The following is a 111926-nucleotide window of genomic DNA, read 5'->3' as shown; positions in this document are numbered from 1 at the left end:
AGGCCTGCGCGGGCTGGCGGACGTTCGCGTTCACCCAGGTGACGATCTCGGTCGTCGTCGCACCCGGGGTGAAGAGCTCCGCCACGCCCAGCTCCTTCAGCGGGGCGATGTCGTCCTCCGGGATGATCCCGCCGCCGAACACCTTGATGTCCTCCGCCTCCCGCTCCTTCAGCAGCTCGATCACCTTCGCGAACAGCGTGTTGTGCGCCCCGGAGAGGATCGACAGGCCGATGGCGTCGGCGTCCTCCTGGATCGCCGTGTCGACGATCTGCTCGGGTGTCTGGTGGAGCCCCGTATAGATGACTTCCATACCGGCGTCCCGCAGCGCCCGCGCGATCACCTTGGCCCCGCGGTCATGGCCGTCGAGTCCCGGCTTGGCCACCACCACACGGATCGGACCGGTCACACCCATCACTGCCTCCACATGGTCTCCCGCGCCTGAAGGGACGGGGATGTGAACGAACGTTATCCACAGCATCCCGCAAGCCGCCGTTTCGCGGCAGGCGGGGAGGGGGAAATCACACGTGGGACATGTTCGCCAGGCGCCGTCCCCCGTAGAACGCGGCAATCCGGCCGCCGCGGGGAGAGCCGCTACGAGGTCGCCGTACCACCGTGCCGCCAGCCGCACGGCACGGTGGTACGGCCCGTCGCCGCCTCCAGGTGCGCCAGCGCAGGAGGTCGGCGTGTGAAGGTCCTCCCTTTCCTCTCCCTACCGCCCCGCCTCCCCCGGCTGCCGGGCCCCCGGCTCTCCACCGCACTGCTCGGCGCCACCGTGCTGGAGCTCGTGGTCCTCACCGGCCACCTGGCCGCCTATCCCTTCGGCCTCACCCAGGAGCGCCTCCCCCAGGAGCGCCGCGCCCCGGGCTCACCGCCGGGCCCTCCCACCCTGCCCGGCTCCCCCGCCGCCGAACGGCCCGTCGTCCTGCTGCACGGGTTCATCGACAACCGCTCCGTCTTCGTCCTGCTGCGCCGCGCGCTCGCCCGGCACGGCCGCCGCCACCTGGCGTCCCTCAACTACTCGCCGCTCACCCGCGACCTGCGCACCGCCGCCGAGCTGCTCGGCCGGCACGTGGAGGAGATCTGCGCCCGCACCGGGCAGCGCGAGGTCGACATCGTCGGCCACAGCCTCGGCGGCCTGATCGCCCGCTACTACGTACAACGGCTGGGCGGCGACCACCGGGTGCGCACCCTCGTCACGCTCGGCACCCCGCACGGCGGCACCGCCGTCGCCCCCGGAGCCGGTGTTCACCCCATCGTGCGGCAGATACGCGGCGGCTCCGCGCTGATCGAGGAGCTGCACCTCCCCGCCCCCGGCTGCCGGACCCGGTTCGTCAGCTTCTGGAGCGAGCTGGACCAGGTGATGGTCCCGGTCGGGACGGCCCGCGTCCACCACCCCGACCTCGACGCCGTGAACGTACGCGTCACCGGAATCGGGCATCTCGCGCTGCCGGTGCACCCGGCGGTCGCCGCCGCGGTCGGTGAGGCTCTGGAGTCACAGGGGGCCCGGGAGGGCACAGCGCCCTCAACCGGAACGCCTTCTGTCGCTTAAAATAGAACAAATATCGAACGTAGAGCCAAGCCTCTGCCTGCCGTCCACCGAAAGACGTCCGATTGCCCGTTTCCTGAGGACGCAAAACCTGCCGAAGATTGTCGTCCTCACATACTGCCGGGTACAGTCGCGGCCACTGCTTCCCCCTGGGACCCCCTCACCGGGATCCAGAACAGTCCTGCTGCCGAGGCGAGAGAGAAGTTGGTGAACGACCAGCACCCCCACGCCGGGCCCGTCGGGTACGACACCCGATCGACCGGCAGCTTCGACACCGACCCGCTCTTCGGTTCCCTTCCCGGCGGTTCCGACACCACGGACCACGTGGCCCCCGGTTACGACGGTCCCTACGGCGACCAGAGCGGCCAGTACGACTCCTCCGCCTGGGACACGGGCGCGCAGCAGACCGTCAGTTACGACGCGTACGCCGCCCAGACGCAGGCCACCGCCCACCAGCAGTGGGACACCGGCGCGACCCCCACCTGGCAGCAGCCCTCCGACCAGGACCCGGCCGGCCAGTGGCAGGCCACCGACACGGGCGCGTTCCCCACCACCGGGTTCACCACGGCCGCGTACGGCACAACCTCCTACGGGACGGGCGCCTACGAGACGGACGGCTACGACACCGGCGCGTACGCCACCGGCACGTACGGCACAGGCACCGCGTACGTGACCGACGGCTCGTACGGGACGGACGCCTACGAGGCCGGCACCCACGACGCGGGGACGTACGACACGGGCACGTACGACACCACTGCCCATACCACCGGGGTGTACGACACCGCCGCGTACGACACGGGGGCGTACGACACCGGCGCCTATGACGCGACCGCCTGGAACTCCGGCGCCACGCCCGAGGACGCCGCGTACGACCCCGAACAGACATCGCATCAGCTGTACGAACAGCAGGACCCCGAGGAAGCCGGCACCGCCGAGTTCGCGGTCATCGACTCCGGCTTCGAAACCGAAGTCGACACCGCTCACAAAGCCGGTCACGAAACCGGGCTCGACCCGGACGCCGCCCCCACGCCGGACGACGGCGACTCCCCCGGGCCCGCCCCGCTCTCCGTGGACCGCACCGTGGTCCGCACCCCCGCCCCCCGCAGCCGGGCGCGCCGCCGCAGCCCCGCCAAGCGGTCCGCTCTCCTGACCGTCGCCGTCCCCTCCGCCTGCGTGATGAGCGTCGCGGGCATCGCGGCCGCCTCCGTCAGCGGGATCAGCGACGAGGACAAGCAGGAGAAGACCACCTCGCTGGCCGTCGCCGATCCGAGCACGGTCAAGCCGGTCGCCGCGAACAACAAGCTCGACAGCCAGCTGGAGCAGCTCTCCGAGGGCAGCGACGACTTCCGCCAGCGCGCGAGCCGCACCCAGGAGCGCATCGACCTGAAGCAGCGGCAGGTGGAGGAGAAGAAGAAGCGCGAGGAGGAGGCCGCACGCCGTGAGGCGCTGCGCCCCAAGTTCGTCCTGCCGGTCAAGCAGCACGGGCTGAGCGCCTACTACGGCCAGGCGGGCGTCAACTGGATGTCCGTGCACACGGGTATCGACTTCCCCGTCGGGTACGGCTCCCCGGTGATGGCCGCGACCGACGGCACCGTGCGCACCCAGTACAACAGCGCCTACGGCAACATGGCGATCGTGACCATGGCCGACGGTACGGAGACCTGGTACTGCCACCTCAGCAGCACCAAGATCCGCTCCGGCCCGGTCAAGGCCGGTGACGTCATCGCGTACGCGGGCAGCTCCGGCAACTCCACCGGCCCGCACCTGCACTTCGAGGTCCGGCCCGGCGGCGGCGCGTCGATCGACCCGCTGGTGTGGCTGCGGAGCCACGGCGTCAACCCGACCTGAGGCAGGACGGCGGCGCCACAGCACGTACGAAGAGACAGCACGCGTACACCACGAGAAGGGGGCGGGACGGCTTCAGCAGCCTCCCGCCCCCTTCTCGTACTCGTACTACAGCTTCTCGACCGGCGCGTACCGCAGCAGCAGCTTCTTCGGGCGCTCGTCGCCGAAGTCCACCGTGGCCTTGGCCTGGTCGCCGAACCCTTCGACGGCCGTCACCGTGCCGAGCCCGAACTGGTCGTGCGTGACCCGGTCCCCGACGACCAGCGTGACCGTGGGCTTCTCCGTGGAACGCCGGGTCGCGAAGCCCGAGGGACCGGAGCGGGCGCGCGAGGAGGAGAGCGAGGACGTGATGCCCGAGGTGGGTCCCGCCGGGGCGGCCATCGGGCCCTTGCGCTTCCACTCCAGGTGCGCTTCCGGGATCTCCTCCAGGAACCGCGAGGGCGGGTTGTACGAGGGCTGGCCCCAGGCGCTGCGCATGGCGGCCCGGGTCAGGTAGAGCCGCTCGCGGGCGCGGGTGATGCCGACGTACGCCAGGCGCCGCTCCTCCTCCAGCTCCTTGGTCTGACCGAGGGCCCGCATGTGCGGGAAGACGCCGTCTTCCATACCGGTGAGGAAGACGACCGGGAACTCCAGGCCCTTCGCCGTGTGCAGGGTCATCAGCGTGATGACGCCGGAGCCGTCCTCGTCCTCGTCGGGGATCTGGTCCGAGTCGGCGACCAGCGCGACCCTCTCCAGGAACTCCGCGAGTGTGCCGGTGCCCTCCTCGTCCCCGCGCTCCTGCTCGAACTCCAGGGCCACGGCGGCGAGTTCCTGGAGGTTCTCGATACGGGTCTCGTCCTGCGGGTCGGTGGAGGCCTGGAGCTCGGCGAGATAGCCCGTACGCTCCAGCACCGCTTCCAGCACGACGGCGGGTCCGGCGCCGGACTCGACGATCGTACGGAGCTCCTCCATCAGCGTGTTGAAGCGCCTGACGGCGTTGGAGGAGCGGGCCGCCATGCCGTACGCCTCGTCCACGCGGCGCAGCGCCTGCGGGAAGGAGATCTTCTCGCGCATCGACAGGGCGTCGATCATGGCCTCGGCGCGGTCGCCGATGCCGCGCTTGGGCACGTTGAGGATGCGGCGCAGCGGGACGGTGTCCTCGGGGTTGGCGAGGACGCGGAGGTAGGCCAGGACGTCCCGGACCTCCTTGCGCTCGTAGAAGCGCACGCCGCCGACGACCTTGTAGGGCAGGCCGACGCGGATGAAGATCTCTTCGAAGACACGGGACTGGGCGTTGGTCCGGTAGAAGACGGCGACGTCGCCCGCCTTGGCGTCGCCCGCGTCGGTGAGCCGGTCGATCTCGTCGGCGACGAACTGTGCCTCGTCGTGCTCGGTGTCGGCCACATATCCGGTGATGCGGGCACCGCTGCCGGCGTTGGTCCACAGGTTCTTGGGGCGGCGGCTCTCGTTGCGCTCGATGACCGCGTTGGCGGCGGAGAGGATCGTCTGCGTGGAGCGGTAGTTCTGCTCCAGGAGGATCGTCTTCGCGTTGGGGTAGTCCTCCTCGAACTGGAGGATGTTGCGGATGGTCGCGCCCCGGAAGGCGTAGATCGACTGGTCCGCGTCACCGACGACGCACAGCTCGGCGGGGGCGTCGGCGGCCTCCCCGGCCGGGCCGACCAGCTCCCGTACCAGCGTGTACTGGGCGTGGTTGGTGTCCTGGTACTCGTCGACCAGGACGTGGCGGAAGCGGCGGCGGTAGTGCTCGGCCACGTCGGGGAAGGCCTGGAGGAGGTGGACCGTCGTCATGATGATGTCGTCGAAGTCCAGGGCGTTGGCCTCGCGCAGACGGGCCTGGTAGAGCGCGTACGCCTGGGCCAGGGTCTTCTCGAAACCGTCGGCCGCCTGCCCGGCGAAAGTCTCCTCGTCGATGAGCTCGTTCTTGAGGTTGGAGACCTTGGCGGTGAAGGATTTGGGCGGGTAGCGCTTGGGGTCCAGGTCGAGATCGCGGCAGACCAGGGCCATCAGGCGCTTGGAGTCGGCGGCGTCGTAGATCGAGAACGACGAGGTGAAGCCGAGCTTCTTCGACTCCCGGCGCAGGATGCGGACGCAGGCGCTGTGGAAGGTCATGACCCACATGGCGTTGGCGCGCGGGCCGACGAGCTGCTCGACGCGCTCCTTCATCTCACCCGCGGCCTTGTTGGTGAAGGTGATCGCGAGGATCTGGCCCGGGTGCACGCCGCGCTCGGCCAGCAGGTGGGCGATGCGGTGGGTGAGCACCCGGGTCTTGCCCGAGCCGGCCCCGGCGACGATGAGCAGCGGGGAACCGGCGTGCACGACGGCGGCGCGCTGCTCGGTGTTCAGCCCGTCGAGCAGCGCCGCGGCGTCGATGACGGGGCGCGGGTGGCCGTCCCGGTAATACCCGTCCCGGGGCGGCGGAGGCGCGTCGTAGACGCCCTCGAAGAGCCCCTCCGGCACCGCTTCGGGTGCGTGGTCCTCGGGGGGCGGCGGCGGGCCGTCCTCCGTGGACTGGAGGCCGGTCAGGAAACTGTCGTCAAAGAGGCTGCTCATCGCCTACCGAGTCTAGGTGGCCGCACCGACAACGTTCGGCCGAAGGCCGCAAGCGACCGTTCCCGCCCGTACGCACGGAGAGCGGACGTCGACGTTCCGTGAAGGAAGGCCCGGTCGGAGGGGGTGCGGGGCCCCAGATCCGAGAAGGTCACGAAAACGTATCGGGCATATCGCTCATCCTCCTTCCCAGCGGTGCCACCGTTGGCTAGCGTGCTCGGTCAGGTGATCCGTAATCTCCCTGAGACGAACCGCGTCTCACGGTCACCTCTGCCGAATCCGTGCTGCCCTCCCAGCAGTTCGGAACCGGGGACCCACACGCACAACCGGGGTGAATCGGTCCGTACCCACACATCCGGACCGTAGGACAGCCTTCCGTTCCGTCCGAACCCGACAGCTAACCCGGTAGGCGGTCCACGGAAGGAGATGCCGGTCTTGGCATCGCATCGCAAGCCGCGCACGAAGGTGCGCACCACCACCCCCGCCGTCGGGTTCACGACGGCCGCGCTGGCCTCTGTGACGCTGCTCTCCACGCAGAGCGCCACCGCCGCCCCCTCCGAGCCGAAGCCGGCCATCGAGGACGTCCAGAAGAAGGTCGACGAGCTCTACCGGCAGGCGGGCAGCGCGACCCAGCAGTACAACCGGGCGAAGGCCGCCTCCACCGCCCAGCGCACCAAGGTCGACACACTGCTCTCCGACGTGGCGAAGCGGACCGAGAAGATCAACGAGGCCCGCCGGGAGCTGGGCTCCTTCGCGGCCGCCCAGTACCGCACCGGCGGCATCACGCCCACCGCGACCTTCTTCCTGGCGGACGACCCGCAGGCGTACTTCGACCAGAGCCGGCTGATGAGCCGGTCCACGGAGCGGCAGCAGAAGGCCGTCGACGACTTCCGCACGCAGCAGGCCGCGGCGTCGAAGCAGCGCGCGGAGGCCGTGAAGAGCCTGGAGTCGCTCACCGAGACGCAGACCACACTGCGCTCCAGCAAGCAGAAGGTGCAGAACAAGCTCACCGAGGCCCGGTCCCTGCTCGCGAAGCTGACCGCCGAGGAGAAGGCGCGGCTGGCGGAGCTGGAGCGCAAGAAGGAGGCCGAGGCCAAGGAGAAGGCGGAGAAGCTGGCCCGCCGCCAGGCCGCCGAGGCCAAGGAGCGCGAGGCGGCGGAGGAGAAGGCGCGCGAGGAGGCCGCGAAGGAGTCCGGCGGGGACAGCGGCTCCGGTTCCGGCAGCGGTACGGGTACGGGGACGAGCCCGGGATCCGGTACGGACACGGGTACGGGGACCGGGACGGACGGCAGCTACGCCGCCAAGGCCGAGAAGGTGCTGGCCTTCGCCCGCGCCCAGATCGGGAAGCCGTACGTGTGGGGGGCCTCGGGCCCGGCCTCGTACGACTGCTCGGGGCTGACCCAGGCGGCCTGGCGGGAGGCGGGGGTGACGCTGCCCCGGACCACCTGGGACCAGGTGAAGGTGGGCACGCGGGTCGCCACGTCCGACCTTCAGCCCGGGGACCTGGTGTTCTTCTACGACGACATCAGCCACGTCGGCATCTACAAGGGCGACGGGATGATGATCCACGCCCCGAAGCCGGGGGCGAACGTCCGCGAGGAGTCGATCTACTACATGCCGATCTACGGCAGCGTGCGTCCGGCGTAGTGCCGGTGGAGGGGGTGGCCCCCTGATCGGCGGCCACCCCCGAGCGGGCCTCAGGTCCAGAGCGTGGCGATGAAGATGTTGGCGGCCGTCAGGCCCCCGACCGCCGCGAACGCGCCCTTCTCGACCTTCTCCTCGTCCCGCTTGACGTAGACGAGCGCGAGGATGACGACGAGGAGCGCCAGCTTCACGCCGATCTTGATGTTGTTCACGGTCTGGTCGTCGGCCTGGTTGAGCCCGACCAGGGCGACGCCGGTGACCAGCATGGTCAGCGCGCCGTGCAGCATGGCGGGAACGAAGCGGGCGGTGCCCGCGCCCATGGCCTTCATCTGGGTCAGGAAGCCGCCCAGCAGGGAGGCGATGCCGATGATGTGCAGGGCGACGAAGACATTGATGAGTACGTCCATGGCTCCGGAGCCTAGCCATGGCCAAAACTTTGCCCAGCAGTGAGGCAAGCCTTTCCCGACGCCTTCGCCGGAACTGTGCGCCCCCTGCCCGAACCTGCCGGAATGAATAATTCCGCCTTCACGCCTCCGGTCATTCGGCGGCGCTGAAACGTCACATACGGGCAATAGCTGTCATGGCGAACCTTTTCCGTGCGCCCGGATTAGCGTCCTTGGCGGACCTGCCGGTATCCCCCGGCGGGCAGCCGACAGGAAGGATGCCGCCTTCGTGGCCGCGCACCGGAAATCCGCTCACCGGAAACCCAAGCAGCGCCCGTTCACCGGCCCTGCTGCCCGCACCGCCGCCACCCTGGCACTCGCCGGGGCCGCCACCGCCACCTCGGCCACCGGGGCCGGCGCCGCACCCGCCGAGCCCGCCCCCACCGCCGCCCAGGTCCGGGCGAAGGTCGACCGGCTCTACCACGACGCAGAGGTCGCCACCGAGAAGTACAACGGGGCGAAGGAGAAGGAAGCGGCCGCCACCAAGGCCGTCGACACCCTGGCCGACGAGGCCGCCCGCCGTACCGACCGCCTCAACACCGCCCGCCACGCGCTCGGTTCGATGGCCACCGCCCAGTACCGCACCGGCGCCCTCGACCCCGCCGTACAGCTGGCGCTCTCCTCGGACCCCGACAGCTACCTGGAGCGCGCCGCCCACCTGGACCGGGCGGGCGACCGGCAGGCGAGCCTGCTCAGCGGCATCCGGCGCCAGCTCTCCGGCATCGCCCGGGTCAAGGCCCGCGCCGACCAGGAGACCGAGGCGCTCGCCGCCCGCCGCGCCGAGCTGAACCAGCACCGCACCGCGATCCCTACCAAGCTGGCCGATGCCCGCAAGCTCCTGGCCACCCTCACCGCCGCCGAGCGCGCCGCGTACGAACGCTCGGCAGACGCGGCCCACGGCGGCGGCCCGGCGACCTCCGCCGACCGGGCCGCCGAAGGCGCCCACGCCGACCGCTCGGCCCCCCGCTCCTCGGCCGCCGCCCCCAACTCCCGGGCGGCCCGGGCCGTCTCCTTCGCGCACGGGGCGATCGGCAAGCCGTACGTCTGGGGCGCGACCGGCCCCAACGCCTTCGACTGCTCGGGGCTGACCCAGGCGGCCTGGAAGGCGGCGGGCGTCAGCCTGCCCCGCACCACCTACACCCAGATCAACGCCGGCCAGCGGGTCTCCCGCTCCGAACTCGCCCCCGGTGACCTGGTCTTCTTCTACTCCGGCATCAGCCACGTCGGCCTCTACATCGGCGGCGGCCAGATGATCCACGCCCCGCGCCCCGGAGCCCCGGTCCGGATCGCCCCCGTCGATCACATGCCTTTCGCCGGAGCGACCCGGGTGGCATAGTCCGCGGCGCCGATCCCTCTCCCCGCCGAAGGAACCCCCCGTATGTCGATGGCGAACGCGGTCCAGGAGTACGCCCGCGCACTCACGCTGCGCTCTTCCACCCACTACCGGGTGGGCCCGTTCACCGTCCGGCACAACCCGGGCTGGGAGCTGAAGTACGCCAACTACGCCATCCCCGACCGCGATGCGGCACCCACGGCGGACGACGTGGCGTCCCTCGTCGACGCGTTCCGGGAGCGGGAGCGGCTGCCGCGCCTGGAGTTCCTGCCCGACTGGGCCCCGGCCGTCGAACCGGTCCTGCTGGCCGCCGGGTTCGCCGTGGAGAACCGGGCCCCGCTGCTCGTCTGCGGCCGCGATGACCTCCGTACGCCGAAGCCGGTCGACGGCCTCCGCATCACGGCGCCCGCCACCGAGGCGGAATTCGTCGACGCCGCCCGGGTCCAGCACCACGGCTTCGGCGGCGAGGGCGAACCCGAGCCGGGAACGGCCACCTGGCTGCGCTCGGCCGCGACCGGTGACGGGGTCGCCGCCCTGGCGGTCCTGGACGACGCACCGGCCGGGGCGGGCGGCTGCTCCGTCCCGGTCGACGGCCTCAGCGAACTGGTCGGCCTCGCCGTCGCCGCCCCCTTCCGCCGCCGGGGCGTCGGCGCCGCGCTCTCCGCCTGGCTGACGGAACGGGCCCTGGACCAGGGGTGCCGGGCTGTCTGGCTGGAGCCGGGCGACGCCGACGTGGAACGGGTCTACGCGGGCATCGGCTACCGCCGGATCGGCGAGAAGGTCAACATCTCGCTGTCGCGTTGAAGCCGGAGCGCGGCTCAGCGAAACCCGGCCCGCCCTGCCCGATCGGTTCAGACCAGCCGTCGCGCCGTCGCCCACCGCGTCAGCTCGTGCCGGTTGGAGAGCTGGAGCTTCCGGAGCACCGCCGAGACGTGCGACTCCACCGTCTTCACCGAGATGAACAGCTGCTTCGCGATCTCCTTGTACGCGTATCCCCGGGCGATCAGCCGCAGCACCTCGCGTTCGCGCTGGGTGAGGCGGTCCATGTCCTCGTCGACCGGCGGGGCGTCCGTGGAGGCGAAGGCGTCCAGGACGAAGCCGGCCAGGCGCGGGGAGAAGACCGCGTCGCCCTCCTGGACCCGGAAGACGGAGTCGACCAGGTCGGCCCCGGTGATCGTCTTGGTGACATATCCCCGGGCACCGCCCCGGATCACGCCGATGACGTCCTCGGCCGCGTCCGAGACGGAGAGCGCGAGGAAGCGGACCGGGTTGTCGGCCGCGCCCATCAGCGGGGCGCAGCGGCGCAGCACCTCGACGCCGCCCCCGCCCGGGAGATGGACGTCGAGGAGGACGACCTCGGGGCGCGTCGCCGTGATGACGGTGACCGCCTGGTCGACGTCGGCGGCCTCGCCGATCACTTCGACGCCGGTCTCCTCGGTGCGGCCGATCTCGGCCTGCACCCCGGTGCGGAACATCCGGTGATCGTCGACGAGCACGACCCGTACCCGTCGCTCCGGGCCCCCGGTGGCTTCGGTGTTCTCGGTCATTCGCTCGCCCTTTCCATCTCCAGCTCGACCTCGGTGCCCCCGCCGGGCACCGAACGCAGCCGGGCAGTGCCGCCGTTGCGCTGCATCCGGCCGATGATTGATTCTCGTACGCCCATGCGGTCGGCGGGAACCTCGTCCAGGTCGAAGCCCGGGCCCCGGTCCTTCACGGAGACGAAGACCGTGGCGCCCTCGACCTCGGCGAAGACCTGCACGGCACCGCCCTCGCCACCGTACTTGGCGGCGTTGACCATCGCCTCGCGCGCGGCCTGCATCTGGGCGCCCAGCTTGTCGTCGAGGGGGCAGTCGCCGACGACCACGACCTCCAGGGGGACGCCGTGCTTGTCCTCCACCTCGGCGGCGGCCCGCTTCACGGCCTCGGCGACGGTCTCCGGTTCGTCGTCCTCGTCCCTGCCGGTGCCCTCGGGGTCGTAGAGCCAGTTCCGCAGCTCGCGCTCCTGGGCGCGGGCCAGGCGTCTGACCTCGCCGCCGTCGTCCGCGTTCCGCTGGATCAGGGTGAGGGTGTGCAGGACGGAGTCGTGGACGTGGGCGGCGACCTCGGCGCGCTCCTGGGCGCGGATGCGCATCAGGCGCTCCTCGGAGAGGTCCTGGGTCATCCGGACCAGGTAGGGGCCCGCGAGCAGGGCGATGCCGGTGAGGACGGCGATGGCGGCGGTCAGGACGTTGCCCAGCTGGGCGGCCGAGCCGCGCACCACCATGAAGACGGCGAGGCCGAGGCCGACGAGGGCGACCCCGGCGAGCGCGCGGGCCAGTTGCAGCAGCCGGCGGCGGCGGCCGACCTCCATCCAGCGGGCGCGCCGCGCGTTGTCCGCCTGGCGCCAGACGAGGACGGAGCCCGCGCCGATGAGGAGCGTCGGCCAGATGTAGCGGTCGGCCTCGCTGCCCATGTCGACGTTGGCGACGAAGACGACGGCCCCGACGAGCAGGGCGACCAGCGCGAAGACCTGGCCCGGGTCCGGTTTGCGGAGCTTGCGCCGGCCGTCCGCCGCGGTCTCGAACACCGAGCGGGGGGCGTGGACGCCGCCGACACCGCCGACGCCGAGGGGGACGACGATCCAGAACACCGCGTACAGCAGGGCGCCCAGGCCGTCGCTGAGGAAGAGCCCGAGGAAGACGAACCGGACCCAGGCGACCGGCAGTCCGAGGTGTCCGGCGAGCCCGCGCGCGACGCCGCCCAGCATCCGCCCGTCGGCGCTGCGGTACAGCTTGCGCAGCGGCGGCTCCTCCAGGTCGGAGGCGAGTGAGCTGTGCGCGGCTCGGGCGGTGGCGGCTGGCATACCCCGATCGTCACACGCGGTGGGTGCGGGAGGCATCAGGGTAGTCCCCCTGATCGACCCTGAGGCCGGCCCTACCCTCTCCACCCTCGCCACCCCTGCGGGACTCCCGGCGCAAAATCAGGGACCGGCCAGGGTCGGCCTGGCTCCCACCGGGCGGTGCGGGCCGTCACCATGGGGGTATGACCGCTCCTTCGGACGCCGCCCCCGGCGTCGCGCCCCCCGACGCCCCCGGACCGCAGCTGCGGCGCAGCCCGCGGCAGAAGGTGGTGGCCGGGGTCTGCGGCGGACTCGGCCGGTACTGCGACGTGGACCCGGTGATCTTCCGGATCGTGCTCGGTGTCCTCTCGGCGACCGGCGGGATCGGCCTGATCTTCTACGGCTTCGCCTGGCTCCTGCTGCCCCTGGAGGGCGAGGAGGAGAACGAGGCGCGCCGGCTGCTGTCGGGCCGGGTCGACGGGGCGTCGCTGGTGGCGCTGCTGCTGGCGCTGATCGGCTGCGGGCTCTTCCTGTCGATGCTGGGCAACCGGGGGATGCTGGCGTTCGCCGCGCTGCTCTCGGTGGCCGTCGTCGGCTGCTCGGTGTGGACGCAGTCCCGTAGGGCGTCGGCGCCGGAGGATCCGGCGGCCCCGCCGGGCACTCCCGCCGCCCCGGCCCACCCGCACACCGGCGGCCTCGGGACGCCCCCGCCGGAGGTGAAGGCGCCGCCGACGCCGGGCGGTCCGTCGTGGTGGCGGGACCCGATCGTCAAGGACGGTACGACGGGGCCGGTCGGCTCCGGCTATCTGTGGGGCCCCCCGGACACGGACCTGGAGGCGGCGCAGGCGAAGGTGCGGGCCGGGCGCCCCAGCCCGGACGCCCCGTTCCGCCCGCCGGCTCCGGCGCCCGCAGCGCCGGGGCCGCGCTCGATCGGCGGCCTGGTCTTCCTGACCGCGCTGGTGGCGGGCGGCCTGGGCACCGGGCTGAGCTGGGAGCAGCAGCCGCTGGGCACGGCGCTGCAGATCGGCCTGGTCGCCGCGCTCGCGGTCTTCGGGCTCGGCCTGCTGGTCTCCTCGGCTCTGGGGCGGACCGGGTTCGGCACAGTGCTGATGGCGATGGTCACGGCGGTGCTGCTGGCGGGCGCGACGATGCTGCCGAAGGAGATCAGCACGGACTGGGCCCGCCAGGAGTGGCGTCCGGCCGAGGTCGCCGCCGTACAGCAGCGGTACGAGCTGGGCAGCGGGGACGCCCGGCTGGACCTGTCCGGGGTGGTGGTCCCGCCGGGCGAGACCGTGCGCACCCGGCTGGAGGTCGGGGCGGGGCGGGCGGCCGTCGTCGTCCCGAAGGACGTGACGGTGAAGGTCCGGGCCGAGGCCGGCCTCGGGGAGATCCGGCTGGAGGAGGGGCAGCGGGTCCAGGTCCGCATCAACAGCGACCAGACGTCGCGGCGTACGCTGCCGCCGCCCAAGGGCAGCAAGCCGGCCGGGACGATCGAGCTGGAAGTGGAAGTCGGAGTCGGACAGGTGGAGGTCAGCCGTGCTGCGTCATGAGTTCCGGCCCGGACGGGCGGTGGCGGGTCTGGCGATGCTGGCCCTGGCCGGGGGGTACGCGGCCGACGCGGCCGGTGCGTGGGAGGTCCCGTGGACCTTCTTCCTCCCGGTCTTCCTCGGCGGCCTGTGGCTGGCCATTACGGCGACCTGGGCCGCCTACATGCTGCGGCGCCGCCGGGACGCGAGGAAGGCGTCGACGGAGAACATCGAGGCGCCCGCGAGCACCAGGGGCAGCCACGCCATCAAGTAGGGCAGGTCGTTGCCGTACTGCTGTTGTAGGGTCACTTCCTGTGAAGACTGTGCGGGTACTGATCGCCCTGCGGATCAGCAACGAGACCGACGCATCCACGTCGCTGGAGCGGCAACTTCGGGACTGCAAGGCCTACGCCGACGAGAGGCACCACCTGGGGTGGCAAGTGGTGGGCGTAGCCAAGGATGCTCATATCTCCGCCACCAAGTCTCATCCATTCGATAGGCCCGAACTCGGGGAATGGCTGAACAACCGAGCACCTGATTTCGACCTACTGCTCTTCTGGAAGATGGACAGGTTCGTCCGCAAAGTCGTCGACATGCAAGACATGATCAAATGGGCGACAGCCCACGGCGGCAAATCTCTGGTCTCAGCCAAGGAACCAGTACTCGATATGGTCGGCCCTTTCCGGCACGTCATCATCGACCTGTTTGCGGCCATAGCCGAGACTGAAGCACAGAACATTTCCATGCGAGTTAAGTCGTTCCAGAACTACGCCAAGTCCAAGAATGTCTGGGCCAAGGGAAACCCTCCCTACGGTTATGAATCCTTCCGTGACATCGACGGAGCAATGAGACTCCGAGTACGCGAAAGCCAGAAGAAAGTAATTCGGGAGATCCATAAGCGAGTAGTTGAGGATGGAGAGCCTTACTCGACTATCTGCGATGACTTCAACGCCAGAGGAATTCTGTCCCCTGGAGCCGAAAGGATGTCGAATCGCCGGAAAAACAATGGCGACCCTCTACCTGTATGGCGGAGCCGAACTCTCACTACTATTTTGAGGTCTGAAACCATCCTCGGCTGGAAGTGCGAGGAGATAAAGGCACCCGGAAAGCAGTACGGAGCGTCCCAGCCTATTCTGACTTCCGAGGGAAAGATTCGGATGGCTGATCCGATTCTCACAAACGACGAGTGGGACAAGCTCCAGGATGAAATGAATGGACGCCCTAGGTCCGCCCGTCGCACTACAAAGAACACGACTGCATATCGTGGAGTCGTCCTGTGTGGCGGGTGCGGCAGGAACCTCTATCTCTTCAATCCGGAGAGGCAACAGGGTAAGCCTGTGTACCGCTGCAACAAGTCAGCCAACCGGGATTCCTGCGGCAAGGGGTACGCCTTCCGTGCCGAGAAGGTGAGGGAGCTTGTAGAGACAATGATCCTGGGAATTATCGGAGACTTTCCCATGTATGAGCGTCACTACGTCAAGGGCTCGAACAATACTCAGAGGCTTCACGAGATTGAGCAATACGTGACGGAGCTCCAGAGGACCATCCGTCCCGGCGGAAAGAACTCATCTGGATTCGCCAGGAAATCCACCGAGGAAGAGATCACAGCGCTGCACGAGGAACACGATTCCCTTTCAGCCGAGGGCGACAAGCCTGACCGTTACGAGTACCGGGATACCGGGGAAACCTTCCGCCACATGTGGGAGAGAAATGAAGGCAATGACGACGAAAGGACTCGCCACCTCCTAAAGGCGGGAATCAGCATGAGGCTGAACCCCCTCATTAAGGGGGTTTCAAATACCGTCGATTTTGGCGCAGAGGTTGACCTAGGAAATCGGTCTCAGCCATTCACCGTCCACTGATAGACGGTTCCTATTCTAATGGCCTGGGCTCTCTCATGTCCGGCAACTCCAGGACAGCCCTTACAAATGGCTGACCCTGTATTCACTCAGGATGAGTGGGAGTCGATGCAGGCTGCCGTACAGAAGCGCACGCACACCGAAGAGCGGCGCACCACCGAGGCCAGCAACCCTTTCAACCTCACCCCTCTGACTTGAGGTCTACCCGGTAACGCGAATATTTTTGCTACCGCATAGACACCCGACACCACGTCTCGTACGGTCATGACCACCAGCCCAACGGGGCTGTTTCAACAAGGGGGTTCAGCATGGCTCGTGAGGAACTGACTCGGCTCACCGGCAACGTCGGCGGTCCCAACTGCGATGACGACGACTGCCCGAACCTCTACAAGACCGCGTCCGGCTCCATCGTCGTCCAGGGCAACGTATCGGATGCCTTCCAGCCCCCGACAGGGGAAGGGCTTGTGGAGATCCCTGAGAGCGTGCTGAGGGAGGCTTTCCGTGCCCTTGGATGGTGAAGCCTGGCGAAGGTTCTTCGACGCCTTCGAGCGGGAAGCGTGGCGCTTCGAAGCACAGCCCACGTACACCATGCCCAAGGAACAGGAGAACGTGACTCGCTTTCTCCGGGGCGAGAGCAAGCCTGCCGAACACAATGCCCGCTGGCATGAGCGGGTCTGTGGATACGTAGGGTCTGGCAAGAATATCGGGCGTGTCAGGATCGTACGCCAGCCACTTACGGACTACCAGCGCTATCAATTCGCTTGGGGAATCCCGGGCAACATCGTTGCCGGAGAGGACATCCGCATCTTGGATGTGACGCGGGAGGATTACGGCTTGCCGATTTCTCTCCGCGACTGGTGGATTTTCGATGGGGCCAGAATCGCCCACCTGAACTTCCGCCCGGACGGAACTCAGATCAACCGTGAGGAGTACGAGGGAGATCCGGCCCCGTACCGGGAATGGCGGAGGATCGCAATGGAACACGCCGTGCCTTTCGAGGAGTACGTGAAGGGCCTTGACATTTGACCCCGGGCAGCTAGGCCAGTCAAAAGCTGACCTGGCGGAAAGACTTCGTGAGATGCGCAAGCGGGCCGGGCGTACTCAAGTCTGGCTCGCTAAGCGCTGCAATATTTCCCAAACGAAGCTCAGCAACATTGAGACGGCTCGGATCACGCCCGGAATTGTCGATGTTGAGTTGATCCTTAGGGCACTCGATGCACCACAAGAACTCGTGGCGGAAGTGACGGCCCTAGCACGTCTTGCGAATACAGAGTGGCAAGGAAAGCGGTCATCTTGGCGTAGAGGCTTGGAGAAGCGGCAAGCGGAATTGGCGGGCTTGGAGAAGTAGGCTGAGAAACTTCGGTATTTCCTACCCGCCATGGTCACCGGATTGCTAGCTACCCCTGAATACATCAGGGCCAGCCTTGACCACTCTCCTGTAGACACGTCAAAGACCGTGGCGCGCAAGCTGGAACGCCAAGCGGTTCTCTATGACACCGCTAAGCAATTCACGTTCCTGCTGACAGAACAAGCAGTCAGATGGGCAATCGTTCCCCAATCAGCCCTGGCCGTTCAGATTGACCGACTCGCATCCCTTTCCCATCTACCCAATGTACGTATCGGGGTAATCCCCCTGGGCGTTCCGGTGAGCCGTGGCCCCATGAACACCTTCACCGTGTATGACCAGCGGCTAGCAACGGTAGAGACATTCACCGGGAGAATCGTATTTCAGGATGCTCGGGACATCACTGAACACCTCGAAGTGTTTGCCCTCTACGAACGACACGCACTATTCGGCAATGAGGCGCGCAGCCTCCTAACGCAGTGGGCACAGTCCTGTCGTCCATGATCGTCTACCCGACAACATGAATATTGCTTGGCTCGGCACTCATCCCACGAGATCATTGGCTGTCGATTCTCAAGGCGTGAGGGGTACGTAATGGAAACCGGGACAGACAGGTTCGAGTATGTGACGTACACGGCGAAGCGCGAGACCTGCCCGTCATGCAACATGCCCATCCCCCTTCATCAGATCGCCCGGCGGGGAATGCTCGCCAGTAAGGACGGTCCGCCGAAGGTGACTTACTGGCACATCCAGTGCGCCAAGGCAGACGGGTCCCGCCGATGACCCGCTCAGTCTTCCGGTATGTCGAACACCGAATCTGAGACCCGGAGTCCATGCCCACGGTGGTTGCAAGTTGCCTCTATGTCGACTGTGGCTGGGCTGCCGTTCCCGGGCCGGACGTGGCCGAGGTTGATCGGCAGTGCATGACGCATACGGGTCTGAACAGTGGCCACGGCCGCTTCCTTCGAGGGTTTGAAGACATTGCCCTCGTTCATCGGGTCTCCTCGGAGAGATCCTGACCATAGTCGAAGCCAATGAACAAGCCCTGGCTCTAATGGCCGGGGCTTTCTCATGCACTCATCCTTAGCTCTCTACTCTGAGATCAGAATCAGAGAGAGGCTAATTACAGGGCATCCCTTTTCGGGGATGCCCTGTAGCGGTACTGTACCGATAGTACTTACTACAGCAGTTACTACATAGAGAGTATTAGTGGTTATATATAGATCAACCTTCTATGAAATACGTAGGTGTCCTCTGCTGAGATGTGGGACACGAACCCCCAGAAGTGAGATGCAGCTCACAGGGCCAAGGCAAGCAAGAGAGGCTTTAGCCCTCTGGCGTCCCGGCGATTATCCCTAGCCAGCCCAGGAAGGGCCCTATATGGCTCCCTGGGCGCCTCGGAGTCCTCTTGGGTATCTCATACCGGCAGTGACCCCCAAAGGCTCTCACGGACCCCTGTGGACCCCGGAACCCGTACACGATGAAAGGAAGGCCCCCCGGCGGTCCCCATGAAGAACGATTCAGGCATTACCCCGGGGGGCCGCTACGCACCCTCCGAACAACTATTTTTCATCGGCACCAGCGAACGGAGCGCAGAGTTAGAGCCCCGAGGAAGGCGCAGCCGGGGCCCACGACGGGGAGAGCGGACGTCTCGGAAACGATGGTTTACGAGACACCCGGGAAGCAGGCCCCCGAGGGCCCTGAGAGCTGTTCAAAACTCGTCTCACAACCACCTCTGAAGCCTTTATGTTCTGAGATGAGTTATGAGACACTTGAGACATGACAACGAATATGAGCACCCGGACCACTGGCCACCTCATCGGATACAAGCGAGTGAGTGGCAAGGCACAGGATGTGCAGCTTCAGACAGATGCCATGGAAGAGGCAGGCTGCACCAAAGTCTTTGAAGACAAACTGTCCGGGAAGAACACGGAGCGTCCTGGTCTCCATGCTGCTCTGGAGTACATGAGAGAGGGAGACACGCTCTGCGTCTGGAAGCTTGACAGGTTGGGCAGGTCCACCAAGGACGTACTTACCATCGCCGAGGAACTACACAGCCGTGGAATCGCTCTGCGGATTCTCACCGGGACTCTGGCCGGTAGCTACTCCCCCAAGGGGGAAGGCAAGTTCTTCTTCACCATGATGGTTGCCTTCGCTGAGCTAGAACGAGACATGATCGTCGAGAGGACCAGGGCAGGACTGGACGCCGCCAAGGCCCAAGGACGTACCGGAGGAAGACCCAGTGTCATCACTGATGACCTGTTGACTCTGGCCAAGGCCAGGAAGGCCAAGGGAGAGTCCGTGAACGCCATAGCCAAGGCTCTAGGAGTGTCCCGGGCCACCCTGTACCGGCACCTGACTGACTAGGACTCCAGTACCACCCACCAGGCCCCTGGCTCACCGTCAGGGGCCAGGCCTAGGAGGGCCTGTGGTTCCGGCGTCCGATCAAGGCATCCAAGGACCAGCGGGGCGCTCCGGCCAGCACGAGGGGCACCCAGCAAAACATGTACGGGAGGTCGTTGCCGTAGTAGTACGGGGTCGACTGCCAGCTCACCGTCAGCCAGAGGCTCAGCGAGATCAGCGCTCCGCCGAGCGCGGCGAGCCGGGCCCACAGGCCGACGAGGGTGCCGAGGCCGACGAGGAGCTCGCCGATCGCGATGGCGTAACCGAACCCTTCGGGGCTCTTGAGCGCCAGGTCGACGAGGGCGGGGATCGCGGAGGAGTCGCGGACCGTGTTCATCAACTCGCCGATCGAGCCGGAGCCGGTGGCGGAGAGGAACCCGCTGTCCGTCAGCTTGTCGAGCCCCGCGTAGACGAAGGTGACGCCGAGGAAGAGCCGCAGCGGTAGCAGGGCGTACTCACGCGCCCGCTCACGCAGTCCTCCCGGCTCGCCCAGACCGTACGAACCGCCGCCGTAACCGTTCATCACTGCCGCCCCGCTTCCCGAAGACCCGTCACCTGACCATACGTACGCCTGTACGGCGCCGCTCACCAGGGCTGCGGGGCGATAGACCGAAGAAGACGACCGTCAGTCCGTCACGTCGATGGAGCAGCGGTTGGTCTCCACCCCGGCGGCCGTGACGACCTGGACGTCGACGGTCCCCGGTTCGACCTCGACCGGCACGGGCACGGTGAGCGCGGTGTCGGTCGGGTTGGCGAAGCCTCCGGCGACCGGGATCAGCGGTACGTGGACGTGGACCGTGCCAATCCGTACGACGAGCCGGGCCAGCCGGTCGGGGCTGCCCGCGCCGGGCGGTACGAAGCCCGCGCCCCGGATCTCGATGTCGTCGCCGGTCCGGATCGGGGCGTCCAGGTCCCCGGCCTCCCGGGCGCGCACGACGGACAGCACGACCGGACGGCCGCCCTCCGCGTACTTCCCGGCGAAGTACGTCGCCGCCGAGACCGCCACCAGCAGGGCGAGCCCCCACGGCAGGTCGGGCAGCTGCTCGGGGCGGCGGGCCAGACGGACCCCGGCGAACAGTACGGCGACGGCGCTGACCAGCACGTACTGCACGTCGGTGAACGAGCCGCGCCCGGAGTCGTCGGTCAGCAGATCGGCTGCGCGCGGCCGGTCCGCGCGCAGCTTCTGGAGCCGCTGGCCCAGCACCCGTACGGTCACCACGCGGCGTACGACGACGGCGACGGCGCACACCAGCGCCAGTACGGTCAGCACCCCCGCGGACCGCACGAGGTCGAGCCCCTCGATCAGCGCGTCCCGGTCCTCGTGATCGGAGGCGCCCGCCAGCTGGAGGGCGAGGACGAGGACGGCGAAGGCGGCGAGCAGTACCCACGCGGCGGCGACGGCCCTGGAGGTGGAGAGCCGGTTGTCCTCACCGATCAGCGGGGCGAGGAGGCCGCCCCGGGCGCGGTGGAAGCGGGCGGCGACGGTCAGCAGGCAAGCGGTGACGAGCGCGGCGAGCAGAGCGGCGGTGCGGGCGGTGGTCCAGCCGGGCCCGATCGCGGTGAGGCTCGCCCCGACGAGCAGGGCGACGACGGCGCTCCAGACCACGAGCAGGGTGCCGCGCCACACATGGTGGAGCCAGACGTCCCCGGCGGCCCTGCCCCGTTCGGCGACGGTGCGGGCGGACTCGGTCAGCTCGTCGGAGACCCACTGCCGGGACGCGGAGGGCGACTGGGCGACCCCGGCGGGCAGGCCGTTCCCTGCTGCCAGTTCGTCCCGCTTGGCGAGGAACGCGGCGACCGCGCGCCGGTGCCCCTCGCGTGCTCCGTGCGGGCAGTCGCCGCACGTACAGCCTCCGCCGTGCGTGCCGCTCGCCCTTGCCTCGTCCAACGCCACGGAGATTTACACCCTTTCCCACCCCGGTACAACCAACTCACCTTCGATACCACCGAATTGTGCCGTACGGGACGGGCGTCCCACGCATCGGGTCGGACCCGGACGCCTAACGTCAGAACGTTCGACTGATCCGCTGCCACAGGGGCTGGTAGTTGATCCACGCCACCAGGTCGCTGCCGAGCTGCTCACGGGTGGTGACGGCGTCCCGGTGGTCGATCAGGACGGGCTTCCCGGCGGCGCGCGCCAGCAGCTGCACCTGACAGGCGCGCTCCATGGTCAGGAACCACCAGGCGGCCGCGTCGACCGAGTCCCCCACGGTCAGGAGCCCGTGGTTGCGCAGGATGACGGCCTTGCGCCCCCCGAGGGCCTCGGCGATCCGCCGCCCCTCCTCCTCGTCCACGACCACACCCGTGTACGCGTCGTACAACGCGTGCTCTTCATAGAAGGCACAGGCCTCCTGGGTGATCGGCTCGATCAGCTCCCCCAGCGCCGCCAGCGCCCGCCCGTGCACGGAGTGCGTGTGCGCGACGGCGACGGCTCCGGGCCGGGCCCGGTGCACGGCGGCGTGCACGGCGAAGGCGGCCTGGTTGACGTGGAAGCGCCCTTGGACGACCTGTCCGTCACCGTTGACGAGGATCAGGTCCCGCGGGGCGATACCGGCGAAGGGAGCCCCGAACGGGTTGACCCAGTAGCAGTCGGCCAGCCCCGGATCGCGCACGGTGATGTGCCCGGAGACCCCGTCCTCGTACCCGTACTCCCCGAACAGCCGCAACGCCCCGGCCAGCCGCTGCCTGCGGTATGTGCGCTCCTCGTCCGGCGACGCGTGCACGGGCGGCATCGCGAAGTGCAGCTGCTCGACGGGGATGGGTGCGGGGGCGGGCACGGCGGGCGGCTCGGACATGGCGGCTCCTCGGGTTCCCAGGGCGTACGGGACCGGAAGTTACCGCCGGGTGGGGGCGATGAGAAGGGGTGCGGCGGCCTAAGGACGGCGGCGGTTGATCGCGGTGAGGTCGATCTCCAGAGGGAACGGGACGGTCAACGTGAGCTTGTCCCGATGGATGCCCGTGGGTACGTAGACCTTCAGGGCGGGGTCGAGTTCGTAGACGTAGACGATCGGCTCCCTTCCTCGTCCGCCTCCACCCGCCAGAAGTGCCGCACTCCGGCAGCGGCGTACTTGCGGGGCTTGACCTCCCGGTCACGCTGTACCGAGTCGTCGGATACCACGTCGACGGCGAGCACGATGTCCTCGGGACGGAACCATGTCTGGCGTGGCCCCGTGTTCGCCCCGACGGGGAACACCAGCACGTCCGGCTCCGGCCGGTTCTTCTCGTCCAGCTTGATGGTCATCTCACGAAGGACGTCCAGGTCAGCCGGCGCCTGGTCCAGGAGGGCGTTCTCGAACAGACGCATGGCACGCCCGTGAAAGGCGGTCTGCGGACTCATGAAGACGAGGCTCCCGTCGATCAGCTCGGTGTGGGGCGGGAGGCCCGGAATCCGGTCGAGGTCGTCCGCCGTCCAGCCGCCCTCCGGCGGGACGGGCCACCGGTACGGCTGCTGTTCGAGCCTGGGCTCGGGTGCGGCGCTCATGATTACTCCCATACGCCGAAGTCTCGTCTCTTCACTCAGCGTACCCAGCCCCTACGACAATGCCGCCGCCCAAACGAATGAGCGACGGCATCAGCGTTGACCTAGGAGCTCACAGGGAGCGGAAAGGTCACTCCCACTCGATCGTCCCCGGCGGCTTGCTCGTCACGTCGAGGACCACGCGGTTGACGTCGGCGACCTCGTTGGTGATGCGGGTGGAGATCTTGGCCAGCGTCTCGTACGGCAGGCGCGACCAGTCCGCCGTCATGGCGTCCTCGGAGGAGACCGGGCGCAGCACGATCGGGTGGCCGTAGGTGCGGCCGTCGCCCTGGACGCCGACCGAGCGGACGTCGGCGAGGAGGACCACCGGGCACTGCCAGATGTCGCGGTCGAGGCCGGCCGCCGTCAGCTCCTCGCGGGCGATGGCGTCGGCCTCGCGGAGCAGGTCCAGGCGGTCCTTGGTGACCTCGCCGACGATGCGGATGCCGAGGCCGGGGCCGGGGAACGGCTGGCGCTGGACGATCTCCTCGGGGAGGCCCAGCTCCTGGCCGACCATGCGGACCTCGTCCTTGAACAGCTGGCGCAGCGGCTCGACGAGCTGGAACTCGATGTCGTCGGGGAGACCGCCGACGTTGTGGTGGGACTTGATGTTGGCGGTGCCGGTGCCGCCGCCGGACTCGACGACGTCCGGGTAGAGCGTGCCCTGGACGAGGAAGGCGACCTCGGGGCCCTCCTCCTGGAGGATCTCCAGCTGGGCCTGCTCGAAGACGCGGATGAACTCGCGGCCGATGATCTTCCGCTTCTGCTCCGGGTCGGAGACCCCGGCCAGGGCGTCGAGGAAGCGCTTCTCCGCGTCGACCACCTTCAGCTTCGCGCCGGTCGCGGCGACGAAGTCCTTCTCGACCTGCTCGGTCTCGCCCTTGCGCATCAGGCCGTGGTCGACGTAGACGCAGGTGAGCTGGGAGCCGATGGCCTTCTGGACGAGGGCCGCGGCGACCGCGGAGTCGACGCCGCCGGAGAGGCCGCAGATGGCTCGCTTGTCGCCGACCTGCTCGCGGATCGCGGCGATCTGCTCCTCGACCACGTTGGTGGTGGTCCAGTTCGGCTCGATGCCCGCGCCGCGGTACAGGAAGTGTTCCAGGACCTGCTGGCCGTGGGTCGAGTGCATGACCTCCGGGTGGTACTGCACCCCGTAGAGCTTCTTCTCGTCGTTCTCGAAGGCGGCGACCGGGACCACGTCCGTGGAGGCGGTGACGGTGAAGCCCTCGGGCGCGGCCGAGCAGGCGTCGCCGTGCGACATCCAGACCGGCTGCTCGGTGGGCGTGCCCTCGAAGAGCGTCGAGCCCGCCTTGGTGACGTGCAGCGGGGTGCGGCCGTACTCCCGGGCACCGTTGTCGTCGACCGTGCCGCCGAGGGCGGTCGCCATCAGCTGGAAGCCGTAGCACATGCCGAAGACGGGGACCCCGGCCTCGAAGAGCGAGCGGTCCAGGGAGGGGGCGCCCTCCGCGTAGACCGACGACGGGCCGCCGGACAGGATGATCGCGCGGGGGTTCTTCGCCAGCATCTCCGCCACCGGCATGGTGGACGGGACGATCTCGCTGTACACCCGGGCCTCACGGACACGGCGGGCGATGAGCTGGGCGTACTGCGCGCCGAAGTCCACAACGAGGACCACGTCGGCCGTGGTGTCGGGGGCGGCGGGGGGTGCTGCTGGCACGGGGCGGCCTTCCGGCGGTGGTGAAGGGGGTCGGTCCTTCCGATTCTACCGGCCGCACGTGAACCCTCCGCCGGGCCGGTGAGGCCAGGGGGCGGCGTCCTCCCGTCTCAGGATCCGGGCCCCGGCTTGGTGGGCCCGCCGGGCCGGGCCATACTGTCCCCATGCGTCAGCACACGACCTCCGTCTTTACCTATGGCATCCGGCCCGCCGGCTGCCATGGTCGTGCTGCTTGAGCTACTGACAAGCAACGTTCCAGGCGCCCCGGGCCATCAGGCCCGGGGCGTCTCGCGTGTCCGGGCCCATCGCCCCGGGTGGCCTCCACCCCACCAGGAGTCACCGCCATGAGCAGCACCACCACCAGCCCCGCCGGAAACACCGCCACCACCCCCGCCGAACGGACCGGCGCCCGCACCGACGAGGCCGCCGCCCTGATCGGCGGCGCCCGGGAGCGCATCGACACCCTCGACGACCGGATCATCGGCCTCGTCCAGGAACGGATGGCCGTCTCGGCGGTCATCCAGGAGGCCCGGATCACCTCCGGCGGCCGCCGTGTCAACCTCTCCCGCGAGACGGCCGTGCTCGGCCACTACAGGGACGCGCTGGGCAAGCCGGGCACCGCGCTGGCGATGACCCTGCTGGAGCTGTGCCGCGGCCGGGTGTGACCCGCGGGACGACGGCCGCAGGATCGTATCCGCGTTCGGTGCCCGTCTCACCCGTACGGCGCGTGACCGGGACCGGCGTGCCTTCGTTGGTCCCGGTGTCCGTGCCAACCAGGGGCGGCATCGGTGGAAAACCACGCGTGGCTCCGCCGGGACGTGTGACGTACCGCAGGTACGTCGTGGGACCACATCCCGGCGCACGTGACCGGTCCGCAGGGGACAGCGGCCCGGTCACCCCATGTGCGGCCGATCCCGGGGACGCCCGGGTCGGTCGCATCGGAACGTTCCGGGCGGAGGCCCTGTTCCCCCCTCCGCCCCCCGGCCAGGATCCCCCTCCGCCGTCGGTCAGACGTGCTGCGCGGCAGCCCGTCGCCGTGCCGCCGTGAACAGCAGCAGGCCCGCCGCCAGCGCCGCGGCCGCCGTGCCCGAGGCGATCAGGACGGTCGACCCCGTCGAGGCGAGGCCGCCCCCGCCGCCGGAGCCCTCGGCCGTGCCCGCCGGGCCTTCGCCTGACGCGGAGGATGTGGCGGCCTCCGAGGGTCCGTTGGTGCCGGACGGACTCTCCTCCGGGTCCGGGGCCGAGGTCGGCGGCGTGGACGGTTCGCCGGAGCCGCCGTCGGTGCCGCCCGTCGTGCCGCCGGATTCGGAGCCCTCGCCCTCGCCGTTCACGATCAGGTAGGCGGTGTTGTTGGCCGGCTCGGGGTCGAACGGCAGCTTGGGGTTCTGCAGCCACGTGTTGCGTACGGTGACCTCGCCGCTCGCGCCGACCACGCCCTTGTCGATCCGCAGCTCGAAGGACAGGTCGAGGCCGGACCCGTCCCGCACGGTCATGGAGGTGTTGCAGACGTAGCGCGGCGCCGGGCTTTTCTGGTCCTCGCGGTACTTGCCGTCGGCCGTCACCGCGCGGCAGCGGTCCGGCTTCGCGGTGACCGACGTGCCTTCGGGGACGGTGAAGTCGACGGTGGCGACATCCTCGCCTGAGCGGATGTGGCCGATCCACGCCGGGCCCTCGTTGCGGAAGCCGATGTCGGCCTTCACGGTGGAGCCTTCGGGCCCGGCCACCTTGCCGCCGTACGCCACGAAGTCTGCCGAGTTCTCCGTACGGAAGTCGGCCTCCTGCTGGTTGTCGTACGGGTCGAGGTCCACGCTCCTGGCCGCGGCACCCGTCTTCACCGGGACCGCCTTCAGCACGGCGCCGGCACCCCGCTCGAAGCGGGCGCCGGCGCGCTGGGCGGTGCGCTGGGCGGCGCTGTTCTCCTCGATGCGGTAGAGGAAGGTGTCGTAGAAGGCGCGCTTGGTGGCCTCCAGCGTCAGGGGGGTCGCCAGCGTGTACGTCGCGCCCGCCTCGAAGGCTCCCTCGACGGAGCAGAGCGCGGTGGTCCAGCCGAAGTCCGGCTGGTCCGGGTCGTCCACGGTGTACTCGCAGTTGGAGTAGCGCTGCGGAATGTCCAGGCCGCGTGAGTACCGCATCGTGAGCAGAACCCCGTCGGCGTCCCTGGTGCCGCGGTTGGCGAAGGTGATCGGAGCCTGCTGCTTGTCTCCCGGCGTCAGCTCCGTCCTGAACGGCAGCGGCTTCATCACGAGGTCGGGGCCGCCGACCGTGAGCCGGGTGGTGAACGGCGTGAATGCGGCGCCGTTCGCCTCGCCGGTCACCGTGATCGTGCCGGTGGCGCCGTCCTCGCTGCCGTCGGCGGCGGTGACGATGAGGTCGGCGGCTCCCTGGAGCCCGGGCCAGACACCCCAGTCCTCGCAGACGGCCTTCGCGCCGGTGACCTCGCACTCCGGACCCGACTCGCCGTCGAACGCCACGTCGGCGACGCCGGCGACACCGCTGAGGTCGAAGGTGAGCGTGAAAGCGCCGCCGAAGCCGCCGTTCTCCTCGTCCTCGGACGGGTTGTTGAGCGTGATCCCGACCGTGGCGGCCTTCGGCCGACCGCTCTCCGGATACGGGTGCAGGCCGGTCTCGGCCGGGCCGCCGAGCGTGAACACCGGCGTGTCCGCGGCCTGCGCCGGGGCGGCCGCGCCCGCGAGCGAGGCCGCGGCCAGCAGACCTGCGGCGGCGAGAGAGCCCGCGGCGCGGCGCAGCGCGGTTCTCGGGGAGAAGCGTGTCATCGGGGACCTCTGGTACGTGGCGGGCGCTGTGTGACTGCTGTGAGGCAGTACGGGTTCGACCGCGCAGCTCCGCGAACAGTTGCCCCGAGAAGGATCACGGATTGGGTACGGGTGTGTTCCCCACGCCCTCGACGCCCGCCCCGGCCTCCGCCGTCCCCTTCGGCGGCACCACCGGAATACCCAGGAACGGCAGCTTCAGCGCGCCGAACGCCTCCTTCGGCACGGCCGGCGCCAACGGCTCGACGGGGGCCAGGCGTTCGTAGGCCGCGCCCTGCTCCGGTCGCGGGTCCGCCTCGCCCTTGTTGGGCCAGAAGGACATCGCGCGCTCCGCCTGGGCGGTGATGGTCAGCGACGGGTTGACGCCCAGGTTGGCGGAGATCGCGGAGCCGTCGACGACGCTGATGCCGGGGTGGCCGTAGAGGCGGTGGTACGGGTCGATGACGCCCTCCTCCGCGCTCGCGCCGATCGGACAGCCGCCGAGGAAGTGGGCGGTGAGCGGGGTGCCCATCAGTTCGCCGACGTTGGAGCCGGCGAAGCCGTTGATCTCCTCGGCGAGGAGCGTGGCGCTGCGGGTGGCCTCCGGGATCTGGGCCGGGTTGGGCGCGCCGTGGCCCTGGCGGGCGGTGAGCAGGCCTTTGCCGATGCCGCCCGGTTTGCGGTACGTCGTCAGCGAGTTGTCCAGCGACTGCATGACGAGGCCGATGATCGTGCGCTCGGACCAGTGGTGGTTGGAGAGCGAACGGGCGGCGAGGGTGGGGTGCTTGATCATGTTGGCGAGCCAGCCGCGCACCCGGTGGGCCCCGTAGGGCACCTGGAGGATCGACATCGCGCCCATGGCGTTGGAGCCCTTGCCGTAACGCACCGGCTCGATGTGGGTGTTGTCGTCCGGGTGGATCGAGGAGGTGATCGCGACGCCCTGGGAGAAGTCGGCCTTGGCGATGCCGTGCTTCCGGCGGTAGCGGCGGTCGCTGGTCTGGGAGCCGACCAGGGCCTCGGAGTTGGTCCGGGTCAGCTCGCCGAGCTTCGCGGAGAGCCGGGGCAGCAGGCCGCGGTCCTTCATGGTGTGCAGCAGGGTCTGCGTGCCGTACGTGCCCGCCGCGACGACCACCTCGCGGGCGCGCAGCTTCGTGGGCTTGGCCTTGCGGCGCCGGTCGGTGGGAACGGTGAGGACCCGGTAGCCGCCCTCGGGGTCGTCGGTGACCGCGACGACGGAGGTCATCGGGTGGATGACCGCTCCGGCCTTCTCGGCGAGGTGGAGGTAGTTCTCGTTGAGGGTGTTCTTCGCGCCGTGGCGGCACCCCGTCATGCACTCGCCGCACTCGGTGCAGGCCTTGCGGGCGGGTCCGGCGCCCCCGAAGTACGGGTCGGGGACGGTGTCGCCGGGCTTCGCCCTGGCCGTGCCGTCGGCGTCCTTGCCGTCGCCGAAGAAGACGCCGACCGGGGCCAGGTGGAAGGTGTCGCCGACGCCCATCGCCTCGGCGGCGGCCTTGAGGTGGATGTCGGAGGGGGTCATGGTCGGGTTGAGGCGGACCCCGAGCATCCGGCGGGCCTGGTCGTAGTACGGCTTGAGCTCGTCCTGCCAGTCGGTGATCGAGGCCCACTGGCGGTCCTGGAAGAACGGGGCGGGCGGGACGTACAGCGTGTTGGCGTAGTTGAGTGAGCCGCCGCCGACCCCGGCGCCCGCGAGCACCATGACATTGCCGAGCAGATGGACGCGCTGGATGCCGAAGAGGCCCAGCGCGGGGGCCCAGAGGTAGTTCTTCAGGTCCCAGGAGGTCCTGGGGAGCGTGCCGGGGGTGAAGCGGCGGCCCGCCTCCAGGATGCCGACGCGGTACCCCTTCTCGGTCAGCCGGAGCGCCGACACCGCGCCCCCGAAGCCCGAGCCGACGACCAGGACGTCGTAGTCGTACGCGGCGTCGTCCTCGGCCGGCACATGGCTCACGGGCTGTTTCTGGGCAGGGCTGTCCTGGGACATGGCGCTCCTCCGTACGGAATCGGAACGAAAAGGGGCGGGCGACGTGCGGCGTCGGGGCGCTCAGCGCAGGCGGAACGCCTTCATCGCCTTGAGGCTGCGGGTCATGAACGCGGCGTGCTTCTCGTCGTCCATGCCGAAGGACGGGGCGAGCGGGATCAGCCGCTGCTGGGCGACGGTCTGGGCCTCGGTGTACTTGAGGATGCCCTCGGAGCCGTGCCGCCGGCCGAGGCCGGAGTCCTTCATGCCGCCCATCGGGGACTGGACGCTGCCGTACGCGGGTGCGTACCCCTCGTTGATGTTGACGGTGCCGGTGCGCAGCCGGGCGGCGACCTGGTGTCCGCGCTTGGAGTCGGTGGTCCAGACGCTGGAGTTGAGGCCGTACGGGGTGGCGTTGGCCAGCGCGATGACCTCGTCCTCGTCGCTGAAGCGGTAGATGGCGACGACCGGGCCGAAGGTCTCCTCGGTGCAGACGGCCATCGGCGCCTCGACGCCGTCCAGGATGGTCGGCTCGTAGAAGAGGGGGCCGATGTCGGGGCGCGCGACCCCGCCCGCGACGAGGGTGGCGCCCTTCTCGACGGCCTCGGCGACATGCCGGCTGACCGTCTCCAACTGGCGCTCCCCGACGAGGGAGCCCATGTCGGCGCCGTACGCGAGGGAGGTACCGAGTCGCATGGCCTTCGTCCGGGTGGCGAAGCGCTCCACGAAGTCGTCGGCGATGGACTCGTGGACGTACAGCCGCTCGATGGAGATGCAGAGCTGTCCGGCGGAGGAGAAGCAGGCGCGGACGGCGCCCGCGGCGGCCTTCTCCACATCGGCGTCCTTCAGGACGAGCATGGCGTTCTTGCCGCCGAGCTCCAGGGAGACCCCGACCAGCCGGGAGGCGGCGCCGAGCGCGACCTCGCGGCCGGTGCGGGTGGAGCCGGTGAAGGAGACGTAGTCGGCGCGGCTGACGACCTCGGGGCCGACGACGGGTCCATCGCCGAGCACGACCTGGAAGACCTCGGCGGGCAGTCCGGCCTCGATGAGCAGGTCACGGGCCCAGAGAGCGGTGAGCGCGGTCTCCGTGTCGGGCTTCATCACGACGGCGTTGCCGGAGACGAACGCGGGCAGCGCGTCGCCCACGGACAGCTCGAAGGGGTAGTTCCACGGGGCGATCTGGCCGATGACCCCGCGCGGCTGGCGCAGCTCGGTGACCTTGGTGAGGGTCGGGACGACACCGGTGTGCCGGCGGGGCTTGAGGTAGGAGACGGCCTTGCGCCCGTAGTGGCGGGCGGCGACGGCGACGGCCTGCACCTCCTCGTGGGCGTGCAGGCGGGCCTTGCCGGTCTCCAGCTGGATGAGGTCGAGGACCTCGGACTGGCGGCTGAGGACCAGGTCGTGGAAGCGCAGCAGGATCGCGGCCCGCTGCCGTACGGGGGTGGCGGCCCAGGCGGGTTGGGCGGCGCGGGCCCGGTCGAAGGCGGTGGCGACGTCCTCGGGGGTGGACTCGGGCAGGTCGGCCAGCTTCTCCCCGGTGAACGGCGTGTGGTTGACCGTCCGGCCCGAGCCGACGACGCCGCGGACCAGCTGGGCGATCACCTCGGGGGTGACCACGTCGGCGGCCGTGCGCACGCCGGCGGGGGCGACCGCGACGGGGTTCGTACCGAGAGGGGCGTCAAGGGTCTGCGAGTCCGTCATGAGGCCGAGAGTATGTCCAGTCGCACCCTTTGGGTACCCGTCGGTAACAGTTTTTCACAGGACCCGCCGACCACCCCGGGGCCACCGACACGACCGAGCCAGTGATCGCTGGCGGCATAACCGCTGATCAGTGGCTATCCGGCCGACCGGGCGGCCGCGGTCCGCCCGCCGCGCTCAGGAATCATGAATTTTCACCCCGGTGACCTCGGTGAAGATCGTGGCCCCGTCCTTCACCGCCTGCCCCTTGGCGGGCGTCCGCACCCGCACGTGCCGGTAGGGGTCCGACGGCTTCTCGCCGGGGATCAGGACCTCGTGGAAGCGGTAACGCGCCGGGGCGTCGTCGGAGGAGGCGTACGGGGTGCAGTCCGTGGTCATCTCGACGGCCGGGCGCCCCTGGTGCGTGACCTTCTCGTACGTGACGGAGGCGTCCTCGCGGCGCCGTCGGGGCCGGTCAGCGGATGCACAGCCGTGACGTACGGGAGATCTGGCCGTCGCTCAGCTCCGCGCGCCCGGCGCCCGCCAGCTGCGCAGCATGATGTCGAACTTCTCGCGGCTGGCCTCCCAGCCCTCCTGCGGGGCGGTCAGATACAGGGCGTACTCCGGGCCGCCGGAACCGCCGTAGTACATCTGGTCGATCCCGTGCCGGGGTCCCGGGTGGTCCTGGGTCTCCTGCCAGGTGAACTCCCAGAGCGAGCCGGGCCGGTCGCGGAAGGTGTTCCTCTCCAGCCTGATCCGCTGGTAGCCCGGCAGCCTGTCCGCCAGCTGCTCCTCCATGTTCTGCATGTGCAGGTACGGATGGTCGAAGTCCGGGTCCGGGTCGACGCTGATCCGGATGCGGTGGGCCCCGCCGTCCGGGGTGTAGTCGATCTGCCCTTCGTTCACCTGGCGCGTCCAGTCCTCCGGCACGACCAGGCTGAAGCCCGCCGGGTCGTCGACCCGGCGCCAGCCGTCGGGTATCTCCGGCGCGGGGTCGGTGGCGGAGGGCGCCGGGGTGGTCCGGGGCGCGGTGGGGGCGGAGGTCGTACGGCCGTCGGCCGATGCGCCCTGCCCGTACTTCATCGCGGCCAGTCCGCCCGCGCCCCCGAGGACCGCCGCCGCGACGACCACGACGAGCACCGTGCGCCACCGCCGGGAGCCCGCGCGCCGGGTGACGGAGGCGGAGGGGTGGCCCCCGACGGGGGCGGTCGGAGCCGGCGGGGAAGGGGCCCCTCCGGGGAGCCGGGCCGTGGCGCCGTCCGAGCCCGCGTACGCGAACCTGTCCCCCTCCGGCACCCGTTGGGTCGGCACATGCGCCTGCGCCGAACGCGGCTCCCGGCCCTCCATGGCGTCCAGCAGCATCTGCTCGGTCCCGGCGGCCGTGGGCCGGTCGGCCGGGTCCTTGCGGAGCAGCGCGGTGATGACGGGGCCGAGGGGACCGGCGTTGACGGGCGGCGGCGGTTCCTCGGTGACGACGGCCTGCATGGTGGAGATCGGGGACGTACGGCGGAACGGCGAGCGGCCCTCCACCGCGGTGTACAGGGTCGCGCCCAGGGACCAGAGGTCGGAGGCGGGGCCGGGGTCGCCTCCGCGTACCCGTTCGGGCGCCAGATAGTCGATGGAGCCCACCAGTTCGCCGGTTCTGGTGATGGTGGAGTCGCCCTCGATCGCGGCGATCCCGAAGTCGGTGAGGAGCACCTGCCCGTCGCGGGCCAGCAGGACGTTGCCGGGCTTGACGTCGCGGTGCAGCACCCCCGCGCTGTGGGCGGCGCGCAGCGCGCTCAGGACGTGGAGGCCGATCCTGGCCGCCTCGCGCGGGGCGATGTCGCCCTTCTCCTTGGTCTCGTCGGCGAGCGAGGGCCCGTCGACGTACTGCATGACGATCCACGGGCGCTTGTCGTACTCGATCACGTCGTGGACGGTGACGACGCCGGGGTGCGTGATGCGGGCGGCGGCGCGCGCCTCCTTCTGGGTGCGGGCGTGCAGCACGAGCCGGTCGGCCTCGGCGACGTACAGCCCGGCGGTCAGCTCCTTGACGGCGACCGTGCGGTGCAGCACCTCGTCGTGGGCGCGCCAGACCTTGCCCATGCCGCCGCGGCCCAGCACCTCGCCCAGCCGGTAACGCCCCGCCAGCACCAGTCCCGCAGCCGTGCCCTGTGATCGATCCACGTGTGTCCCGCCCCCGTTCCTCAGCTTGCCAGATTACGGAGGGCGCGCGGCGGGGCGGAACGGGGGATCGCCCACGAGACCGCACTGTGATGGTTGTCGGCACCGGACAACGGCCGTATCCGCCGGCCTCCGGTGACGTGCGGTCAGGCGTTCACCCGGTAGGAGGCGATGGCCTGCTGGTAGATCTCGGTGACCTTGTCGCGTTCGTCCTCCGGGCCGATGACCTGGACGATGTGGTAGCGGCCGTCGACGATCATGGCCAGATTGCGGACGTAGACCTCGCGGCCGCCGCTTTCCTGCCAGGTGAACTGCCCCTCGGCCATGGCCTGTCGACCCACGTCGACCCGGCGCAGACCGGACGAGGTGGACCAGCTGGAGTCCCGGAACGGCTGGAGTTCGAGCTGCTTGTCGCGCTGGTAGTCCAGCGGGTCGCCGCCCGCCGCCTTCACGGTGTCCCGGCCGGGCACGACGAGGAGCGTGAACCCGTCGCTGCCGTAACGGATCTGACGGTCCGCGTTGGCGGGGCTGCGCTGCCAGTCCTTCGGTACGCCGACCTCGAAGCCCTCCGCGTCCTTGCGGAGCACATAGCCGGAGGCGAGCGCGACGGCGGACCGGCTGGTCTGCGGCTGCTGGGATCCGGGGTCGGTGCTCGCCCCCTCGGAGGGCGCCGGCGAGCCGGAGGCGGCGGGGGGCGGTGCGGCGGAGCCCGTGGACCGCCCGGGCGCACCCTGCTGGGCCCCCTGCTCCTGCTTCGGCATGAACATGAAGGCGTACGTGATGGCCGCGGCCATCAGCAGCAGGATCAGGATCAGCAGCAGCCGCCCGAGGTGGCGCGGCGAGCGCCCCTCGCGCGGCCGGGAGGGCTCGCGCAGCACCCGGGGGCCCTTGGGCTCGCGCGGGGCGCGGGACGGGCGGGGCTCCCAGGCGTCGGCGGGGTGGGCGCGGCCCTGCTCGGGACCGGGGGGCAGCAGCGACTCGTGGCGCGGCGGCGGCTGCCGCAGGTCGTGGCGTTCGGCGGCGCGCTGCTTCTCCAGCTGCTGCCGCTGCCGCTTGCCCTGCCGGTGGCGGCCGTGCGCGGAACCTCCGCCGAACCGGCCCCGGCGCCTGCGGACCAGCTCGCCCCGGCGGCGTACGACGGGGAGCCGGGTGGCGTCGGGCGCGGGCAGCGGGACGACGTCGGCGCCCGCCTCGGGCTCGGGGGCGGACCGCACGAGCGAGCGCAGCCAGCCGCGCAGCTCCTCGAAGTCCGGCCGCTCGGTGGGGTCCTGGCGCAGCAGCGACTCGACGACGGGCCGCAGCGCGCCGCACTCCTCGGCGAAGGCGGGCGGCTCGGCGCAGACCATCTGCACGAGCTCGGCGGCACTCTCCTCGGGGTAGGGGGCGTGGCCCTGGACCGCGCGGTAGAGCAGGGCGCCGAGCGCCCACAGGTCGGTGGAGGGGCCGATGGGCGGCGCGAGCTGCCAGTTGTCGTGGACGGGACCGGCCTGTTCGGGCGCCCAGCGCTCGGTGACGGGGCCGACGACGGCGATCCGGGCCTGCCGGGCGCGCTCGGCGGCGAGCGGGGTGGTCGGGCCCCGGTAGACGGCGGCCTCACGGCTGCCCGCGACGGCCTCCTCCCAGGTGCTGGCGGGGGTCCGCTCGGCGGGGAGGCGAGTGGCGGGGGCGATGGCCGCCTGGCCGGGGCGGCGGGAGTCGGCGCGCAGCGCGTCCTGGCCGGAGCCGCCCGCCGGGACGGGTCGTCCGGAGCCGGGGCCGTCGTCCCAGGTGCCGGCGAGGTGGACGCGGCGGGGCGGGCGGGGGCCCTCCTCGTCGTCCTCGTCGTCATCGTCGTCGTAGGGGTCCTCGGGCGGGCTGCCCCAGGGGCCGGTGAGGCGGGGGCCCGGGAGACCGGCGGAGGCGGCGGTGCCGTCGGGACCGTGGGCGGCGGGGCCCGGCTCGAAGGTGTCGGGTTCCGGGCGCGGCGTGGGGAGGATGCCGGTCGCGTCCTCGTCCGTGCCGGGCGTCTGGCCGGAGAGGTTCGCCGGGGCGCTCCCGGCCGCCTGCTGACGGTCCTCGGTGGCCCGGGCGGCGGCGCGCGCACCGGCCCGGTAGGCGGCGATCGCCCCGGCGCGGGCGGCCCGCAGCTGGGCGGCCCCGGCGGCTCCGGGCTCGGCGGGGGGCCGGGGGGCGGGGGTGTAGGGCACGGCGGGCGTGGCCGGACGCGGAACGAGCTCCTGGCCACCGGGCGTGCCGTACGCCTCCGGAGTCCCGGGGACCTCGGACGCCGCCTCGTCTCCCCGGTCCGGGCGGTGGACGTCGTCCTGCGGCGGCCGCGCCCGGACATACGGCGGTACGAGCGGGAGTTCCTGGCTGTCGTGGGCCCCGGCCGGCGGCAGGGAGTAGCCGCCTCGGCCCTCCGGCACGCCGGGCCGCGCGCCCGGCAGCTCGCCCGGCTCGTCGGCGTCGACCGCCTCGACGACCGGTATCCCTAGCGTGTCGTCGGCCCCACCGACCCCGGGCGCCCCATAGGACCCGGGCGCCTCGTACGCCTGCCGCGCCCCGTGCGTCTCCGACGGCCCGCCGTACGCCTCCGACCGCCCTCCGTACGTCTCGGCCGCCGGCTCGTCGTCGGGCAGCGGCTCGGGGGCGTACCCGCAGAGCGCCTCCTCGGCGGCGCCCGCCGCGAGGCCGGTGAGCATCACGCGGCCGTCGTCGCAGACCAGGACCGTGCGGGCGGTGATGTTGCGGTGGGTCCAGCCGTGCGCGTGGAGCACCCGCAGGGCGGTGAGCACGTCGGAGCCGATCTCGGCGGCCCGGTAGGGGTTCAGGGGGCGTTCGGCGAGGAGGGCGGCGAGCGGACGGGCCGCGACGAGCTCGCTGACTATCCAGAGCGAACCGGCCTCGGCGAACACGTCGAAGACCTGGTCGAGCCGGGGGTGGTCGGGGACCTGGGCGGCGGCCTGCGCGGCCTCGATCGCCCGCCGGACCGCGGGGTCCGTACTGCGGCGCACCGCCCGCCCGGTGGTGCGCCCGCCGACCGACGACCGGCCGTCGGTGTCGAGCACCTCGGCGTCCACGATCTCCGGCAACGGCACCTGGCGGACCAGGACTTCCTGGCCGCTGTATGTGTCGAACGCCCGGGTCTCGACCAGTTCGTACCCGTCGGACGGGGGCAGCGGCAGGCGGTAGCGGTCGGCAAGCACCCGACCCGCGTAGTCGTCCACGACGCCTCCCCAGAGCGCGCTGTTCCCCCGGTCATCGAACCGTGCGCATCAGTCAGTTGTGGTCATTCGGCGGGCAATTGACCCACTGTTCCGGCTGCGTACGGTCTCCGTCGTCTTACGATACGTGGCAAGGCGGGCCGACGGGCCGGGTCGCACCAACCCGGCCCACCCAATACGTCCCGCGCTGTGCCTCGCGCGGCCGGCCGGCGGCTACTTCGTGGGCGTGAAGGTGGCGAACGCAGTCTCGCGCAGCGTGCGGCACGCGTCGCCGTCCCACTCGTCGACCTTGCAGCTGATCATGATCGAGTAGCCGCGCCGGGCGTCGACCTTGAAGCCGCGGTTGAGCACCCGGACCCGGACGCCGTTGTGGCTGCGCTCGAACGTCCAATCCGCGACGGTCGGATACCCGTTGTAATCGACCTTTTTTATGCCGATGTGCTTGTAGTTGTCGCTGAGGAGCCTGACGCCGGCGACGGCTCCGCTCCAGGCGGCGGCCGCGTCGTCCTTGGGCGAGCTGTTGAAGTCCACCTGGACCCGGGGGAAGCCGCCGCGCTCGGCGTTGTAGATGCCGCCGGAGTTGGCGCCCGCTATGGCCGTGCGCTCGAAGTTCCCGGGCATCGCCATGGTGAAGTGGAAGCGGTCGTCGGTGACCGTCTCGTACCCCGCGGGCGAGCCGCCGCCGCCCGGGGCGCCGGTCTCCGGGTCGTCTCCGGCGGGGTCGTCCGTCTTCGGGTCGTCTCCCGACGGATCGCCGGACGGGTCGTCGGGCACCTTGCCGTCCTCGGTGCCCTGCCCCTCCTTCTGACCGCCCTCGGAGTCCCCGCCCTTGCTGTCGCCCTCGCCGTCGGACCCGCCCGCCGCGGCTCCGGCGGAGGCGGCGGTGTCGCCCTTGCCGTTACCGGCGTTGGCCTTGTCGTCACCGTCGCCCAGGGTGAGCGCGAGGACGGTGCCGAGGATCGCCAGCACGACGACGCCCGCGATGACCGCGAGGGTGCGGCGCGGCACCACGTCGGTGATCGAGGCGCGGGTGGTGGCCGGTGAGGTCGGGGGGCGCTGCGGGGGTACGGCCGCGGCCCCGGAACCCGCCGGCTTCGCGGGGGAGTGCGGGCCGGCCAGGGCGGTGGTGGCGGCCGCGGGGCCGGACGGCGAGGCCGTCGTGACCTTTGCACCAGCGGTGCCGGGGGTGCCCGGGGTGCCGGGAGGCGTGGCGGGCCTGGGCGGGGCGACCGGCGAGCCGGTCGCTGCGGGAGCCTGGGAAGCGGCCGCCGGGGACGCGGAGGCCGCCGCCGCGCCCACGGCACCCGCGGCCGCACCGGATGCCGCCTGTGCGCCGCGGACGGACCGCAGCGCTCCGCGCAGCCGGTCCCGCGCGCCCTCGCCGGACTCGCCCGACGCACCGGTGGTCTGCTTCGGCGGCTTGGCGGTCTTCGCCGCCTTCGCGGCCCGGCTCGCGCCCGGTTCGGCGTCGGCCGGGACCACCGGCAGGGCCATGACCTGGGTGGAGTCGGCGGGCGGGACCTCAGGAGCGTCGGGAGCGTTGATCACCTTGTTGAGCAGCGCCCGGGCCCCGCGGTCGTCGAGCCGCTGGTCGGGGTCGCGGGCGAGGAGCCCGTAGATGGCCTCGGTCAGCGGACCCGCGTTCTTCGGCGGGTCGAGCGGCTCGGTCATCACGGCCGTCAGGGTGGCGATGGCCGACCCCTTGTCGTACGGCGGGCAGCCCTCGACGCTCGCGTACAGCAGGCCGCCGAGCGACCACAGGTCGGCGGGCGGTCCGGGCTTGTGGCCGCGGGCCCGCTCCGGCGAGATGTACGAGGGGGCGCCGACGAGCATGCCGGTGGAGGTGACCGAGGGGTCGCCCTCGACCTGGGCGATGCCGAAGTCGGTGAGCACGACGCGGCCGTCCTCGGCGATCAGCACGTTGGACGGCTTCACGTCGCGGTGCAGGATGCCCTCGCGGTGCGCCGAGCGCAGCACGTCGAGGATGGCGAGCCCGACCTCGGCGGCCCGCCGCGGTGTCAGCGTGCCGTCCTCGCGGATCGCTTCGGCGAGCGACTTGCCCTCGATCAGCTCCATCACGATCCACGGGCGGTCGTCCTCGTCGACCACGTCGTAGACGGTCACCGCGCCGTTGTTGCGAATCCGTGCGATCGCCTTCGCCTCACGCAGCGTGCGCGTGATCAGCCGGCGCTTCTCGTCCTCGTCGATGGCGGAGGGGAACCGCAGCTCCTTCACCGCCACCGTGCGGCCGAGCGTCTCGTCGGCAGCGCGCCAGACCGTACCCATGCCGCCCCGGCCGAGCACCTCCCCGAGCCGGTACCGCCCCGCGAGGAGACGACCGTTCTTGTCCCGTTGGGGCTCCCGTGCCTGCTCCGCCTCCGACATGCGTCCCCTCTGCGATCAACCCGCCCTGGCAGAGCGTTCATTGTCCCTCACCCCGGGACCGGTCCTGGTGCCGGGTCCGGGGTCCGCCGCGATAACGAGCCGGAGAGGGAATATCCCACAGCCTCCTACCAACCCGGCCTCCCCGTCCAGCACCGACCGGGCGGCCACCGCCGCGGGACCGGGCCCCTCCCCCTCAACTGGCCCGGGCCTGAAGGGCGGTGGCCGCCCGGGTGAACGCGGGCCGACCAGGGTTTAGATCGGCACGATGTCCGGCGCGCCGAGCCGGGCCGCGTCCGCCGTGAGGTCGTCGGGCTGCCGCTGCGACTCGCGCTCGGCCTCCACCCGCTTCTCGTAGTGCTCGACCTCCCGGTCGATCTGTCCCGCGTCCCAGCCCAGCACCGGCGCCATCAGCTCCGCGCAGAGGCGGGCGCTGCGGGTGCCCCGGTCGAAGGTCTCGATGGAGATCCGGGTGCGCCGGGTCAGTACGTCGTCCAGGTGCCGGGCGCCCTCGTGGGAGGCCGCGTAGACGATCTCGGCGCGGAGGTAGTCGTCGGCGGCGGGCAGCGGCTCGCCCAGGGAGGGGTCGGCCAGGATCAGTTCCAGAATCTCTTCCGTCATTGAGCCGTACCGGTTGAGCAGATGCTCCACCCGGACGACATGGAGGCCGGTCCGGGCCGCGATCCTGGCCCGCGCGTTCCACAGGGCCTTGTACCCCTCGGCGCCCAGCAGCGGGGTGTCCTCGGTGACGCAGGCGGCGACCCGCTGGTCGAGTCCGTGCACCGCCTCGTCCACCGCGTCCTTGGCCATGACCCGGTACGTCGTGTACTTGCCGCCCGCCACGACGACGAGGCCGGGGGCGGGGTGGGCGACGGTGTGCTCGCGCGACAGCTTGCTGGTGGCGTCCGACTCACCGGCCAGCAGCGGGCGCAGCCCGGCGTAGACACCTTGGACGTCGTCCCTGGTCAGCGGGGTGTTGAGAACGGAGTTGACGTGCTGGAGGAGGTAGTCGATATCGGCGCTGGAGGCGGCCGGGTGGGCCTTGTCCAGGTCCCAGTCGGTGTCGGTGGTGCCGATGATCCAGTGCCGGCCCCAGGGGATCACGAAGAGCACGGACTTCTCGGTGCGCAGGATGAGGCCGGTGGATGAGTGGATGCGGTCCTTGGGGACGACCAGGTGGATGCCCTTGGAGGCCCGGACGTGGAACTGTCCGCGCTCGTTGATGAGCCCCTGGGTGTCGTCGGTCCACACGCCGGTCGCGTTGACGACCTGCTTGGCCCGGACCTCGTACTCCCTGCCGCCCTCGACGTCCCGCACGAGCGCGCCCACCACGCGCTCACCCTCGCGGAGGAAGCCGGTCACCCGGGCGCGGTTGGCGACCTGGGCCCCGTAGGAGGCGGCGGTGCGGACCAGCTCGATGACGAAGCGGGCGTCGTCCATCTGGGCGTCGTAATACTGGAGGGCGCCGACCAGGGCGTCCTTCTTCAGTGCGGGGGCGACGCGCAGGGCGTGCTTGCGGGTGAGGTGGCGGTGGACGGGGAGGCCCCGGCCGTGTCCGGAGGAGACCGACATCGCGTCGTACAGCGCGACGCCGGAGCCCGCGTAGAACCGCTCCCAGCCCTTGTGCTGCAACGGGTAGAGGAAGGGCACCGGCTTCACCAGGTGTGGTGCGAGCCGCTCCAGGAGCAGCCCGCGCTCCTTCAGCGCCTCGCGCACCAGGGCGAAGTCCAGCATCTCCAGATAGCGCAGTCCCCCGTGGATCAGCTTGCTCGACCTGCTCGATGTGCCGGACGCCCAGTCGCGCGCCTCGACCAGGCCGGTCGAGAGTCCTCTGGTGGCGGCGTCCAGCGCCGTGCCCGCGCCGACGACGCCCGCCCCCACGACCAGCACGTCCAGTTCGCGCTCGGCCATGGCGGTGAGCGCGGTGGTGCGCTCGGCGGGTCCCAGTGTCGCTGTCCTCACTGCTGCCTCCCGGTGGATCGGGGTGGTCGGACACGGGAGTGCCACCCGGCCGAGGGGTCGGCCGCCCGTGTCCACTCCTCGATTCTCTCCGCGCTCCCCGACTTCAGCCACCGCCTGTGGACAACACCCGGACGACAGGCGTCACACAATGCGACATATAGGTCATATTTACGCCTAGTCTGACATTGCACTGTCCACAGCAGTTGCGCTTTCTGTTCTCCGGTCTTAGGGAAGGCGGCCTTCGACATGCCCGCAGACCTCGCCGTCATCGGACTCGGCCACCTCGGCCTCCCCCTCGTGCAGACCGCCGTGGCCGCCGGGATCGACACCGTCGGCTACGACACCGACCCACGCCCCTGCGCGGAGCTGCGCGCGGGCCGCACCCCCGTCGAGGGCTCCCTCACCGCGTCCGAGATCCGCCGCATGCTCTCCGGCGGCTTCCGCCCCGCCACCAGCGCCGCCGAGCTGGGCCGGGTCCGTACCGCCGTGATCTGCTCCCCCACCCCCCTCGGCCCCGACCGCACCATCGACCTCACCGCCCTCGGCGACGCCGCCCGCGCCCTGGCCGCCCGGCTGCGCCCGCACACCACCGTGGTGCTGGAGTCCGCCGTCCCGCCCGGCACCACCGAGAACTTCCTGCGCCCCCTGCTCGAAGAGGGCTCCGGGCTCACCGCCGGACGCGACTTCCACCTCGCCTGCTCCCCCAGCCGGCTCGACCCCGGCAACCGCACCCACACCTACGCCTCCACCCCCAAGGTCATCGGCGGCCTCACCTCCGCCTGCACGGAGTCGGCCGCCGCCTTCTACGGTCGGCTCACCGACAAGGTCGTACGGGCCCGGGGGCCGCGCGAGGCGGAGATGACGAAGGTGCTGGAGACCAACTTCCGGCACGTCAACATCGCGCTGGTCAACGAGATGGCGGTGGCCTGCCACGACCTGGGCGTCGACCTGTGGGACGTCATCCGGTGCGCCGAGACCAAGCCCTTCGGCTTCCAGCCCTTCCGCCCCGGGCCCGGCGTCGGGGGCCACGGCGTCCCGGTGGACCCGGGCTGCCTCCCGTACAGCAGCCGCACGCCCGGCCACCCGCTGCGGATGGTCTCGCTGGCGCAGGAGATCAACCACCGGATGCCCAGCTACGTCATCCAGCGCTGCGCCACCCTGCTGAACGAGCACGGCAAGTCCGTCCGGGGCGCCCGGGTGCTGCTGCTCGGCGTCACCTACAAGCCGGACAGCGCCGACCAGGAGGCCGCGCCCGCCCGCGAGATCGCCAGCCGACTGATGGACATGGGCGCCCAGATCGGCTACCACGACCCGCACGTCCTGGACTGGCGGGTGCGCGAACACCCCGTCCCACGCGCCGACTCGCTGTACGAGGCGGCTGCCGCGGCCGACCTGACCGTACTGCTCCAGCATCACCGCACCTACGACCTCCAGGGGCTCGCGGTGAAGGCCCAGCTCCTCCTCGACACCCGGGGAGCGACGCCGGCGGGGGCGGCACACCGGCTCTGACGGCGCGTACCGGCCACCCGGATGTGCGCGTATCGGCCACCGGATTGCTAGTGACCAATTCCGGTGCGTACTGCTACCGTGCGGCGTCACAGAGCGCACACGTGTTCGCGTCAAGAACCGCACCTGCGCATTTCGCCCCAGGGGGAGACCCACCGTGAGCCAGCCCGTGCAGCCGCCGAACCAGCCCCAGCAGCCGTACGGCGGCCAGCCCGCAGACGGCAATCCGTACGCGGGCGGACCGGGCGCCCCCGCCCCCGCCGCCCCGACGGGCAACCCGTACGGCGACCAGCCCCCGGCCCCGACGGGCAACCCCTACGGCGGCCAGCCCCCCGCGCCCACCGGCAACCCCTTCGGGAACCCGCAGGGACAGCCCGCCCCGTTCGGCGGTGCCCCCTTCGCGCCGGCGCCGCCGGCCCGCAACGGCCTCGCCCTCGGTGTGCTGGTCGCCCTCGGCGCGGCGATCGTCGCGTCCATCCTGTACGGCGTGATCCTGGGTTCGATCGAGCGCGAGATCGGTTACGCGGCGGTCGGCGTCGGCTTCCTCGTCGGCTTCGCGGCGGGCAAGCTCGGCGGCGCCAACCCGGTGACCATCGCCGCGTCCGCCGTCTTCTCGGTCGGCGCCGTCTACTTCGGCCAGCTCATCGGCTACGCGATGGTGATGGCTGACGTCGCCCAGGTCTCGTTCTCCGAGGTGTTCCTCGACCACTTCGACGCGGTGACGCGGGTCTGGAAGGAAGACGCCGACTTCATGCGGTACCTCTTCCTCGCACTCGGCGCGATCGCCGCGATCGGTGGCGCCAAGAAGGCGAACTGACCCCTCGTACGACCACGGGGAGGGGACCGGACCGTCGAACGGTCCGGTCCCCTCCCCGTGGCACGTACGGGCGGGTCAGCGGCGGTGCTGCGAGTCCGCCACCGTCACCTCGACGCGCTGGAACTCCTTCAGGTCGCTGTAGCCGGTGGTGGCCATCGCGCGGCGCAGGGCACCGAAGATGTTCATCGAGCCGTCCGGGGTGTGCGAGGGGCCGGTGAGGACCTCCTCCGTCGTCCCGACCGGACCGAGGTCGACCAGCTTGCCGCGCGGCACGTCCTCGTGGACGGCCTCCATGCCCCAGTGGCGGCCGCGGCCCGGCGCGTCCGTCGCGCGGGCCAGTGGGGATCCCATCATCACGGCGTCCGCGCCGCAGGCGATGGCCTTCGGCAGGTCGCCCGACCAGCCGACGCCGCCGTCAGCGATGACGTGCACGTACCGGCCGCCGGACTCGTCCATGTAGTCGCGGCGGGCCCCGGCCACGTCCGCGACGGCGGTGGCCATCGGGACCTGGATGCCGAAGACGTTGCGCGTGGTGTGCGCGGCGCCGCCGCCGAAGCCGACGAGGACACCGGCCGCGCCGGTGCGCATCAGGTGCAGGGCGGCGGTGTACGTGGCGCAGCCGCCGACGATGACCGGGACGTCCAGCTCGTAGATGAACTGCTTCAGGTTGAGCGGCTCGGCCGCGCCCGAGACGTGCTCGGCGGAGACCGTCGTACCCCGGATGACGAAGATGTCCACCCCGGCGTCGACGACGGCCTTGGAGAACTGGGCGGTGCGCTGCGGGGAGAGCGCGGCGGCGGTGACGACACCGGAGTCGCGCACCTCCTTGATGCGCTGTCCGATCAGCTCCTCCTGGATGGGGGCGGAGTAGATCTCCTGGAGCCGACGGGTCGCCGTCTCGACCGGCATCTCGGCGATCTCGTCCAGCAGCGGCTGCGGGTCGGCGTGCCGGGTCCACAGCCCTTCCAGGTTGAGGACGCCCAGGCCGCCGAGCTCACCGATGCGGATGGCGTGCTGCGGGGAGACCACGGAGTCCATGGGAGCGGCCAGGAACGGCAGCTCGAAACGGTAGGCGTCGATCTGCCAGGCGATCGAGACCTCCTTCGGGTCCCGGGTGCGGCGGCTCGGTACGACAGCGATGTCGTCGAATGCGTAAGCCCGGCGGCCGCGCTTGCCGCGCCCGATCTCGATCTCAGTCACGATGTGTGGCCTTTCCCTCTACGTCTGCGCTGACCAGTATCCCCGACACGCGGCTAAGGGGCGGTACCGGGAACTCCGGTCCGCCCCTCACCTGGGGTGATGCGTTACTTCCTGTGCTGCTTCCCGCGTTACTTCCGGCTGTAGTTCGGTGCTTCGACCGTCATCTGGATGTCGTGCGGGTGGCTCTCCTTGAGACCCGCCGAGGTGATCCGGACGAACCGGCCCTTGCTCTCCATCTGGTCGACGGACTCGGCGCCGACGTAGCCCATGGTCTGGCGCAGGCCCCCGACGAGCTGGTGGAGGACGTTGGCCAGCGGACCGCGGTAGGGCACCTGGCCCTCGATGCCCTCGGGGACGAGCTTGTCGTCCGAGGAGACCTCGGCCTGGAAGTAGCGGTCCTTGGAGTACGAACGGCCCTGGCCACGGGACTGCATGGCGCCCAGCGAGCCCATGCCGCGGTACGACTTGAACTGCTTGCCGTTGATGAACATCAGCTCACCAGGGGACTCCTCGCACCCGGCGAGGAGGCTGCCCAGCATGACGCTGTCCGCGCCGGCGGCGAGCGCCTTGCCGATGTCACCGCTGTACTGCAGGCCGCCGTCGCCGATGACCGGGACGCCCGCGGCACGGGCGGCGAGCGCCGCCTCGTAGATCGCGGTGACCTGCGGGACGCCGATACCGGCGACCACGCGGGTCGTACAGATCGAGCCGGGCCCGACGCCGACCTTCACGCCGTCGACACCGGCGTCGATCAGCGCCTGGGCGCCGTCGCGGGTGGCGACGTTGCCTCCGATGACGTCGATGCCGACGCTGGACTTGATCTTCGCCATCCAGTCGAGGGCGTTGCTGTTGTGGCCGTGCGAGGTGTCGACGATCAGGAAGTCGACCCCGGCGGAGGCGAGCGCCTGGGCGCGGTCCAGCGCCTCGGGGCTGGCGCCGACGGCCGCGCCGACCAGCAGACGGCCTTCGGCGTCCTTGGCGGCGTTCGGGTACTGCTCGGCCTTCTTGAAGTCCTTGACCGTGATGAGGCCCTTGAGGATCCCGGCGTCGTCGACCAGCGGCAGCTTCTCGATCTTGTGGCGGCGCAGCAGCTCCATGGCCTCCACGCCGGAGATGCCGACCTTGCCGGTGACGAGCGGCATCGGCGTCATGACCTCGCGCACCTGGCGCGAGCGGTCCGACTCGAAGGCCATGTCACGGTTGGTCACGATACCCAGAAGCTTGCCCGCGGCGTCGGTGACCGGCACGCCGCTGATACGGAACTTGGCGCAGAGCGCGTCCGCCTCGCCGAGCGTGGCGTCGGGGTGCACGGTGATCGGGTCGGTGACCATCCCGGACTCGGACCGCTTGACCAGGTCGACCTGGTTGACCTGGTCCTCGATCGAGAGGTTGCGGTGCAGCACGCCGACGCCGCCCTGACGGGCCATCGCGATGGCCATCCGGGACTCGGTCACCTTGTCCATGGCGGCCGACAGCAGGGGGATGTTCACCCGCACGTTCCGCGAGATGAGGGACGAGGTGTCGACCGCGTTGGGCAGGACCTCTGACGCGCCCGGCAGCAGCAGCACGTCGTCGTATGTCAGCCCGAGCGTCGCGAACTTCTCAGGCACTCCGTCGACGTTTGCAGTCATGACACCTTCCCCAAACGGTCTTGATCGGTGCGGATGTCCATGCTAACGGGCTCCACGGGTGCCTCATTCCACGATCAAGATCAGCTGGACGTTCTGTAGCTTTCTACCGAACGCCCCGCAGGGGTGCGCCTACTGCTCGGCCAGTGCCCGGAGCCGGCTGAGCGCGCGGTGCTGGGCGACCCGGACGGCGCCCGGGGACATCCCGAGCATCCGCCCGGTCTCCTCGGCGGTCAGCCCGACCGCGACCCGCAGGACCAGCAGCTCGCGCTGGCTCTCCGGGAGGTTGGCGAGGAGCTTCTTGGCCCAGGCGGCGTCGCTGCTGAGCAGGGCGCGCTCCTCCGGGCCGAGGGAGTCGTCGGGTCGCTCCGGCATCTCGTCGGAGGGGACGGCGGTCGACCCGGGATGGCGCATCGCGGCGCGCTGGAGGTCGGCGACCTTGTGGCCGGCGATGGCGAAGACGAAGGCCTCGAAGGGCCTGCCGGTGTCCTTGTAGCGGGGCAGCGCCATCAGGACGGCGACGCAGACCTCCTGCGCGAGGTCCTCCACGAAGTGGCGAGCATCACCGGGCAGACGGTTCAGCCGGGAGCGGCAGTAGCGGAGGGCGAGGGGGTGGACATGGGCCAGCAGATCATGGGTGGCCTGCGCGTCGCCGTCGACGGCCCGGTGCACGAGGGCACCGATCGCCGTGGTTTCGTCGTCGCGCATCGGACCATGGTGCCCTGATGCCGTACGCTCCGCTCCATCGCGTCCCGAGTTGTGCACCGAAGCGTTATGAGCGGGTGCGCCGGATGTCATGTCCTGCGCCCTCCCCTTCCGCTCGATCGAATCGTTCCTGAGGAACTCCACGACTCAAGGATGCGTCATCGGCCGGGAAGCGTCACACGGCGCCGCCGGCGGGCGCCCGGATCCGGGGTCGTACCGCTGGTGACCCGTCCCGTCACCCCGTCCGCCGGTCTGCGGACGGGGGCGGTCCGGGCCGGGCGTCAGCGGACCAGCCCCCAGCGGAATCCCAGGGCCACCGCATGGGCACGGTCCGAGGCCCCGAGCTTCTTGAACAGCCGCCTGGCGTGGGTCTTGACCGTGTCCTCGGAGAGGAACAGCTCGCGGCCGATCTCCGCGTTGGAGCGACCGTGGCTCATGCCTTCGAGCACCTGGATCTCCCGCGCGGTGAGCGTGGGGGCCGCCCCCATCTCGGCGGACCGCAGCCGGCGCGGGGCGAGCCGCCACGTCGGGTCGGCCAGCGCCTGGGTGACGGTGGCCCGCAGCTCGGCGCGGGACGCGTCCTTGTGCAGATAGCCGCGGGCACCGGCGGCGACCGCGAGCGCGACGCCGTCCAGGTCCTCGGCGACGGTCAGCATGATGATCCGGGCCCCGGGGTCGGCGGAGAGCAGCCGCCGGACCGTCTCCACACCCCCCAGACCGGGCATGCGTACGTCCATCAGAATCAGATCCGAACGGTCGGCCCCCCAGCGGCGGAGGACTTCCTCGCCGTTGGCCGCCGTGGTCACGCGCTCGACACCGGGCACGGTGGCAACCGCGCGACGGAGCGCTTCTCGGGCAAGCGGGGAATCGTCGCAGACGAGCACGGATGTCATGACCGTCCTCCGCAGCTGATGCGCGTCACCTTGAGCCTCCAGGCTGATACAAGTCGTCACCTGTGCGGTTGACCCCTTCGGACATGTGCCCGAGCTCGTTCTCCGTCAACCGCATCCGCCCTCTTAACGATGGTCACTCGAAAGAGTTACGGGTCGGACCTTCGGGTTCGGCACTCTACGTGAGGGCCCGCACACGGAGGAGAGCGACGCGGGTGATTCACCCGTCAACCGAATCTTCACTCCCCTGCTTGCCCTATTTGGCGAGATTTCTTCCCTTTTAAGGGTGTCTGTGGCTAGATTCGCAAACAGTCATATTTACATCTACTAGCACCACAGATGTACGGTCGAGACTCAGGTCACCGAAGAGACGATCGCCGATCACGGATCGCCGGTTCCCCGGCGGTCGAGGATGCCGCTTCCGACGCAGCACGGCTTCGAGGGGACAAGCGCAATGGCAGATTTCTCCCGCCTTCCCGGACCCAACGCAGACCTGTGGGACTGGCAGCTGCTCGCCGCCTGCCGAGGTGTCGACAGTTCCCTGTTCTTCCATCCCGAAGGTGAGCGCGGCGCCGCCCGCAGCGCTCGTGAGACCTCCGCGAAGGAGGTGTGCATGCGGTGCCCGGTACGCGCCGAGTGCGCGGCCCACGCCCTGGCCGTACGGGAGCCCTACGGAGTGTGGGGCGGCCTGACCGAGGACGAGCGCGAAGAGCTCATGGGGAGGGCCAGAACCAGACTGATCACCGCGGCGCCCTCGGGCGTCACCACGGCCACGACAGGCTCGCGCCCGACCTGACAGCCCGGGGCCGGTCGAACGCAGAAACGTTTGCTCAATGCGGCCCCTCTGCACCGATACGGTCCCTCCGCACCACGCCCCCTGTGACGCAGCCCCTCAGCGCGCGGCCGCCAGGGACAGCTGATCCAGAGTGGCCGCCACCGCCGGGACCCGGGCCAGGTCCGGCAGGGTGAGCGCCACGATCTCCCGCTCGATCGCGGGCTCCACCGCCACGGTCCGGGCCCCCTTGGGCCGCACCGACTCCACCGCCAGCTCGGGCAGCACCGCCACGCCGAGCCCGGCCCCCACCAGGCCCATCACCGCCGGGTAGTCGTCGGTCGCGAAGTCGATCCGAGGGGTGAACCCGGACGCCTCGCAGACCTCCACCAGCTGTCGGCGGCAGCGCGGGCAGCCCGCGATCCACGACTCTTCCGCCAGCTCACCGATGGACACGCTCGACGCGTCCGCCAGCCGGTGCCCGTCCGGAACCAGGCCGATCAGCCGGTCGGTGAGCAGAGGCCGGACCACCAGGTCGTCCCATTCACCGCCGGTGGTGCCGTACCGGAAGGCCAGCGCGATGTCGCAGTCGCCGTCGCGCAACAGGTCGACCGAGCGCGGCGGTTCGGCCTCGACCAGCGAGACCCTGGTCCCGGGGTGCTCCGCCCGCAGGGCCGCCAGCGCGCCGGGGACCAGGGTGGAGCTGCCGCTGGGGAAGGAGACGAGCCGGACCCGACCGGCCCGCAGCCCGGCGATGGCGGCGACCTCCTCCTCGGCGGCGGTCAGCCCGGCGAGGATGCCGGAGGCGTGCCGCACGAGCGCCTCGCCCGCCTGGGTGAGGCGCATCTCGCGGCCGGTGCGGATCAGCAGGGTGGTGCCGGCGGAGGACTCCAGGGCCTTCATCTGCTGGCTCACCGCGGGCTGGGTGCAGCCGAGTTCGCGGGCGGCGGCGGAGAACGAGCCGGTGGTGGCGACGGCGCGCAGGACGCGGAGGTGGCGTGCTTCGATCACGCCTCCACCATAAGAGCTTCTTGGGTGGGAGGCGAATTAATGACGTACCCCTTTGAGGGTTGAGCCATTAGCGTGACCCTCATGAGATTGCTGAGCGTGAATGTCGGCCGGCCCGCCCCTCTCCCCTCCGCCGGAGGTCCCGGCGGTCTGTCCGGGATCGACAAACGGCCGTTCGAGGGGGCCGTGCGGGTCTCCGATCCCGGCCCCAAGGGGACGGGCGGCAGCGGGCTCGCCGGGGACGCGGTCTGCGACCTGCGCAACCACGGCGGCAGCGACCAGGCCGTGTACGCCTTCGCGCGGGAGGAGCTGGACGCCTGGGAGCGTCAGCTGGGCGGCCGGGAGCTGGGGAACGGTTCGTTCGGCGAGAACCTGACCACCGTCGGGGTCGATGTGAGCGGCGCGCTGATCGGTGAGCGCTGGCGGGTGGGGGCCGAACTGCTGCTGGAGGTGACCTCCGGACGTATCCCGTGCCGGACGTTCGCCGACCACATCAAGGAGGAGAAGTGGGTGCGGCGGTTCACCCAGGAGGCGGTGACCGGCGCGTATCTGCGGGTGATCGAGCCAGGCACGATCCGGGCCGGCGACCCCGTCGAGATCGTGCACCGCCCGGACCACGAGATCACCGCGGCCCTGCAGTTCCGGGCCGTCACGACCGAGCGCACCCTGCTGCCGTCCCTGCTGGCCGCCGCGTCGGCCCTGCACCCCGAGGCGCTGCGCACGGCGCGGGGGTACATGGCGGCCCAGGGCTGAGGGCGTCGCCCGGGCCGTGTGGCGGGGAGCCATCGGCCCTACGGGGGCGCGCCGTTGAGGGGAACTGCGCCGGCGCGCGGCGCGTCCCCCACTGGTGACCGTGCTCGGTCGAGCCGTCGGCGGAGCGACGCAGCACGTCTCAGACGCAGCACGTCTCAGGGGGGAAGATTCGTGACCGACCGGCCGCAGCCCTGGTACACACCGGGCCCGCCGCAGCAGCCCGTACCCGGCAACCCGTACGCGCAGGACGGCTCCGGGCCCCCGCCCGGACCGCCACCGCCACCCCGTCGCCGGCGCTTCGGCGGGGCGCCGGTCCTCGCCGTCGCCGTCGTGCTCCTGCTCGTCGCCGCGGCGGGCGGGGTGTACGCCGTCACCGACGGGAGGTGGGGCCGGTCCGCCGCGCCGGTGGCGAAGGAGTCGCCCGACCCGGCCCCTTCCGCCCCCGCCTCGCCGGCGCCCCCGTCCGGTGCCCCCGCCGTCCGCACTCCGCAGCCGCAGCGGATCCCGACGACGGCGGAGATCGACGCCGCGCGGAAGCCGGGAGACGCGACGGCGTGGATCGTGGACGACAAGACGGATCTGCCCAGTGGGAACCACCGGGCCCATGACCTGTGGACCGTCGACGGCGCGGTCGTCCAGGCGCTGCACCGGAAGGTCGCGGCCTACCGGCTCTCGGACGGCGCCGAGCTCTGGAGCGTGCCGTTGCCCACCGCCGTCTGCGAGACACCGGCCAACCCCGCTCCGGACGGCAAGGTCGTGATCGTCCGCCAGGAGAGGCCCGACGACGAGCGGGGGAACCGGTGCAACCAGCTCCAGATGATCGACCTGAGGACCGGGAAGCAGGGGTGGCACAAGAAGCTCCCCGAAACCGGCTCCGGGGACAACTCGTTCATCGTGTACAGCGCCATCAGCGGCGGTACGTTCGCGATCGCCCGGAGCATGAAGGCCACCGCCTACCGGGTCGGTGACGGGACCGAGCTCTACGACATCCCGTGGGAGAACCCGGGGAAGTGCTACCCGGACGACGTGGCGGGCGGATCCCGGCTCCTGGTGAGCTCCGACTGCGCGATCTCCATGGACCGGAGCAAGAACTACAGCCAGCTCCGCGAGATCGACCCGCGCACCGGCAAGGTCCTGTGGCGCCACCGGACCACGCCCGGCTGGAAGTTCGGCAGCCTGATCTCGGTCGACCCGGTCGTCTTCACCACCGTGAACGCCGGGGACACCACGACCGACTGGCGCGTCGTCGCCCTCGGCGCCGAGGGGAAGCTCCGCACCACCATCGACCCGCGGGAGAAGGGGTTCGAGCACTGCGCCGGAAGCGGGTCCGGCGGCGAGATCCAGCCCTGCCGGGGCACCGCGGCCGGCCCGGACCACGTCGTCCTGGGCGGCACCGGCAGGGTCGGCGTGTACGACCTGGCCACCGGCGAGTTCGTGTGGGGCGTCAAGTCCGACGACCCGCTCCGTGCGCTGCATCCCCTGCGCGCGGAGAAGGGCAGGGCCGCGCTCGTCTACGAGTCGGCGTCATCAAGCCGGCCCGGCCGGACCTTCCTCATGGGCCCGGGCGGTGCGGGCACGGAGAAGGTGCTCCTGCGGCACCCGGCCGCGGCCGCGGCGCCCGAGGCCAGGATGAGCGGCGGGCGGCTGGCCTATGTGGACGGCCGGGTGGTCGTCACGTCGTCGGGCGTGAGCGGCCTCGACACCGAGCGCCAGGCCCGCATGCTGTCCTTCGCCCCCGCCCGGCCCTGACCCGCCCGCCCGCCGCTTCTAGGCGGCGGGCGGGTGAAACCCCCGGGCCCGCGGGGCACTAACGTGCCGCGTATGACGACTGCACTGATTACAGGCGCGACGGCGGGCATCGGGGCGGCCTTCGCGCGGCGGCTCGCGGGCCAGGGGCACAACCTGGTGCTGGTGGCCCGTGACACCGCCCGGCTGCGCGAGCAGGCCACCGAACTGCACGACCGACACGGCATCGAGGCCGAGGTGCTGCGTGCGGACCTGTCCACGGACGCCGGGATCGAGGCGGTCGAGAAGCGGCTCGCGGACCGCACGCACCCGGTCGATCTGCTGGTCAACAACGCCGGGTTCGGCAACAAGGGGCGCTACCTGGAAGTGCCCATGGCCGACGAGCTGACGATGCTGAAGGTGCACTGCGAGGCGGTGCTGCGGCTGACCTCGGCCGCCGCCACGGGCATGAAGGAGCGCGGCCGGGGCGGGGTGATCAATGTGGCGTCCGTCGCGGCGTTCGTGCCGCGCGGCACGTACGGGGCGTCCAAGGCCTGGGTCGTGCAGTTCACCCAGGGGGCGGCGAAGGACCTGGCCGGGTCGGGGGTGCGGCTGATGGCGCTGTGCCCGGGCTTCGTCCGTACGGAGTTCCACGAGCGGGCCGGGATGGGCACCGGCAACATCCCCGGGTGGATGTGGCTGGACGCGGACAAGCTGGTGGTCTCGGCCCTGACCGACCTGGCCCGGGGAAAGTCGGTGTCGATCCCGGACCCGCGCTACAAGGCGTTGATGGGGCTGGTCAAGGTGACGCCGCGCAGCCTGTTGGGCGGGGTCACCTCGCGTACGGGACGCAAGTACGGGCCCCAGTAGGCGCGGCGGGTCTCGCCGGTCCGTACCGGACCCTCCGAGCCGAACGACATGACCGGCTGCCGCTCAACGGCCACGGTCCTCGCAACTCCCGCAGATCGCGGGTGTTGCGAGGACCGTTAGAACCCAAGCCCCCGCGACGGGGGTACCGGGCCTCAGGCGTACCGAAAGGTACTGCGGCTACCAGTAGGCGCTGCGCGTACTAGTGGGAGTGGCCGTGGCCGCCGTGACCGGCGTCGGCCTCTTCATCGGCCGGCTTCTCGACGACCAGGGTCTCGGTCGTGAGCAGCAGCGACGCGATGGACGCGGCGTTCTCCAGGGCGGAGCGGGTGACCTTGACCGGGTCGATGACGCCGGCCTTGACCAGGTCGCCGTACTCGCCGGTGGCGGCGTTGAAGCCCTGGCCCTTGTCGAGCTCGGAGACCTTGGAGGTGATGACGTAACCCTCCAGGCCGGCGTTCTCGGCGATCCAGCGCAGCGGCTCGACGGCGGCGCGGCGGACGACCGCGACACCGGTGGCCTCGTCGCCGGTCTTGCCGAGGTTGCCCTCCAGGACCTTCACGGCGTGGACGAGAGCGGAGCCACCGCCGGAGACGATGCCCTCCTCGACCGCGGCGCGGGTGGCGGAGATGGCGTCCTCGAGGCGGTGCTTCTTCTCCTTGAGCTCCACCTCGGTGGCGGCACCGACGCGGATGACGCACACGCCGCCGGCCAGCTTCGCGAGGCGCTCCTGGAGCTTCTCGCGGTCCCAGTCGGAGTCCGTGGACTCGATCTCGGCCTTGATCTGGTTGACGCGGCCCTTGACGTCGTCGGAGTCGCCCCCGCCGTCGACGATGGTCGTGTCGTCCTTGGAGACGGTGACGCGGCGGGCGGTGCCGAGCACGTCCAGACCGGCCTGGTCGAGCTTGAGGCCGACCTCCTCGGCGATGACGGTCGCACCGGTGAGGGTGGCGATGTCGCCGAGCATGGCCTTGCGGCGGTCGCCGAAGCCCGGGGCCTTCACCGCGACGGCGTTGAAGGTGCCGCGGATCTTGTTGACGACGAGGGTGGAGAGCGCCTCGCCCTCGACGTCCTCGGCGATGATCAGGAGCGGCTTGGAGCCGCCGCTCTGGATGACCTTCTCCAGCAGCGGGAGCAGCTCCTGGATGGAGCCGATCTTGCCCTGGTGGATCAGGATGTACGGGTCGTCGAGGACGGCCTCCATACGCTCCTGGTCGGTCACCATGTACGGGGACAGGTAGCCCTTGTCGAAGGCCATGCCCTCGGTGAACTCCAGGTCCAGACCGAAGGTGTTGGACTCCTCGACGGTGATGACACCGTCCTTGCCGACCTTGTCCATCGCGTCCGCGATGAGCTCGCCGACCTGGGTGTCCTGCGCGGAGAGCGCGGCCACGGCGGCGATGTCGGACTTGTCGTCGATCGGGCGGGCAGTCGCGAGGAGCTCCTCGGACACGGCCTTGACTGCGGCGTCGATGCCCTTCTTCAGGGCGGCCGGGGAGGCGCCCGCGGCGACGTTGCGCAGACCCTCGCGGACGAGCGCCTGGGCCAGGACGGTCGCGGTGGTGGTGCCGTCACCCGCTACGTCGTTGGTCTTGGTCGCCACCTCCTTGACGAGCTGGGCACCGAGGTTCTCGTACGGGTCGTCGAGCTCGACCTCGCGCGCGATGGTGACGCCGTCGTTGGTGATGGTGGGCGCGCCGAACTTCTTGTCGATGACGACGTTGCGGCCCTTGGGGCCGATCGTCACCTTGACCGTGTCGGCAAGCTTGTTGACGCCGCGCTCAAGGGCGCGACGGGCGTCCTCGTCGAACTTCAGAATCTTCGCCATGGGCTGTTACTTCCCTCTCGAACGAACTGCGCCCCTCGCCACCCGGCTAGTTATTTCGCAGGGGGCCAGGGGCGCAGAACACAAGCAAACGTGGGTGAATTACTTCTCGATGATCGCGAGGACGTCGCGGGCCGAGAGGACGAGGTACTCCTCGCCGTTGTACTTCACCTCGGTGCCGCCGTACTTGCTGTACAGGACGACGTCGCCGGTCTTGACGTCGAGCGGAAGACGCTCGCCGTTCTCGAAGCGGCCCGGGCCCACGGCGAGGACGACGCCCTCCTGGGGCTTCTCCTTCGCGGTGTCCGGAATGACCAGGCCGGAAGCCGTGGTCTGCTCAGCGTCGAGCGGCTGGACCACAATGCGGTCCTCAAGCGGCTTGATCGCAACCTTGGAGCTGGTGGTCGACACGATCCGGTCTCCCCCTTCGGAGATCTCACGGGGTTTAGCAGTCAGTGGGCGGCGACCAGAGACCGATCCGTCGTCGCGGGTGCCGGACCTGCCCTGTCGCACAGTGTGGTGCTGGCACTCTCCAGGGGGGAGTGCCAGACCTGAGACTATGACCGCGGTTAGCACTCGGTCAAGCGGAGTGCCAATTCACCGCCCTCGCGCCGTCTCGATCGGGGCTCCGTCGGATCGCCGTCCGGACAACGCCGGGACAGAGCTTCGCGTTCCGTACGACGGTACGGAGATGACGCATCCCGAGCGCCGCCCGCCCGGACGACCGGCCGAGAGAGCCGTGGCGGCGCGTCAGGATGCGCCGGAACCCGGCGGGTGCGCGGATCCGCTGCTGGGGCTTTTCCTGGTGTTCGTGGAGGTGGCGGTCCGCGTCCCGCTCCTCCTGGGGCTGGGGCTGCGCGCCTGGGCACGGCCCTACGAGACGGCCGCCGCCCAGGGGTCGGCTCCCCCGCCCGCTCCCCGGCACGGACTGGGTCCCCGTCGCCGTTCTCGGGGTTCGTACGCCGGGGAGGCGAGGGTCAGACGGCGTACGTAGGGCAGGCGGGGCTCAGACGTAGTCCTCCAGCTTCGCCACCGCGTACCCCTTGTCCGTGACGGTCTTCATGACCAGGCGGATCATGTCGGGCATCGTGCCCTTCCAGTCGCCCTTGCCCCGGAAGTGGGTGAGGACGATGTCGCCGGGGTGGAGATCCCGGTCCCACTCGCGCCACTCCATGTGGTCGGCGAAGGCCTCGGCGGACCACAGGGGTACGGCGGTGATGCCGCAGGACTTGGCGACGACGAGGGTGTCGCGGTTGTAGTTCCCGTAGGGCGGGCGGAAGAGGGTGGGCCGCTTCCCGTAGTTCTTGAGGATCTTCTCCTGCTGGCCGCAGATCTCCCGCTTCTGCTCGGCGTAGGAGAGGCCGGGCAGATAGCGGTGGTTGAGCGTGTGGTTGCTGATGACCACCCCGCGCTTCTGCATCTGCTTGAAGTACCCGTAGTCGTCGTTGATGACGTAGTCGCTCAGGAAGGCGCTGTAGGGGATGTCCAGTTCGGTCATCATCCGCAGCAGCGCGGGGTCCTTCTCCGCCCCGTCGTCCATGGTGAGGAAGACGATCTTCTCCTTGGTGGGGACGGTGGTGAAGACGGGCGGCAGCCCTTCGTCGTCCCGGACCTCGAACCCCTTACGGGTGGTGATGCGCGGCTTCACCTTCGGCGGTTCGGGGGCGGCGAGCGGGGTCTTGGCCAGCCCCCACTTCTTCGCGGCGACGGCCCGTGCGGCCTGTTTCCGCTTGACCTCCTCGGCGTACGTGTCCAGGGCGCGGGCGGGCCCGGCCTGCGGGGCGGCCTCGCCGTGCTGTCCGGCGGCGGGCTTCGCCGGGCCGCCCGGGGCGCCCGCGCCGCCACCGACCGCCTCCGACGCGCAGGCGGAGGTGACGGTGGCGGCCAGGAGGGCCGCCAGCACGACGGAGACCGGCCGATGCCGCTTCATGGGTGATTTTCCTTTTTGTCGTACTAGCTGCATGGCGCCGCATCCTGCCAGCCACCCGGCCGCCTCCCGCCCCGACACCGCGAGAGGTCCGGGCCCGTCCCCCGACCGGCCCACAGGGGTGACGCGTCGCCTACAGGGATGACGCGTCGCCCTTTGTAGGAGCCCGCGTCGGCCCATGGGCGCCCGCCTCCACGCACCGGCCACAATGGACCGGGTGAACGCATCGACCCCCGCCACTCCGGCCGACGACCCCGCCCGCGCCGCCTTCGCCGCCCTGCGCACCCTCGAGGGCGAGCACCTGCTGGCCGAGCTGCGCGACCACGACCCCGCCGAAGAGCTGGCCACCGCGACCCGGCTGCGCCGCACGCACCCGGCGGAGCTGGTGTCGGCGGCGCTCGGCCAGGCGCGGCTGCGGCAGCGGGCGGTGGCGAAGTTCGGGGCCGGGGACGCGTACCGGATGTACTTCACGCCCAACGGTGTCGAGCAGGCCACCCGCACCTCGGTCGCCACCTACCGCGCCGCCCGGTTCGCCGCGCTCGGCGTCCGGAGCGTGGCGGACCTGTGCTGCGGCATCGGCGGCGACGCCATCGCGCTCGCCCGTGCCGGGATCGCCGTCCTCGCCGTGGACCGCGACCCGCTCACCGCCGAGGTGGCCCGCGCCAATGCCGAGGCGCTCGACCTTGCCGCGCTGATCGAGGTGCGGTGCGCCGACGTCACGGAGATCGACACCTCTCCGTACGACGCCGTCTTCGTGGACCCGGCCCGGCGCGGCGGCCGGGGCAGGATCTTCGACCCGGAGGCGTACTCACCCCCGCTGTCGTGGGCGACGGCCGCCGCACTGAAGGCCCCCCGCGCGGCGCTGAAGATCGCGCCCGGCGTCCCGCACGAGGCGATCGGCCCGGAGGCGGAGGCCGAGTGGATCTCGGACGGCGGCGATGTGAAGGAGGCGGTGCTCTGGTACGGGGAGGGGTTCGCGCCCGGTGCGTTCCGGGCCACCCTGCTGCCGTCCGGGGCCACCCTCACCGCCCCGGCCCCGCTGCCCGCCCCGCCGGTGGGCCCGGTCGGGCGCTACCTGTACGAGCCGGACGGTGCGGTGATCCGGGCGCACCTGGTCGCCGACATCGTGGAGCGGTGCGGCGGGCGGCTGGTGGACGAGACGATCGCGTACGTCACGAGCGATGTGCCCTACTCCTCCCCGTACGTCTCCGGGTACGAGATCACCGACCGGCTGCCGTTCAACATGAAGAAGCTGAAGGCGCTGCTGCGGGAGCGCGAGGTGGGCGTCCTGACCGTCAAGAAGCGCGGCTCGGCGGTCGAACCGGAGGAGCTGCGCCGCCGGATGAAGTTGAGCGGGCCGGGCGCGGCGACGGTGTTCCTGACCCGGGTGGCCGGGGCCCCGACGATGCTGATCGGCCACCCGCTGGGGTGAGCGGCGCCGTCCGCCCGGTCCGAGGTTCAGCGGCGGCCGGGACCGACGGGGGTCGGGACCGGGCCGCCCGGCGCCGGCGTGGCGGCGGGCGCGGCCAGGACGCGCAGCACCCAGCGGCGGTGAGCCAGCGCCTTGACGGCGCCGATGAGTCCGGTGAGCCAGGCGATCACAGGCTCACGCCGGGCAGCCGCAGCTCGCGGTCGCGCTCCGGGTCGTGGTCCAGCGCACCCCACTCCACGAGCAGCGCGCGGACCTTACGGTCGCGGGCGAGGTAGAGGCAGACGAAGGCGACGGCCGGTACCAGCGCCGCCGCCCCGACGACCAGGGACAGGAGTCCGGCGAACCCGCTGAAGATGTCCGGCGCCTGGTCGAACGTGACGAGCGCAGCACCCACCAGCAGCCAGCCGAGGGCGGCGAGCCCGGCCCACATCCCCAGCACGCCGAGCCGCGCCGGCCCCATGCGCATCCGCACCGGTGCGCTCAGGATCAGCGCCCGGTCGGCGAGCATCGCCTCGCGGCCGGGCCGGGTCCGGATCTCCGCGGGAGGCGGAGACGGGGGCAGCGAGGCGCGGGGGGACATGGACCAGACACTACCGACCGCCGAGGCGGCCAGGAGCGCACCCGGGAGCTCAGGCGTCCCGCAGCGCCTGGATGTCCAACTTGCCCATACCGAGCATCGCCTTCATCGTCCGCTCCGCCTTCGCCGGGTCCGGGTCGGTCAGCAGCTTCGGCAGCTCGCTCGGGACGAGCTGCCAGGAGACGCCGTACCGGTCCTTGAGCCAGCCGCACCGCCCCTCCTCGCCGCCCTCCGTGAGCGCGGCCCAGAGCCGGTCCACCTCGGCCTGGTCGGCGCAGTCCACGGCGAGCGAGATCGCCTCGGTGAAGGGGAACTGCGGTCCGCCGTTGAGCCCCATGTACTCCTGGCCCGCGAGGCTGAAGGTGACGGTGAGGACGTCACCGGCCTCGCCGGGGCCGGCTTCGCCGTAGTAGCTGATGTCCAGGATGCGGGAGTCGCCGCCGAAGACGGCGATGTAGTGCTCGGCCGCCTCCTTCGCCTGGCCGTCGTACCAGAGACAGGGGGTGATCTTCTGCATGGTCGTCGTCTCCTCGTCGGGAATCCGCTCGTCGCAGGCCTCTCGGACCTCGTGGAAGGTAGACCGGTCCGGGCGCCCGGACTCATCGGCCGGCGGCGCCCTCCTCATGCTCCGCCGCCACCGGCTCGGCGGCCACCGGGCCGCCCGCCGGGCGGAGCAGCCGTCGCGCCGTTCTTCCCGGAGATGATCACGGAGAAGGACGCGGCGGAGCCGCCCCGGCTCACCGAGGTCGAGGAGCACTGGCGGGAGTACGCCGCCGACTACGGGAGCGCCGCCGAGCTGGACGCGACCGTGGAGGGGCTGATCAGCCGAGGGGCGAGGGGTGATCAGCCGGGGAATACGGGGTTGCCGGGCTCCGCGAAGGCGTCGCTCACCCCACCGCCTCGAACCGCCACCGGTGCACCGGCCGGGTGATCAGGGCGGCGTCGGGCTCGGGGAGTTCGGGGAGGTCGTCGGCGTACGACGCCTCCGCCCACCACGTCATGACCAGCACCCGGTCCTGCGGGGCGCGCAGCAGTTCGCGGCGGGCCGGCTCGCGGGACAGCTCGGCGGACCGGGCGCGGGCCCATTCCAGGAGCTCGCCGCCGCGGCCCTCCACGGCGCGGGCCTCCCACATCAGGACGATGGTCGCGGCGCTCATGAGTAGAGGTTGTCCTTGCTGATCTCGTGCACGTGGTCGTGGTCGTGGGAATGGGAACGATCCGCCCCCGGCACGTGCGGCTCGGTCACCGGCAGCGAGGAGTCCGCCGAAAGCTCCAGGTCGGAGGGGCGCCGGTTGCGGGCGACCATCTCCGCGCCGAGCGCCGCGACCATCGCCCCGTTGTCCGTGCAGAGCCCCGGCCGCGGCACCCGCAGCCGGATGCCCGCCCGCTCGCACCGCTCCTCGGCCAGCGCGCGGAGCCGGGAGTTGGCCGCCACCCCGCCGCCGATCATCAGGTGGTCGACGCCCTCGTCCTTGCAGGCGCGCACCGCCTTCCGCGTGAGCACGTCCACCACGGCCTCCTGGAAGGACGCCGCCACATCCCGTACCGGCACCTCCTCGCCCGCCGCGCGCTTCGCCTCGATCCAACGGGCGACCGAGGTCTTCAGGCCGGAGAAGGAGAAGTCGTACGGGGCGTCGCGGGGACCGGTCAGCCCGCGCGGGAACGCGATGGACTTCGGGTCGCCCTCCTTCGCGAGGCGGTCGATGACCGGGCCGCCGGGGAAACCGAGGTTCAGCACGCGGGCGATCTTGTCGAACGCCTCGCCCGCCGCGTCGTCGATGGTCGCACCGAGGGGGCGGACGTCGCTGGTGATGTCGGGGGCCAGCAGGAGCGAGGAGTGGCCGCCGCTGACCAGGAGCGCCATGGTCGGCTCGGGCAGCGGGCCGTGCTCCAGCTGGTCGACGCAGATGTGCGAGGCGAGGTGGTTGACCCCGTAGAGCGGCTTGTTCAGGGCGTACGCGTACGCCTTCGCCGCCGAGACGCCGACCAGCAGCGCGCCCGCGAGCCCGGGGCCCGAGGTGACCGCGATCCCGTCGAGGTCACGGGCGCTGACCCCGGCCTCCTTGAGGGCGCGCTCGATGGTGGGGACCATCGCCTCCAGGTGGGCGCGGGACGCGATCTCCGGGACGACGCCGCCGAAGCGGGCGTGGGTGTCGACGCTGGAGGCGACGGCGTCCGCGAGCAGGGTCGTCCCGCGCACGATGCCGACGCCGGTCTCGTCGCAGGAGGTCTCGATGCCGAGTACGAGGGGTTCGTCGGCAGCCATCATTCAGTCCCGGTCTCTGGTGCTTGTTCTTGCGTGACTTGCTCTTGCATGGTGAGGCGCATGACGAGCGCGTCGATGTTCCCCGGCTGGTAGTAGCCGCGTCGGAAGCCGATCGGCTCGAAGCCGAAGCGCTCGTACAGCTTCTGCGCCCGCGTGTTGTCGACCCGGACTTCGAGGAGCACGGTGGCGCACTCGAAGGCGGTAGCGGCCTTCAGCAGGTCGGTGAGGAGTTCGGAGCCGAGGCCGGTGCCCCAGGCCTCGCGGCTGACCGCGATGGTCTGGACGTCGGAGAGGTCGCCGAGGGCGGCGAGCCCGGCGTACCCGGTGATCCGGCCGGTGGCCGGGTCCTCGGCGACGACGTAGTGGCGGGTGGCGCCGGGGCCGCGGGCGTGCGCCAGCTCGGACCAGAACATGCCGGGCGACCAGGCGTCGTCCGGGAACAGCGCGTGTTCGAGCTCCAGCACCGGTGCGATGTCCCACCAGCGCATCTCGCGCAGTACGGCGGCGGTGGCGGCGCTCACGTCGGGGTGACCACCTTGTAGTTCTTCGGGACCTGCGCGTCGGGCCGGCGCAGATAGAGCGGCCGGGGCTCCAGCAGCTCCTGCCCGGCGGCGAGCCGTTCGGCGGCGAGCGCGGCGAGCGCCCCGGCGGCCACGTGCTCGGGGCCGCGCGCGTCCGGGAAGGCATCCGGGTAGAGCACCGCGCCCTGGCCGACCACGGGGAGCCCGGCGAGTGCCTCGGCGATGTCGGCGGGCCGGTCGACGGCGGGGTCCCCCGTACGGGTGCGGGCGTCCTCGTACCGCGCCCAGTACACCTCCTTGCGGCGTGCGTCCGTCGCCACGGCGAAGGGCCCTTCCAGGCCGTCCTGCCCGGCGGCGTACGCGAGGCCGTCCAGGGTGCAGAGGCCGTGCACCGGTACGGAGAGGGCGGAGCCGAACGTCGCCGCGGTGACCAGGCCGACCCTCAGCCCGGTGTAGGGGCCGGGGCCGACGCCCACGACCACGCCCGTCACGGCGTCGAGTTTCACCCCGGCCTCGGCGAGGACCCGGTCGACGGCGGGCAGCAGCAGTTCACCGTGCCTGCGGGCGTCGACCTGGCCGGAGGAGGCGATGACGGACGCACCGTCGTGCAGGGCGACGGTGACGGCGGGCGTGGCGGTATCCATGGCGAGCAAGAGCACGCAAACAGCCTACGGCTCCGCCGACGGCGGTACGGCGTCCGTACGGCGTCCCGGCCTGCCCGTGCGCTGCTGCTACCGTCACCGGGTATCCACGGGTACGACGTAAACGCTTGTACGACAACGCCCGTGCGACGCTTGTACGACGACGCTTGTACGACATGCGGCGGACGGCCGCCGAAAGGGGAGTTCACGGTGTCAAGGGGAAGCTCGGGAATGGTGGCCGGGCTCACTGCGGCGGCGGTCGTCGTGGTCGCCGTCCTCGCCTACCAGGCATCGGCGAACGCTCCCGAATCGGTGGCGTCCTCCTCCTCGGCCTCCCCGAAGGCCTCGGCCTCGGCCTCGGCCTCGGCCTCCGCCCAGCCCACCGCGAAGCCGAAGCCCCCGAAGGACGCCCTCGCGGTCCCTGCGGACTCGGGCACCGGTGAGCGCGTCGTCTACGCGCTGAAGGACCGGCGGGTGTGGCTGGTGGACGGCAACGAGAAGGCGCTCCGTACGTTCACGGTGATGCCGAGCCCCGTGAGCCCGCCGCCCGGCGTCCACCAGGTCACCTCGCGCTCGGGCACGGTCCAGGGCTCGGACGGCGTCCCCGTCGAGCACGTGGTGCGCTTCGCCAACGTCGGCGAGGTCGCGGTGGGCTTCAGCGCGGCGCAGGACGGGTCGATGCGGGCCCCCGACCCGGAGTCGAGGACCGGCGGCGTACGGATGAAGCGGGCGGACGGCAACGCGATGTGGACCTTCGCGACGGTCGGCGCCAAGGTGGTCGTCGTCCCGTAGCCCGCGTGGCGCGTCGGGCCGGTGACGTCCTCTTACGCCGCCCGGCGGCGGACAGCCCTGTCCGGTGTGCTCTCCCCGTCGGCCGCGTCCGGATCGCCCGGTGGGGTGGAGACCGCGGTGGCCGCCGCGCACGAGGCCAGCAGATCCTTCATCGACAGGTCGGACGGCGTCGGCTGCTGCCGTGGCCGCTCCGCGCGCTCGGGCGTCGGCATGGATGCCTCCTGGGGTTGCGGTGGAGGTCGTGGTTAGGCTGACCTAACCAGGTCTCGTACCCATGTGACCACGACCACGGTCCCTCGCGCAACAATTTACCGACGTCCTGTCGGGAAGGTCTCGTGACGGGCGTCAGGACCATGACGTGAAGGCGTCAGGGCCGGTGGGGGACCTCACAACCCGGGCAGCGCGCTCGACGAAGCGCCGCCGTGAGGAAGACACGGCCGGGCCGCCACGGACGGGCCCTCCCCCGCCCCGGGAAGCGCTGCCGTTACGCCAGGTCCTCCCGCAGCCCCGCCCAGCGCGGGCCGATGCCCACCAGGGTCACCTCGCGCCGCTCGTCGTCCGTGTCGCCGGTCGCGCGGTCGATGAGCACGCGCAGCCGGTCCTCGGCGAGCTCCTCCACCTTGCCGTCGCCCCACTCCACGACCACCACCGACTCCGGCAGCGACACATCGAGGTCCAGGTCCTCCATCTCGTCGAGCCCGCCGCCCAGGCGGTACGCGTCGACGTGGACCAGGGCGGGCCCGTCCACCAGGGAGGGGTGGACGCGGGCGATGACGAAGGTGGGCGAGGTGACCGCGCCGCGCACTCCGAGGCCCTCACCGAGCCCCCGGGTCAGCGTCGTCTTCCCGGCGCCCAGCTCGCCCGTGAGCATGACCAGGTCACCGGGGGCCAGGACCCGTGCGAGGCGGCGGCCGAGGCCCTGCATCTGTTCGGGGGACTCGACGCCGATCGTCACGGTGACGGCTTCGGGGAGGTCCGTGGGGGCGCCCGGAACGGTCTCAGCGGCCGGGCTGCTGTGCGGTGCTTCCATGCTCGCCAACGTTAGCGGCAGCCACCGCTCCGCTGCGTACCAGCAGGTCGGCCAGCCGGTCGGTGACCGTCTCCGGGTGCTCCAGCATCACCAGGTGCCCGGCGTCCGGCACCAGGGTCAGCTCGGCCTCCGGCAGGACGTCGGCGATGACCTCGCTGTGCGAGCTGGGGGTGACGAGGTCCTTCTCCCCGGCCAGGATCAGCACGGGCACGTCCCGGAAGGCGGGCAGTGCGCCGCTCTTGTCGTGCTCGGTGAAGGCCGGGTAGAACTCGGCGACCACGTCGATCGGGGTCGACTCGATCAGCCGCTCCGCGAACCGGGCGACCGCCGGGTCCACGTCCCGCGAGCTGAACGAGTACCGCTTGATCAGCCCGGCGAAGAGGTCGGCGGTGGCCCGGCGCCCCTTCTCCACCAGCTCCGCCTGCGTACCCAGCGCCCGCAGCACCCCCGGCAGCACCCGGCGCACCGCCCGTACGCCGGCCACCGGCAGCCCGAAGTTGACCTCGCCGAGCTTGCCGCTGGAGGTGCCGACGAAGGCGACGGCGGCGACCCGGTCGCGGATCAGGGCCGGGTACTGGTCGGCCAGCGCCATCATCGTCATGCCGCCCATGGAGTGGCCGACGAGCACGATCCGCCCCTCGGGGGCCGCCGCGTCGATGACGGCCTTGAGGTCGCGGCCGAGCTGGTCGATGCCGAGGGCCACCCCGTCCGCCTGGGCGCGCCCGCGCTCGGAGCGGCCGTGGCTGCGCTGGTCCCAGTAGACGGCGCGGACGAGGCCGCGCAGGGCGGCGCGCTGGAAGTGCCAGGAGTCCTGGCCGAGGCAGTAGCCGTGGCTGAAGACGACGGTGACGGGGTCGGGGGCCTTGCGCCCGAAGAGCCGGCGGCGGCGGTTGCCCTCGGGCCCCGCTCCGTCGGCGGGCGCCGGGGGTTCCACCTCGTCGACCTCGTAGTACAGCTCGGTCCTGTCGTCGGCGACGGCCCGGCCCGGTGTTCCGCGCAGGGAGCCGTAGGGCCCGGTCGCGTCCAGCGCGAGGCGGGCCTTCTTGCGCATCCCGCGCCCGACGGTGAGCCGCTCGACGGCGACCCCCGCCGCCGCACCGGCGGCGAGCACCCCTATCGCGGCCCCGGCGACGCCCGCCCGGCGCCAGCCGGCCGCTGTCGTGGCGGCCACCGCCATGACGTCCCCCGCCGCCGCCCTCGCGTTGCTGTCGCTCACTGTGGTGCGCCCCCGGTCGGATCGGCTGTCGCGTTCACGTACACCCTCGGTACCCGGCCGCCGATCCGGGTGACGATCTCGTACCCGATCGTGCCGGCGGCCACCGCCCAGTCCTCGACACTCGGCTCGCCCCGGTCGCCCGGGCCGAACAGCACGGCCTCCGCGCCCGCTTCCGGCCGGTCGCCGCCGAGGTCCACGACGAACTGGTCCATGGCGACGCGGCCCGCCGCCGTACGGACCTTGCCGCCGACCAGGACGGGCGCGCTCCCCGAGGCGTGGCGCGGGATGCCGTCCGCATAGCCGACGGGGATGAGGCCGAGCGTGGTCTCGGCGGAGGTGGCGTAGTGGTGGCCGTAGCTGACGCCGTGTCCGGCCGGGACGTCCTTGACCAGGGCGACGGCGGCGGCGAGCGTCATCACCGGGCGGAGCCCCAGCTCGGCGGGGGTGCCCAGCTCGGGGGCGGGTGAGACGCCGTACATCGCGATGCCGGTCCGTACGAGGTCGAAGTGGGCCTCGGGGATGGTCAGCGTGGCCGGGGAGTTGGCGATGTGCCGCACCTCGGGGTCGACGCCCTCCTTCTCGGCGTAGGCGACCATGTCCCGGAACGCGGAGAGCTGGGCGGCGATCGAGGGGTGGCCGGGCTCGTCGGCGCAGGCGAAGTGGGACCAGAGGCCGGTGATCCGGATGGTGCCGGCCCGCTCGGCGGCGCGGGCCTCGGCGACGAGTTCGGGCCAGTCGGCGGGCTGGCAGCCGTTACGGCCGAGGCCGGTGTCGGCCTTGAGCTGGACGCGGGCCGGACGGCCCGCGGAAGCGGCGGCCGAGACGACCTCGCGCAGCGCCCACATCGCGCTGACCGACACGTCGATGTCCGCCTCGACGGCCTCGCGCCAGGGCCCGCCCGGCGTCCAGAGCCAGCACATGATCCGGCCGTCGAGACCGGCGGCCCGCAGGGCGAGCGCCTCGTGCGGGGTCGCGGTGCCGAGCCAGGTGGCCCCGGCCTCACGGGCGGCGCGGGCGCAGGGCACGGCCCCGTGCCCGTACCCGTCGGACTTCACCACGGCCATGAGCTGTGCACCGGCCGCCCGCGCGCGGAGGGCGCGCACATTGGCGCGCAGCGCGGCGAGGTCGATCTCGGCACGGGCTCTCAGGGACGCTGTCTCGTTCATCGCGCCCAGTCTCTCAGAGGCGCCCGCCACCTCCCCGGCGGTGCACACCGGTATCCATATCTATGTACGTTTCATCACATGGTTGAGGTGGTCGACCAGGACGGGCACATGGCTGTCGGCGACATCCTTCACGGCGGTGACCAGCGTGACGGGCCCGCCCTCGCGCACGATCCCCACCAGCCGGTCGACGGCCTCGGCGTGGGCCGGGTCGTCCAGCTCGGTGCGGTAGCGGTCGACGAAGGTGCCGTGGCGGCCGCCGGAGCGGTCCTGGTGGTACCAGGACCGCAGCTCGTCCGACGGGGTGACGTCTTTGAGCCACACGTCGATCGCGGCCCGCTCCTTGGAGACCCCGCGCGGCCAGAGCCGGTCGACGAGCACACGGGTGCCGTCGCCGTCCTCGGGCGGGTCGTAGACCCTGCGCACGCGTACGGGTTCGGTACCGCTCACGGCCTGGACCGCCCTTCCGCCGGGACCTTCGGGGGCTTCCACCTTCGCTCCGGCTCACCCCGCCCGCACGTCGCGCCAGGCCGCCGGGATGCCGTTCGCGACGTCCTGCGCGGAGACCGGGGCCCCGTCGGAGCCGTGCCGGGCGGCGAGTCCGTGCAGGTAGGCGCCGACGGACGCGGCGTCGCGCGGGGCGAGCCCGGCCGCGAGCAGCGACCCGGTCAGCCCGGAGAGCACATCGCCGCTGCCTGCCGTGGCGAGCCAGCCGGTCCCGGTCGGGTTGACCCGTACGGGGGTGTCGCGGGCCTCCGCGACCAGAGTCGTGGAGCCCTTGAGGAGGACGGTGGCGCGGTAGCGGGCGGCCAGCTCGCGTACGGCGGCGAGCCGCCCGGCCTCCACCTCCTCGCGCGCCACGCCGAGCAGGGCGGCGGCCTCCCCGGCGTGCGGGGTCAGGACGGTGGCGGCGGTCCGGGTCCGTACGGTCTCGGGCTCCAGCAGCCGCAGCCCGTCCGCGTCGACCAGTACGGGGACGTCGGCGCCGAGCACGTCGGCGACGGCCTTCTCCGCCCACCGGCCGTCCCCGAGGCCGGGCCCGATCACCCAGGCCTGGACGCGTCCGGCCTTCGACGGCGGCCCGGCGTGCACCAGCGTCTCCGGGAAGCGGGCGATCACCGCGTCCGCGCCGGGACCGACGTACCGGACGGCCCCGGCCCCGCCGTGCAGGGCGCCCGACACGGCGAGGACCGCCGCGCCCGGGTAGCGCTCGGAACCGGCGACGACGCCGACGACGCCCCGGCTGTACTTGTCGCTCTCCGCCCCCGGCACCGGCAGCAGCGCGGCCACGTCCGCGTACTGGAGCGCCTCCAGGTCCGGCGGCTCCGGCAGCTCCGGCCCGAGCCCGATGTCCACCAGCCTCAGGGCGCCGGCGTGTTCGGCGGCCGGGTCGATCAGAAGGCCCGGCTTGTACGTGCCGAAGGTGACGGTCGCGTCGGCACGTACGGCTTCGCCGTGCACCTCCCCACTGTCGGCCTCGACCCCGCTGGGCAGGTCGACGGCGATGACCGGCGTACGGTCCCGGGTCACCGCCCGGAGCAGTGCGACGGCGTCGTCGCGCAGGCCACCGATCCCGCCGATCCCGGTGATGCCGTCGACGACGAGGTCCAGGCCCCCCAGCCCGTCGGGTCCGTCGGCCACCTGCCCCCCGGCCGCCAGGAACGCGGCGAGACCGCCGGCGTGCGCCCGGGCGGGCGAGACGAGGAGGGCGCGCACCCCGGCGCCCCGCCGGGCGAGGCGTGCGCCCGCGTACAGGGCGTCGCCCCCGTTGTCGCCGCTGCCGACCAGGAGCAGGACCCGCGCCCCGTACACCCGGCCGTTGCGCCGCAGCAGATCACCGCAGGCGGCGGCTAGGCCGGCGGCGGCGCGCTGCATCAGGGCGCCTTCGGGCACGCGCTTCATGAGGGCGGCCTCGGCGGCCCGTACGGTCTCCACGCTGTAGGCACGTCGCATACCGCCAACCCTCCGCGATCACGACGGCCGACGCCACCCCCGACGGCCGGAGGCGGTTCACCCCTCCGCGATCACCACGGCCGACGCCACCCCCGCGTCATGGCTGAGCGATACGTGCCAGCCGCGTACACCCAGTTCGGCCGCGCGGGCGGCCACCGTGCCGCTCACCCGCAGCCGGGGCTGCCCGCTCTCCTCGACCCAGACCTCCGCGTCGCTCCAGAGCAACCCGCCCGGCGCGCCGAGCGCTTTCGCGAGGGCCTCCTTCGCGGCGAACCGGGCGGCGAGCGAGGCGATTCCGCGCCGCTCGCCGCTGGGCAGTGTCAGCTCGCTCGCCACGAAGAGCCGGTCGGCCAACTGGGGCGTACGCTCCAGCGCGGCGCCGAACCGCTCGATCTCGGCCACGTCGATCCCCACTCCGATGATCACGAACCCACCCTCGCCATCCCCATCACGCGGGGCGCGCGCCCCGGCTCACTCCACGGTCACGGACTTCGCCAGATTGCGCGGCTGGTCCACTTCGTTGCCGCGGGCCGTCGCCAGCTCGCAGGCGAAGACCTGGAGCGGCACGGTGGCGACCAGCGGCTGAAGCAGCGTAGGCGTTGCGGGGACGGTGATGAGGTGGTCGGCGTACGGGACGACGGCCTCGTCGCCCTCCTCGGCGACGACGATGGTGCGCGCGCCGCGGGCCCGGATCTCCTGGATGTTCGACACGATCTTGTCGTGCAGCACGGAACGCCCGCGCGGCGAGGGCACGATGACGACGACCGGCAGCCCTTCCTCGATGAGCGCGATGGGCCCGTGCTTGAGCTCCCCGGCCGCGAACCCCTCGGCGTGCATGTAGGCGAGCTCCTTGAGCTTGAGCGCGCCTTCGAGGGCGACCGGGTAGCCGACGTGGCGCCCGAGGAAGAGCACGGTGTCGTGGTGGGCGAGGGAGCGGGCCAGCGCGCGGACGGGCTCCATGGTCTCCAGTACGCGTTCGACCTCGCCGGAGATCGCGGAGAGCTGGCGCACCACCGTACGGATCTCGTCACCCCACTTGGTGCCGCGCAACTGGCCCAGGTACAGGGCGACGAGGTAGCAGGCGACGAGCTGGGTGAGGAAGGCCTTGGTGGAGGCGACGGCGACTTCGGGCCCGGCGTGCGTGTAGAGGACGGCGTCGGATTCACGCGGAATCGTCGACCCGTTCGTATTGCAGATGGCGAGCACCTTCGCGCCCTGCTCGCGGGCGTGCCGGAGGGCCATCAAGGTGTCCATGGTCTCGCCGGACTGGGAGATGGCGACGACGAGGGTGCGCTGGTCGAGGATCGGGTCCCGGTAGCGGAACTCGCTGGCCAGCTCGGTCTCGCAGGGCAGTCGGGTCCAGTGCTCGATGGCGTACTTGGCGATCATCCCGGCGTGGAAGGCGGTCCCGCAGGCGATGATGACGACCTTGTCGACCTCGCGGAGTTCGGCGTCGGGGATGCGCACCTCGTCCAGGCTCAGTGACCCCTCGCCGTCGACACGGCCGAGGAGGGTGTCGGCGACGGCCTGCGGCTGGTCGGCGATCTCCTTGAGCATGAAGGAGGCGTAGCCGCCCTTCTCGGCGGCGGAGGCGTCCCAGTCGACGTGGTATTCGCGCACCTCGGCGAGGTCCCCGTCGAACCCGGTGACGGTGACGCCCTCCGGGCTCAGCTCGACGACCTGGTCCTGGCCGAGTTCGATGGCGGACCGGGTGTGCGCGATGAAGGCGGCGACGTCGGAGGCGAGGAACCACTCGTCCTGCCCCACCCCCACCACGAGCGGCGAGTTGCGCCGGGCCCCGACCACCACGTCCGGCTGGTCCGCGTGCACGGCGACGAGGGTGAACGCCCCCTCCAGCCGTCGGCACACCTGCCGCATGGCGTCCGCGAGGTCCCCGCCCGCCGAGAACGCCTCGGCCAGCAGATGCGCGACGACCTCGGTGTCCGTCTCCGACCCCAGGGCGTGCCCGCGCCCGGTGAGCTCGTGCCGCAGGGCCGCGAAGTTCTCGATGATCCCGTTGTGGACGACGGCGACCCGGCCCGCGTTGTCCAGGTGGGGGTGGGCGTTCACATCGTTGGGCGCCCCGTGCGTGGCCCACCGCGTATGCCCGATCCCGGTCCGCCCGTTCGGCAGCGGCCGGTCCCCCAGCTCCTTCTCCAGATTGACGAGCTTGCCCGCCTTCTTCGCGGCGGCGAGCCCGCCGTCCGCGAGAACGGCGACACCCGCCGAGTCGTAGCCCCGGTATTCGAGGCGCTTGAGTCCCGCGACGACGACGTCCTGCGCCGACTGACCACCGACATAACCCACGATTCCGCACATAGCGGCACCCTAAGGCCGGAAGCGGCTCGCGGCAGGAATGCCGACGACACAGGACCCCTCTGGCACACCACTTTCAAGATCGTTCAAGGTCGGCCCTGTTGGAGTCACCGCCGGTGCCACCGCGACACCGGCCCCCTTGAATGAAGATCGATGATCAGCGCATCCGTCGGGGCACTCCAAGGTGTCGTGCCCCTCTTCCTTTCCCTCGCGGTCCCGCTCACCACGCCCGCCGTTCTGATCGCGCGAGCAAGGAAGGCGGCGTCACGGCGAACGCCCCGGCGAAGAGCGCCGCCGCCGAGCATGGCCTGCGTCACGGGGACTTGCCAGGTGAGGCCCTTCACACCACGCCCGGTGCGCTGAACTGGCGTGGGCCACGCGCCGCCCCCTGGCATCGCTCGCCCTCCGCTTCTACGCGGAGCAGCAGGAGCGCGCGGCGCGGATCAGCCGCCACTTCGAGCGCGCGCGCTGTTCACCGACCTCTACCCGGACGTCTCCGTACCGAAGAGCGCCGGGCGCTGGATCACCTCGGTCCAGCATCGCATGGCACGCGCCGGGCAGCACCGGAGCGCTTCCGCCGCGGACCTGATCATCGCCGCCACGGCGGCCCATCACGGCCTGACGGTTCTCCATGACGGCCTCGACTACCGCACGGTCGCCCGGCACGCCCCGGACCTCGGCGAACACAGCGTGCACGACGTGGCCTGAACTCCGGTGCGGGCCCGTGCGGGGTTCCGCACCGGAGCAGGTTCAGCCCGTCACGAGAAACCCCGTCGCTAGCAGTACTGCGCCTCCTTGCCGATCGACCGGTACATGCAGTCCGCGTTCTCGATCAGTTGCAGCACCGCGTCCCGGTTCCGGGAGGTCTCGCGCTCGATGACCTCGTCGGGCGGGTAGAAGCCGCCGCCCGAGGACGAGCGCGGGAACATCTCGAAGGTGTAGCCGAAGATCTTCTGCGAGCCCCACAGCCAGTCGTCGATCGAGCCGTCCGTGATGTAGAGGTCGCTGGACTGCTCGGCGGTGTATCCATTGCTCGCCGCCATCTTGCGGCCCACCGTTGCGAACGCGTTGCGGTCGTCGGCCGTCATGCCGGGGGCCGTGTCGTTGTACGTGTAGCCGAACGGCCAGAGCACCAGCTCGCTGTAGGTGTGGAAGTCGATGGCCGCCGTGATCTGCTGCTTCCCTCCGACCACCCGGCTGCGTACGAAGTCCGCCACGACCTTCGTCTCGGGCGCGGACTCGGCGGCCCGGCCCCGGTACGTGTCCGAGGACGGGCTGGAGGAGGAGCCGCCGCAGCAGCCCCACTTGAAGGCCCAGTTGCGGTTGAGGTCGGTGCCCACGGCGGTGGAGCCGGAGTTGGGCTGGCGGTTCTTGCGCCAGCTGCGGTACGAGCCGGTGGCGATGTCGTACTCGCCGCCGTCCGGGTTCATGTCCGGGATGATCCACAGTTCGCGGCCGTTGACCGCCTGGGTGATCCGGGAGTCGCTCCCGTACCCCGTGGCGAACTCGCGGAGCAGGTAGAGCGACATCTCGACGGTCAGGTGCTCGCGGGCATGCTGATGGGCGGTGAAGAGGACCTCGGGCTCGGCCTCGTCGGTGCCGACGTTGTCGCTGACCTTGATCGCGACGATGTCGCGGCCCTGGTAGGTCTTCCCGATGACGCGCTTGCTCATGATCGAGGGGTTGGCGGCGATACGGGCGTCGATCGCCGCGGTCATCTCGGCGTAGTTGTGGTAGCGGGAGTCGGCCGGCGGGAAGTCGAGCGCGCTGGCGCCGTCCGACCCGTGGGCGTGGGCGTGGGTGTCGGGGGCGGGCAGCGCCTCCAGGACGTGGCCCTTGGCCCGGAGCTTCCTGGCCTGGTCGGCCTTCGCGCTGATCACGATGCCGTGGTCGTGGACCTCGTCGATCGTGACGCCTGTGCGGAGGATCTCGGTGCGGGCGGCGGGGGTGGTGCGCCCGGTGATCTCGTACTGGACCGGCCGCTCGGCCGTCGCGACGACCGCCTTCCGGGCGGCCGGCTCGGCGGTGGCCACGGCGGACGCCGGGGCGGCGAGGCCGAGGGCGAGCAGGACGGCGAGGGTGGCGTTCCGCCTGGCCTTCGTCCCGGGCTTGGTCCCGGCCTTCGCCGAGCGGGATTTCCGTGTGTTGGCGAGTCGCATGCTGGCAGTCTCCTGAGTCCGTCGGGGTGGGGGGGTGGAGCTGTGCGACGGGCACAGGATGAATCCATGTCATGACCGGGTCAAGATGCGGTTTCCGGCCACTCTCCCCCGAGGATGGACCACGACCGGGGCCCGCGGCCGCGAACCTGCTCGCGGTGGCGCACGGCACCGGTGCTCACAGGCGGCGGTAGGTGCGGCCGCCCCGCCGAGGCAGAGCCCGCGGGTGGTCCCCGTCCTTCGCGGTGGCCTCCAGGGCCAGGTGCAGTTCGGCTCGGACGGCGGCATCGGCGAGGTTCTGCCCGAGGCGCTCGGCGCACCGGGCGAGCCAGGTCGTCAGGGTGGTGCGGTGGACGTGCAGTTCGGTCGCGGCGGGAGCGGTTCTGGCGTGGTGGCGCAACCAGCAGGCGAGCGCGATCCGCAGGTGGGGTTCGAGCCCCCCGACCAGGCCGACCGCCCAGGTGCGGGCCGCGTCGGTGTCCAGGATCCCGCCGGGCAGCGTGTCCAGCCGGGCCCGGCCGTCGTCCTGGGAGGTGCTCTCCGGCGGGCCGTCGCCCCGCGTGGGGGCGCGGAGCGCGAGCAGCAGATGGGCCTGCACCGTGATGTCGTCGAGGTCCGCGCACAGGAGGGCCGCCAGGCCGCGGAGCCGGGTGCGGACGGTGCCGGGCGAGAGCCCGAGGGCGGCGGCGGCACGGGGGGTGCTGCCGGTGCGGAGCCGGACCAGGAGCAGGTGCCGGTGTTCCCGGTTCAGCGGGCTCAGCACGGACCGTGCCCACGCGGTGTACGGGCCAGGGGGGAGCAGGCGGGCGAGCTGAGGGGTGCCGACGGCGTCGGCGGGGACGATGCGGTGGGCGGGGGTGGCGCTGTGCCGGGCCGCCGCCGCGTCGGCGTGGGCGGTGGGCATCTCGGCCAGGGGCAGCGGTCCGGCCAGGCCAGCGAGGAGGTTGTGACGTTCGCTCACCCGGGACACCAGGCGCAGGACCCGCCCGTCGTCGCTGCCGTGGTGGAGCTCGGCGACAAGGAGCTCGCCGTCCACCTCGCCGATCAGGGCGCAGGCGCCTCCGTGCCCGGCCAGGGAGGGGCGGACGGCCCGCCAGAGGACCTGGTGGGCGGTGGGGACGTCGGGGCCGGTGAGCCGGTAGAGCGTGACATGCGTGAGTCCGCCGGCGCGCACGGTGTTCGTGACGGAGGTGGTGTGGCCGGCCAGAAGCAGCCGGAGCAGGGTGCTGTGCAGCCGCATCTGCTCGGCGCGCAGCTCGGCGGCGCGCTGCCCGCGCACCTCCAGGAGGGCCGCCGTGGTGGTGGCGACGAACCCGACGTGTTCGGCGGGCATGGTGGGTGCCGGATGCAGGACCAGGACGGCTCCGGCCGCCGGGCGCTGCACATGGTGCGGATGGTCCTGCGGATGGGCCGCGGCGTGGACGCCGTCCGCTGCCGCGGTGGCGGGTGTGCTGTAGACGGCCCCCGCGATCGGGTCGGCAAGCACCGCCGCCCCCTGGATGAGAACGGCGGCCTCGCTGACCAGCTGCGCACCGGACCGTGTCGCGGCCCGCAGCAGCCGGTCCGCCATCGCCTCCCGGACCGTGCGGGAATCCCCCGGGCCGGCGGCGTCGGGTCCGGTCGTGTGTGTGGTGCTCATACCGCGCCCCCTCGGCGTACGAACGCGCGCCGCGCACCTGCGGTCCGGGTGCGCGGCGCGGCGGTGACGGGCACGGTCAGGGAATGCGGGCGACGGCTCCCCACCCGGCCCGGGCGGTGGTGGTACCGGTGTTCGCGTCGGGCCGCCAGTTCGGCCAGGACACCATCCCCGGCTCCACCATCTCCAGCCCGTCGAAGAACGCGATGGTGGTCTCCGGCTCGCGGAAGATGTACGGGATCGCCCCGCTGCTGTTGTACTCGTCCTGGACGGCCCGGTGGGCCTCGTCCGAGGCGGTGGAGTGGGACAGGGACAGGTAGCTGCCCGAGGGCAGACGCGCCACCAGCCGCCGTACCAGGGACAGGGCGTCGTCCCAGTCCACGATGTGCCCCAGCACGTCGGAGATCACGAGGGCGACGGGCCGGGTCAGGTCCAGGGTCCGGGCCGCGCCCTCCAGGACCGCCTCCGTGTCGCGCATGTCCGCCTCCACGTAGGCGGTCGCGCCCTCGGCGCTGCTGGTCAGCAGCGCGTGGACGTGCAGCAGCACCAGCGGGTCGTGGTCGACGTAGACGATCTTCGCGTCCGGCGCTATCCGCTGCGCGACCTCGTGCGTGTTGTTCGCCGTCGGCAGGCCCGCGCCGACGTCCAGGAACTGCCTGATCCCGGCATCCCGGGCGAGGTAGGTCACCGTGCGGCGCAGGAAGTCACGCGACTCCTTCGCGAACGTCTCGATCAGCGGGTACTTCTCACGGTAGGCATCGCCCGCGGCCCGGTCCGCAGGGAAGTTGTCCTTCCCGCCGAGCCAGTAGTTCCACACGCGCGCGGAGTGCGCGACGCTCGTGTCGATCTGCGCGGGCAGTTCAGCCCCGTTCCCGGTCGTACTCATCCTGCAGAACCTCCCTCGTTCGGTCCGGACGCATCGCCATCACGCACGACACGTCCAGCATCGCCTGATATTCCTGTACGGGCGGGCCGCTGTCCCACACCTCCGCCGTTCCCGGCAGCCCGCCCTCGCGCACCACGTGATCCGCGATCTCCCGGATCTCCACGCGGTACAGACTCAACGCCGGAACCCCGGTCAGCGGGTGGGGCGGTGCGTCCTCGGCATGGAGCTGCACCATCACATCCCGCCGCTCCGCGGCCTCCTGGAGCGCGGCGAGCTGTTCGCGCATCACCTCGCCGTCGCCGACCCGGCAGCGCAGTGCGGTGACCGGCAGGACCGCCCACACCCGCGCCTGCTGCTCACGCAGCCGCCGCTGACGCATCACCAGCAGATCCGCGCGCCGCCGCCGGACCGCGGGATCCAGCTCAGGACGCAGGGCGGCGTCCACGGCCATGGCGTACGCCGGGGTCCGCAGCAGCAACGGCACGAGCGCCGGGTCCCAGGTGCGCACGATGCTCGCGGCGGACTCCACGCTGATCAGGTCCATGAGCCAGGGGTCCATCGCATCGCGCCACGGATGCCACCAGCCGGGCATGTTGGCCGCGTTCAGCCGGCCCATGATGTCGTCGGTCTCGGACGCGCCCGCCCCGTACTGGTCGAGCAGCGCGGACACCTGCCCCACGTCCAGGGAGGTCTGCGCCTGCTCCAGCCTCCGCAGCGTCGACGGGTGCCAGCCGAGCCGCTTGGCGGCCTGGGGTACGGACAGGCCCGCCCCTTCACGCAGGTGCCGCAGACGCGCCACCAGGACCAGGTGCTGTGCTGTCCGGCCCGACCTTTCACGTGCCACGGCTCATCCTTCCGCTCCGGCCCGACATCCGACAGTTCACGCAGCCTGCGCACAGTGCACACTGCGCACCTTGCGACGATCGCGCGCCGCTCCCATGGTGAGTATGTCTGTCCTCACCGACCACAACGCGGCGGAGCGTCGTCACCGCCTCTCGCACCCCTCGCGGAGACCTTTTGGCCACCTCGATCCTCGATCGCCCACGGGTCCGGATCAGCCACCTCTTCCCCCGCCGCACCATCACCACCTTTCCACGGGACCGCAGTTGAACGACCGGCGCCCTCCCCGCCCGCCGCCTCCTTCCTCGCCCCGAGCCGCCCCGGCTCCCTGCCCCGCCCCGAACTCGACGGTCCCGTACGCCCCGCACTCTGGAGCCCGCCTCATGAACCGCCCGAACCTGACCCACTCGGACCCTCGCCCCGCCCTCGCCCCACCGAGGCAGCTCCCCCGGCGCCCCCTGGACCTCCGTGTCCGCACCCGGTGCATCCAGGTCGAGGAGCTCGTCGTCGACGACCCCGGCAAGGTCCTCGACCACGCCCATCAGGCCGCCCTCACCGCACCCGACACCGCCGCCGTCCTCGGCCACAGCACCACCACCCCCCTCACCCTCCCGGCGGCGGCGGCCCTGCTCTGCGCCCTCCACGAACCCGGCGAACTCGCCGCGATGGGCCTGCGCCTCACCCGCCGCACCACCCACGTCACCGCCTCCGACCAGCAGACCGAGCCGGTCTCCCTGGAGCTGTCCTACGCCCCCGACCCGGAGGCCTGACCTGCCGGTCCACGGGGGGCGGCGAGGATGACACGGGAGCGCCGGGCCCGAGGTGGCGAAGGCTTCCGTCGCGTACGTCGCCCCGAGCGGGGACAAGGACGACTCGCTCACACGGTGAAGGTCACGAGCGCTGAGGCGGCCGAATCACCGAAGGGCGCGCGGCACGGCAACGACGCATCGATCGCCCGGTCCGCGCCTTTGGTCCACGAGGTCGGCGAACCGGGCGACGCCGACACTCTCGGCCGGCGTCAGAGCGTAGCCCCCCGAGGGGAGGGTCACCCCTCCTCCCGCCCTTCCCCCAGCTTCCGCCGCAGCGCGGCCCTCTCCGGCTCGGTGCCCGCCAGCTCCAGCGCCTCCCGGTACGCCACGGCCGCCTCCCCGCCCCGCCCCAGGCGGCTCAGCAGATCCCCCCGCGCCACCGCGTAGGGCCCGTACGCCCGCAGCCGGGGCTCCACGCTCAACGCGTCGAGGAGCGCCAGCCCCGTGCCCGGCCCGTCCCTCATCGCCACCGCCACGGCGCGGTTCACCGCGACCACGGGAGAGGGGGTCAGGGTGAGCAGCACGTCGTACAGGGCCACGATCTGCGCCCAGTCCGTGGACTCCACGTCCGCCGCCTCGTCGTGCAGGGCGGCGACGGCGGCCTGCACCCCGTACGGCCCGGCCGGCCCCCCGGTCAGCGCCCGCACCACCAGCGCCCGCCCCTCCTCGATCATCGCCCGGTCCCAGAGCCCCCGGTCCTGGTCCTCCAGGAGCACCGGCTCCCCCTTGGGGCCGGTCCGGGCCGCGCGCCGGGCGTGGACGAGGAGCAGCAGCGCGAGGAGTCCGGCGGCCTCCCGTTCGGCGGGGAGGAGGCGGTGCAGTATCCGAGCCAGGCGGACCGCCTCCTCTGCCAGGTCGAGCCGCTGGAGGCGGGGGCCGGAGCTGGCCGCGTACCCCTCCGTGAAGAGCGAGTAGAGGACCTGGAGCACCCCGGGCAGCCGCTCCGGCAACTCGTCGGGAGCGGGCACCCGGAACGGGATCCGGGCCACGCGGATCTTCTTCTTCGCCCGTACGATCCGCTGGGCCATGGTCGCGGTCGGCACGAGGAAGGCCCGCGCCACCTCGGGGGTGGTGAGCCCGGCGAGGCAGCGCAGGGTGAGGGCGGTACGGTCCTCGGCGGCGAGGGCGGGGTGGGCGCAGGTGAAGAACAACTGAAGGCGTTCGTCCGGCAGTTCCCCCATCCCGTACGCGTCCGGGGCCGGAGCGGCGGCCTCGGCCCGTTCCGCGTCGGCCTGAAGGACGGCGAGCCGGGCCGCGTACGCCTGGTCCCGCCGCAACCGGTCCACGGCCTTGCGCCGCGCGGTCGTCAGCAGCCAGGCCCCGGGCCGGGCGGGCACACCCTCGGCCGGCCAGTGGCGCAGGGCCGCCTCGACGGCCTCGGAGGTCACCTCCTCGGCCAGGTCGAGATCGCCGAACCGCCGCACGAGGGAGGCCAGCAGCAGTCCGCGTTCCTCGCGGAACACGGCCTCGACGGCCGCCCCGGAGAACGCACCGTCCCCAGCGGCCCCGCCCTCCCCGGGGGAGACGGCCCCGGGTCCGCCGCCCTCCCCCGGGCACACACCCTCCTGCGCCACTGCTCTCAGCCCCCGAAGTCCGCGACCGGCCGCACGACGACCGAGCCTCCGTCGCGCGCCCCGGGGCAGCGGGCGGCCCAGTCGAGAGCGGCGTCGAGGTCGGGCACGTCGATGACGAGGAACCCGCCCAGCAGCTCCCGCGTCTCCGCGAACGGCCCGTCCGTCACGGTCCGCTCCCCGGCCGGCGAGACCTGCACGGTGGTCGCGGTCACCAGGTCGGCCAGTGACTCCCCGGAGACGAGGATCCCCGCGTCGCGCACGTCCTTGTCGTAGGCCATCCAGTCCTCCACGGTGCACTGCGGCGCACCGCCCTGCTCGTCGACGGCCCCGCTGTGGATCAGCAGCATGTACTTCATGGTCCGACTCCTGTCACCTGTGTGTCGCGCCCGCCGTACGGGCCGCCTTACACGATGACGACGAACGGGACGGTCCCCGATCGACACGCCGCCCGAAGTCTTCTTCCGAACCTCAGGGAAGGAGCGTCAACGCGGGTACGTGCCCAGGTCTGACCACCGTGAAGTGTCGGTGATCGAGGGTCGCGACCCGCTCCGCGCCGTAACGCTCAGCCACTGTGCTCACCGATGCGTCGACAGCGTCGTCGTGCCGCTCCGGAAGGTCCGCCGGGCCCTGGATACTGCCGATCGGAGCGATCAGCCCCGGCACCGCGCGAAGAGGGCACCGCCGCCTTCACGCGCTCAGCCGGAACGGCTCGGCTCCGTGCGCACGGGCCTCGCCGCATCCCCGGCACACCCCGGGCACCGATGACCGGAACGCGCGGTCGCAGTCCTCGCAGTTCTGGAGGGGCACGACCGGCGCGGCGACCGGCGGCAGCGGCGGCAGGAGCTCGGTCAAGCGGTGGCGCAGGAAGTTCGGCGGGTACCGGAGCGGTAGGGGCGGATCATCGGTGAGCGCCTTCCGTACGGCCTCGGGCCGCACGCCCCGCTCCAGCCAGGCCGCGACCCCGGGTACGAGCCGCTGCACGTCCTTCTCGGAGAGGACGAACAGGGGCGCGGTACGTTCCAGACCGGCGAGCAGGTCGGCCGCCGCCGCGTTCAGGGCCTCGGTGGGACGGGACGGACAGGGAAGCGGCGGACGCGGCCGCTTGGCCGCGGTGGGCGGCGGCACGAGCCGGGACGCGGGAGCCGGGGCGGGTTCCACCTGTACGGGAACGGGCTCCGGCTCCTGTACGGGAACGGGCTCCGGCTCAGGTACCGGCTCCCGTACGGGGTCAGGCGCGGATTCCGGCACAAAAGCGGGCTCACGCTCCGGTACGAGAGCGAGCGCGGGCTCCCCTGCAGGCGCGGTCTTCGGCTTCCGTACGGGCGCTGGCTCCGCTCCCCCGGCAGCCCCCGCTCGCCGGGCCGCCGCCTCCGGGTGGTTGTACGACTCCGTGCGGGTGATCACCCGGCCGCCCTGGCCCCGCTCACGTACGCGGCGCAGGAACCCGTGGTGCTCCAGCTCCCGCAGCCCCGCCGCGATGGCGGCCTCGCTCTCCGGGAAGGTCGCGGCGAGCACCTTGATGCCGACGCGCCGCCCGGCGGGCAGCGACTGGATGTGGGTGCCGAGACCGATCGCCAGCAGGGACAGGTCCCGGTGCTGGGAGAGCTTGTTGGAGATGATCGAGAAACCGTCGGTGAGCCGGATGTTGATGTGGACGACGCCGGAGGACGGGGTGCGCGAGGGCGCGCTAACCTGCTGGGTATCCATCGGGAAGGTCCTGCTTCCTCGTTGGTCAGGCCTTCGGTCGGGATGCCAGTCCCGGCCGGGGGCCGTCTCATGTCTGCGGTTGTGGTCAGCGTGAGCATATGCCCGCCAACAGGGCCAAAATCCAGCTCGGTTGGCACACTTCACCCGTGTGAGTGACGACGCCTTCGCGCGCTTACGCGCCCGCGCGCCCAAGGGCAGCCACGGCCCGGTCAGGGTTGGGTCGGGTTATTTAGCCAGTGCTTAAAAGCGGCTACTGAAAAGCTTTTACGTCGTGGCCGACCGCGACGCGGTCCACCACGACGCGGCCACCCGAGTCCCGGCCCACCACATCCCGGCCGCGCCCCCGCCCGCCCCGCCCCCACCGCTGCGGCCATGGCCCGCACCCGGGCTCAGCGCCTCAGCCGTGGCGGAGAGGCGGGGCCCGGCCCGGTACCCACGTGACCGACTCCACCCTCCACTCCGCCAGGACTGCCGCGACAATGAAGGGTGATCACTTCGCCCGCACGAAGCCCTCAGCGCCGCACCGAGCACGCGCCGACCCCCTACGTCGACCTCTCGCGTGACGAGTGGAGCGCCCTGCGGGACAAGACCCCCCTGCCGTTGACCGCCGACGAGGTGGAGCGGCTGCGGGGGCTTGGGGATGTCATCGACCTGGACGAGGTGCGGGACGTCTACCTGCCGCTCTCCCGGCTCCTCAACCTGTACGTCCAGGCCACCTCCGGGCTGCGCTCCGCGCTGAACACCTTCCTCGGGGACGCCGGGAACGGGCACGGGGCGCAGCGCGGTACCCCGTTCGTCATAGGGGTCGCGGGCAGTGTCGCCGTCGGCAAGTCCACCAGCGCCCGTATCCTCCAGGCGCTGCTCGCCCGCTGGCCCGAGCACCCGCGCGTCGAGCTGGTGACCACGGACGGGTTCCTGCTGCCGATGAAGGAGCTCAAGGCGCGCGGGCTGACCTCGCGCAAAGGGTTCCCGGAGTCCTACGACCGTCGGGCGCTGACCCGGTTCGTCGCGGACATCAAGGCGGGCAAGGACGAGGTGACCGCGCCCGTCTACTCCCACCTGATCTACGACATCGTCCCCGGCGAGCGGCTCACCGTCCGCCGCCCGGACATCCTCATCGTGGAGGGGCTCAACGTCCTCCAGCCCGCGCTGCCGGGCAAGGACGGGCGCACACGGGTCGGGCTCGCCGACTACTTCGACTTCAGCGTCTACGTGGACGCGCGCGCCGAGGACATCGAGACCTGGTACCTGAGCCGCTTCCGCAAGCTGCGCGACACGGCGTTCCAGGACCCGTCCTCGTACTTCCGCAAGTACACCCAGGTCTCCGAGGAGGAGGCGCTGGAGTACGCGCGCACCATGTGGCGGACCATCAACAGGCCTAACCTGCTGGAGAACGTGGCTCCGACACGCGGGCGTGCCACCCTGGTCCTCCGCAAGGGTCGGGACCACAAGGTCCAGAGGCTGTCCCTGCGCAAGCTCTGAGCCCTCCGCGGGGTTCCTCGGCGGGCTCGCACGCGGAAGCCCCGGCGCGCTCGCATGCGGAAGCCCCCGGCGCGCTCGCCGGGGGCTTCCGTACGTCGATGAAGCGGAGGCTCAGCCCAGCGCGGACTTCACCACGTCGGCCAGCCGGCCCGCGACCGCGCGCGCCTGCTCGATGTCGGCGGCCTCGACCATGACCCGTACCAGCGGCTCCGTGCCCGACTGGCGCAGCAGCACGCGGCCGGTGGAGCCGAGCTCTCGCTCCGCCTCGGTCACCGCGGCGGCCAGCTCGGAGGATGTGGTCACCCGGGACTTGTCGACGTCGGGAACGTTGATGAGCACCTGGGGCAGGCGCTGCATCACCCCGGCCAGCTCGGCGAGGCTGCGGCCGGTGGCGGCGACGCGGGCCGCCAGCATCAGGCCGGTCAGCGTGCCGTCGCCGGTCGTGGCGTGGTCCAGGACGATGACGTGGCCGGACTGCTCGCCACCGAGCGCGAAGCCCTCGGCCTTCATCGACTCCAGGACGTAGCGGTCGCCGACCGCCGTCTGGACGAGCTGGATGCCCTCGCGCTCCATGGCGATCTTGAAGCCGAGGTTGGACATCACGGTGCCGACGACGGTGTCCTTGCGCAGCTGCCCGGCCTCCCGCATGGCGAGGGCCAGGACGGCGAGGATCTGGTCGCCGTCGACCTCGTCGCCCGCCGCGTCCACGGCGAGGCAGCGGTCGGCGTCGCCGTCGTGGGCGATGCCGAGGTCGGCGCCGTGCTCGACGACGGCGGCGCGCAGCAGCTCCAGGTGGGTGGAGCCGCAGCCGTCGTTGATGTTCAGGCCGTCCGGCTCGGCGCCGATGGTGACGACCTCGGCCCCGGCCCGGGCGAACGCCTCGGGCGAGACCCGGGCGGCGGCGCCGTGCGCCTCGTCCAGGACGACCTTCAGCCCGTCGAGCCGGTTGGGGAGGACGCCGATGAGGTGGGCGACGTACCGGTCGAAGCCCTCGGTGTAGTCGGTGACCCGGCCGACGCCCGCACCGGTCGGGCGGGCCCACGGCTCACCGGTGCGGTGCTGCTCGTAGACCGTCTCGATCCGGTCCTCCAGCTCGTCGGCGAGCTTGTGGCCGCCGCGCGCGAAGAACTTGACGCCGTTGTCCGGCATGGCGTTGTGACTGGCGGAGAGCATCACGCCGATGTCGGCGCCGAGCGAGCCCGTGAGGTACGCCACGGCCGGCGTCGGCAGCACGCCGACGCGCAGGACGTCCACGCCCGCGCTGGCCAGACCGGCCACGACGGCGGCTTCCAGGAACTCTCCGGAGGCCCGGGGGTCGCGGCCCACCACGGCGGTCGGGCGATGGCCCGCGAAGGTGCCCGCCTCGGCTAGTACGTGCGCCGCCGCGACCGAGAGCCCGAGCGCGAGCTCGGCCGTCAGATCCGCGTTGGCGACACCGCGCACTCCGTCCGTACCGAAAAGTCGTCCCACTGGTGTCCTCCGAGGTGCTCAGAAACCACAAAAACCAAAGCAAAGCGAAACTAAACAACCACAACCACGAAAACAGCAAAACGGCCGGGCGCACGGGAAGGCACGGCACGGCGCGGCTCATGCGCAGGGGGTGCGAGAAGTGCGGTGAGTGCGGGCCGATGAGCGTCTCATGCCGTTATACGCCTGCGAGGCCCGATAAACGAACGCCCCAGCAGCACGGAGTGTGCCGCCGGGGCGTTCGTGTAATACAGACGAGCAGGCGATTTAGCGCTTGCTGTACTGCGGGGCCTTACGGGCCTTCTTGAGACCGGCCTTCTTGCGCTCGACCGCACGGTCGTCGCGGGAGAGGAAGCCGGCCTTCTTCAGCGTGGCGCGGTTGTTGTCCACGTCCGCCTCGTTCAGCGCGCGGGCGACGCCGAGGCGCAGGGCGCCGGCCTGACCGGAGACGCCGCCACCCGAGATGCGGGCGACAACGTCGTAGCGGCCGTCGAGCTCGAGCACCTTGAAGGGCTCGTTGACTTCCTGCTGGTGCACCTTGTTGGGGAAGTAGTCCTCAAGGGTGCGACCGTTGATCTTCCACTTGCCGGTGCCCGGAACGATCCGGACGCGGGCGATGGCGTTCTTGCGACGGCCCAGGCCGGCCGCGGGCTGCGGGTCGCCGAAGCGGCCCGCGAGCGACTCGGAGGTGTACTCACCCTCGACGGGGACCTCGGACTCGAAGGTGGTCACCTCGGCGAAGGTCTCCTCGCCCTCGGTGCCCTCCGTGTCGTCGGTGGTCGTCTCAACAGTGGTCTCGGCCACGATGCTCCTCAGATCTTTCTGTATGTCTTAGGGGGTGGCCGGAACTACTGCGCGACCTGGGTGATCTCGAACGGGACCGGCTGCTGAGCAGCGTGCGGGTGCTGGTCGCCCGCGTAGACCTTGAGCTTCGAGAGCATCTGACGGCCCAGGGTGTTCTTGGGGATCATGCCCTTGATGGCCTTCTCGACGGCCTTCTCGGGGTTCTTCGCGAGAAGCTCGTCGTAACGCACCGAACGGAGACCGCCCGGGAAGCCCGAGTGGCGGTACGCCATCTTCTGGGTCTTCTTGTTGCCGGACAGGTGAACCTTGTCGGCGTTGATGATGATGACGAAGTCGCCCATGTCCATGTGGGGGGCGTAGATCGCCTTGTGCTTACCTCGGAGGAGGTTCGCAGCCGTGGTGGCCAGACGGCCCAGGACGATGTCCTGAGCGTCGATGATGTGCCACTGGCGCGTCACATCTCCGGGCTTGGGGCTGTACGTACGCACTTCGTAGCCTTCGCTTCTTCAGTGGATGAGGTCCAGACAACACATGGCACCCCTGAAGCGATCATGCAGCTGGGGCTCACACTGCCGGGACACCGCCCGTATGCGAGCCACTGGTAACTGCTCCAGAGAACCTACGCAAGGGCTCCTCGTACGAAAACGACGAAGCCGATACGCATAACAAACCTCGACACTACCCGCCTGGCCCCGGACGGGTCAAAACAGTCCTGCGACATCAGCCCCGCCGGCGCCTGAGGCGACCTTTTCAGCCCCGCCGGCGTCCAAGGCGCGGGGGCCCGGGCGGCAGCGCCCCCGCAACGGTGCCGCACGGCCCCCCGCACAGCACCCACCCCCTCACCACGCCGCCGACCGCCCAGGTCACCGCGCCCGCTGCACCCGCCGCTCATCCCACACAGGCTCCGCCGTCTCCCGTACGACCCCGTCCGAGCCGAAGACCAGATACCGGTCGAAGGACTTGGCGAACCACCGGTCGTGCGTCACGGCCATCACCGTGCCGTCGTACACCTCCAGCCCGTCCTGCAGCGCCTCCGCCGACTCAAGGTCCAGGTTGTCCGTCGGCTCGTCCAGCAGCAGCGCGGTGGTGCCCGCCAACTCCAGCAGCAGGATCTGGAACCGCGCCTGCTGCCCGCCGGACAGCCGCTCGAACGCCTGGTCCCCCTGCCGCTCCAGCTCGTACCGCCGCAGCACCGACATCGCCCCGCCCCGGTCCTTGGCATGCTCGGACCAGAGGATCTCCACCAGGGTCTTCCCCAGCAGCTCCGGGTGCGCGTGGGTCTGCGCGAAGTGGCCCGGCACGACCCGCGCCCCCAGCTTCCACTCCCCCGTGTGCGCCACCGGCTCCCCCGCCAGCAGCCGCAGGAAGTGCGACTTGCCCGACCCGTTGGAGCCGAGGACGGCCACCCGCTCCCCGTAATAGATCTCCAGGTCGAACGGCTTCATCAGCCCGGTCAGCTCCAGCCCCTTGCAGGTCACCGCCCGCACCCCGGTCCGCCCGCCGCGCAGCCGCATCCGGATGTCCTGCTCGCGCGGCGGCTCCGGCGGCGGGCCGGCCTCCTCGAACTTCTTGAAGCGGGTCTGCATCGCGTGGTAGCGGTTGGCCATGTCGGGGCTGTTCGCCGCCTGCTGCCGCATCCGCAGGACGAGCGCCTTCAACCGGGCGTGCTCCTCCTGCCAGCGCCGCAGCAGCTCCTCGAAGCGCGCGAACCGTTCCTTGCGCGCGTCGTGGTACGTGGCGAAGCCGCCGCCGTGCACCCAGACGTCGCTGCCCGCCGCGCTCGGCTCGACACTGACGATCTTTTCGGCGGCCCGGGACAGCAGCTCCCGGTCGTGGGAGACGAAGAGGACCGTCTTACGGGTCTCCTTGAGCTTCTCCTCCAGCCACCGCTTGCCGGGGACGTCCAGGTAGTTGTCCGGCTCGTCCAGGAGCAGCACCTCGTCCGGCCCGCGCAGCAGCGCCTCCAGGACCAGCCGCTTCTGCTCACCACCACTGAGCGTGCGCACCTCGCGCCACTGCGCCTTCTCGTACGCGACGCCCAGTGCGGCCATCGTGCACATGTCCCAGACCGTCTCGGCCTCGTACCCGCGCGCCTCGGCCCAGTCGCTGAGCGCCTGCGCGTACGCCATCTGCGCGGCCTCGTCGTCGACGGTGAGGATCTTCTCCTCGGCCACGTCCACGGCCTTCGCCGCTTCCCGGATGCGCGGCTGGGAGACGGAGACCAGGAGGTCCCGTACGGTCCGCTCGTCCCGCACCGACCCCACGAACTGCGGCATCACGCCGAGCCCGCCGCTCACCGAGACCGTGCCGCCGTGCGGCTGGAGCTCACCGGCCAGGAGCCGCAGCAAGGTCGTCTTGCCCGCCCCGTTGGCCCCGACGAGGGCGACGACGGCTCCGTCGGCCACCCGGAAAGAGGCGTCGCCGAGCAGCACCCGCCCGTCCGGTAGGTAGTACTCCAGGTGGCCCGCTTCAAGATGTCCCATACAGAGCATTGTCACGGGCGGCGAAGCGATGGCCCAACCGGTTTAGCGCCGCCGGTCCGGCCGTCCGGGGGAACGCTCTAGGATTCGCGCATGAGTTCATGGCAAGGGGGGCCCTCCTGGGGGCCGGGGGACAACGGGACTCCGGGGAGCAGCGGAACTCCGGACTGGGCGGCGCTCGCCGATGAGTCCGCCGCGCGGGCCCGGCGCAAGCGGTGGCTGATGATCGGCGGCGGGGTGCTGGCCACCGCCGTGGTCGGGGCGATCGTGGCGACCGCCGTGGTCACCACGGGCGGCAAGAGCGACCCGGCAGGCAGCGCGAGCGAACTGCCCGCCCCGGCCGAGCTCCCCGAGGACACCTCGGCGCCCGCGCCCTCCTTCTCCTCGGTGGCACCGCCGCCCCCGCCGGACCCGAAGGAGTACATATCCAGCGCCGCCAAGGACAAGGCCCCGATCACCGTCGACGGCTTCTTCCCCGGCAAGAAGCTCGCCATGGGTGACCGCGTCCACCTCAAGGGCGCCACCAACCGCACCACCGCCTGCGCGACCGGCACCCAGGGCGCCCTCGGCACGGTCCTCACGAAGAACGGCTGCGAGCAGCTCATCCGCGCGACGTACCGCAAGGACGGGGTGGCCGTCACCGTCGGCATCGCGGTCTTCGACACCGAGGCCCGCGCGCAGAGGACGGTCGACGAGGCCTCGGGCGGCCTTGCCTCCCTCAGCGGCGCGGGCGTGCCCACCTTCTGCCGCGGCGGTACGGTCTGCCGCCGCACGACCAACTCCTACGGCCGGTACGCCTACTTCACCGTCGGCGGCTTCACCGACGGCACCCGCGTCACCACCCAGGACAGAGACGTCTTCGCGGTCGGCGACGACCTGACGAACTTCGTCTTCCGCCAGATCCGCCACCGCGGCCAGGTCCAGGCTTCGCAGGCGGCGCAGGCCGGGCAGTAGAGGCCTCCCCCTGGGGGGGTGCGCGTCACGCAGAACTGAACATGTTCAATAAGGGTCATGAGCACCCTTGGCCCACGCAGCAGGACCCGCCTGGTCGCCGTCGGCTACGTCGGCCTGGTCACCCTCGCCGCCCTGGCCTACGAGATCGCCGGACAGCCGGAGGCCGGCCAGGCGGCGATGACCCTGGCCGCCTGGCCGGGCGACATCGTCCTGCTGGTCATGATCTACCCACTGGCCTTGTTGCCCGGCGACGACCCGCTCCTGGGGGAGACCGGGTTCAGCCTCCTCGCCCCGCTGCTCCACGGGGCCGGGGCTCTGGTCAACGTCCTGATCGTGTGGGGTGTCATCGCCTTCGCCCGCCACTTCAAGGCCGAGTACAGCCGTAGCCGTTGAGGGCGCGCGGCCTCAGCAGCACCCCGCCCCCGGCAACGTCCGCACGTTCCGGGCCTCTTCGGCTCGGGCCGCCAGCAACTCGTCCGCCGGGTACGCCACTTCCTCCAGCGTCAGACCGTGCGGCCGCACCACATGCACCCCGGGGTCGCGCACCTTCGCCGCGAGCACCTCGGCGGGCCAGGCGGCCGGACGCCGCCCGTCTCCGACGAACAGCGCCGCCCCGATCAGCGCCCGCACCATGTTGTGGCAGAACGCGTCGGCCTGCACGGTAGCGGTGAGGACGCCCGAGTCCGGATCCCGTACCCAACTCAGCTTCTGGAGCGTACGGATGGTGGTGGCGCCCTCGCGCTTCTTGCAGTACGCGGCGAAGTCGTGCTCGCCCACCATCAGCGCGGCCGCCTCGTTCATCGCGTCCACATCCAACGGCCGGTCGTGCCACAGCACATGGCCGCGCGTCAGCGGGTCCACCCCTCCGGGCCGGTCACCGACCCGGTAGGCGTAACGCCTCCAGAGCGCGGAGAAGCGGGCGTTGAACCCGGCCGGGGCGCCAGCCGCGCGCCAGATCCGTACATCCAGCGGCAGCCGCCCCGCCAGCCGCCGCAGCAGCTTCTCCTCGTGCTCCGCCCACACCGCCTCCGGCAGGTCCACATGCGCCACCTGCCCCCGCGCGTGCACGCCCGCGTCCGTGCGGCCCGCCACCGTCAGGTCGTACGTCACGGCCGACCGGGTCACGGTCCGCAGCGCGTCCTCGATCTCGCCCTGCACCGTGCGCCGGCTGGTCTGCTTCGCCCAGCCGGAGAAGTCCTTGCCGTCGTACGACAGGTCCAGCCGCACCCGTACGAAACCGGGCTCCGCCTCGTCACTCACCCGTATCTCCTTGTCCCCTCTGGTCAGCAGAACGGGCCCGCACCGCCCCGAAGGGTGATGCGGGCCCGTCCAGTGGTCTCAGAACGCTCAGGCGTCCTTGGACTCCTCGTCGGCCTTCTCGACCGGCTTGGCGTCCTCGGTGGACTCGGCCGCGGGGGCCTCGTCCTTGGCGGCGTCTTCCTTGACCGCGCGCTTCGTCGCGGCCTCGGCCTCACCGGTGGCCTGCTGGGCCACGGTCAGCGCCTCGACCAGCTCGATGACCGCCATCGGGGCGTTGTCGCCGCGACGGTTGCCGATCTTGGTGATACGGGTGTAACCACCGGGGCGGTTCTCGTACCGGGGAGCGATCTCGGTGAAGAGCGTGTGGACGATGCTCTTGTCCGTGATCGTCTGGAGCACCAGGCGACGGTTGTGGATGTCGCCCTTCTTCGCCTTGGTGACGAGGCGCTCGGCGACCGGACGCAGGCGGCGGGCCTTGGCCTCGGTCGTCGTGATGCGGCCGTGCTCGAACAGCGACTTCGCCAGGTTGGCGAGGAGCAGACGCTCGTGCGCGGCGCTGCCGCCCAGACGGGCACCCTTTGCGGGACGCGGCATGGTGATTCTCCTTGTGTGCTGCACCGGCCGTATCAGGTACCGGAGTCAGTTCCCGTGAAGCGGACGCCTCACGGAAGTCGTGCGGGTGGTGCTCAGTACTGCTCGGTCTCCACGAAACCGGCGTCCGCGTCGTCGTCGGCGCCGAAGGCGTCGGCGGCGGCGGTCGGGTCGAAGCCGGGGGGCGAGTCCTTCAGCGCGAGGCCCATACCGGCCAGCTTCGCCTTGACCTCGTCGATCGACTTCGCACCGAAGTTGCGGATGTCGAGCAGGTCCGCCTCGGAACGGGCCACGAGCTCACCCACGGAGTGGATGCCCTCGCGCTTGAGGCAGTTGTACGAACGGACCGTGAGCTCCAGCTCCTCGATCGGCAGAGCCAGATCGGCGGCGAGAGCGGCGTCCGTCGGGGACGGGCCCATGTCGATGCCCTCGGCGTCGATGTTGAGCTCGCGCGCCAGGCCGAACAGCTCGACCAGGGTCTTACCGGCCGACGCCATGGCGTCACGGGGACGCATGGCCTGCTTGGTCTCGACGTCGACGATCAGCTTGTCGAAGTCGGTGCGCTGCTCGACACGGGTCGCCTCGACCTTGTACGTGACCTTGAGCACCGGCGAGTAGATGGAGTCGACCGGGATCCGGCCGATCTCCTGGCCGACCTGCTTGTTCTGGACGGCGGAGACGTAGCCGCGACCGCGCTCGACGGTCAGCTCCATCTCCAGCTTGCCCTTGCCGTTGAGCGTGGCGAGAACGAGGTCGGGGTTGTGCACCTCGACACCGGCCGGGGGCGCGATGTCGGCGGCGGTGACCAGACCCGGGCCCTGCTTGCGCAGGTACATCACGACGGGCTCGTCGTGCTCCGAGGAGACGACCAGCTGCTTGATGTTGAGGATGAGGTCGGTGACGTCCTCCTTGACGCCCGGCACGGTGGTGAACTCGTGCAGGACCCCGTCGATCCGGATGCTGGTGACAGCGGCACCGGGGATCGAGGAGAGGAGGGTACGGCGCAGGGAGTTGCCGAGGGTGTAGCCGAAGCCCGGCTCCAGCGGCTCGATCACGAACCGGGAGCGGAATTCGTCGACGACCTCTTCGGTCAGCGACGGACGCTGAGCGATAAGCATGGGGAGAGTCCTTCAGTCGTGGGCACCCACTATTTGATGCCCGACAGATGCAACAAGGGTACGGGCGGTACGCCCCGAATGAGGCGTACCGCCCGGACCCGGACGCTACTGACGCACGGCCGTCACCGGCCGCGACGGATCAGACGCGGCGACGCTTCGGCGGACGGCAGCCGTTGTGCGGCGTCGGGGTGACGTCCTGGATCGAACCGACCTCGAGGCCGGTGGCCTGGAGGGAGCGGATCGCGGTCTCACGGCCGGAGCCGGGACCCTTGACGAAGACGTCGACCTTGCGCATGCCGTGCTCCTGCGCGCGGCGGGCGGCCGACTCGGCGGCCATCTGCGCGGCGAAGGGAGTGGACTTGCGCGAGCCCTTGAAGCCGACGTGGCCGGCGGAGGCCCAGGAGATCACGTTGCCCGAGGGATCCGTGATCGAGACGATGGTGTTGTTGAACGTGCTCTTGATGTGCGCGTGGCCATGAGCGACGTTCTTCTTTTCCTTGCGACGCACCTTCTTGGCTGCGCCCTGACGACCCTTGGGGGGCATGTCTTGACTCCAGATGGAGAGGGGAGGTGATCGGTCCTACAGCGAAGACCGCTGGTTGCTGCGACGCTCCGGAACCGGATGACGCAGTGCGTCCGCTGAGGACTACTTCTTGCCCGGCTTCTTCTTACCGGCGATGGCGCGACGCGGGCCCTTGCGGGTACGCGCGTTCGTGCTGGTGCGCTGACCGTGCACCGGCAGACCACGGCGGTGACGAATGCCCTGGTAGCAGCCGATCTCGATCTTGCGGCGGATGTCGCCCTGGACCTCACGGCGGAGGTCACCTTCGGTGCGGAGGTTGGCGTCCACGTACTCGCGGATCTTGACCAGGTCCTCTTCGGCCAGGTCACGAACGCGGCTGTTGGGGTTCACGCCGGTGCTGGCGAGGATCTCCTTGGACCGGGTGCGCCCGATACCGAAGACGTAGGTGAGGGCAACCTCCACGCGCTTTTCGCGCGGGATGTCAACACCTGAAACGCGTGCCATTCAATGGCTCCAGTTGTTATGTCGGGGGTCTTCCGCAGTACCACTCCCGACCGCCGACCCCTCGCTGGGAAGGGTGGTACGTCCGGGTCTCCGGCCCCCGCCGGAGGTGTCGTCAGCCGTGGCTTGGACGGGCTCTGCGTATGTACGTGCTTACGTGCGTCGCGCGAAGAACTGCGAGATGCAGGCGGTCGTGCGTCAGCCCTGGCGCTGCTTGTGGCGCAGGTTGTCGCAGATGACCATGACCCGACCGTGACGGCGGATCACCTTGCACTTGTCGCAGATCTTCTTGACGCTCGGCTTGACCTTCATGGGATGTCAGGTTCTCCGGGTCAGTGCCATCACCGCGCCGAAACGGGGTGCGGGCAAGATCTACTTGTAGCGGTAGACGATCCGGCCACGTGTCAGGTCGTACGGAGAGAGCTCCACCACGACCCGGTCATCCGGGAGGATGCGAATGTAGTGCATCCGCATCTTGCCGCTGATGTGCGCCAGGACCTTGTGACCGTTCTGGAGCTCCACCTTGAACATTGCGTTCGGGAGGGACTCGATCACGGTGCCCTCAATCTCGATGGCACCTTGCTTCTTGGCCACGCTTCGCCTTTCGAATCGGCTACCTTGATCGGCTCTCGCGATCCCATGCCTTACGTGCGGACACACGGATGCACCAGAGCCGACGAGTTAGTCTACGTCAGCGGACTCCAAAAGACGAATCCGTCAAGTTTGCCCACTGCCGGTGATCCTTAGACCTGCCGGAGGGGTTGCATCGGGCGGGAGGCCCGGCGCCGTGCGTCAGGCCAGGGGGTCCGGTGCCGCTTCGATCCCGTACTCCGCGAGCTTCGCCCTGCCGCAGTCCGGAGCGGTCAGGACCAGCGGCCCCTGCTCCGTCAGGGCGATGGAGTGCTCCCAGTGCGAGGACCAGGTGCCGTCCGTCGTGATGACCGTCCAGTCGTCGGCGAGGGTCTCCGTACGGGCCGTGCCGAGCGAGACCATGGGCTCGATCGCCAGGCAGACGCCCGGGACCAGCTTGATGCCCTTGCCGCGCTTACGGGAGACGTAGTTCAGCAGGTGCGGGTCCATGTGCATCTCGGTGCCGATGCCGTGGCCGCCGAAGTCCTCGATGATCCCGTACTTGCCGGTGGCCGGGCGGGGCTGGCGGCGGATGTAGGACTCGATCGCCTTGGAGATGTCGACGAGGCGGTTGTTCACCTTCATCGCGGCGATCCCGGCCCACATCGACTCCTCCGTCACCCGGGACAGCTCGACCAGCTCCGGAGAGTGACCGGTGCCCACGAAGGCGGTGTACGCGGCGTCGCCGTGCCAGCCGTCCACGATGGCGCCGGCGTCGATCGAGATGATGTCGCCGTCCTTGAGGACCGTCTTCTCGTCCGGGATGCCGTGGACGACGACCTCGTTGACCGAGGTGCAGATGGTCGCGGGGAACCCGCCGTACCCGAGGAAGTTCGACTTCGCCCCGTGGTCGGCGATCACCTTGCGGGCGACCTGGTCCAGGTCCTTCGTGGTGGCGCCGGGTACGGCCGCCTCACGGGTGGCCGCGTGAATGGCAGCGACCACCAGCCCCGCCTCGCGCATCTTCGCGATCTGCTCGGGGGTCTTGATCTGCACCATTGGTCGGCGCCTCTCTGCATCTACGGGTGACGGGTGACGGGCCCGCTGCGGTCCCCTCAACGATACGGGCGCAAACAGTCGGCCGCGGCGCCCTGGGGCGCCGCGGCCGACTGCACAGCGGTGGTACGGGGTGGGGCTCAGCCCTCGTCGGACTGCTTCAGCGCCTCCATGGCACGCGCGGTCACGTCCGCGACCTCGCCGAGCGCCGAGATGGTCACCACCAGGCCCTGGGCCCGGTAGTAGTCGATGATCGGCTCGGTCTGCGTGTGGTAGACCTCAAGCCGGGTACGGACCGTCTCTTCGCTGTCGTCGTGCCGCTGGTACAGCTCGCCGCCGCAGACGTCGCAGACGCCCTCGGCCGTCGGCGGGCTGTACGAGAGGTGGAACACGTGCGCACTGTCCCTGCGGCAGACACGGCGACCCGCGATCCGCTTCACGACCTCGTCCTCGGGGACCTCGAGATCGAGAACCGCGTCCAGCTTCACGCCCTCGTCCTTGAGCATCACGTCAAGGGCTTCGGCCTGGCCCACGTTCCGCGGGAAGCCGTCCAGCAGGAAGCCGCTCACGGCGTCCGACTGGGCCATGCGGTCCTTGGCCATCCCGATGGTGACTTCGTCCGGCACCAGCTGTCCCGCGTCGATGTAGGCGCGGGCCTGCTTGCCAAGGTCGGTGCCCTGGCTCATGTTGGCGCGGAAGAGATCACCCGTGGAGATGTGCGGAATCGACAGGTTCTCGGCAAGGTACGCAGCCTGCGTTCCCTTGCCGGCACCCGGAGGCCCGACGAGGACGATTCGCATCAGCGGAGGAACCCTTCGTAATTGCGCTGCTGGAGCTGACTCTCGATCTGCTTCACGGTTTCCAGACCCACACCCACGATGATGAGGATGCTCGTCCCGCCGAAGGGGAAGTTCTGGTTCGCACCGCCGAAGCCTGCCAACGCCATCGTCGGCACAAGAGCGATCAGGCCCAGGTACAGCGAGCCCGGCCAAGTGATCCTGTTGAGCACGTAGCTCAGGTACTCGGCAGTAGGTCGACCTGCCCGGATGCCCGGGATGAAGCCACCATACTTCTTCATGTTGTCGGCGACTTCGTCGGGGTTGAACGAAATGGCGACGTAGAAGAAGGCGAAGAACACGATGAGTACGAAGTACACCGCGATGTAGTACGGGTGGTCACCCGTCACGAAGTGGTCCTGGATCCAGGTGGCCCAGCCTGCGGTGGATCCGGAGAACTGGACGATCAGGGACGGGATGAAGAGCAGCGAGGAGGCGAAGATGACGGGAATCACACCCGCCTGGTTCACCTTGAGCGGGATGTACGTGGACGTACCGCCGTAGGAACGGCGTCCGATCATGCGCTTCGCGTACTGCACCGGGATGCGGCGCTGCGCCTGCTCGACGAAGACGACGAGGGCGACCATCACGAAGCCGATGAGGATGACCGTGCCGAACTCGATCCAGCCGTCGGCCAGCTTGCCGCTCTCCTTGATGGCCCACAGGGCGCCGGGGAACGTGGCTGCGATCGAGATGAACATGAGGATCGACATGCCGTTGCCGATGCCCTTGTCGGTGATGAGCTCGCCGAGCCACATGACGGCGGCCGTACCGGCGGTCATGGTGATGACCATCACCAGGGTCGTGAAGATCGACTTGTCGGCGACGATCTGGTCACCCACGGTGCAGTTCTGGAACAGCGCCCCGCTCCGGGCGGTGGCGACGAGGCCGGTGCCCTGGAGGATGGCGAGCGCGACGGTCAGATAACGCGTGTACTGCGTGATCTTGGCCGTGCCGGACTGCCCCTCCTTCTTCAGGGCTTCCAGCCGCGGGATCACCACGGTCAGCAGCTGGAGAATGATGCTGGCCGTGATGTACGGCATGATGCCGAGCGCGAAGATGGTGATCTGCAGCAGGGCGCCACCGCTGAACATCTGCATCAGACCGAGCAGACCACCCGAATCGGACTGGTCGATGCACTGCTGCACCTTCGCGTAGTCGACTCCGGGTGCCGGGACATGGGCCCCGAGCCGGTAGATCACGATGATGCCGAGCGTGAAGAGCAGCTTCTTGCGCAGGTCGGGCGTCTTGAACGCTCGGGCGAACGCGGTGAACACGGTGCCTCCTGCGACCCCCGCGCTATGCGTCAGAGGCGACGGGTCTGGATGGGTCTGGATGGGTTCGGATACAGGGCAGCCCTACATCGTAAGGAGGCCACAAAAGATTAACGGCGCCACCCTACCCGGCCCGGGACTGAGCAGGAAACACGCACTGCACACCGGTGCAACGCCCGCTCCCCGGCCCACGCCGTGAAAGACCGGCCAAGCCACACCATTTGGGACGTGAAAGCCCCTCGGCTCCCCCACCGCCGGTGCGGTGGACACCCGTTCAACCTTTCCCGAGCCTTTACGGTTCCCGTACAGCGCCACAAACAAGAAGAAGCCTGGCCGACCACCTCCGAAGAGGCGGCCGGCCAGGCCCAGTTCTGTCCCGCGGCTCAGACGAGCTCGGTGACCGTACCGCCGGCGGCGGTGATCTTCTCCTTGGCGGAGCCGGAGACGGCGTCAACCGAAACCTGCAGCGCCACGGAGATCTCGCCCTGTCCGAGGACCTTGACGAGGTGGTTGTTGCGCACAGCGCCCTTGGCGACCAGGTCGGCCACCGTGACCTCTCCACCCTCGGGGTAGAGCGTCGCGAGCTTGTCCAGGTTCACGACCTGGTACTCCGTGCGGAACGGGTTCTTGAAGCCCTTGAGCTTCGGGAGACGCATGTGGAGGGGCATCTGGCCACCCTCGAAGCGCTCCGGAACCTGGTAACGAGCCTTCGTACCCTTGGTACCACGGCCTGCGGTCTTACCCTTGGACGCCTCACCACGACCCACACGGGTCTTGGCGGTCTTGGCGCCCGGGGCAGGCCGGAGGTTGTGGGCCTTCAGCGGGCTGTTCTCCGCCATGTCAGTCAACCTCCTCAACCGTCACGAGGTGGCGGACGGTGTTGGCCATTCCGCGGAACTCGGGGCGGTCCTCCTTGACAACCGAGTCGTTCAGGCGCTTGAGCCCGAGCGAACGCAGGGTGTCGCGGTGGTTCTGCTTGCTGCCGATGTACGACTTCGTCTGCGTGATCTTGAGGCGAGCCATTACGCACCCGCTCCCGCACGTGCACGCAGCAGAGCCGCGGGGGCGACGTCCTCGAGGGGCAGACCACGGCGAGCCGCGATCTCCTCGGGACGCTGCAGGCCCTGGAGGGCCGCCACGGTCGCATGCACGATGTTGATCGCGTTGGACGAGCCAAGCGACTTCGACAGGATGTCGTGAACGCCGGCGCACTCGAGCACGGCACGCACCGGGCCACCGGCGATAACACCGGTACCGGGGGATGCCGGCTTGAGCAGGACGACGCCCGCAGCCTTCTCGCCCGTGATCGGGTGAGGGATGGTGCCCTGGATGCGGGGGACCTTGAAGAAGTTCTTCTTGGCCTCTTCGACACCCTTGGCGATGGCCGCGGGAACTTCCTTGGCCTTGCCGTATCCGACACCGACGGTGCCGTCACCATCGCCCACCACGACCAGCGCGGTGAAGCTGAAGCGACGACCACCCTTCACAACCTTGGCGACGCGGTTGATCGCGACGACGCGCTCGACGTACGCGGTCTTCTCGGCGGCGCTGGCGCCACCGTCACGGCCCTTCCGGTCCCGCCGCTCGCCGCCACCGGCACCGCTTCCGCGGCGCTGGGGTCCAGCCATTGGATTTACCTCTCTCTGTTACGTCCGCTGTGCGTAGGAACCGGGGCTTAGAACTTCAGCCCGGCTTCACGGGCGGCGTCAGCCAGAGCGGCAATCCGCCCGGCGTACTGGTTACCACCGCGGTCAAACACGACGGCCTCGACGCCTGCGGCCTTGGCGCGCTCGGCGACCAGGGCGCCGACCTGCTGGGCCTGAGCGCTCTTGTCACCCTCGCCACCACGGATCGAGGTGTCCAGGGTCGACGCCGACGCGAGCGTGTGGCCCGCGATGTCGTCGATGACCTGGGCCACGATGTGGCGGTTGGAACGCGTCACGACCAAGCGGGGACGCTCCGGCGAACCGGAGATGTGCTTGCGGACGCGGATGTGGCGGCGCTTGAGAGCGGCACGCTTGTACGCGTCGCCCTTGGCGATCTTCACACCGTATGCCATGGCTACTTACCAGCCTTTCCGACCTTGCGGCGGATGACCTCGCCCGCGTACTTGACGCCCTTGGCCTTGTACGGGTCGGGCTTCCGCAGCTTGCGGATGTTGGCGGCTACCTCGCCGACCTTCTGCTTGTCGATGCCCTCGACGCTGAGCTTCGTGGGCGACTCGACCTTGAAGGTGATGCCTTCCGGAGCCTCGATGAGGATCGGGTGGCTGTAGCCCAGGGCGAACTCCAGGTTGGAGCCCTTCGCCTGGACGCGGTAACCGACACCGCTGATCTCGAGCGCCTTGCTGTAACCCGTGGTCACACCGGTGATCATGTTCGCCACCAGCGTGCGGGACAGGCCGTGGAGGGCCTTGTTCTGACGCTCGTCGTTCGGGCGGGAGACGTTGAGCACGCCGTCCTCACCCTTGGAGACCTCGATCGGCGCGGCGACGGTGTGCGAGAGGGAACCCTTGGGGCCCTTCACCGCGACCGTACGGCCATCGATGGTGACGTCCACACCGGCGGGAACCTGGATGGGGAGCTTGCCGATTCGCGACATGAGCTTTCCTTCCTTTCCCGACTACCAGACGTAGGCGAGGACTTCCCCACCTACGCCCTTCTTGCCTGCCTGCTGGCCGGTCAGGAGGCCGTGGGACGTGGAGATGATCGCCACGCCCAGACCGCCGAGGACCTTCGGCAGGTTGGTGGACTTTGCGTATACACGCAGACCCGGCTTCGAAATCCGCTTGATGCCGGCGATCGAGCGCTCGCGGTTCGGGCCGAACTTCAGCTCGAGGACGAGGTTCTTGCCGACCTCGGCGTCCTCGACCTTCCAGCCGGTGATGAAGCCCTCCTGCTGGAGGATCTCCGCGATGTGCGACTTGATCTTGCTGTGCGGCATCGAGACATCGTCGTGATATGCCGAGTTCGCGTTACGCAGACGCGTGAGCATGTCTGCGATGGGATCAGTCATGGTCATGAGTTGGCCTTCGGCCTCTCTCGCCGGGGTTTCCTGTATGCGCCATCCCTCTCCCCACTCAGTGGCGGGACGGGTGCGGTGCGGGGACCTACGGCGTAGTAAGTCGGTCTTGGGCGGCAGGCGCCCAACCCTTCAAGCCTACGGCATGAAAGGAGGGGCACCTGCCGACCCAGATGCTTACCGAGAGTCTCCAGAACTTCCCTTCGCCCTAGGGCGGAGGAGAGTTACCAGGAGCTCTTGGTCACGCCCGGCAGCTCGCCACGGTGAGCCATCTCACGAAGGCACACGCGGCACAGGCCGAACTTGCGGTAGACGGAGTGGGGCCGGCCGCAGCGCTGGCAGCGGGTGTACCCGCGAACGCCGAACTTCGGCTTACGGGCGGCCTTAGCGATCAGAGCCTTCTTCGCCACGGTCAGTTCTCCTTGAACGGGAAGCCGAGGTGACGAAGGAGGGCACGACCCTCGTCGTCGTTGGTCGCCGTGGTGACCACGGTGATGTCCATGCCCCGGACCCGGTCGATCTTGTCCTGGTCGATCTCGTGGAACATGACCTGCTCCGTGAGACCGAAGGTGTAGTTGCCACGGCCGTCGAACTGCTTCGGCGACAGGCCACGGAAGTCACGGATACGCGGCAGCGCGAGCGACAGCGTACGGTCCAGGAACTCCCACATCCGGTCACCACGGAGGGTGACGTGGCAGCCGATCGGCTGGCCCTCGCGCAGCTTGAACTGCGCGATGGACTTGCGGGCCTTGGTGACGGCCGGCTTCTGACCGGTGATCGTGGTGAGGTCCTTGACGGCACCGTCGATCAGCTTGGAGTCGCGGGCGGCGTCGCCCACACCCATGTTGACCACGATCTTGACCAGACCGGGAACCTGCATGACGTTCTCGTACGAGAACTCCTCACGCAGCTTGCCGGCGATTTCCTCGCGGTAGCGCGTCTTGAGACGCGGCGCAGTGGTGGCAGTCATCAGATGTCCTCACCGGTCCGCTTGGCAACGCGGATCTTGTTGCCCTCGTCGTCAAAGCGGTAGCCGACGCGGGTGACAACCTTGTTGCCGTCCTTCTCCACGACCAGCTGAACATTGCTGACGTGAATCGGGGCCTCGGTGGTGACAATGCCACCCGTCTGCGAACCGCGAGCCGTCTGACCGGCCTTGGTGTGCTTCTTGACCCGGTTGACACCCTCGACGAGGACGCGGTCCTGAGCGGGGTAGGCCACGATGACCTTGCCCTGCTTGCCCTTGTCCTTACCGGTGATGACCTGAACCAGGTCGCCCTTCTTGATCTTCATGCTTACAGCACCTCCGGCGCGAGCGAGATGATCTTCATGAACTTCTTCTCGCGCAGCTCTCGGCCCACCGGGCCGAAGATACGGGTGCCGCGGGGGTCGCCGTCGTTCTTCAGAATGACGGCGGCGTTCTCGTCGAAGCGGATGTACGAGCCATCCTGACGACGACGCTCCTTGACGGTGCGAACGATGACGGCCTTGACGACGTCACCCTTCTTCACGTTGCCACCGGGGATCGCGTCCTTGACGGTGGCGACGATGACGTCACCGATACCCGCGTAGCGGCGACCCGAGCCACCGAGAACACGAATGGTGAGAATTTCCTTCGCACCCGTGTTGTCGGCGACGCGCAGTCGCGACTCCTGCTGGATCACGTCTATCTCCTGATCGTCTGCCGGTTCCCGGCGGGTGCCTCTCCGTTACCGGGGAGGCACCTCACCGAGCCTGGCGGAACTGACCTGAGGGGAATGCCCCTCAGGAATTACTTGGCCTTCTCGAGGATCTCGACGATGCGCCAGCGCTTCGAGGCCGACAGCGGACGCGTCTCCATGATGATGACGCGGTCGCCGACGCCCGCAGAGTTCTGCTCGTCGTGGGCCTTGAGCTTGTTCGTACGGCGGATGACCTTGCCGTACAGCGCGTGCTTGACGCGGTCCTCGACAGCGACGACGACGGTCTTGTCCATCTTGTCGCTGACGACGAGACCCTCACGGGTCTTGCGGAAGCCACGGTCGATCTTGCTGGTCTCAGTCACAGTCTTCTCGCTCATCAGACGCTCTCCACCGTCTCGATGCCGAGCTCGCGCTCGCGCATCAGGGTGTAGATCCGGGCGATGTCCTTACGGACGGACTTGAGCCGGCCGTGGTTCTCGAGCTGGCCCGTCGCCGCCTGAAAGCGGAGGTTGAACAGCTCTTCCTTGGCTTCGCGGAGCTTGTTGAGGAGCTCCTCGTCGCCCAGCTCGCGCAGCTCGGACGCCTTGGTACCGGCCGACATCACGACTCACCTGCCTCGCGCCGAACGATCCGGCACTTCATCGGAAGCTTGTGAGCAGCGCGGGTGAGCGCCTCACGAGCAATCTTCTCGTTCGGGTAGGACAGCTCGAACATCACCCGACCCGGCTTGACGTTCGCGATCCACCACTCGGGAGAACCCTTACCGGAACCCATGCGGGTCTCGGCAGGCTTCTTCGTCAGGGGACGGTCCGGGTAGATGTTGATCCAGACCTTGCCGCCACGCTTGATGTGACGGGTCATCGCGATACGAGCGGACTCGATCTGACGGTTCGTCACGTACGCCGGGGTCAGCGCCTGGATGCCGTACTCGCCGAACGCAACCTGCGTGCCACCCTTGGACATACCGCTGCGCTTCGGGTGGTGCTGCTTGCGGTGCTTGACCCTACGGGGGATCAGCATTTCGGTCAGGCCTCCGTTCCGGTGCTCTCAGCAGCCGGAGCAGCGGCGGCGGGGGCGTCGGCCTTGGGGGCCTCGGCTGCCGGCGACTGCTGCGGCTTACGGCCGCGACCGCCACGCTCGCCACCACGGCCGCCACCACGGCCGGCCGGGCGGTCGGTGCCGCCACGAGCCGGACGGTTGCCGGCGCGGGCCGCGGCGTTCTCGGCGCGAACCTCGGCGATGTTCTTGACGTCGCCCTTGTAGATCCAGACCTTCACGCCGATGCGGCCGAAGGTCGTCTTGGCCTCGAAGAAGCCGTAGTCGACGTTGGCCCGGAGCGTGTGCAGGGGCACGCGGCCCTCGCGGTAGAACTCCGAGCGGGACATCTCGGCGCCGCCGAGGCGACCGCCGCACTGGATCTTGATGCCCTTGGCGCCGGCCTTCATCGAGCTCTGCATGCTCTTGCGCATCGCACGACGGAAGGAGACGCGGGAGGAGAGCTGCTCGGCGACGGCCTGGGCCACCAGCTGAGCGTCCACCTCGGGGTTCTTGACCTCGAGGATGTTCAGCTGGACCTGCTTGCCGGTCAGCTTCTCCAGCTCGCCGCGGATGCGATCGGCCTCGGCGCCACGGCGACCGATGACGATGCCCGGACGGGCGGTGTGGATGTCGACGCGGACGCGGTCGCGGGTGCGCTCGATCTCGACCTTCGAGATGCCGGCCCGCTCCATGCCCTTCGTCATCATGCGACGAATGGCGACGTCTTCCTTGACGTAGTCCTTGTACAGCTTGTCGGCGTACCAGCGGGACTTGAAGTCCGTGGTGATGCCGAGCCGGAACCCGTGCGGGTTTACCTTCTGGCCCATTACCGGGTTCCTTCCTTGCTGCTGACGACCACGGTGATGTGGCTGGTCCGCTTACGGATCCGGTAGGCACGGCCCTGAGCACGCGGACGGAACCGCTTCAGGGTCGGGCCCTCGTCCACGTACGCCTCGCTGATGACCAGCGAAGAGGCGTCGGTGTGGTCGTAGTTGTGTGCAGCGTTGGCAATGGCGCTGTCCAGCACCTTGCCAACCGGCACGCTCGCGGCCTGCGGGGCGAAACGCAGGACCGCCTGAGCCTCCGTGGCATCCATGCCACGGATGAGGTCCACCACTCGGCGGGCCTTCATGGGCGTGACGCGGATGTACCGCGCCTGGGCCCTGGCTTCCATGGTTGTCCCTTCGGTGTAAGTCATAGTCGTTTCCACCCCGCGCTAGCGGCGCTTCGACTTCCGGTCGTCCTTGACGTGGCCGCGGAAGGTGCGAGTCGGCGAGAACTCGCCGAGCTTGTGGCCGACCATCGACTCGGTGACGAACACCGGGACGTGGATCTTGCCGTTGTGCACCGCGATGGTGTGACCCAGCATGGCCGGGACGATCATCGAGCGACGGGACCAGGTCTTGATGACGTTCTTGGTGCCTGCCTCGTTCTGTACGTCCACCTTCTTGATGAGGTGGCCGTCGACGAAGGGCCCCTTCTTGAGACTGCGCGGCATCTAAACCCGCTCCTAGCGCTTCTTGTTCGTCTTGCGGCGGCGGACGATGTACTTGTTGCTCGCCTTCTTGGGAGAACGAGTACGACCCTCCTTCTGACCCCACGGCGAGACCGGGTGACGACCACCGGAGGTCTTGCCTTCACCACCACCGTGCGGGTGGTCAACCGGGTTCATCGCGACACCGCGGACGGTCGGGCGTACGCCCTTCCAGCGCATACGGCCGGCCTTGCCCCAGTTGATGTTCGACTGCTCGGCGTTGCCGACCTCACCGATCGTGGCGCGGCAGCGGGCGTCGACCAGGCGGATCTCACCCGACGGCATACGAAGGTGGGCCATGGTGCCCTCCTTCGCCAGCAGCTGCACGGAGGCACCCGCGGAACGGGCGAACTTCGCGCCGCCGCCGGGCCGCAGCTCGATGGCGTGGATGGTCGTACCGACCGGGATGTTGCGCAGCGCCAGGTTGTTGCCCGGCTTGATGTCGGCGCCCGGACCGTTCTCGACGCGGTCACCCTGCGACAGGCCACGGGGAGCGACGATGTAACGCTTCTCGCCGTCCGCGTAGTGCAGCAGCGCGATGCGCGCGGTGCGGTTCGGGTCGTACTCGATGTGCGCGACCTTGGCCGGCACGCCGTCCTTGTCGTGACGACGGAAGTCGATCACTCGGTAGGCGCGCTTGTGGCCACCGCCCTGGTGGCGAACGGTCACACGACCGGCGTTGTTACGGCCGCCCTTGCTGTGCAGAGGGCGGACCAGCGACTTCTCCGGCGTGGACCGCGTGATCTCGACAAAGTCGGCGACGCTGGAGCCACGACGGCCCGGGGTCGTCGGCTTGTACTTGCGGATACCCATTGTCTCTCAGTCCTCGGAAGAATTCCGGATCCTGGACGTCTCGACCTCCGTCAGGAGGTCGGGCCGCCGAAGATGTCGATACGGTCGCCCTCGGCGAGGGTCACGATGGCGCGCTTCGTGTCGGAGCGCTTGCCGAAGCCGGTCTTGGTGCGCTTGCGCTTACCCTGCCGGTTGATCGTGTTGACCCCGGTGACCTTGACCGAGAAGACCGCTTCCACGGCCTGCTTGATCTGGGTCTTGTTGGAGCCGGGCGCGACGATGAACGTGTACTTGTTCTCGTCGAGCAGCGCGTAGCTCTTCTCGGAGACCACGGGCTTGACGAGAACGTCACGCGGGTCCGAGTACGTCTTGCTGGTAACGGTCGCCTCGCTCATCAGGCGTCGCTCCCTTCGGTCTCAGCGGTCTGGGGGCCAGACACGAAGGACTCGAAAGCGGCCTGGGTGAAGACCACGTCGTCAGAGACGATCACGTCGTACGTGTTGAGCTGGCCCGGCTCCAGGATGTGCACCTGGGGCAGGTTGCGCGCGGACAGCCACGCGGCCTCGTCGGCGCGGTCGACGACCAGGAGCAGGTTCTGGCGCTCCGAGATCTTGCCGAGCAGCGTCTTGGCGGCCTTCGTGGAGGCTGCACCCTCGACCACGCCGGTGACGACGTGGATACGGGAGTGACGGGCCCGGTCCGAGAGGGCACCGCGCAGGGCGGCGGCCTTCATCTTCTTCGGGGTCCGCTGCGAGTAGTCACGCGGCTGCGGGCCGTGGACGACGCCACCGCCGGCGAACTGCGGGGCGCGGGTCGAACCTTGGCGGGCGCGGCCGGTGCCCTTCTGGCGGTAAGGCTTCTTGCCACCACCGCGGACTTCGCCGCGGCGCTTGGTCTTGTGCGTGCCCTGACGGGCAGCCGCCAGCTGAGCGACAACGACCTGGTGGATCAGCGGAACGCTGGTCTTGGCGTCGAAGATCTCCGCGGGGAGGTCGACGGTACCGGCCTTGTCGCCTGCCGGCGAAAGGATGTCAATGGTGCTCATTACCTCAAGCCCCCTTGGCCGCGGTACGGACCAGGACGAGGCCGCCGTTCGGACCGGGGACCGCGCCCTTGATGAGGAGCAGACCCTTCTCCGCGTCAACCGCGTGGATGGTCAGGTTCTGGGTGGTGACGCGCTCGTTACCCATACGGCCCGCCATGCGCATGCCCTTGAAGACACGCCCAGGGGTGGCGCAGCCACCGATGGAACCGGGGGAACGGTGCTTGCGCTGGGTGCCGTGCCCGGCGCCGAGGCCCTTGAAGTTGTGACGCTTCATGACACCGGCGAAGCCCTTGCCCTTGCTCTTGCCCGTGACGTCGACCTTGACGCCGGACTCGAACACCTCGGCAGTGACCTCCTGGCCCAGCGTGTACTCGCTGGCGTCAGGGGTGCGGAGCTCCACCAGGTGGCGGCGCGGGGTGACGTCGGCCTTGGCGAAGTGACCCTTGAGGGGCTTGTTCACCTTGCGCGGGTCGATCTCGCCGAAGGCGATCTGCACCGCTTCGTAGCCGTCGCTGTCGTTGGTGCGAACCTGCGTCACGACGCACGGACCGGCCTTGACGACGGTCACCGGGACAACCCGGTTGTTCTCGTCCCAGACCTGGGTCATGCCGAGCTTCTCGCCCAGGACGCCCTTGATGTTCTTGCTCATCTCGGCCCGTCCCCTCAGAGCTTGATCTCGATGTCGACGCCCGCCGGGAGGTCGAGGCGCATCAGCGAGTCAACCGTCTTCGGCGTGGGGTCGAGGATGTCGATGAGGCGCTTGTGCGTGCGCATCTCGAAGTGCTCGCGAGAGTCCTTGTACTTGTGCGGCGACTTGATGACGCAGTACACGTTCTTCTCAGTGGGCAGCGGCACCGGGCCCGCGACCGACGCACCAGTGCGGGTCACCGTCTCGACGATCTTCTTCGCCGAGGAGTCGATGACCTCGTGGTCGTAGGCCTTGAGCCGGATGCGGATCTTCTGTCCCGCCATGGCTACTAGTAGTCCTGTCTCTCGTAACGCTCTGGAACCCGGGGGTTCTCTGGACTCCTCCTCCGACCCACGCGGTCGGGCGTGTCGCATCCCCTCTACGAAGATCTCCCGAAGGAGATCCCAACCAAGGGGGTGCGGACCCAAGACCGCGGAACCGGGGGCGGAACACCCACCGGGTGCCTGGCCGGCGCCCTGCATTGCTTCCCGGAAGATTCCCGTACGTCCGGCCCATACAGGGCCGACGAGTACTGTGGGACTCGCTTCCGGTCCTCCCGGCGGGAGGCGCGCAGCATTGACACTCAACCGAGCAACCTGGTCAGTGTGCCATACGGGGCGCGGGCCTGGCCAATCGAGTCGGGAATCCTACCCCGGGCGAGCGAGTGCTCAAACGCAGGCGCGCATCCGGCGGGGTCCGGCCTCCTGGCAGGATCCGGCCATGCCGCCGACCAGCACCCCGCCCCACTGGACTCTGCGCCCCGCCCTTCCCGAGGACGTCGAGGCCATCGCCGGGCTCCGGGCGGTCGTCATGCGCCCCGACCTGGAGCGGCTGGGGCGGTACGACGAGCACCGGGTGCGGCAGCGGCTGCGGGACGCGTACGCCCCCGAGCACACCACGGTCGTCGAGGCCGGCGGCGGCTTCGCGGGGTGCGTGACGCTGCGACCGGCGGAGGGCTGCTGGTGGCTGGAGAACTTCCTCCTCTCCCCCGCCCTCCAGGGGCACGGCGTCGGCTCGGCCGTCCTGCGCGGACTCCTGGCCCGGGCGGACGCCGAGCGGGTGCTGGTAAGGCTGAACGTACTCCAGGGGAGCGCCGCCCGGCGGCTGTACGAGCGGCACGGGTTCGCGGTGGAGCGGGAGGACGCCGTCGACGTGTTCCTGGTGCGCAACCCCACACCCTGACCGGGCAACCTCGGTGCCGCGATCCCCGTCTATCCCCCCGCAGGCACCGCCGACAAGCCGCTGACCTGCGCAGAGAGCCAGGGAGTGCGCAGGACAGGGCGGCCGTTCGCCCGCTGCGGGGGAAGCGGGAGCGGACGGGGTGCGTGGCGTGGTGGATCGATCTGTCCTGTCCCGAATACGGGTGCCCCGGCGCACGCTCCTCCTGACGGCCACCGCGACCGCCGCGCTCACCGGATGCGCCGTACCGGCTCCGCGGCGCCGGGGGCCGGTGCCGGATCCGGCACCGGGGCTGGCCATAGCGTCCACCCGGCGGGCGCGGATCATGCAGTTGCTGGCCCACCCGGACGACGACCTGTACTTCATGAACCCCGACACCCGGCAGGCCCTGGACGCCGGGACCCCGCTGGTCTGCGTGTATCTGACCGCGGGCGAGGCGGACGGCGTCAACAAGATCCCCGGCGCGCCCCGACCGGCCCCCGACCGGGCCGCGTACTCCTCCTCCCGCCACCAGGGCCTGCGCCAGGCCTACGCCGAGCTCCTCGGCCTCGACCGCTTCACGCCCTGGGAGAGGTCGGCACTCCCCCTGCACGGCGGCCACCGGGCCGAGGTCAACGTCCTGGCCGACGGGGTGCGCCGGGTCGAGCTGGTCTTCCTCAACACCGCGATGCACACCGGCCGGGGGCGGCCCGGGCTCCCCAGCCTCTGGCAGGACCGGCGACTGGTGCTGCGTACCGTCGTGGCCGACAACTCCCCACTGGGCAAGGCCGGTTCGTATACGTACGACGGTCTCGTCGACGTCCTCACGGGGCTGCTGGAGCAGTACCGGCCCACCCTCGTGCACACCCTGGACCCCGACCCGGACCTCCAGTTCAGCACCGAGGGACAGCGGCGCCGGGACAGTGAGCAGCGCGGGTACTCCGACCACGCCGACCACACCGCGGCCGGTTGTTTCGCCTGGGCGGCGCTGATCCGCTGGGTGGCGCGGGCGACGGCGGCCGGGGAGCCCGTGCCCGGGTTCACGGTCTCCTCGTTCCGGGGCTACTACAACCGGCACTGGCCCAAGAACCTGCCGCCGAAGGTGCTGGAGCGGAAGGCCGCCCACCTCGTCCCGTACGGCGGCTCGCCCGACTGGGAGTGCGGCAACCCGTCCGGCTGCGGCGACTACAACGTGGGCGGTGACCGGCCCCTGACCAACCGGAAGGGCTGGGTCCGCTCTACCCACCACCGCTACCCGGGTCCCCGCCCCGCCCTCTCCTCCGGGGCGGACGGCCGGCTCACCGCCTACGGGGTGCTGGGGCTGCGCGCCGTGCGGTGGCGTGAGAGCGCGCCCGGCAGCGGGGTCTGGGACGCGCCGGACGACCTGGGCGGCGGGCCGCTCGCGCCGGTGCTGGGCTCGGCGGTGACGGCGGACGGACGGCAGCTGCTGTTCGGGCTGCGGTTCGCGGCGCTCGGCGGGCACGGCTCGGACAACGAACGCGAGATCGTAGTGCTGGAGCAGCGCTCGCCGGACGGCCCCTTCCGCGTGTGGCGGGGGCTCGGCAACCCTGCGACGGGGAGCGACCACGGCCGCCGCATCGGCGTGCCGGTCGCCGTCGCCGCGCCGGACGGCCGCGTCCACCTCTTCGTACGGAACGCGGAGAAGGGGCTGAGCACCCGGGTGCGCGACGCGGGGTCCGGGCGTTGGAGCGGGTGGCGTGACCTGGGCGGCGGCGAGGTGCAGGACGGGCTGACCGCGGTGGTGGACACGGCCGGGAGCGTCCATGTGTACGCCGCCGGGCACCATGCCGTGCACCACTGGACCCAGGACGCCCCGGGCCAGGACGTCACCGCCCGTACCCAGCTCACCGAGGCCCCGGTCCCCTCCCACGCACCGGCCGCCGTCTCCACGCCCGCCGGGTCGGTCGACCTCTACTACCGGACCGCCGCCTCGGCCGCGCTCACCGCCGTGACCGGCGCGGACACCCCCGCCCCCCGCTTCGACGGCTACGGTCCGGTGGCCGCGGCACCCACCCCCCGGGGCCCGGTCCTGCTCGGCCGCACCGCGGAGGGCGCGCTCCGCCTCCGTACCGCCGGATCCACCGCCGTACGCTCTCGGGGGCCGGTGGCGCTGGACGGGGCCGCGCTCCACATGGAGGCGGACGGGGCACCCACCGTCGTGGGGTTCGGGCCGGACGCGGCGCCGTGGATCTGGCGTCCCGGGGGCGCCGTGTAGGGCGGTCGGGACGGCCCCGTGGCGCTACCTACCGTTCGCCGGGCCATAACGCGGCGTTATGGGAAAGCGTTAGTACCCGGCCGAATGGTTCTTCGACACTCTGGGGCCGTCAACCCCCACAAACACGCCCCTCAGCGTGCTCCCCGAAATGAGGAACCATGCGAATAGCAAGGCTAGTTCCCGCTGCTCTCGCCGCCGCGGCCACCGTCCTCGCTCTTCTCAGCCCCGCCGCCACCGCCGCCCCGCAGCCCCCGCTCCAGGACGCCCCGCCCCCGACCACGCAGATCATCGGCGGCGGTTACGCGCAGAGCGCGCCGTGGGCCGCTCGCCTCTTCTCCAACGGCAGAGAGACCTGTTCGGCGACGATCATCGCGCCGACCTGGATCCTCACCGCCCGGCACTGCGTCACGGGCGGCGGCCTGTCGTTCCGCATCGGCAGCCTCGACCAGCACAGCGGCGGCGTGGTGGCCAACGGCGTCCAGACGTACAACCACAGCGCGGACATCTCCCTGGTCCGCCTGGACCGCTCCGTGCAGACGACCTACTCCCGTCTGGGCAACCCCGGTTCGGTGAGCGTCGGGCAGAGCGTCCAGGTCTGGGGCTGGGGCGCCACCTCGCAGTGCGGCTCGGAAGCCAACTGCCAGTCCCGCTACCTGAAGGTCGCCAACGTGACGGTGACCGGCGGCTGCGGTGACGCGTACGGCGGCTCGGCGATCTGCGCCCGCCGCGGCAACGGCATCACCGCCGGCGGCGACTCCGGCGGCCCGATGACGGCCAACGGCATCCAGGTCGGCGTGGCCTCCACCAGCGACCGGCAGACCACGACGGCGTACACGAACGTCACCGCGTACCGCTCCTGGATCCAGTCCATCGCGGGCGTCTGACCTGCCGTCACCCCTTGGGGCGGCGGGCACCTGACCGACCCGCCGTCCCTCTGAGACGTAGGGCCCCCTTGCCTCTCCGCCCTGAGGCACCGGGGCCCTACATCCATGCGGGCTCCGGCCACCTCGGCGTCGCACGGGGTGCGGAGGGGGCGGCGGGGCCGGCCCCTACAGCCACCCGTGGTGCGTGGCGATCCGCACGGCGTCGACCAACGTACGGGCGTGGAGCTTGCCGATCGCCGACGAGAGGCGGTTGCGCACGGTGCCCACGCTGAGGAAGAGGTCGGCAGCGATCTCCCGGGAGTGCGCACCGGCGGCGGCGAGCCGCAGGGCCTCGGCCTCCTTCTCGGTGAGCGGGCTGGGGGTGGCCCGCTCCTCCCCCCGCATCCTGGGGTCGATGGCCCGGCCGCCCGCGGCGATCCGCCGGACGGCGTCGGCGATCTGCGCCGCGGGCGTGCTCTTGAGCAGGTAGCCGGACGCCCCGGCGGCCAGCGCGCGGCGCAGATGGCCGGGGCGGTCGAGCGCGGTGAGCATCAGCGTGCGGCAGGAGGGCAGGGTCCGTGCCAGCCGGTCGGCGACGGCTATCCCGTCGAGGCCGGGCAGATCGACGTCGAGCAGCGCCACGTCCGGGTGCAGCCGCCCCGCCTCGGTGAGTGCGGCGGGGCCGTCCGCCGCCTGGCCGACCACCTCCATGCCGAGTTCGGCCGCCAGGAGCCCCGTCAGACCCGACCGCACCACGTCATGGTCGTCGACCACCAGCATCCTGATCACATACTTGATTATCACCGACGGCCCGGGCGTCCACGGCGACGAGGACTCCCCGGCGGACGCACCACACCGCGATGAGCGAGCCGAGCAGGGCGGGCGAGAAATACAGGAGCGCCCACGGTCCCCGGGCCACCGCGCACAGGACGGCCAGGCCGTACACCACTCCGGTGACCGCGGTGCCGACCTCGGTCGTCTCACGTTTCGTTCGCCGCGTCACGGCCCTGTGCTCCCCCGCTGCATCGCGCGCCGCGGAAGCCTGGTCGGCGGACGGCGCAGATCGGTGAGCGTCGATCCGACCACAAGGGCGCAGGCGGGGGTAGTGAGATCTTCACCTTCTGCCGGGCACGGAGGCTTCGCGGCTGCCCTCGCTCAACGGCGGCGGCCGCCGCCCCCCTTGAACAGCAGCCCCCGCAGCCCTTCGCCCGTCGGCCAGACGACGGGCGAAGTGAACGCGTAGACGGCGGCGACCAGGAGGAAGACGCCCAGCGCCGGGCCCGACACCATCGACCGCACCACCGCGACCAGGCTCTCGCCGAGCGGGCCCTCCCTCCACAGCACGGCCAATGCCCCGACCACGAAGAGGCTCACCAGCACGATGCTCAGAAACGCCCACGCCCGCGCGGCCCAGGAGACCGGCCGCAGCACCTCCTCCGGCTCGACGAGCCGGGGCCCCATGGCGGGCAGGGTCCAGGTGAGCACGAGGAGAAACGCCACCGCCCAGCCGAAGCCCCTCTCCGTGAGGAGTTCACCGGCCGCCCTCACCAGGCTCACGCCGTCGGCGATGGCTCCGGCCGCACTCGCCAGAAACACCGCCCACACGTAACTTCCGCTCAGCGCCACCCTGTTCCGGATGTTCCACGCTTTTGTCGTGCCTTCGCCCATTCCTTGACTCCTCCTCGCGGAAACGCCGCTGGGGCGCACCGGATGAGGGGCCCGGAGATCCGGGCCCCTCACCTTCATCACTCACTCACTCCGCGAACCAGGCGGGTGATCGCCCGGGCGCAGCGGCATCAGCACCATCCGCGCCGCGCGTAACGCCCGAGATACCTGCCGGCACCGATCAGGGTCGCGCCGCCGACGAAGTCGCCGTTGATGTTCCTGCGCTTCCACAGAGCGTAGCCCGCGGTGGCGCCGACCGCCCAGAGACCGCCGCCGTAGGCGGCGCACTGGCGTGCGGACCGGCCGTTCACCCTGGGCCTGCGGTGCGCCCCGCGGCGCATGGACTTGCCCCATTTGTAGCCGCGGTAGGCATACTTGGCGGCCTTGTACGTCTTCTTGCAGTACCGGTAGCAGGCGATCGCCGCCCGGACGCCGAAGACGACCAGGGGCACCCACTTCCCGTCGAGGTCGAACTTGTTGACGGGGTCCGCGTAGCCGTACTCGTAGGCGTTGGCGCTTCCGCCGTACACCGGGTCGCTGGAGAGGAAGCGGCCGGTGGCCGGGTTGTAGAGGCGGACGCCCATGAGGGTGAGGCCGGTCAGGGTCTCGGCGGAGCGCTGCTTGGCGCCGAGCCAGCCGTAGCGCGCCGGCTCCTGGCTCCGGCGCTCGTTGCCGTACTCGTCGGCGTCCAGGGCCGTCGGTGCCTCCGCCGGGTCCAGCGGCAGCTGCAGCGCGACGTCGCCGTGGAGGGTGGAGAGCTGGAGGACGGTACCGCCGGCCTTCTCCGTGGTCGCCCCCAGGTCTCCGGCGGCCGACTCGATGGTGCGGGTCAGCTCGCCGGTGGTGGTGTCCTCCACGATCCAGCGGGGGTTGTCGCCGTCGCTGTCGTAGTGGTTGACCTTGGACTCGGCCGGCGTCCAGGTGGAGCCGGAGCCGGTCTCGACCTTCCAGGAGCGCAGGCGCAGGCTCGCGTCCAGGTCCCAGGTCTGCCGCCTGCCGCCGGCCGTCTGGCGGTGGACGAGGTCGTTGGCGTAGTAGCCGACCGTGGTACCGGTCAGTGCCGTCGTCCGGCCGAAGGCGTCGTAGCCGTAACCCGCGTCGACCAGCCGGTCGGCGCTGTCGTAGCTGTGGCTCACCGTGGTCCCGCCGCCCGTGGGGCAGTCGGCGCCGGGGGCCGCGACAGCGGTCGCCAGCGAGGTGCGGTTGGAGCGCCGGTCCAGCGTGTACGTGCGCCGGGTGCACTCCCCCTCTACGTTGTCCTCTACGCCGGTCAGTCTGCCGGTCTTGTCGTAGTGGTAGCGCTGTTCGGACCAGCCGGCGTGGGTGCCGACCTGCCCGTGGGTGTTGCGCGTGATCGAGTCGGTGAAGACGGTGGTGTCGTCACTGTCCCGGGTGTAGGTGCGGTTGACCGCCGTTCCGGTGGTGTCCTCGGTGACCCTGAGGGTGTACCCGCCGGGCAGCTTCTCCGTCTCGGTCGAGCCGTCCGCGTCGTAGGAGGCGCGGAAGGTGCCGGCGACGGAGTCGGTCTTCGCGG

At 70.6% G+C, this 111926-nt stretch carries 115 protein-coding genes, 2 pseudogenes and 1 riboswitch (2 of these 118 running past the window's edge); of the genes and pseudogenes, 30 read left to right on the top strand and 87 right to left on the bottom strand.

What is annotated here, in order from left to right:
• Positions 1–412 carry the 5' portion of a cobalamin B12-binding domain-containing protein gene (locus AMK21_RS14435; protein ID WP_073877772.1) on the bottom strand. The gene continues 2 nt to the left of window position 1, outside the view, so 412 of the gene's 414 nt are visible here — the first part of the coding sequence; its start codon is at positions 410–412; the stop codon is cut by the window's left edge — 1 of its three bases falls inside, at position 1.
• Positions 413–685: 273 nt separating this feature from the next.
• On the opposite strand from AMK21_RS14435, the gene AMK21_RS14430 reads away from it, so the two are divergent.
• Together AMK21_RS14430 and AMK21_RS14425 are read left to right on the top strand one after the other, a co-directional pair.
• Positions 686–1549, top strand: a complete 864-nt coding sequence (locus AMK21_RS14430) for an esterase/lipase family protein (protein ID WP_073877770.1) — start codon at positions 686–688, stop codon at positions 1547–1549.
• A 204-nt stretch (positions 1550–1753) separates the two neighbouring features.
• A complete protein-coding gene (locus AMK21_RS14425) occupies positions 1754–3394 on the top strand; it encodes a M23 family metallopeptidase (RefSeq protein ID WP_073877768.1) in 1641 nt (546 codons plus the stop codon).
• A gap of 105 nt (positions 3395–3499) precedes the next feature.
• On the opposite strand, the gene pcrA is transcribed toward AMK21_RS14425, so the two are convergent.
• Positions 3500–5941, bottom strand: coding sequence for a DNA helicase PcrA (pcrA, locus tag AMK21_RS14420; RefSeq protein ID WP_073877766.1), 2442 nt, complete (start codon positions 5939–5941; stop codon positions 3500–3502).
• 258 nt (positions 5942–6199) lie between these two features.
• Positions 6200–6366, top strand: a riboswitch (cyclic di-AMP (ydaO/yuaA leader).
• Between pcrA and AMK21_RS14415 the strand changes: the two genes are divergently transcribed.
• The gene (locus AMK21_RS14415) at positions 6365–7585 is read left to right on the top strand and encodes a C40 family peptidase (protein ID WP_199863190.1); all 1221 of its coding nucleotides are present in this window, start codon (positions 6365–6367) and stop codon (positions 7583–7585) included. (Overlaps the previous riboswitch by 2 nt.)
• Positions 7586–7635: 50 nt before the next feature.
• On the opposite strand, the gene AMK21_RS14410 is transcribed toward AMK21_RS14415, so the two are convergent.
• On the bottom strand, positions 7636–7989 hold the full coding sequence (locus tag AMK21_RS14410) for a hypothetical protein (protein ID WP_073877764.1): 354 nt from the start codon (positions 7987–7989) through the stop codon (positions 7636–7638).
• Positions 7990–8254: 265 nt separating this feature from the next.
• Between AMK21_RS14410 and AMK21_RS14405 the strand changes: the two genes are divergently transcribed.
• Positions 8255–9361: a C40 family peptidase gene (locus AMK21_RS14405; protein WP_073877762.1), complete on the top strand. Its 1107-nt coding sequence runs from the start codon at positions 8255–8257 to the stop codon at positions 9359–9361.
• A 42-nt stretch (positions 9362–9403) separates the two neighbouring features.
• Positions 9404–10162, top strand: coding sequence for a GNAT family N-acetyltransferase (locus tag AMK21_RS14400; RefSeq protein ID WP_073877760.1), 759 nt, complete (start codon positions 9404–9406; stop codon positions 10160–10162).
• A 47-nt stretch (positions 10163–10209) separates the two neighbouring features.
• On the opposite strand, the gene AMK21_RS14395 is transcribed toward AMK21_RS14400, so the two are convergent.
• Positions 10210–10905 (bottom strand): LuxR C-terminal-related transcriptional regulator, encoded by a 696-nt coding sequence (locus AMK21_RS14395; RefSeq protein WP_073877758.1) that lies wholly within the window; start codon positions 10903–10905, stop codon positions 10210–10212.
• Positions 10902–12200: an ATP-binding protein gene (locus AMK21_RS14390; RefSeq protein ID WP_073877756.1), complete on the bottom strand. Its 1299-nt coding sequence runs from the start codon at positions 12198–12200 to the stop codon at positions 10902–10904. Before AMK21_RS14390 ends, AMK21_RS14395 begins: the two co-directional genes overlap by 4 nt.
• A 179-nt stretch (positions 12201–12379) precedes the next feature.
• Here AMK21_RS14390 and AMK21_RS14385 point away from each other — a divergent pair, with 179 nt between their 5' ends.
• The 7 genes and pseudogenes from AMK21_RS14385 (at position 12380) to AMK21_RS14350 (ending at position 19273) form a co-directional block, all read left to right on the top strand.
• On the top strand, positions 12380–13726 hold the full coding sequence (locus tag AMK21_RS14385) for a PspC domain-containing protein (protein ID WP_073877754.1): 1347 nt from the start codon (positions 12380–12382) through the stop codon (positions 13724–13726).
• Positions 13713–13976 (top strand): hypothetical protein, encoded by a 264-nt coding sequence (locus tag AMK21_RS35405; protein ID WP_073877752.1) that lies wholly within the window; start codon positions 13713–13715, stop codon positions 13974–13976. The genes AMK21_RS14385 and AMK21_RS35405 overlap by 14 nt, the downstream gene beginning before the upstream one ends.
• A 40-nt stretch (positions 13977–14016) precedes the next feature.
• A complete protein-coding gene (locus AMK21_RS14375) occupies positions 14017–15564 on the top strand; it encodes a recombinase family protein (RefSeq protein ID WP_079181152.1) in 1548 nt (515 codons plus the stop codon).
• 305 nt (positions 15565–15869) lie between these two features.
• Positions 15870–16079, top strand: coding sequence for a hypothetical protein (locus AMK21_RS14370; RefSeq protein ID WP_073877748.1), 210 nt, complete (start codon positions 15870–15872; stop codon positions 16077–16079).
• Complete coding sequence (locus AMK21_RS14365) at positions 16063–16587, top strand: DUF6879 family protein (protein ID WP_073877746.1); 525 nt, start codon at positions 16063–16065, stop codon at positions 16585–16587. Before AMK21_RS14370 ends, AMK21_RS14365 begins: the two co-directional genes overlap by 17 nt.
• Positions 16577–17410 (top strand): annotated as a pseudogene (locus AMK21_RS14360) (helix-turn-helix domain-containing protein). The gene AMK21_RS14365 and the pseudogene AMK21_RS14360 overlap by 11 nt, the downstream one beginning before the upstream one ends.
• Positions 17411–18685: 1275 nt before the next feature.
• Positions 18686–19273 (top strand): recombinase family protein, encoded by a 588-nt coding sequence (locus tag AMK21_RS14350; RefSeq protein WP_199863189.1) that lies wholly within the window; start codon positions 18686–18688, stop codon positions 19271–19273.
• 49 nt (positions 19274–19322) lie between these two features.
• Here the strand turns inward: AMK21_RS14350 and AMK21_RS14345 are convergent, their stop codons facing one another.
• The 5 genes and pseudogenes from AMK21_RS14345 to guaA form a co-directional block, all read right to left on the bottom strand.
• Positions 19323–19832: a DoxX family protein gene (locus AMK21_RS14345; RefSeq protein ID WP_073877742.1), complete on the bottom strand. Its 510-nt coding sequence runs from the start codon at positions 19830–19832 to the stop codon at positions 19323–19325.
• 102 nt (positions 19833–19934) lie between these two features.
• Positions 19935–21203 carry a hypothetical protein gene (locus tag AMK21_RS14340; RefSeq protein WP_073877740.1) on the bottom strand — a complete coding sequence of 423 codons (1269 nt, stop codon included), beginning with the start codon at positions 21201–21203 and terminating at the stop codon, positions 19935–19937.
• 112 nt (positions 21204–21315) lie between these two features.
• Entirely contained in the window at positions 21316–22104 is a 789-nt protein-coding gene (locus AMK21_RS14335) for a class II aldolase/adducin family protein (RefSeq protein WP_073877738.1), read from the bottom strand.
• A gap of 78 nt (positions 22105–22182) precedes the next feature.
• Positions 22183–22790, bottom strand: a pseudogene (locus AMK21_RS14330) (Uma2 family endonuclease).
• Positions 22791–22917: 127 nt separating this feature from the next.
• Positions 22918–24504, bottom strand: coding sequence for a glutamine-hydrolyzing GMP synthase (guaA, locus tag AMK21_RS14325; protein ID WP_073877736.1), 1587 nt, complete (start codon positions 24502–24504; stop codon positions 22918–22920).
• Between the two features lie 341 nt (positions 24505–24845).
• On the opposite strand from guaA, the gene AMK21_RS14320 reads away from it, so the two are divergent.
• Complete coding sequence (locus AMK21_RS14320) at positions 24846–25166, top strand: chorismate mutase (protein ID WP_073877735.1); 321 nt, start codon at positions 24846–24848, stop codon at positions 25164–25166.
• A 342-nt stretch (positions 25167–25508) separates the two neighbouring features.
• On the opposite strand, the gene AMK21_RS14315 is transcribed toward AMK21_RS14320, so the two are convergent.
• From AMK21_RS14315 to AMK21_RS14280, 8 genes are all read right to left on the bottom strand, one after another.
• Positions 25509–27275: a peptidase gene (locus AMK21_RS14315; RefSeq protein WP_073877734.1), complete on the bottom strand. Its 1767-nt coding sequence runs from the start codon at positions 27273–27275 to the stop codon at positions 25509–25511.
• Between the two features lie 94 nt (positions 27276–27369).
• Positions 27370–29250 (bottom strand): GMC family oxidoreductase N-terminal domain-containing protein, encoded by a 1881-nt coding sequence (locus AMK21_RS14310; protein ID WP_073877732.1) that lies wholly within the window; start codon positions 29248–29250, stop codon positions 27370–27372.
• A 60-nt stretch (positions 29251–29310) separates the two neighbouring features.
• On the bottom strand, positions 29311–30927 hold the full coding sequence (locus AMK21_RS14305) for a succinic semialdehyde dehydrogenase (RefSeq protein ID WP_073877730.1): 1617 nt from the start codon (positions 30925–30927) through the stop codon (positions 29311–29313).
• Between the two features lie 174 nt (positions 30928–31101).
• Positions 31102–31302 carry a hypothetical protein gene (locus tag AMK21_RS14300; RefSeq protein ID WP_234421931.1) on the bottom strand — a complete coding sequence of 67 codons (201 nt, stop codon included), beginning with the start codon at positions 31300–31302 and terminating at the stop codon, positions 31102–31104.
• 120 nt (positions 31303–31422) lie between these two features.
• On the bottom strand, positions 31423–33072 hold the full coding sequence (locus AMK21_RS14295) for a serine/threonine-protein kinase (RefSeq protein ID WP_073877728.1): 1650 nt from the start codon (positions 33070–33072) through the stop codon (positions 31423–31425).
• 143 nt (positions 33073–33215) lie between these two features.
• Positions 33216–36275 carry a protein kinase gene (locus tag AMK21_RS14290; protein WP_073877726.1) on the bottom strand — a complete coding sequence of 1020 codons (3060 nt, stop codon included), beginning with the start codon at positions 36273–36275 and terminating at the stop codon, positions 33216–33218.
• A gap of 210 nt (positions 36276–36485) precedes the next feature.
• Positions 36486–38657: a serine/threonine-protein kinase gene (locus AMK21_RS14285; RefSeq protein ID WP_073877724.1), complete on the bottom strand. Its 2172-nt coding sequence runs from the start codon at positions 38655–38657 to the stop codon at positions 36486–36488.
• 252 nt (positions 38658–38909) lie between these two features.
• Positions 38910–40616: a glycerol-3-phosphate dehydrogenase/oxidase gene (locus tag AMK21_RS14280; RefSeq protein WP_073877722.1), complete on the bottom strand. Its 1707-nt coding sequence runs from the start codon at positions 40614–40616 to the stop codon at positions 38910–38912.
• Positions 40617–40862: 246 nt separating this feature from the next.
• Here AMK21_RS14280 and AMK21_RS14275 point away from each other — a divergent pair, with 246 nt between their 5' ends.
• The gene (locus AMK21_RS14275; protein ID WP_073877720.1) at positions 40863–42125 is read left to right on the top strand and encodes a nucleotide sugar dehydrogenase; all 1263 of its coding nucleotides are present in this window, start codon (positions 40863–40865) and stop codon (positions 42123–42125) included.
• 154 nt (positions 42126–42279) lie between these two features.
• Entirely contained in the window at positions 42280–42939 is a 660-nt protein-coding gene (locus AMK21_RS14270; RefSeq protein ID WP_234421930.1) for a hypothetical protein, read from the top strand.
• A 75-nt stretch (positions 42940–43014) separates the two neighbouring features.
• Here AMK21_RS14270 and AMK21_RS14265 read toward each other — a convergent pair whose 3' ends face one another.
• The 4 genes from AMK21_RS14265 to AMK21_RS14250 all read right to left on the bottom strand — a co-directional run bounded on the left by AMK21_RS14265 (position 43015) and on the right by AMK21_RS14250 (position 47365).
• Positions 43015–44139 (bottom strand): GuaB3 family IMP dehydrogenase-related protein, encoded by a 1125-nt coding sequence (locus tag AMK21_RS14265; RefSeq protein ID WP_019763850.1) that lies wholly within the window; start codon positions 44137–44139, stop codon positions 43015–43017.
• 128 nt (positions 44140–44267) lie between these two features.
• Entirely contained in the window at positions 44268–45770 is a 1503-nt protein-coding gene (gene guaB / locus AMK21_RS14260; RefSeq protein WP_030561780.1) for an IMP dehydrogenase, read from the bottom strand.
• A gap of 129 nt (positions 45771–45899) precedes the next feature.
• Positions 45900–46475: a sigma-70 family RNA polymerase sigma factor gene (locus AMK21_RS14255; RefSeq protein WP_030561783.1), complete on the bottom strand. Its 576-nt coding sequence runs from the start codon at positions 46473–46475 to the stop codon at positions 45900–45902.
• 278 nt (positions 46476–46753) lie between these two features.
• On the bottom strand, positions 46754–47365 hold the full coding sequence (locus AMK21_RS14250; protein WP_003948568.1) for a response regulator transcription factor: 612 nt from the start codon (positions 47363–47365) through the stop codon (positions 46754–46756).
• 451 nt (positions 47366–47816) lie between these two features.
• Here AMK21_RS14250 and AMK21_RS14245 point away from each other — a divergent pair, with 451 nt between their 5' ends.
• Positions 47817–48158 carry a WhiB family transcriptional regulator gene (locus AMK21_RS14245; RefSeq protein WP_015610796.1) on the top strand — a complete coding sequence of 114 codons (342 nt, stop codon included), beginning with the start codon at positions 47817–47819 and terminating at the stop codon, positions 48156–48158.
• A 96-nt stretch (positions 48159–48254) separates the two neighbouring features.
• Here the strand turns inward: AMK21_RS14245 and AMK21_RS14240 are convergent, their stop codons facing one another.
• Positions 48255–49145, bottom strand: a complete 891-nt coding sequence (locus tag AMK21_RS14240; RefSeq protein WP_073877718.1) for a LysR family transcriptional regulator — start codon at positions 49143–49145, stop codon at positions 48255–48257.
• 81 nt (positions 49146–49226) lie between these two features.
• Here AMK21_RS14240 and AMK21_RS14235 point away from each other — a divergent pair, with 81 nt between their 5' ends.
• From AMK21_RS14235 to AMK21_RS14225, 3 genes are all read left to right on the top strand, one after another.
• Positions 49227–49895 carry an MOSC domain-containing protein gene (locus AMK21_RS14235; protein ID WP_073877957.1) on the top strand — a complete coding sequence of 223 codons (669 nt, stop codon included), beginning with the start codon at positions 49227–49229 and terminating at the stop codon, positions 49893–49895.
• A gap of 171 nt (positions 49896–50066) precedes the next feature.
• Positions 50067–51644, top strand: a complete 1578-nt coding sequence (locus AMK21_RS14230; RefSeq protein WP_073877716.1) for a PQQ-binding-like beta-propeller repeat protein — start codon at positions 50067–50069, stop codon at positions 51642–51644.
• 72 nt (positions 51645–51716) lie between these two features.
• Positions 51717–52490, top strand: a complete 774-nt coding sequence (locus tag AMK21_RS14225) for an SDR family NAD(P)-dependent oxidoreductase (protein WP_073877714.1) — start codon at positions 51717–51719, stop codon at positions 52488–52490.
• Positions 52491–52689: 199 nt separating this feature from the next.
• On the opposite strand, the gene groL is transcribed toward AMK21_RS14225, so the two are convergent.
• The 3 genes from groL to AMK21_RS14205 form a co-directional block, all read right to left on the bottom strand.
• The gene (groL, locus tag AMK21_RS14220) at positions 52690–54315 is read right to left on the bottom strand and encodes a chaperonin GroEL (RefSeq protein ID WP_073877712.1); all 1626 of its coding nucleotides are present in this window, start codon (positions 54313–54315) and stop codon (positions 52690–52692) included.
• Positions 54316–54414: 99 nt separating this feature from the next.
• Positions 54415–54723, bottom strand: coding sequence for a co-chaperone GroES (groES, locus tag AMK21_RS14215; protein WP_028439209.1), 309 nt, complete (start codon positions 54721–54723; stop codon positions 54415–54417).
• A 595-nt stretch (positions 54724–55318) separates the two neighbouring features.
• On the bottom strand, positions 55319–56242 hold the full coding sequence (locus tag AMK21_RS14205) for a polysaccharide deacetylase family protein (protein ID WP_079181151.1): 924 nt from the start codon (positions 56240–56242) through the stop codon (positions 55319–55321).
• 205 nt (positions 56243–56447) lie between these two features.
• On the opposite strand from AMK21_RS14205, the gene AMK21_RS14200 reads away from it, so the two are divergent.
• Complete coding sequence (locus AMK21_RS14200; protein WP_073877955.1) at positions 56448–57671, top strand: THUMP-like domain-containing protein; 1224 nt, start codon at positions 56448–56450, stop codon at positions 57669–57671.
• A gap of 26 nt (positions 57672–57697) precedes the next feature.
• Here the strand turns inward: AMK21_RS14200 and AMK21_RS36870 are convergent, their stop codons facing one another.
• Genes AMK21_RS36870 through AMK21_RS14190 form a run of 3 tightly spaced genes read right to left on the bottom strand, consistent with a single transcriptional unit; the run spans position 57698 to position 58765 of the window.
• Entirely contained in the window at positions 57698–57841 is a 144-nt protein-coding gene (locus AMK21_RS36870) for a hypothetical protein (RefSeq protein WP_308311604.1), read from the bottom strand.
• The gene (locus AMK21_RS14195; protein ID WP_324613894.1) at positions 57838–58251 is read right to left on the bottom strand and encodes a hypothetical protein; all 414 of its coding nucleotides are present in this window, start codon (positions 58249–58251) and stop codon (positions 57838–57840) included. Before AMK21_RS14195 ends, AMK21_RS36870 begins: the two co-directional genes overlap by 4 nt.
• 49 nt (positions 58252–58300) lie before the next feature.
• Positions 58301–58765, bottom strand: a complete 465-nt coding sequence (locus tag AMK21_RS14190) for a VOC family protein (protein ID WP_073877706.1) — start codon at positions 58763–58765, stop codon at positions 58301–58303.
• A gap of 183 nt (positions 58766–58948) precedes the next feature.
• Here AMK21_RS14190 and AMK21_RS36045 point away from each other — a divergent pair, with 183 nt between their 5' ends.
• On the top strand, positions 58949–59179 hold the full coding sequence (locus AMK21_RS36045; protein WP_234421929.1) for a hypothetical protein: 231 nt from the start codon (positions 58949–58951) through the stop codon (positions 59177–59179).
• Here the strand turns inward: AMK21_RS36045 and AMK21_RS14180 are convergent.
• The 4 genes from AMK21_RS14180 to tsaB are packed head-to-tail and all read right to left on the bottom strand — an operon-like array spanning position 59136 to position 61679.
• Positions 59136–59405 (bottom strand): hypothetical protein, encoded by a 270-nt coding sequence (locus AMK21_RS14180; protein ID WP_073877704.1) that lies wholly within the window; start codon positions 59403–59405, stop codon positions 59136–59138. The two genes, AMK21_RS36045 and AMK21_RS14180, sit on opposite strands and share 44 nt — an antisense overlap.
• Entirely contained in the window at positions 59402–60514 is a 1113-nt protein-coding gene (tsaD, locus tag AMK21_RS14175; RefSeq protein WP_073877702.1) for a tRNA (adenosine(37)-N6)-threonylcarbamoyltransferase complex transferase subunit TsaD, read from the bottom strand. Before tsaD ends, AMK21_RS14180 begins: the two co-directional genes overlap by 4 nt.
• Complete coding sequence (gene rimI, locus AMK21_RS14170) at positions 60514–61035, bottom strand: ribosomal protein S18-alanine N-acetyltransferase (RefSeq protein ID WP_073877699.1); 522 nt, start codon at positions 61033–61035, stop codon at positions 60514–60516. Before rimI ends, tsaD begins: the two co-directional genes overlap by 1 nt.
• Positions 61032–61679, bottom strand: a complete 648-nt coding sequence (gene tsaB / locus AMK21_RS14165; RefSeq protein WP_073877697.1) for a tRNA (adenosine(37)-N6)-threonylcarbamoyltransferase complex dimerization subunit type 1 TsaB — start codon at positions 61677–61679, stop codon at positions 61032–61034. Before tsaB ends, rimI begins: the two co-directional genes overlap by 4 nt.
• A gap of 228 nt (positions 61680–61907) precedes the next feature.
• Here tsaB and AMK21_RS14160 point away from each other — a divergent pair, with 228 nt between their 5' ends.
• Entirely contained in the window at positions 61908–62468 is a 561-nt protein-coding gene (locus AMK21_RS14160; protein ID WP_073877694.1) for a hypothetical protein, read from the top strand.
• A 32-nt stretch (positions 62469–62500) separates the two neighbouring features.
• Here the strand turns inward: AMK21_RS14160 and AMK21_RS14155 are convergent, their stop codons facing one another.
• The 8 genes from AMK21_RS14155 to glmS all read right to left on the bottom strand — a co-directional run bounded on the left by AMK21_RS14155 (position 62501) and on the right by glmS (position 70149).
• A complete protein-coding gene (locus AMK21_RS14155; protein WP_073877692.1) occupies positions 62501–62680 on the bottom strand; it encodes a hypothetical protein in 180 nt (59 codons plus the stop codon).
• 272 nt (positions 62681–62952) lie between these two features.
• Complete coding sequence (tsaE, locus tag AMK21_RS14150; protein ID WP_073877689.1) at positions 62953–63498, bottom strand: tRNA (adenosine(37)-N6)-threonylcarbamoyltransferase complex ATPase subunit type 1 TsaE; 546 nt, start codon at positions 63496–63498, stop codon at positions 62953–62955.
• Entirely contained in the window at positions 63467–64675 is a 1209-nt protein-coding gene (locus AMK21_RS14145; protein ID WP_073877954.1) for an alpha/beta fold hydrolase, read from the bottom strand. Before AMK21_RS14145 ends, tsaE begins: the two co-directional genes overlap by 32 nt.
• Positions 64676–64710: 35 nt before the next feature.
• Positions 64711–65880 carry an alanine racemase gene (alr, locus tag AMK21_RS14140; RefSeq protein WP_073877687.1) on the bottom strand — a complete coding sequence of 390 codons (1170 nt, stop codon included), beginning with the start codon at positions 65878–65880 and terminating at the stop codon, positions 64711–64713.
• Positions 65881–65940: 60 nt separating this feature from the next.
• On the bottom strand, positions 65941–66327 hold the full coding sequence (locus AMK21_RS14135) for a DUF488 domain-containing protein (protein WP_073877952.1): 387 nt from the start codon (positions 66325–66327) through the stop codon (positions 65941–65943).
• 54 nt (positions 66328–66381) lie between these two features.
• Positions 66382–67830 carry an NAD(P)H-hydrate dehydratase gene (locus AMK21_RS14130; RefSeq protein WP_073877685.1) on the bottom strand — a complete coding sequence of 483 codons (1449 nt, stop codon included), beginning with the start codon at positions 67828–67830 and terminating at the stop codon, positions 66382–66384.
• A 57-nt stretch (positions 67831–67887) separates the two neighbouring features.
• Positions 67888–68256, bottom strand: coding sequence for a holo-ACP synthase (locus AMK21_RS14125; protein WP_015610767.1), 369 nt, complete (start codon positions 68254–68256; stop codon positions 67888–67890).
• A gap of 45 nt (positions 68257–68301) precedes the next feature.
• Entirely contained in the window at positions 68302–70149 is a 1848-nt protein-coding gene (gene glmS, locus AMK21_RS14120) for a glutamine--fructose-6-phosphate transaminase (isomerizing) (RefSeq protein ID WP_073877683.1), read from the bottom strand.
• Positions 70150–70689: 540 nt separating this feature from the next.
• On the opposite strand from glmS, the gene AMK21_RS14115 reads away from it, so the two are divergent.
• Entirely contained in the window at positions 70690–70854 is a 165-nt protein-coding gene (locus AMK21_RS14115; protein ID WP_234421928.1) for a hypothetical protein, read from the top strand.
• 68 nt (positions 70855–70922) lie between these two features.
• On the opposite strand, the gene AMK21_RS14110 is transcribed toward AMK21_RS14115, so the two are convergent.
• From AMK21_RS14110 to AMK21_RS14095, 4 genes are all read right to left on the bottom strand, one after another.
• Complete coding sequence (locus AMK21_RS14110) at positions 70923–72305, bottom strand: M14 family metallopeptidase (protein WP_073877680.1); 1383 nt, start codon at positions 72303–72305, stop codon at positions 70923–70925.
• Between the two features lie 175 nt (positions 72306–72480).
• On the bottom strand, positions 72481–73941 hold the full coding sequence (locus tag AMK21_RS14105; protein ID WP_073877677.1) for a PucR family transcriptional regulator: 1461 nt from the start codon (positions 73939–73941) through the stop codon (positions 72481–72483).
• A 76-nt stretch (positions 73942–74017) separates the two neighbouring features.
• Positions 74018–74824 (bottom strand): SAM-dependent methyltransferase, encoded by an 807-nt coding sequence (locus AMK21_RS14100; RefSeq protein WP_073877675.1) that lies wholly within the window; start codon positions 74822–74824, stop codon positions 74018–74020.
• On the bottom strand, positions 74799–75668 hold the full coding sequence (locus AMK21_RS14095; RefSeq protein ID WP_073877673.1) for a helix-turn-helix domain-containing protein: 870 nt from the start codon (positions 75666–75668) through the stop codon (positions 74799–74801). Before AMK21_RS14095 ends, AMK21_RS14100 begins: the two co-directional genes overlap by 26 nt.
• A gap of 379 nt (positions 75669–76047) precedes the next feature.
• On the opposite strand from AMK21_RS14095, the gene AMK21_RS14090 reads away from it, so the two are divergent.
• Positions 76048–76434 carry a hypothetical protein gene (locus AMK21_RS14090; RefSeq protein WP_073877672.1) on the top strand — a complete coding sequence of 129 codons (387 nt, stop codon included), beginning with the start codon at positions 76048–76050 and terminating at the stop codon, positions 76432–76434.
• A gap of 275 nt (positions 76435–76709) precedes the next feature.
• On the opposite strand, the gene AMK21_RS14085 is transcribed toward AMK21_RS14090, so the two are convergent.
• From AMK21_RS14085 to AMK21_RS14070, 3 genes are all read right to left on the bottom strand, one after another.
• Positions 76710–78047, bottom strand: a complete 1338-nt coding sequence (locus AMK21_RS14085) for an RNA polymerase sigma factor (RefSeq protein ID WP_420712508.1) — start codon at positions 78045–78047, stop codon at positions 76710–76712.
• Between the two features lie 5 nt (positions 78048–78052).
• Positions 78053–78403 (bottom strand): YciI family protein, encoded by a 351-nt coding sequence (locus tag AMK21_RS14080; protein ID WP_073877667.1) that lies wholly within the window; start codon positions 78401–78403, stop codon positions 78053–78055.
• A 331-nt stretch (positions 78404–78734) separates the two neighbouring features.
• A complete protein-coding gene (locus AMK21_RS14070) occupies positions 78735–79754 on the bottom strand; it encodes a hypothetical protein (RefSeq protein ID WP_073877664.1) in 1020 nt (339 codons plus the stop codon).
• A 486-nt stretch (positions 79755–80240) separates the two neighbouring features.
• Here AMK21_RS14070 and coaA point away from each other — a divergent pair, with 486 nt between their 5' ends.
• Complete coding sequence (gene coaA / locus AMK21_RS14065; RefSeq protein WP_073877662.1) at positions 80241–81236, top strand: type I pantothenate kinase; 996 nt, start codon at positions 80241–80243, stop codon at positions 81234–81236.
• Between the two features lie 111 nt (positions 81237–81347).
• On the opposite strand, the gene glmM is transcribed toward coaA, so the two are convergent.
• The 4 genes from glmM to AMK21_RS14045 form a co-directional block, all read right to left on the bottom strand.
• Positions 81348–82706 carry a phosphoglucosamine mutase gene (gene glmM, locus AMK21_RS14060; protein ID WP_073877660.1) on the bottom strand — a complete coding sequence of 453 codons (1359 nt, stop codon included), beginning with the start codon at positions 82704–82706 and terminating at the stop codon, positions 81348–81350.
• Between the two features lie 264 nt (positions 82707–82970).
• Complete coding sequence (gene rpsI, locus AMK21_RS14055) at positions 82971–83507, bottom strand: 30S ribosomal protein S9 (protein WP_073877658.1); 537 nt, start codon at positions 83505–83507, stop codon at positions 82971–82973.
• Positions 83508–83551: 44 nt separating this feature from the next.
• Positions 83552–83995 (bottom strand): 50S ribosomal protein L13, encoded by a 444-nt coding sequence (gene rplM, locus AMK21_RS14050; RefSeq protein ID WP_003966932.1) that lies wholly within the window; start codon positions 83993–83995, stop codon positions 83552–83554.
• A gap of 375 nt (positions 83996–84370) precedes the next feature.
• Positions 84371–85990, bottom strand: a complete 1620-nt coding sequence (locus AMK21_RS14045; protein ID WP_073877655.1) for an ABC-F family ATP-binding cassette domain-containing protein — start codon at positions 85988–85990, stop codon at positions 84371–84373.
• A 90-nt stretch (positions 85991–86080) separates the two neighbouring features.
• Between AMK21_RS14045 and AMK21_RS14040 the strand changes: the two genes are divergently transcribed.
• Together AMK21_RS14040 and AMK21_RS14035 are read left to right on the top strand one after the other, a co-directional pair.
• The gene (locus tag AMK21_RS14040) at positions 86081–86941 is read left to right on the top strand and encodes a hypothetical protein (RefSeq protein ID WP_073877653.1); all 861 of its coding nucleotides are present in this window, start codon (positions 86081–86083) and stop codon (positions 86939–86941) included.
• Positions 86942–86998: 57 nt separating this feature from the next.
• Positions 86999–87334: a hypothetical protein gene (locus tag AMK21_RS14035; RefSeq protein WP_073877651.1), complete on the top strand. Its 336-nt coding sequence runs from the start codon at positions 86999–87001 to the stop codon at positions 87332–87334.
• Between the two features lie 12 nt (positions 87335–87346).
• On the opposite strand, the gene truA is transcribed toward AMK21_RS14035, so the two are convergent.
• The 31 genes from truA to rpsJ all read right to left on the bottom strand — a co-directional run bounded on the left by truA (position 87347) and on the right by rpsJ (position 104754).
• A complete protein-coding gene (gene truA / locus AMK21_RS14030) occupies positions 87347–88201 on the bottom strand; it encodes a tRNA pseudouridine(38-40) synthase TruA (RefSeq protein ID WP_073877649.1) in 855 nt (284 codons plus the stop codon).
• Between the two features lie 87 nt (positions 88202–88288).
• Positions 88289–88795: a 50S ribosomal protein L17 gene (gene rplQ, locus AMK21_RS14025; RefSeq protein WP_073877647.1), complete on the bottom strand. Its 507-nt coding sequence runs from the start codon at positions 88793–88795 to the stop codon at positions 88289–88291.
• Positions 88796–88887: 92 nt separating this feature from the next.
• On the bottom strand, positions 88888–89910 hold the full coding sequence (locus AMK21_RS14020) for a DNA-directed RNA polymerase subunit alpha (RefSeq protein WP_003966937.1): 1023 nt from the start codon (positions 89908–89910) through the stop codon (positions 88888–88890).
• Between the two features lie 139 nt (positions 89911–90049).
• The gene (gene rpsK / locus AMK21_RS14015) at positions 90050–90454 is read right to left on the bottom strand and encodes a 30S ribosomal protein S11 (protein WP_003956432.1); all 405 of its coding nucleotides are present in this window, start codon (positions 90452–90454) and stop codon (positions 90050–90052) included.
• Between the two features lie 102 nt (positions 90455–90556).
• Entirely contained in the window at positions 90557–90937 is a 381-nt protein-coding gene (gene rpsM / locus AMK21_RS14010; RefSeq protein WP_073877645.1) for a 30S ribosomal protein S13, read from the bottom strand.
• Between the two features lie 195 nt (positions 90938–91132).
• Entirely contained in the window at positions 91133–91246 is a 114-nt protein-coding gene (gene rpmJ / locus AMK21_RS14005; protein ID WP_003956441.1) for a 50S ribosomal protein L36, read from the bottom strand.
• 60 nt (positions 91247–91306) lie between these two features.
• The gene (infA, locus tag AMK21_RS14000) at positions 91307–91528 is read right to left on the bottom strand and encodes a translation initiation factor IF-1 (protein WP_003956442.1); all 222 of its coding nucleotides are present in this window, start codon (positions 91526–91528) and stop codon (positions 91307–91309) included.
• 198 nt (positions 91529–91726) lie between these two features.
• Positions 91727–92563 carry a type I methionyl aminopeptidase gene (map, locus tag AMK21_RS13995; RefSeq protein ID WP_073877642.1) on the bottom strand — a complete coding sequence of 279 codons (837 nt, stop codon included), beginning with the start codon at positions 92561–92563 and terminating at the stop codon, positions 91727–91729.
• A gap of 137 nt (positions 92564–92700) precedes the next feature.
• Positions 92701–93360, bottom strand: coding sequence for an adenylate kinase (locus AMK21_RS13990; protein WP_073877639.1), 660 nt, complete (start codon positions 93358–93360; stop codon positions 92701–92703).
• On the bottom strand, positions 93360–94673 hold the full coding sequence (secY, locus tag AMK21_RS13985; RefSeq protein ID WP_073877637.1) for a preprotein translocase subunit SecY: 1314 nt from the start codon (positions 94671–94673) through the stop codon (positions 93360–93362). Before secY ends, AMK21_RS13990 begins: the two co-directional genes overlap by 1 nt.
• Positions 94674–95053: 380 nt before the next feature.
• On the bottom strand, positions 95054–95509 hold the full coding sequence (gene rplO, locus AMK21_RS13980; RefSeq protein ID WP_003966942.1) for a 50S ribosomal protein L15: 456 nt from the start codon (positions 95507–95509) through the stop codon (positions 95054–95056).
• A 1-nt stretch (position 95510) separates the two neighbouring features.
• Complete coding sequence (gene rpmD / locus AMK21_RS13975; protein WP_015610734.1) at positions 95511–95693, bottom strand: 50S ribosomal protein L30; 183 nt, start codon at positions 95691–95693, stop codon at positions 95511–95513.
• A complete protein-coding gene (rpsE, locus tag AMK21_RS13970; RefSeq protein WP_003966944.1) occupies positions 95693–96298 on the bottom strand; it encodes a 30S ribosomal protein S5 in 606 nt (201 codons plus the stop codon). The genes rpmD and rpsE overlap by 1 nt, the downstream gene beginning before the upstream one ends.
• 47 nt (positions 96299–96345) lie before the next feature.
• A complete protein-coding gene (gene rplR, locus AMK21_RS13965; RefSeq protein ID WP_015610732.1) occupies positions 96346–96729 on the bottom strand; it encodes a 50S ribosomal protein L18 in 384 nt (127 codons plus the stop codon).
• Between the two features lie 2 nt (positions 96730–96731).
• The gene (gene rplF, locus AMK21_RS13960; RefSeq protein WP_073877635.1) at positions 96732–97271 is read right to left on the bottom strand and encodes a 50S ribosomal protein L6; all 540 of its coding nucleotides are present in this window, start codon (positions 97269–97271) and stop codon (positions 96732–96734) included.
• A 21-nt stretch (positions 97272–97292) separates the two neighbouring features.
• A complete protein-coding gene (rpsH, locus tag AMK21_RS13955) occupies positions 97293–97691 on the bottom strand; it encodes a 30S ribosomal protein S8 (protein ID WP_007446728.1) in 399 nt (132 codons plus the stop codon).
• Between the two features lie 224 nt (positions 97692–97915).
• On the bottom strand, positions 97916–98101 hold the full coding sequence (locus AMK21_RS13945) for a type Z 30S ribosomal protein S14 (RefSeq protein WP_003948630.1): 186 nt from the start codon (positions 98099–98101) through the stop codon (positions 97916–97918).
• Positions 98102–98103: 2 nt separating this feature from the next.
• Positions 98104–98661, bottom strand: a complete 558-nt coding sequence (rplE, locus tag AMK21_RS13940) for a 50S ribosomal protein L5 (RefSeq protein ID WP_003966948.1) — start codon at positions 98659–98661, stop codon at positions 98104–98106.
• Positions 98661–98984, bottom strand: coding sequence for a 50S ribosomal protein L24 (gene rplX, locus AMK21_RS13935; RefSeq protein ID WP_003966949.1), 324 nt, complete (start codon positions 98982–98984; stop codon positions 98661–98663). Before rplX ends, rplE begins: the two co-directional genes overlap by 1 nt.
• 2 nt (positions 98985–98986) lie before the next feature.
• Positions 98987–99355, bottom strand: a complete 369-nt coding sequence (gene rplN, locus AMK21_RS13930) for a 50S ribosomal protein L14 (protein WP_003966950.1) — start codon at positions 99353–99355, stop codon at positions 98987–98989.
• Between the two features lie 107 nt (positions 99356–99462).
• Positions 99463–99750, bottom strand: a complete 288-nt coding sequence (gene rpsQ, locus AMK21_RS13925; protein WP_030561901.1) for a 30S ribosomal protein S17 — start codon at positions 99748–99750, stop codon at positions 99463–99465.
• Complete coding sequence (gene rpmC, locus AMK21_RS13920; protein ID WP_015610729.1) at positions 99750–99974, bottom strand: 50S ribosomal protein L29; 225 nt, start codon at positions 99972–99974, stop codon at positions 99750–99752. The genes rpsQ and rpmC overlap by 1 nt, the downstream gene beginning before the upstream one ends.
• The gene (gene rplP / locus AMK21_RS13915) at positions 99974–100393 is read right to left on the bottom strand and encodes a 50S ribosomal protein L16 (RefSeq protein ID WP_003966953.1); all 420 of its coding nucleotides are present in this window, start codon (positions 100391–100393) and stop codon (positions 99974–99976) included. Before rplP ends, rpmC begins: the two co-directional genes overlap by 1 nt.
• Positions 100394–100398: 5 nt before the next feature.
• Positions 100399–101238: a 30S ribosomal protein S3 gene (rpsC, locus tag AMK21_RS13910; protein ID WP_018510593.1), complete on the bottom strand. Its 840-nt coding sequence runs from the start codon at positions 101236–101238 to the stop codon at positions 100399–100401.
• Positions 101238–101585, bottom strand: coding sequence for a 50S ribosomal protein L22 (gene rplV / locus AMK21_RS13905; RefSeq protein ID WP_004571827.1), 348 nt, complete (start codon positions 101583–101585; stop codon positions 101238–101240). The genes rpsC and rplV overlap by 1 nt, the downstream gene beginning before the upstream one ends.
• Before the next feature lie 42 nt (positions 101586–101627).
• A complete protein-coding gene (gene rpsS / locus AMK21_RS13900) occupies positions 101628–101909 on the bottom strand; it encodes a 30S ribosomal protein S19 (protein ID WP_003966956.1) in 282 nt (93 codons plus the stop codon).
• A gap of 12 nt (positions 101910–101921) precedes the next feature.
• Positions 101922–102758, bottom strand: coding sequence for a 50S ribosomal protein L2 (gene rplB / locus AMK21_RS13895; protein WP_018510594.1), 837 nt, complete (start codon positions 102756–102758; stop codon positions 101922–101924).
• A gap of 50 nt (positions 102759–102808) precedes the next feature.
• Positions 102809–103132 carry a 50S ribosomal protein L23 gene (gene rplW / locus AMK21_RS13890; protein ID WP_007446738.1) on the bottom strand — a complete coding sequence of 108 codons (324 nt, stop codon included), beginning with the start codon at positions 103130–103132 and terminating at the stop codon, positions 102809–102811.
• The gene (gene rplD, locus AMK21_RS13885) at positions 103132–103782 is read right to left on the bottom strand and encodes a 50S ribosomal protein L4 (protein ID WP_003966959.1); all 651 of its coding nucleotides are present in this window, start codon (positions 103780–103782) and stop codon (positions 103132–103134) included. Before rplD ends, rplW begins: the two co-directional genes overlap by 1 nt.
• Positions 103783–103786: 4 nt before the next feature.
• Positions 103787–104431 (bottom strand): 50S ribosomal protein L3, encoded by a 645-nt coding sequence (gene rplC / locus AMK21_RS13880; RefSeq protein ID WP_003966960.1) that lies wholly within the window; start codon positions 104429–104431, stop codon positions 103787–103789.
• 14 nt (positions 104432–104445) lie between these two features.
• A complete protein-coding gene (rpsJ, locus tag AMK21_RS13875) occupies positions 104446–104754 on the bottom strand; it encodes a 30S ribosomal protein S10 (protein WP_003948644.1) in 309 nt (102 codons plus the stop codon).
• Positions 104755–105190: 436 nt separating this feature from the next.
• Between rpsJ and AMK21_RS13870 the strand changes: the two genes are divergently transcribed.
• The 3 genes from AMK21_RS13870 to AMK21_RS13860 all read left to right on the top strand — a co-directional run bounded on the left by AMK21_RS13870 (position 105191) and on the right by AMK21_RS13860 (position 108748).
• Positions 105191–105652, top strand: a complete 462-nt coding sequence (locus tag AMK21_RS13870) for a GNAT family N-acetyltransferase (protein WP_073877633.1) — start codon at positions 105191–105193, stop codon at positions 105650–105652.
• 181 nt (positions 105653–105833) lie between these two features.
• The gene (locus AMK21_RS13865) at positions 105834–107864 is read left to right on the top strand and encodes a PIG-L family deacetylase (RefSeq protein WP_073877631.1); all 2031 of its coding nucleotides are present in this window, start codon (positions 105834–105836) and stop codon (positions 107862–107864) included.
• A gap of 158 nt (positions 107865–108022) precedes the next feature.
• Entirely contained in the window at positions 108023–108748 is a 726-nt protein-coding gene (locus tag AMK21_RS13860; protein WP_073877628.1) for a S1 family peptidase, read from the top strand.
• Between the two features lie 165 nt (positions 108749–108913).
• Here the strand turns inward: AMK21_RS13860 and AMK21_RS13855 are convergent, their stop codons facing one another.
• From AMK21_RS13855 to AMK21_RS13840, 4 genes are all read right to left on the bottom strand, one after another.
• A complete protein-coding gene (locus AMK21_RS13855; protein WP_234421927.1) occupies positions 108914–109516 on the bottom strand; it encodes a response regulator transcription factor in 603 nt (200 codons plus the stop codon).
• On the bottom strand, positions 109485–109730 hold the full coding sequence (locus tag AMK21_RS34865; protein ID WP_143194864.1) for a hypothetical protein: 246 nt from the start codon (positions 109728–109730) through the stop codon (positions 109485–109487). Before AMK21_RS34865 ends, AMK21_RS13855 begins: the two co-directional genes overlap by 32 nt.
• A 152-nt stretch (positions 109731–109882) precedes the next feature.
• The gene (locus tag AMK21_RS13845) at positions 109883–110395 is read right to left on the bottom strand and encodes a hypothetical protein (protein ID WP_073877621.1); all 513 of its coding nucleotides are present in this window, start codon (positions 110393–110395) and stop codon (positions 109883–109885) included.
• Between the two features lie 128 nt (positions 110396–110523).
• Positions 110524–111926, bottom strand: partial view of a DNRLRE domain-containing protein gene (locus AMK21_RS13840; RefSeq protein WP_234421942.1) — the 3' portion only. Its footprint extends 4759 nt past the window's final position; only the last 1403 of its 6162 coding nucleotides appear in the window; its start codon lies beyond the right edge, outside the window; its stop codon occupies positions 110524–110526.

The organism is Streptomyces sp. CB00316 (assembly GCF_001905595.1).
GTDB lineage: Bacteria > Actinomycetota > Actinomycetes > Streptomycetales > Streptomycetaceae > Streptomyces.
Note: the sequence above shows the minus strand (reverse complement) of the source record. Positions and strands in the feature narration are given on the sequence as shown.

Coding starts and splice junctions, on each gene's coding strand:
- pcrA (WP_073877766.1), bottom strand. CDS start 5,941: ATGAGCAGCCTCTTTGACGACAGTTTCCTGACCGGCCTCCAGTCCACG.
- AMK21_RS14415 (WP_199863190.1), top strand. CDS start 6,365: ATGCCGGTCTTGGCATCGCATCGCAAGCCGCGCACGAAGGTGCGCACC.
- AMK21_RS14410 (WP_073877764.1), bottom strand. CDS start 7,989: ATGGACGTACTCATCAATGTCTTCGTCGCCCTGCACATCATCGGCATC.
- AMK21_RS14400 (WP_073877760.1), top strand. CDS start 9,404: ATGTCGATGGCGAACGCGGTCCAGGAGTACGCCCGCGCACTCACGCTG.
- AMK21_RS14395 (WP_073877758.1), bottom strand. CDS start 10,905: ATGACCGAGAACACCGAAGCCACCGGGGGCCCGGAGCGACGGGTACGG.
- AMK21_RS14390 (WP_073877756.1), bottom strand. CDS start 12,200: ATGCCAGCCGCCACCGCCCGAGCCGCGCACAGCTCACTCGCCTCCGAC.
- AMK21_RS14385 (WP_073877754.1), top strand. CDS start 12,380: ATGACCGCTCCTTCGGACGCCGCCCCCGGCGTCGCGCCCCCCGACGCC.
- AMK21_RS14370 (WP_073877748.1), top strand. CDS start 15,870: ATGGCTCGTGAGGAACTGACTCGGCTCACCGGCAACGTCGGCGGTCCC.
- AMK21_RS14350 (WP_199863189.1), top strand. CDS start 18,686: ATGACAACGAATATGAGCACCCGGACCACTGGCCACCTCATCGGATAC.
- AMK21_RS14345 (WP_073877742.1), bottom strand. CDS start 19,832: ATGAACGGTTACGGCGGCGGTTCGTACGGTCTGGGCGAGCCGGGAGGA.
- AMK21_RS14335 (WP_073877738.1), bottom strand. CDS start 22,104: ATGTCCGAGCCGCCCGCCGTGCCCGCCCCCGCACCCATCCCCGTCGAG.
- AMK21_RS14320 (WP_073877735.1), top strand. CDS start 24,846: ATGAGCAGCACCACCACCAGCCCCGCCGGAAACACCGCCACCACCCCC.
- AMK21_RS14315 (WP_073877734.1), bottom strand. CDS start 27,275: ATGACACGCTTCTCCCCGAGAACCGCGCTGCGCCGCGCCGCGGGCTCT.
- AMK21_RS14310 (WP_073877732.1), bottom strand. CDS start 29,250: ATGTCCCAGGACAGCCCTGCCCAGAAACAGCCCGTGAGCCATGTGCCG.
- AMK21_RS14305 (WP_073877730.1), bottom strand. CDS start 30,927: ATGACGGACTCGCAGACCCTTGACGCCCCTCTCGGTACGAACCCCGTC.
- AMK21_RS14300 (WP_234421931.1), bottom strand. CDS start 31,302: ATGACCACGGACTGCACCCCGTACGCCTCCTCCGACGACGCCCCGGCG.
- AMK21_RS14285 (WP_073877724.1), bottom strand. CDS start 38,657: ATGTCGGAGGCGGAGCAGGCACGGGAGCCCCAACGGGACAAGAACGGT.
- AMK21_RS14275 (WP_073877720.1), top strand. CDS start 40,863: ATGCCCGCAGACCTCGCCGTCATCGGACTCGGCCACCTCGGCCTCCCC.
- guaB (WP_030561780.1), bottom strand. CDS start 45,770: ATGACTGCAAACGTCGACGGAGTGCCTGAGAAGTTCGCGACGCTCGGG.
- AMK21_RS14255 (WP_030561783.1), bottom strand. CDS start 46,475: ATGCGCGACGACGAAACCACGGCGATCGGTGCCCTCGTGCACCGGGCC.
- AMK21_RS14250 (WP_003948568.1), bottom strand. CDS start 47,365: ATGACATCCGTGCTCGTCTGCGACGATTCCCCGCTTGCCCGAGAAGCG.
- AMK21_RS14245 (WP_015610796.1), top strand. CDS start 47,817: ATGGCAGATTTCTCCCGCCTTCCCGGACCCAACGCAGACCTGTGGGAC.
- AMK21_RS14235 (WP_073877957.1), top strand. CDS start 49,227: ATGAGATTGCTGAGCGTGAATGTCGGCCGGCCCGCCCCTCTCCCCTCC.
- AMK21_RS14225 (WP_073877714.1), top strand. CDS start 51,717: ATGACGACTGCACTGATTACAGGCGCGACGGCGGGCATCGGGGCGGCC.
- groL (WP_073877712.1), bottom strand. CDS start 54,315: ATGGCGAAGATTCTGAAGTTCGACGAGGACGCCCGTCGCGCCCTTGAG.
- AMK21_RS14205 (WP_079181151.1), bottom strand. CDS start 56,242: ATGAAGCGGCATCGGCCGGTCTCCGTCGTGCTGGCGGCCCTCCTGGCC.
- AMK21_RS14200 (WP_073877955.1), top strand. CDS start 56,448: ATGGACCGGGTGAACGCATCGACCCCCGCCACTCCGGCCGACGACCCC.
- AMK21_RS14195 (WP_324613894.1), bottom strand. CDS start 58,251: ATGTCCCCCCGCGCCTCGCTGCCCCCGTCTCCGCCTCCCGCGGAGATC.
- AMK21_RS14190 (WP_073877706.1), bottom strand. CDS start 58,765: ATGCAGAAGATCACCCCCTGTCTCTGGTACGACGGCCAGGCGAAGGAG.
- AMK21_RS36045 (WP_234421929.1), top strand. CDS start 58,949: ATGATCACGGAGAAGGACGCGGCGGAGCCGCCCCGGCTCACCGAGGTC.
- AMK21_RS14180 (WP_073877704.1), bottom strand. CDS start 59,405: ATGAGCGCCGCGACCATCGTCCTGATGTGGGAGGCCCGCGCCGTGGAG.
- tsaD (WP_073877702.1), bottom strand. CDS start 60,514: ATGGCTGCCGACGAACCCCTCGTACTCGGCATCGAGACCTCCTGCGAC.
- tsaB (WP_073877697.1), bottom strand. CDS start 61,679: ATGGATACCGCCACGCCCGCCGTCACCGTCGCCCTGCACGACGGTGCG.
- AMK21_RS14160 (WP_073877694.1), top strand. CDS start 61,908: ATGGTGGCCGGGCTCACTGCGGCGGCGGTCGTCGTGGTCGCCGTCCTC.
- AMK21_RS14155 (WP_073877692.1), bottom strand. CDS start 62,680: ATGCCGACGCCCGAGCGCGCGGAGCGGCCACGGCAGCAGCCGACGCCG.
- tsaE (WP_073877689.1), bottom strand. CDS start 63,498: ATGGAAGCACCGCACAGCAGCCCGGCCGCTGAGACCGTTCCGGGCGCC.
- AMK21_RS14145 (WP_073877954.1), bottom strand. CDS start 64,675: ATGGCGGTGGCCGCCACGACAGCGGCCGGCTGGCGCCGGGCGGGCGTC.
- alr (WP_073877687.1), bottom strand. CDS start 65,880: ATGAACGAGACAGCGTCCCTGAGAGCCCGTGCCGAGATCGACCTCGCC.
- AMK21_RS14130 (WP_073877685.1), bottom strand. CDS start 67,830: ATGCGACGTGCCTACAGCGTGGAGACCGTACGGGCCGCCGAGGCCGCC.
- glmS (WP_073877683.1), bottom strand. CDS start 70,149: ATGTGCGGAATCGTGGGTTATGTCGGTGGTCAGTCGGCGCAGGACGTC.
- AMK21_RS14115 (WP_234421928.1), top strand. CDS start 70,690: ATGGCACGCGCCGGGCAGCACCGGAGCGCTTCCGCCGCGGACCTGATC.
- AMK21_RS14110 (WP_073877680.1), bottom strand. CDS start 72,305: ATGCGACTCGCCAACACACGGAAATCCCGCTCGGCGAAGGCCGGGACC.
- AMK21_RS14105 (WP_073877677.1), bottom strand. CDS start 73,941: ATGAGCACCACACACACGACCGGACCCGACGCCGCCGGCCCGGGGGAT.
- AMK21_RS14100 (WP_073877675.1), bottom strand. CDS start 74,824: ATGAGTACGACCGGGAACGGGGCTGAACTGCCCGCGCAGATCGACACG.
- AMK21_RS14090 (WP_073877672.1), top strand. CDS start 76,048: ATGAACCGCCCGAACCTGACCCACTCGGACCCTCGCCCCGCCCTCGCC.
- AMK21_RS14080 (WP_073877667.1), bottom strand. CDS start 78,403: ATGAAGTACATGCTGCTGATCCACAGCGGGGCCGTCGACGAGCAGGGC.
- AMK21_RS14070 (WP_073877664.1), bottom strand. CDS start 79,754: ATGGATACCCAGCAGGTTAGCGCGCCCTCGCGCACCCCGTCCTCCGGC.
- AMK21_RS14045 (WP_073877655.1), bottom strand. CDS start 85,990: ATGGGACATCTTGAAGCGGGCCACCTGGAGTACTACCTACCGGACGGG.
- AMK21_RS14040 (WP_073877653.1), top strand. CDS start 86,081: ATGAGTTCATGGCAAGGGGGGCCCTCCTGGGGGCCGGGGGACAACGGG.
- AMK21_RS14035 (WP_073877651.1), top strand. CDS start 86,999: ATGAGCACCCTTGGCCCACGCAGCAGGACCCGCCTGGTCGCCGTCGGC.
- rplQ (WP_073877647.1), bottom strand. CDS start 88,795: ATGCCGCGTCCCGCAAAGGGTGCCCGTCTGGGCGGCAGCGCCGCGCAC.
- AMK21_RS14020 (WP_003966937.1), bottom strand. CDS start 89,910: ATGCTTATCGCTCAGCGTCCGTCGCTGACCGAAGAGGTCGTCGACGAA.
- rpsK (WP_003956432.1), bottom strand. CDS start 90,454: ATGCCCCCCAAGGGTCGTCAGGGCGCAGCCAAGAAGGTGCGTCGCAAG.
- rpsM (WP_073877645.1), bottom strand. CDS start 90,937: ATGGCACGCGTTTCAGGTGTTGACATCCCGCGCGAAAAGCGCGTGGAG.
- rpmJ (WP_003956441.1), bottom strand. CDS start 91,246: ATGAAGGTCAAGCCGAGCGTCAAGAAGATCTGCGACAAGTGCAAGGTG.
- map (WP_073877642.1), bottom strand. CDS start 92,563: ATGGTGCAGATCAAGACCCCCGAGCAGATCGCGAAGATGCGCGAGGCG.
- AMK21_RS13990 (WP_073877639.1), bottom strand. CDS start 93,360: ATGCGAATCGTCCTCGTCGGGCCTCCGGGTGCCGGCAAGGGAACGCAG.
- rplO (WP_003966942.1), bottom strand. CDS start 95,509: ATGGCGGAGAACAGCCCGCTGAAGGCCCACAACCTCCGGCCTGCCCCG.
- rpmD (WP_015610734.1), bottom strand. CDS start 95,693: ATGGCTCGCCTCAAGATCACGCAGACGAAGTCGTACATCGGCAGCAAG.
- rpsE (WP_003966944.1), bottom strand. CDS start 96,298: ATGGCTGGACCCCAGCGCCGCGGAAGCGGTGCCGGTGGCGGCGAGCGG.
- rplR (WP_015610732.1), bottom strand. CDS start 96,729: ATGGCATACGGTGTGAAGATCGCCAAGGGCGACGCGTACAAGCGTGCC.
- rplF (WP_073877635.1), bottom strand. CDS start 97,271: ATGTCGCGAATCGGCAAGCTCCCCATCCAGGTTCCCGCCGGTGTGGAC.
- rpsH (WP_007446728.1), bottom strand. CDS start 97,691: ATGACCATGACTGATCCCATCGCAGACATGCTCACGCGTCTGCGTAAC.
- rplE (WP_003966948.1), bottom strand. CDS start 98,661: ATGACTGCCACCACTGCGCCGCGTCTCAAGACGCGCTACCGCGAGGAA.
- rplX (WP_003966949.1), bottom strand. CDS start 98,984: ATGAAGATCAAGAAGGGCGACCTGGTTCAGGTCATCACCGGTAAGGAC.
- rpsQ (WP_030561901.1), bottom strand. CDS start 99,750: ATGAGCGAGAAGACTGTGACTGAGACCAGCAAGATCGACCGTGGCTTC.
- rpmC (WP_015610729.1), bottom strand. CDS start 99,974: ATGTCGGCCGGTACCAAGGCGTCCGAGCTGCGCGAGCTGGGCGACGAG.
- rplP (WP_003966953.1), bottom strand. CDS start 100,393: ATGCTGATCCCCCGTAGGGTCAAGCACCGCAAGCAGCACCACCCGAAG.
- rpsC (WP_018510593.1), bottom strand. CDS start 101,238: ATGGGCCAGAAGGTAAACCCGCACGGGTTCCGGCTCGGCATCACCACG.
- rplV (WP_004571827.1), bottom strand. CDS start 101,585: ATGGAAGCCAGGGCCCAGGCGCGGTACATCCGCGTCACGCCCATGAAG.
- rpsS (WP_003966956.1), bottom strand. CDS start 101,909: ATGCCGCGCAGTCTCAAGAAGGGGCCCTTCGTCGACGGCCACCTCATC.
- rplB (WP_018510594.1), bottom strand. CDS start 102,758: ATGGGTATCCGCAAGTACAAGCCGACGACCCCGGGCCGTCGTGGCTCC.
- rplW (WP_007446738.1), bottom strand. CDS start 103,132: ATGAGCGAGGCGACCGTTACCAGCAAGACGTACTCGGACCCGCGTGAC.
- rplD (WP_003966959.1), bottom strand. CDS start 103,782: ATGAGCACCATTGACATCCTTTCGCCGGCAGGCGACAAGGCCGGTACC.
- rplC (WP_003966960.1), bottom strand. CDS start 104,431: ATGAGCAAGAACATCAAGGGCGTCCTGGGCGAGAAGCTCGGCATGACC.
- rpsJ (WP_003948644.1), bottom strand. CDS start 104,754: ATGGCGGGACAGAAGATCCGCATCCGGCTCAAGGCCTACGACCACGAG.
- AMK21_RS13870 (WP_073877633.1), top strand. CDS start 105,191: ATGCCGCCGACCAGCACCCCGCCCCACTGGACTCTGCGCCCCGCCCTT.
- AMK21_RS13860 (WP_073877628.1), top strand. CDS start 108,023: ATGCGAATAGCAAGGCTAGTTCCCGCTGCTCTCGCCGCCGCGGCCACC.
- AMK21_RS13845 (WP_073877621.1), bottom strand. CDS start 110,395: ATGGGCGAAGGCACGACAAAAGCGTGGAACATCCGGAACAGGGTGGCG.